The organism is Vibrio paucivorans (genome assembly GCF_054053395.1).
In genome coordinates this window covers 921,237-1,036,579 of record NZ_CM133231.1, presented here as the reverse complement: position 1 = coordinate 1,036,579, position 115,343 = coordinate 921,237, and the positions used below count along the sequence as shown (strand labels likewise).

The window sequence follows — 115,343 nt, the reverse complement described above, 5'->3', positions numbered from 1 at the left end:
GACATCCGAAAAAAACTTGCTGACGGTTCCAATATTGGCCAGATGACGACACCGAAAGTCGCGGCACTATTGAAGGAATTGTCATTATACTAGAAAATGGCATACTGAATGGGTAAGCTGAGAGCGTTGTGAGAGCCGGTTAATGTTAAGAAGTCAGATCACTTGGTGCATGGTTTTGTGTATGCCACTTGCGGCAAACGCGTGTGATCTTTTTTCTAGCCCAAGCTCGAATCGCGCAGCGGATGCACCTGTTCTTGCCAACTCAGGCGTTTGCTTTTCCGTAGAGGAAACGTTGGACTTTGCCTCTAAGCAATGGGTAAACCTCTCTAGCTTGCTGGACGAAGATGACACGCCTCCTACTTCTTCGTATTGGGACGATTGGGTACTCAAATCCAAAAGTGATCCCATACTCACTCAATCTGTTTCGTCTAATTACTTTGGTATTGGTGTCTGGAGACCAACCGAGCTGAAGAAATACGAGCGCGATATGTCTACTGAAGAATGGTTGTTGAGCCATGGTTTGCAGTTGAGTGTTGGCTTTGGCGAGAAGAAAGTTGGTGAGCCGAGAATGCGTTTAGACTACCGTTGGCATGAGGACTACGATTTAGATGTCATGATGCAGGTAGAAGTACCGTTCTAATCTCCGCACAATTCGAATAAAGAAAAAGGAAGCCATTGGGCTTCCTTTTTTGTATCCCGTAATAGAGCTTAACGCTTAAACGTCACTGCTTCTGTACCATCTAAGTTGATGGTTGTGGTTGCTGGCTGAGTTTGCGCGATGACGTTACCGTGACGTACCGAGTAACGCACAGGCACTTGTCTGCGAACAGCATCAAATCCATTTTCTGCTGGCAAGATCAGTAGGCTACCTGGTTTACCTACCTCAATACCATGCTTATCTTGGATGTTGAGTGTTCGTGCTGAGTTAGTGCTGATCAGATCCAAAGAATTATTGATTTGATCGTAACCCATAACTTGGCAAACATGCAGGCCCATATGCAGGACTTGAAGCATATTCGCTGTACCAAGTGGATACCAAGGATCGAAAACGTCATCGTGACCGAAACAAACGTTAATATTGGCATTGAGCATTTCTTTTACTCGAGTCACACCACGACGTTTTGGGTAGTCATCGAAACGGCCTTGTAGGTGAATATTTACCAGCGGGTTGGCAACGAAATTAATGCCTGACATACGTAGCAAACGGAACAAACGTGAAGCGTAAGCGCCATTGTATGAACCCATTGCGGTAGTATGGCTAGCTGTCACCTTATGGCCCATCTCGTATTTGTGCGCAAGCGCCGCTAAGGTTTCTACGAAACGCGATTGCTCGTCATCGATTTCGTCACAGTGAACGTCGATCAAACGGTCGTATTTACGTGCCAATTCAAAAGCGTAGTGCAGTGACTCAATACCATACTCACGCGTGAATTCGAAGTGCGGAATCGCGCCAATGACGTCTGCGCCTAGCTTGACAGCTTCTTCTAGGAGTTCTTTGCCATTAGGGTAGGAAAGAATGCCTTCTTGTGGGAATGCGACGATTTGAATATCGACCCACTCTTTCATTTCTTCACGGACTTCGACCATCGCTTTAAGTGCAATCAGTGTTGGGTCAGAAACGTCGACGTGGGTACGTACGTGTTGAATACCGTTAGCAATCTGCCATTTTAGGGTTTGCTTAGCGCGAGCCTTAACATCTTCAATAGACAGCATTTCTTTACGCTCAGCCCAGCGTTCGATACCTTCAAACAAAGTACCAGAAATGTTCCAGCTAGGTTCACCGGCTGTTTGAGTCGTATCTAAGTGAATATGTGGCTCACAGAAAGGCGCAACTGCAAGGCCGCCTTCTGCATCAAGTGTGTCGCCATCAAATGCAATATCTGATGCGTTATCGATAATTTGTTTAAATTGACCGTTTTCGATCAGAATCTGTTTTAACTCGTCTTGATCCGCAAGCTTTACGTTTTTGATCAATAGCGTTGTCATGGTGCTTCCTTACGCTGCTTGTGTGTTAAGCGCGTTTTTATTTAGTAAACGGTTAAGAATAACGTAGCATAGTGCTCCACCTAGCACAGCGTTCAAAGGAACGATGCCTGGAACAAACTTACCAGCGGCTACGCCGACAGCGACAGCGATAATGCCAGCCCAGTTAACAGTTTGGAACTCCGCGTTAGCAAAATCTTTGTAACGTTTACGGTTTAGTAGGAAGTCAGCGATGATTACCCCACCAATTGGTGGAATTGCCGTCGATAGGAAGGTTAGCCAACCTACGAAGTTGTTGTATAACCATAGCGCGAAGATAGTACCAATAATGCCGTTCATAATAGACATTACTGTGCTTGAGCGGCCAGTAATGTTCGAGAAGCCTAAGCCCGAAGCGTAAAGTGCGTTCTCGTTGGTGGTCCAAATATTCAATCCTAAAACAATGATCGCTGGTAGTAGTAAACCTTGTGCAATCATCACATCGGAAATATCGGCTTGACCAGTCGCAGCTGCACCTGCTGCACCAAAGATAAACATCAATGAGTTACCGATAAAAAAGGCAATCATAGTAACAAGGACTGCACCCGCTGGTTTTTTACCGAAACGCACAAAATCAGCAGTTAAGGTACCAGCGCTGACAAAAGAACCGACTACCATTGCTAATGCCACCGAGAAGTCCATAGGGGTTTCTGGTTGAATCAGTTTCAACTGTTCTAGGCCACCAACGCTATCTACGGCCATCGAAACAGAATAGGTTCCTAGGATTGCAATGGCTGGAACAGCAATCGCTGAAAGTACCATAAGTGCTTTAATCCCGAAGTACACCGTCGCTGTCATTAATAAGCCCGACACAATGATAAGCGTATTCGTGTCTATCCCTGTTGCTTTTTGTACTGGGATTGCAAACATCGCAACGCCGATACCAAACCAACCTACCTGTGTACCGCCAAGTAATGCAGAAGGAAGCCAAGAGCCTTTAGTGCCAAAAGAGAAACGAGCGAGAAGGTGAGTAGAGAGGCCAGTAGAAGCGCCGATGTATCCAAGAAAAGAAGTGTAGATACCAAGAATAAGGTTACCGATGAGAACGGCGAGGAAGAAATCGTTGAATGAGAGCCCAGTACCGAGTGAACCACCTGTCCACATACTAGCGGAGAAGAAAGTGAGTCCCAGCATTACCATGGTGAGAGAAGCGACTCCTTTCCTAGCCGATGTGGGAACCGGCCCGAGACTGTAGTTATTATCTGCAGCCATTTTTACCTCCGCGTCTTAAATCAAGTTTTAACATTTAGTGCCATATTTTAGGCAAACGGCGCGTATTATGGTGATAAAAATCACAGAGTCAATGGGTTTTTATTGAGGTAAACGTTTGTATGAAAGAGTGGGTCGGAATAGTTCTTATATATTAAATAGTTAATGTTCTAGCTTTTTGATATTTATTTTTTGAAAATAAATTTAGAAATTATAAAATCATTAGTTTTGGTGATGATTTTATTAAGGATGTATTTTCTCTGCAGGAGCGATCGGTTTGTTATGATAAAGCAGGCTTTTCAAAAGTGGACTGAAGCATTTCTCTTTGGTCAAAACTTATCGTGGAAAAGCCTGCTAGAGTATTAGTCGGCCAACGCGGTGCAGAAACTCACATCTGCCTCTCCTGTCGCTTGGTCGTAGCTATGGTAAAGCTCAAAACAAGGTCTGTCGTCGCTGTCTAAGCCTTGCTCTACCACCTGAGACATCAGTGAGTCCCATGCAGAAGCATATTGAGACTTATCGGTAATCGTTTGACGAATAACGCCATATTTTCCGCCTGGGCAAGGCTTTGCTTCTATTCCAGTATTTGGAACGGTATCGCCATCAATAAACAAACAGATATCGGTACGGCATTTGTCGGCTGGCGTAATTTCCGGATTGTCGTAGTAGATAAAAATATTGGTGTTACCCGCTAAGCCTTGTGGTCCCGCCCAGCCATACAATTTGTTGACGGCTGGCTCGTAGTTTTCTCCGTATGGGCCTGTCACGCGAACATAAGCCAGTTGGCAAGGGTCGAAAGTTTGAATTTCCATTGTTTCACTCCATTGTTTAGGTTCAAGTGGAGTATAGAAATTGCTGGCGTCGGATTCGTGTCCATTCTTGCGCAGCACGTGTCCGATCTTGCTGTTTTTCAGTAGCTGAGCAAAAACGTCTAGGCTCTCACACTGGCGAATTTGGCTTGGTGTTAAATCAAAGTGTTGTTTGAACGCTTTTGCTAGGCTCTGGGAGCTTGAAAAACCGTACTCAAGGGCCACCTCAGTAATCGGCGGCTTTTTATAGAACAGATCATTTGCAGCCGCTTCTAGGCGTAGCCTTCTCAAATACTCATTCAGCGTTTCACCGACCACTGCCTTAAAAATGCGGTGGAAGTGGTATGGTGATAAACAAGCGAGCGATGCAACGGCTTCAAGGTTTAAAGGTTGGTTAAACTGTTCTTCTAAGTGACGAATGACGGGGAGTAAGCGTTGATGGTAATCGGTTTTCATAGCAAGCCAAATAAATGGAATTGAACCTCTTAATAGTAACGTCATGACTCATATTAGAAAGATATACGGGAGCTAAACTTAGCGAGTTTCACAAAAACGCTTATCGGAGTAGAGCCAATAGAGGAAAGTAAGATTGGTATCGAGCAGATAAAAAAAGAGCCAACCGCAATGGCCGCGATTGGCTTATGTATAGTGTGAACAAAACTATTCACTAACAACGTCAGTTGGCTAGGTGACCCTCGGCTTAAGAAGGGTCAATATAGCTATTGCAGTATGTGTGCCAAGTTTTATATCACCTGAGTGACTAATAAAAACGTTGTTTTTGGGTCAAATGATATGAAATCGTTGCAATATGCAACTGCATATTGCAACAAACGTCGATATTGCTAATGATAAGCCACTCAGTGTGAGGGCTTAGGCGACTATAGTAAAACGAGGCTTGCGGTACCTAGGAAAGCAAAGAAGCCCACCACGTCTGTCACAGTGGTTAAGATCACCGAACCCGCCAATGCAGGGTCAAGTTTCAGTTTATCGAGAGCAATCGGGATCAAAACACCAAATAGTGCCGCGGTGATAATGTTAACTACAATCGCCAGTGCAATGGTAGCTCCGAGTAGCGTTGACTGGAACCAAAGCCCGGCTAACCCGCCTATAATCAATGCCCAAAGCAAACCGTTGATAGAACCAATTCCCAGTTCATTCTTCAGCAGTGCAAAACGGTTACCTGGTGCGATTTGGTTTAGTGCCATGGCGCGAACCATTAAGGTTAATGTTTGGCTACCGGCGATCCCGCCCATGGATGCCACTATTGGCATTAGCACTGCGAGAGCTACTACCTGAGCGATAACGTCTTCAAATAGGCCGATGGTGACCGAGGCTAGAATCGCAGTCAGCAAGTTAATACCCAGCCATACGCCACGTTTTTGCGAACTTTTCATAATTGGAGCGAAAAGGTCATCACCTTCATCCATACCGGTACCGGCCATCAAACGCGCTTCGTAAATCTCACGTTGAGTGCTGAGGGCAAATTGCCAGTCGACTTCACCGATCAAGGTTTGGTCGTCATCGACAACAGGCAGTGCTGATAAGGCGCTATGCTCTAAGGCTTCGACACTTTCAGGTAACGTAAGCTTGCCATTTAACGTCGTCACGTTATCTAACGCGAGTGTTTTCAGGCGAACGGGGTTTTCACTGCGTAAGATTTCATAGTAATTCACCGCACCGCGAAATTTCTTACGACGGTCGATAAGGTACACCTGCTGCGGCGTGTCGTAGCTATAGCGCTCCATCAGGACGGTCGCTTTCTCTACCGTAATGTTAAATGGCAGGGTAATGACTTTACGCTCAGCCCAGCGGCCTAATTCATCCTCTTCAAACTCATTGGCTTGGTCGTATAGCTCAAGCTCGTCCTTTTCGATGAGTTGAATCGCTTCACTGATGATCTCTTCTGGCAGCGAGTCGGCCCATTCGATCAAGGACAAGTTATCCAGCTTAGCCAGTGTGAGTTTAAGCTCGGTATCCGATAAAGAATCGATAATTGAATAGCGCACTTCTGCACGCATCTCGGTAAGGACTTCGATGTGCAGCTCTAATGGTAGCGCACGCCATAAGCGCACACGGTCTTCGATAGGAAAAGCTTCAAGGATCAGAGCCACAGAGCTGGACTCTAAACCTTCTTCAATCATGCTGTTGAGCAAGCGGCTTTGCTCTTGATCCTCTTCAAGGGAGATCAGTTCAATTTGGTGTGATAAATCTTGAAATTCGCTCACTGAAATACTCCGTTGGAAAAACGGTTAGACATACGTTATTGAATAGCGAGCATGAATGGTAACAGAAGCCGTGGGAGGAGACGACAAGTAAAAAGCCCCCAGTAAGGTACTGAGGGCTAACAAGATTAGAGTGAGTAGAAGTAGTAGATTTGCGATTTCATGCGGATGATGATGCCACGAATCACATCTAGGAATGCGAGGAATCCAATCGGCTTTTCTGCACTGATCCAAGCCAAGCCAACTGAACCGACTGGGATATCGTAACCTTCAGGTTCAAGTATCTTTAAGCGCACAAAGTGGTGCTTGTTTTGCAAGTTTTTGCCCGTGGTTGCGCGAACGGATTGGTCGACACCGACTAGGTTGCTTTGTGCTTCACCAGTCGCTTCGACAATGCCTTCCACTTCCGCCGCGAAAATCTTAGCGGGGAACACTGCAGACGCAAACTCTGCCACCTGACCTGGTTTTACATTGCGAATCGCTTGGTGATTAACTCGCATTAATACATATTTCTCGTCGGTGTACATTTGCAGTCTCGGCACACGAGAAATAAGCTGACCTTCACGCAGAATAAAGTTCGTCACGAAACCATCGGCTGGTGCATAAACTTTGGTGCTTTGCAGATCCCACTCTGCTTTCGCGATGGTTTGCTCTGCATCGTCGAGGTCCGCTTGACGGCTTTCTACAGCGAGTTTCGCTTTAACGATCTGAAGCTTTGCTTTATCGGCATCGACTTTTTTCATCGCAAGCTCAGATTTGACTGTGCTGACATTTTGCTTCGCGATTTCAACTAGGCTGACTTGCTTGTCGATATCGCTGTCGGTGATGGTGTTGCTCACCACGCGGTTCTGCTCTTGGAATCGAGCCAACATTTTTTTCTGTAACTCGTAGTCCGCTTTGACAGACGCTAATTCGCTTTTCGACGTTTCAAGATCATGCAGCATGGATTGGTAAGTCGCATGAGAAATCTCTACATCCTCTTGTGCGGCAACCAACGCCACTTGCGCTGCTTCTTCCGCGACTTCCGCCTGTTCTAAGGCAATTTGATACGGTTCATCTTCGATTTCATAAATCAGCTGGCCTTCTTTCACCTTCTGATTTGGTTTGATGTGAATATGCTCCACTTTGCCGTTGATGTTAACGGAATCTGGGCGAAGCTGAATATGTGGTGATTGCACCACTGAGCCACCAGATAGATCCATTGGCGTGTAGTTGATAAGACCGACCCAAACGAACATGAGCCAACCAGTACCACCAAGATAAGCAAAACCTTTAGTGAATTTATTCCAAGGCATACCAATGAGGCGTAGGAGATAAATAAATAGTGCCCAGACTGCTAAACCTTCTAACATTAGGCTTCCTCTTGTTTCGTTTGGTTATCTTGTGGGGTACTTTTCCAAATATCACGAAGACTAATGATCGCTTTTTCCATATCGACGAACGCAACAATGACCGCTAGCACCCACACCCAGTGCCAGATAAAACCTATCCAGGTGAGCGCGGTTATCAGTCCTATCTGATGATGATCTTTACTATGGGCTTTTTCGATTGGTAATTCGTGAAACTTCCAAAATCCATACGCCGCAGCGCCAACGGTGGCGACAAGGATAACAGTCGCAAAGACATGGATAACGGTATCAACTCCCGTGCCTACGAACGGGACACTCACAAGACTCATTGAACACTCCTAAAGAAATTAGTTGAGTCTATTGTGCGTACGGTTTGAAAAGATTTGTAACACTTGATAGATTACTTCGAGCTTTGGCTGATTTTGACTTGATGTGTCGTTGGGGTGATGGGTGAGAAATAAACATTTTATTCGAGCTATTGGTTTCGTGAACATGTATCAACAAGTTTGCAAAAAATACCGAATCAATCCTGACCAACTGAGCCTCGCTCCTTCGGTATTCCGTAGCCCAATGACCTTGATTCCTGTATCTGAATTGAACTTGTTGTTTCGCGAATTGGAAACGCTAAGTGGTGATCCTGATTACATCATTAATATGATCACAGAGCTCAAAATGTTTGAGTTAGGGGCGATTGGTCGCTGGATGTTTTCTGGCCACGATTTAGCGTCAACGATTCGGCGTATTAACTATGGATCAAGCTGTCTACAGTCAGGTGCTTATATGGCAGGCTCACAGGTGGGCTCGATCGTAAAGTGGACTTACAGTAACCCTTTTGTCGAGAGCGATGTGAAGATTCACGACAGCGCTCGTGTGGCTGCTTTCATGCTAAATGTAATGAGAATCCATTTAGGTGAAGCATTCACTCCTATGCGGGTGATGTTGTCTGGCACTCGCAAAAATAAGCAAGCTTACAATGAGTATTTTGGATGTGAGATTGGCTGGAACCATAATCGTACCGAATTGTGGTTTCATTCCGACTTACGCTTGGCAACAAAACAGCACGAACTGGTGCCGAAACAAAAACTGGCGATGAGCTTTCAAGACCTAGATGAATTTCTGAATTTGCCTCAATCGGAAGACGAAATGAAAGTCATCTATGAAGTCATTAACTACAGCTGCCACTATGGTCTGCCGACACTTAACCGAGTTGCGAGTTTATTAGGGTTGTCAGAGCAACAATTTCAGCGCCGTTTGCACAAGCAAGGGCTTAACTTCACCACGATTTGTGGCTATGTGATGAGTAATGCGGCAGTAAATTTGTTGGCTGAATCAGTACCTATCAATGAAGTGGCCCAGCGGTTAGGTTATAGCAACGTAGAAAGCTTTAATCGAATGTTTAAAAAGCACCGAGGGGTGACTCCTTCTCAGTACATTCAGCGTTTTCAAGGTTACTTCTAATCACATGAAACAAGAGCCCCTGTTGGTTGGCTAGAGTTGGGCTTCATGGTCACGATAAGCTGAATCAATCATTGGGACATCTTAGCAACGATGGTTTGAGCACTATCAAAACACGCAAAGTAAGTTTGGCCGATTTGCATCTCCAGCTCGGCTAGATTCTCTCCCGCCATAACAGAATAAATCTTATCTTGTGAGCTCAACTGAAGTTCCAGTTCTATATCGCTGCCTTGCTTGGTCATGGCAACTAATTCTGCGTTGAGGCAGTTGTGCGAACAGGTTTCAAGTTTGACTGGGCTAATTGAAACCGCTGGGGCTTTGAATAGCAGTAATACACTTGAACCAGCCTCTAGTGCTAGTTTCTTCACACTAGTATGAGTGACGGCTACTTTAACGATTTGGTTGTCGGCCAGTCGGACCGATACATGATCATTGATGCCACCCAACGCAATAGACTCAATTTGCCCAGTGAGCTGGTTTCTGGCACTAGTATGGAGCGAAAAATGCGCCATGAGATCTAGCAGACTGTTCATCTCTATTGAATCATCAAGAAGTGCGGTTAATGCCATTTCCTGAACTTGTGATGTGATGGAGTAAACCTTGAGCAAGCGCTGGCCGAACTGAGTGACTTGAGCACCGCCTCCACCTTTACCGCCTTTTTCTCGCAACACGACAGGCTGGGCAAACGCCGCGTTCATGTCGTTGACTGCATCCCAAGCTGCTTTGTAGCTCATACCAGACAGCTTCGCTCCCTGACTGATTGAGCCGGTTTGAACGATTTGTTCCAGTAGCGCGATTCGCCTTGGGTTGGCAAACAACTTGTTATCGAGATTGAGAGTCAGTAATGCTTGAAGGTCCATTCACTTATCCAATTTGTTCGGGTTAGCTATGGTTTCACCGTTAACCCGGGTGCTAAGTGCCATAAATTCTAGTGGTTAGGGGCTAACGCAAGCCAGCATTATCACTAGGTAAGCGCTAGAAATTGTGATTAATCAACTCTGCTTCACTGTATCTGCATTTGACCTTGCTTATTCGTTATATACTTTGGTATATAACGTAAGTTAACTTATCGAAATTTTTGTGAAAGAGAGACGGCGTATTTTGCTAAACCGAATGATGACAATGGCACTCTTGATTGCGGGGCTGTGCAGTTTTACGGCATCTGCAGCAGAAAGGGTGATGGTGTATGCCGCTTCTTCCATGACTAATGCACTGCAAGATGCGGCGAAACGCTATCAACTGCAACATGATGTGAAGGTCGTGCTGTCTTTCGCGTCATCGTCCACGCTAGCGAGACAGATCTCACAGGGAGCTCCTGCCGATATTTATTTGTCTGCTAACCAAAAGTGGATGGACTATTTAGTTGATAATCGCGTGGTTGAATTGAGTAATACCACTGCTCTACTGGGTAACCAATTGGTGCTTATTGCGCCGAAAGACTCATCAATCGATGAGGTTTTGCTCGATGCGAACTGGGGTGTATCTGATGCGCTTGCAGGTAGTCGGCTCGCGATCGGAGACCCAGCTCATGTACCGGTCGGTATTTATACAAAACAATCGCTCGAGTCTTTACAGCTTTGGTCAAAAGCAAAACCTCATTTAGCACAAACCAATAATGTCCGCGGAGCGTTAGCCTTGGTGGAGAGAGGAGAAGCGCCACTCGGTGTGGTTTATGCGACTGATGCGCAATTCGCTACGGGGGTAAAGGTGGTTGCTACGTTTCCGACAGAGAGCCACTCGCCGATCGCGTATCCACTTGCGTTAGTAAACCCACGTTCGGATGCAGCGCAGAGCTTCTACGATTATTTACAAAGTGAGCAAGCGGCGGCGATTTTCAGAAGCTACGGATTTGAGGTGAATTAGTGCTCAGTGAATACGAAATTTCAGCGCTAGTGCTAAGCCTAAAAGTATCAACAGTGGCGGTGATATTCAGTCTGCCGCTGGGAATATTGTGTGCGTGGTTACTGGCACGAGTGGAGTTTGTCGGTAAATCGCTATTCGACAGTTTGATACACCTCCCTCTGGTGCTTCCGCCGGTCGTCATCGGTTACTTACTGCTGGTGTCGATGGGAAGGCAGGGCTTTATCGGGCAGTGGCTATACGAATGGTTCGGAATTAGCTTTGGTTTTAGTTGGCGTGGTGCTGCACTCGCTTCCGCGGTGGTGTCATTCCCGTTGTTAGTCCGTGCAATTCGCCAATCGATAGAAGCTGTCGACATTCGATTGGAGCAGGCGGCACGTACTTTGGGTAGCTCTCGCTGGCGAGTGTTTTACACGATCACGCTTCCTCTTGCGGCTCCTGGAATCATTTCAGGCATCATTATCGCCTTTGCACGTAGTTTAGGTGAGTTTGGCGCTACGATTACCTTTGTTTCCAATATTCCCGATGAAACCCGTACTATTCCGTTAGCAATGTACTCCTTTATTGAAACGCCGGGAGCGGAGTTTGAAGCCATGCGTTTATGTATCATCTCGGTGGTGATTGCGTTGCTGTCTTTGGTTGCCTCACAGTGGTTAACCAAGAGGGCGCAAACTAGGGTGGTCAGTTCATGTTAACAATCAATATCTCGAAACAGCTTGGGGATCTTAAGCTAGAAGTGAATACCCAGTTGCCTCTGAGCGGCGTTACTGCCGTATTTGGCCGCTCTGGAGCAGGAAAAACGTCGTTGGTGAATATTTTGGGAGGCTTGTCTGCTCCCGACAATGGTGAGATCCGATTGGGGAACACAGTGTTGTACCGAAGTGGTGCTGTGAACTTACCGCCTGAAATTCGCCGAATAGGTTACGTGTTCCAAGAATCTCGGTTGTTCCCACATTACAAAGTGCGTGGCAATCTGAATTATGGTGTTAAGCACAAAGATGCCGAGCATTTTGAGCGCATAGTTGCGCTGCTTGGTTTGGAACATTTACTAGAGCGTTATCCCGCGACTTTGTCTGGTGGGGAAAAGCAGCGTGTGGCAATTGGTCGTGCACTACTTACCAAACCGGATATGCTGCTAATGGATGAGCCACTGGCCTCGCTCGATTTACCTCGAAAAAAGGAACTCATCCCTTATTTGCAAACATTATCGAAGGCGCTCAACTTGCCAGTGATTTATGTCAGCCATAGCTTGGATGAGATTCTGCAACTTGCCGATCATATGCTGGTGCTGAACCAAGGTAAGTTGATTGCACAAGGCCCGCTTACTCAAGTATGGAACAGTGAAGAAATGCGCCCTTGGCTTGCCACACAAGAACTGAGCTCGCTGATTTACGCCTCGGTGGTGGGTAAACACCCAAAATACGCCATGACTAAGTTGGAGCTGGATGATGGCAACCATTTGTGGGTGAGTGGCGACATCGAAGCTATTGATGCCAACGATAAACTGAAGGTCAGAATCGAAGCGAACCACGTTTCCATTTGTACTCAAATTCCCCAAGGCTCGAGTATTCGAAATTTACTTAAAGGTGAGATTCGAGAGTTACACATTAGCGAGAGCGGAGAACAAGTGCAGCTTAAGCTAGCGTTAGGAACGGACGAACTATGGGCGAACGTGACGCCGTGGGCATGTGATGAGCTTGAACTACATCCCGGGAAAATGGTGTATGCCCAAATAAAAGGGGTTTCAATGGGGCAGACTGATATTGCACATTCGCATTAGAATAGCATTGGAATCTCTCTTTTAATTCGCCGCTTTTCGGCGTCACTGTGCTGTAAAATGGCGTGGTCAGTTAATGTTAGTTATGCACGATAGAGTTTGTGAAGCCAATGATTGGTTACGGATAATCGATGCGTGCCGCGACATCTCCCCATTCAAACTTGCCGTGCTCTTTGAATCCAAGGCTTTGATAAACCACTTTTGCAATCATGTTGTTACTAGCGTAACCAATGTGAATCGCTTTGGGGTTGAGAGATTCGATCTCCCTTATCAGTGCTGCCATCATCGCTCGACCGTAGCCTTTTCCTTGTTGTGATTTGTCTACCATCACTCTAAAAATGTAGTACTCCTTGGGTTTTGCTTGCGCAGCCCAAGTAGCATTTTTCCATTCACTGTACATGACAAAACCTACAGGAACGCCATTGACCGTGGCCAACCTAGGCTGATAACTCGGGTTCACTGCAGCTTGTGCCATCGACAAAACGTTGTCAGACACCATTCCTTTCTGGCTCTTATCCAGTTCTAGGCTTATGACAGCGTTTAGGTTCTCTGGTGTTACCTTCTCTATTTTCATTTTTTCTCCAAACGCACGGTATGAGAACAGTATAAGGTGTGTTTACTCACCTATGAGGCCATGACTCGAATGCCAAATAAGGTGAATAAACCACCAGTGACGTAATTCATAATCCCAGATATTCGGCCGTAGAAATTTTTTGCAGACCGATGCGAAAACGCAAACGCGAGAACAATATGCCAAGCGAGGGTAATGGCGTGCATTATCAGCATAATGGCAACAATCATCGGTACGCTCATTTCTTCAGGCATAGAAACACTGAACAGACTGACGACGAAGAAGCCTGTTTTAGGGTTCAAAATACTGGTAATAAACGCCGACCAGAATATTCGTTTACTCGATGGAGACTGAACAGACTGGGAATCAGCCAATTGGGCAAGTTGCTTTTCTTTGAACGCTACGTAGATCTGGCGAAGACCTAAGTACAACAAGTAACTACCTCCGATGATTTTCATCGCAGTAAATAATTGGGGGAAGTGAGAGAATAGAATGACTAAGCCTGAGCCGCCAACAAATGCCCATATTAGAATGGCTGAACTGACGCCCAAGGCAGAAAATACGGCGAGCTTCCGATCGTAATGCAACGCAGTATTAATGGTTAACAGGACATTCGCACCAGGTGTAGCAACTGCTAGCATCCAAATGACAGCCACATGAGCCAGTATTAAGGAGTATTCCATTACCGTTTCTTCCATCGGTTCTTACAGGTAGAGAGTTGAATATACCGCTGCTTTTATGCGCGTACCATCTCTAATTAGCTTTGTAGTACACACCTACCGCAGGAATGTCACCTAGCTTCCCCATTTCCCATTGTGGATCAAATCGCTAAGGTTTTCGCGTGGCAGCCAGCCGGCTTGTTCAAGCTCTGGTTTTTCTTTGAATTGAGAGACATAGCCTAAACAAAGGTACGCAACGATTTCAACGTCTTCAGGAATGTGTAACGCTTTTCTCAGTACATCGTCGTGAATAATGCTCACCCAACCGAGGCCGATATTCTCTGCTCTGGCGGCCAGCCACATGTTCTGAATCGCACAAACCGTGCTGTACAAATCCATTTCAGGTTTGATGGTGCGTCCGATGACGATTGGACCATTGCGCTTTCTATCACACGTGACACAGATACCAACGGGTGACTCAAGAATGCCCTCTAGTTTGAAGCTCTCGTACTGTGCTCGTTTTCTCTCATCGAATTGAGCGGCAGATTCTAATCGGGCTTGGTCGTAACCGCGCTTGATCCGTTGTTTTGTTTCGTTCTCTGTGACTAGTACGAAATCCCAAGGCTGCATAAATCCTACGCTGGGTGCATGATGAGCTGCACCTAGGATACGAGCTAATACGTCATCTGGGATTGGGGTTGAGAGAAAGTCTTTACGAACGTCCCTGCGAGAGTGGATGACTTTGTAAAGCGCATCTCTTTCTTGTTCACTAATATGCATTGTCGGCCTCCCAATTAAAGGAGGCTAGTATGCGGACAAATTAACGTGAGAGCCAGTTTAAATAAGCGAATGCTTTGGAAGCATTCGCTCAAACTCTAAAGGTCAGTTTTATATCGGCCTTGAACGGCAAAGTCAGTGTCGCGAATAAACTGCTCATCCGCATCAGTATTGCCAGCAATTTCTTGACCAAACGAGATTTTCATCGGCGCTAAGTAGGTCGATTGATCCCAAGTTTTGCTGCGCAGAAACGGTTTGCCACAGTGAAAATACGCATTTTGAACCGAGATTTCCCAAACTAGCAACGCGTTGTGCGTTGTGCCTGATACTTGATGGCAAATGTCACCTTCGACCAAGGTGCAACTACCATGAACACGCAAGGTTTCCATTGTGCCTGGCCTTAGAAATATCAGTCCCACTTTGTTATTTGAGCTCACAATGTTTTGCAGCGAAAACGCGAGTTTATTGCCACGTAACTCAGGCAGTAAGAGCGTTTGAGTATCGGGCACTTGCACAAAGCCTGGTTTGTCTCCTTTAGGGGAGATGGTAGGAAATCCAAACTGATCGACAGTAGAGAGCATGACAAGTGGGGATGTTTTAATAAACTCCTGCATTCTGCTATTTAATGAAGCATATATTTTCTTAGCGGCGAGTGGGTTTGGTTCGCCGATGATTTCTCTAATCTCTTCAACCGAAGATAACTCTTTCATTCTTACGTCCTGATTGACACGACAAGCGTCTTAGTTTGATTGCAGGGTTAGATGGTTGCTAATGAAAAAGGTGGGCTTTGCGGCGGGATGCAAGGTTTATGGCTGGTGTGGAAGGGAAGTGAAAAGGGAGCACAGTGTGCTCCCTGTTATTAAGAATCAAAGTTGGTCTTCAATGGGTAAAATTCCGCTAAACCAAGCGCCCATTCGGCGCCAGATGCTGGCATCTGGCTCGCTGGTTAGTGTCTCTCCTGTCTTGTGGTCAACCCAAACGATGTCATTATCTTCAACCTTAACTTGGTAGGCCTTCAATTTGAGTTGCTTAGGGAGTTGCTCCAGTGAGCGTTTAACGTACTCAGGTTGGTCAATCACTACTGCCATTTCTGTGTTGAGGTCTGCTGAACGTGGATCTAAGTTCATTGAACCCACAAACAGTTTACGCTCATCTAGCATCATCGCTTTAGCATGTAAGCTTGAACGGCTGCTGCCTGTCATGCTCCACTTATTGTCGACGTCTGCTGTCGCTTTGACTTCCCACAAATCAACACCGCCCTCGACTAAGTCTTGTCGATACTTGGCATACCAACCGTGTACCGCAAATACATCGTTGGACGCAAGGCTGTTGGTGATAATAGTCACGTCTTTTCCAGATTTGGCGGCTTCTACTAATACCTGAGTACCTGATTCGGTTGGGACAAAGTAAGGCGATATGAGTACTAGTGAGTGCTGAGTCTGCTCTAAAAGCTCGGATAGATCATCGATAAGTTGGCTACCTTTGCCTGCAATTTTCTCTGGACGATCGTAATAGAGTACCGCTGGCCCCCAGAAAAGATGAAGATCCGATTCTTGCAGTTGAGTGTAAAGTGGCAGGGTTTTAAAGTTGTACTGTCCTTGGGAGAACTTGGCCTCAATTTGTGATTCTTCTAGCCATTGTTCGACATCTTGCGATGAAACGGCTTCTGAATCGGGGATGATCCATTCCATTGGCACCGAATAGTCACTGTTCCAGTATTTATCAAACTGCTCACTGACTTGAGTAACGGTATTACCATGAAGAAGGACATCGAAATCACCAAACTCTACACTTGATTCAAACGAAAAGTACTCATTACCGATGTTGCGTCCACCAACGATTGTCGCCACATTATCAGCCGTGAGCGACTTATTATGCATGCGGCGATTGAGCCTATCGAAATCACTTAAAAAGGCGAGGCCTCGCATGGTGCGATATTGGTGTGGGTTGAATAAACGAACCTCAATGTTTGGATGTGCATTGATGTAGGCCATGCCTTTGTCACTTCGTTTTTGCATGTCGTCGAGCAACAAGCGTACGCGAACTCCTCTCTCGGCTGCTTCATACAATCTCCAGCTGATTAATTGGCTCGTTTCATCGTTACGGTAGATGTAATACTGCACATCCAAAGTGGTTTGTGCCGATTCGATCAATGCCAGACGAGTAAGCAGAGCGTCATGGCCTTTTTCTAATGGGTAGAAACCAGAATAATCGTCGGGGTAGGTGTCTGGTTGTTCTAAAAAATTGTCGAGTATGGAACCGTGCTGGTAATCAACGTGGTGGCTGACACTTTTATCGGGGAATTTGCTCGGGTCTATTGAAGCACAGCCTGTAATGGCCAAAATCACTCCAGTTATAGAGAGCTTTAAAAGTTGAGAAAGAGTAGTCAAAGCATCGCTCGAATTGTTTCAGATACCAATAGTGTATGTGAGTCTCGCGTTTTAAGGGGATAACTGAGAGAACCAAGGTGCAATAAATATGAGAAATATCACACCCTGTTGAAGTTTATCGCCAGAAAAAGGGGTATGGTTTAGTTAGGGTCTATTGATCTTTTGTGGTTAAATTTTGTTCGGATGGGGACGCCTAGTCAAAATCGTTTTAGGCGAGGCGAAGACTGTGCAGCCTAGTCATTCTAAGTAAATAGTCTTCAACGAAGCATAAAACGATTTTAACCCGGGGCGCGTAGCCGAACCCTTCGGGCAGCCTTTGTGGTTCATTTTTACTGCGTTATGGGCTTCTCATGTAGGCTAGCTACACATCAAAGCCTTTGCCTGCTCTTGTTTGTAAAGAAATAGAAATTTCCCACAAAGTGCTGCAAAAATCATCTCGAAAGATCAACAGACCCTAATTATGCGACCGGTTGTTGTCGCCTTTTGAGCCATCTCTCCCAAGGTAGACTCAACAAGCCGAAAATACTCACTGCGTAGAGCATCGACCAACCTAGGCAAACAAATACTAGGGTACATAGAACCAGAGATAATACCGCTAACGCTTTGTTGAGCCCTGAAAGTAGCTTGTATGCCGCCAACATAGCCAGCAAATAAACCAGTACAAAGATACCATTGGCAAGCTTTAGGAAGAACTCTAAATCGAGGCCCGAAAGTTCACCCACTACGCAAGAAAATACCAACACAGCACCCACCGCTAGCGTCGCATTTGCTGGCACGCCACGCTGTGATACCTGAGCGATAGCACCGTTTGGTCGGTATTCTCTTGCTTGAGCCCACACCATACGAGACAGGCTTTGGGTGTAGAGATTAACGCTGGCAAAACAAGCGGAAAACCCGAGTACACTAATCACTGTCGCGAACTGTGGCCCAAATAGTAAGTCACTGAGCCAAGGGATCGAAGCACTATCAAACTCTGGGCTACCATAGGTGGAGAATTTCAAAATGACCACGGAACATGCCCAGTAGGTTGCACCAGCAACAAAACAACCAATGATTATCGCAATCGGGAAGTCTCGCTTAGGATTCTTAAACTCTTCTCCCATATGAGCAAACGCTTCTATTCCAACAAAGCACCAGAACATAACCCCAAGAGCGGCCGAAATTGGCCATATAGACTCGGTGTTCAATACAGGCATCTGAATATCTTGAGCCGATACTCCACCTTTCCAGAGTAGGGCTGCAACTAACGTGAAGATACTGAGCGCGATGGCAGTTTGCAGTCTTCCTGAGGACTTAGTGCCCATTAGGTTAACCACGATTAGTAGTGCAACCGTGATCAATTGTGCTGCCAACGATGAGTTAATAGGACTTGGGAGAATTTGTTGTAAGAAGCCAGCAGCGAGTGCGACAGCTGCTGGCACACCAACAGGAATCACGCTAACGAACAACCAAGCGACACTTCGCTCCAATTTACTATTGAACGCTTTACGAACAAAATAGGCTGTGCCACCAGCATTAGGAAAGTGTTTCCCGAGCTGGGCGAATGTAAGAGCAATTGGACAAATAGCAATAAACAGAACCAGCCAGGCCCAAAGTGATAGCTGGCCAGCAATTCCCGCCGCGATGGCTGGGATCATGAATAAACCCGTCCCCAGTAGGGTGGTGGAGAGTTGTCCAATGCCAGATAACAACGTGATGTCTTTTTTGAGTTGCGCCATATATTCACTCCCTGAATTTCTATTTCTAGACTACCGATAAATTCAACGTTATACATCTGGCAATTTGTCTAAGTTCGCCGTCAAAGTGGCGGTTCATTTGCCGAAATCAGCTAAATTGTGGGTTTGTGGCCTCTGTGTCGGCAAACCGAACCTTATCCCACACCTTTTAGTTGCGATTTGACTCGGATGAATACCAGCGCTCACCGTAAGCTTGCGAATAATCCGGCTCCTTAATGCTGGTGTGCAAATCGTCGGTTGCTTGCAAAGGCCCAACGACTGTGCGATACGGGAGAATACCAGCCCAAGCTGGAACATCGAGGTCGGCGTCGTCGTCATTGACGCCAAATGCACTGACTTTCACCGACGCCTCTGTGAGTGGCAATGCGAGCAGCTCAGTTGCAGCAAGTTCTTTTGCGTTACTCAAGCGTACATCTTCGCAGCGCCCTGGAGCGATTTGTTCGATAAATAGGTTGAGTAAACGATCTTTCTCTTGGTCATCCTCAATCGACGTAAACTGACCAAATACAACGGCAGAGCGGTAATGTGCACTGTGGTGAAACGCTGAACGAGCCAATACCCAGCCATCAAACAAAGTAAAGGTTAAGCAAGTTTGGGCGCCACTTTTTAAGTTCCTGAGCAGTCGGCTGTTTTTGGCACCATGGATATAGACCATGTTATCGACTCGCCATGCCAGCATCGGAATGACCACCGGGCCAGCTTCTTGCTCGATAGCGATGTGGGCAATCAAACTCTCGTCAATGATGTCATACAATTTCTGATGCTCTACGACGGCTTTTCTAGCGCCTTTTTTTATTTGGGTTCTCTGGCTATTCGATAACATATTGCTTCCTCTAAGTTGTGCCTTTGAGTTGCAATATAAAAACTAACTGGTAGGTTGATTAGAGCCACTTTTGTTTAATTAATGGATCCACTTATGCAGCCGATTGATATTGGTGATTTGTCTTTAGCCGCAGAGAATACATCGCTTCAGCAGCAACTTTTCAATGCTATTCGCAGCAAGATCGTTGCGAGCTTATGGCCTAAAGGTGGCAAACTTCCTTCAACGAGAAAGCTTGCGGCAGAGCTAAACATCAGTAGAAATACAGCGATCAGTGTTTACGAACAGCTTGCGGCCGAAGGCTATCTTCAAGCGAAAGCGGGTTCTGGCTACTATGTTGCTGTTGAGCTTCCTGAGCAATACTTAAGCCAAGGTGTAGAGCCAAGCGGCACTAAGGTAACTAGGCCGGCATTGGATGTTAATACGAGCTTCGCACCGGGCGTACCCGATCTGCAAGCCTTTCCTGCTAAAAAGTGGGGAAGGTTACTGCAGCGGCATGTCTCTAGGACGACCCTACTCGGTAATCAAGACCTTCAGGGTGACAGTGCACTCAGGCAAGCGCTTGCAGATTACCTATCGAGCAGTCGCTCGGTAAAGTGTGATTCTGAGCAAGTGATCATCACATCAGGTGCCCAACAAGCGTTAACCATCAGCTTAATGGCGACTTTGTCGGCTAATGACTCGGTGTTAATGGAGAGCCCTGGTTATATTCAGATGCGTAAGGTTATCCAGTTGCTGGGGCACCGTAGTCAATCGGTCAATATCGCGCCTCATGTAGGTATCGACTTAGAGGCGGTGTTTTCAAGTGAAGCAAGTGCACTCTATATAACGCCAAGCAACCAGTATCCGATGGGGACAACCATCAACGTGGAGCAGCGCATATCACTGCTAGAGTGGGCTAAGAAAAATCAGCGCTGGATCATCGAAGATGACTACGACAGTGAATTTCAATTTGCGCATCGCCCTTACCCTAGTTTACAAGGTTTGTCGGCCGACGTCGGCGCTGAGCAGCAAGTGCTCTATATCGGTTCGTTGAGTAAAGTGATGTTCAATGGTTTGCGGCTCGGGTATCTCGTTGCACCCAAAGGATTAGTGGAGCGATGCTTGGCGGTTAAAGATGCGTTATCGGGTGATTCGCCTACCCATGTTCAGGCGGCGTTGGCTGATTTTATTGTTGAAGGTGATTTTCTTCGCCACATCAGAAAGATGCGCAGGCTCTACAAGCAAAAACATGAGCGCATGCTTGAGGCGATTTCGACACATTTTGGTGACCGAGTTGAAGTGATCAGTCAGCCAGCTGGTTTACATGTCACGTTACGTTGGAGAGGTGATATTAGCGAGGAGCAATGGTGCGAGGCCGCGAAAGAAAGAGGCATTATTTTGCGTCCTCTTTCAATGTATGAAACGCAAGACTCTTCAGCCAGAAGCTGGCAAGGCGCAGTGCTAGGCTTTGGTAATGTGGCATTAGATAGAATCGATGAAAAAATCGCTGAGCTTGCGGATATTCTATAAAAGTGGTGTAGTGAAAATCCGCATGTAAGGAGTAGGGAGTGGGGCAATGTGTCGATGGTTAGCGTATCAGGGAGAACCGATTTATTTGGATGAGCTGGTTTATGAACCGGAACATTCTTTGGTTCACCAAAGCTTGGAAGCGAGAAAAGCGGTGACTCGAGTCAATGCCGATGGTTTTGGGTTAGGCTGGTATACCGATCGAGCAACGCCCGGACAGTTTCACGAAGTGCTCCCTGCGTGGGGAGATACAAATCTACGCTCGTTGACTCATCACATTCGCTCTCATCGGTTTATGGCTCACGTGCGCTCATCAACGGGGACTCAAGTGTCTCGCTCCAACTGCCACCCATTTATCATGGATAACTGGATGTTTCTGCACAATGGCCAAATAGGTGGCTTTGAGCATGTTAAGTTTGAATTGGAACGATTGCTTCCAGAAGAGTTGTACCTGAAAAGGTTGGGCACGACGGACAGCGAATTGATTTTTTTGTTGGCGCTGCATTTTGGCTTACATCTTGACCCTGTATCTGCTCTTAAGCTTACAATTGAAGCGATCGAAAAAGCGATGCAATCCAAACGAGTCGAAGAGCCATTTAAGGCATCAATATGTGTATCAGACGGACATCAGTTTTGGGTCGTTCGTTACAGTAGCGACAATCAGCCACCTACCGTCTTTATCAAATCAACTCAGGTTAATCAGGGACTGCCGAATGTGTATCTAGCGTCTGAGCCGTTAGAAAGCAACAAACAGTGGAAACCTATCGCTCCGCAAAGTATTTTGCACATTAAGGCCGATTCCTCAGAAAGTTACTCGTTATAAGCAAGCAGGGGTATTCTCGAGGAAAGCGCGAGGGTATCTTGCTACTGAGAGCTCACTGGCTTACACAATAATAAGATCGTTATAGGGAAGTAATGGATAAGTTTGATCAATATATACTGGATATCTTGCGACATAATGCGCGTAGCTCAGTAAGCGACATTGCGCGGCAGGTGAATTTGTCACGTTCTGCCGTTACCGCTCGAATTCAAAAGCTTGAGCAAGATAAAACCATTCTAGGCTACCATGCGCAGCTTGCCGAACCAGAACAACAGCAAACCATCCAAGCTTATTTGGCATTGAAGTTTGATATGTCCAGTACAACTCACCACTGTGAGAGTTACGCTGAACAGATATACAAAATCAATGGGGTGAAATGGTGTCATGCCATCAGCGGTGAGACAGACATGATGCTGTATGTCGAGGTGCCGACAATGGCGCGCTTAAATGCGATTCGTGATGAGCTGCAGTCTTATCCCGAACTACGAAACATCATGACTCATACGGTGCTTACCGAATTTTTAATACAACTAAATGAAGACAATACCAATGATTAAACTCGCTGTTATCGGAACCAACTGGATCACAGACCAATTTATCGAAGGGGCATTGAAAACGGGGCTGTATGAGCTTACTGCCGTCTATTCTCGTCGATTAGAAAGCGCGAAATCATTCGCTGAAAAGTACGGCAACGTTCAATTGTTCGATGACCTTGCAACATTGGGTGGCTCTGTTGATGTAGACGCTGTGTACATCGCTAGCCCAAACTCGTTTCATGCGCCTCAAGCGATCGAGCTAATGAAGGCGGGTAAACATGTCATTTGTGAAAAGCCTGTGGCGTCAAATTACACTCAGGCACAGGCAATGTATCGTGCGGCGAAAGAGAATAACGTTGTGTTGTTTGAAGCTTTCATCACCCCCCACCTGCCGAATTTCTCTGTCTTGAAAAACGCGTTAAAAGAGATTGGTGCGCTAAGAAAAGCGACGATCAGCTACTGCCAATATTCGTCTCGTTATCAAAAATACCTACATGGTGAGAATCCGAATACCTTTAACCCAGAGTTCTCCAACGGTTCCGTTATGGACATTGGCTTCTACTGCGTGGGCGCGGCTATTGAACTGTTCGGCGAGCCAGAATCGATTCAAGCTCAAGCGCATATGTTGAATTCCGGTGTGGATGGCTGCGGCAGCGTGATATTTGGCTACCCAGGCTTCGATGTGGTGATTGGCCATTCAAAAATTAGTGATTCGTATGTACCGAGTGAATTTCAGGGTGAGGATGCGGCGCTAATGGTGGACATGATATCTATTTGTAATTCGGTGACTAAGAAAGTTCGTGGTGGTGAGAGCGCCGACATCAGCGTACCTCAAGACGATAATCGAATGAGATATGAAGCAGCAGAAGCTGCCCGTCAAATCTCTGAGAATAAGATGGTCAGCCAGCAAAGTGAACGCTCACTTATCGTGGCTAAAGTGCTGACCGAAATCCGCCGTCAAACTGGCGTGGTTTTTCCCGCAGATGACGCTGTAAGTGCGGCGGGATAACTGTTATCGTGTGCCACACAGATGTTCCTATTACAATGAGAAAAAGTCATGCAAGCTGAAGTTAAATGGGTTGAAGAATTTAAGTTTTTAGGTCAATCACAGTCTGGTCATTCTATTGTGATGGATGGTAACGGTGGTGCTACAGCACCAAGCCCAATGGAGATGGTTCTGATGGCTGCAGGTGGCTGTAGCTCAGTTGATGTTGTAGACGGCCTAAAAGAAGCCGGCCAGAACGTTACAGGCTGTGTTGCCAAGCTCACGACAGAGCGCCGTGAGACTGCGCCACGCATTTTCACTGGTATTAACATTCATTTTGAAGTTTCTGGTGAGGCGCTAGACTCAGACGTTGTTGCTAAAGTAGCAGCAGATTCGCTAGAAAAGTACTGCTCTGTATGCTTAATGCTAGGCAAAGGCATGGAAATGACGCACAGCTGGGAAATCGTTTAGCCCAATTACTTCATTGTTTAAAAGGCTCTACCGAAAGGTAGGGCCTTTTTTGATCAAGTGAGTCTTTCAGGCAAGCCCAGCAATTTACTTCGAGCCTCGCATGTTGAGCTTATTTAGGTATATATTTGTCATATCCAAAGGGAAAGTAGAGAAGAAGCATGTCAAAGCGCAATAAAAACATACCGTTAGTAAGGAGAGAAAACGTTGAGTGTTTTGCCTCATTGTTTGAGGAGCTAGACAAGAAAACCTACGCATTGCTACGCGAATCTACGATTCCGCTCGATATTCATGACAGCCCTGATTATGCCTATTTGCCAGAGTCCTGTTTAAAGAACTTTATGGAAGTGCTGGGGGAAAGCTTATCAAACGATAAGTTAGGGGTTTTATTCTGGCGTAGTTGCCGAGAAACTTATGTCCCTAAATTTGTCTCATTGCTCACTAGTGGAACAACAGTACGTGAAGCGTTACAAGAGTTCTCGGATTTGCTTAAACGTGAGTCGAGCGGTGCGAATGTTTACCTTCAGAAATCTGGGGGAAGCTGGTGGTTAGTGAGAGAAAAAGCCGGGGCTGATGAAGTTTGGTTTAAATACGCAGAACTGTTTTCAGTGATGTGTATGGCAGAGGTACTACGTGCGTTGACTGACAATGCTTGGCGCCCAACTCGTATCGGTGTGTGCAGTTCAGATATCGAGGATTTTTCTAACTTACCGACCCTAGAACAGGCGCAGTTTTTTGCTGAGCGCCCTGTGACGGCTTTGGAAATACCGGAAGCGTTACTTGATGAAAAGGCTGTGATTACGCACACGGCTAGCCAAGTTTTTGCAGCCAATCATTACGCAGAGCAATCCGACGACAGCTTCGCCGCTACCTTTAAACAAGCGATTACGCCGTATGTGTCTGTCGGGAAACTGCCGATTAAACTGGCAGCAGAAATCTTGCGAATGAACGTTCGTACCCTCCAGCGTAAACTTGAAAGTGAGGGAATTATCTACAAAACACTGATTGAAGAGATGGTGTTTGATCAAATAAAACATAGACTTACTTCTAGCAGTGATTCCATTACATCCATCGCCAATAAGTTTGGTTACTCAGATGCCGCGCACTTTAGCCGTTCATTCAAGCGAATCACGGGCTTGACCCCTTCCCAGTTTCGTAAGCATCACCGTAAATAGTTCCCCTTGTTAACCAAGTAACGAAATCATTGTCATCAAATGGCAATGATTCGTGTCGTTTTGCCTCTAAAGTACACCTAAGTTACTGAATGAATGTGAGTGCCACTCATTGGTTGTTTTGATGAGTTTATGCGTCTTACCGTGTCTATTCAGTAGAAACTTAGTAGGGATACTTCCCTTTATCGACGGGATAAAAGGACAGAAGAAAGGACTTACCACTTATCTTTTGAAGGGTAAATTCGATGAAAAAAGTGATGAAATTTTCGGCACTCGCAATGTCATGTTCGGTCGCATTTTCTGCCACTGCTGGCTCAACCTTGTTTACAAATGTCGATATTTTTAACGGTACAGAAGACAAGCTGTATGAAGACCACAATGTACTGGTTGTCGACGGTAAGATTGCCAAGATTTCGTCCAGTGAAATCGATGCTGGCGATGCGAGTGTGATTGATGGTCAAGGCAAAACTTTAATGCCTGGCCTGATTGATGGCCATGCGCATATCATGATCAACTACAACTTCGATGATATTGAGAAGAACAAAGATCTTACAGACATTTCAATCAATGCTGTGACAGTCGTACAGCGTTACATCGATGATGGTTTTACCTCTGTTCGTGATGCGGGTGGCCCAGCATTTGGTTTAGCGCGTGAAATCAACGCTGGCAACATTACTGGTCCACGTATCTACCCATCGGGTGGTTTTATTTCACAAACTTCAGGTCACGGTGACTTTAGGGACCGTGCTGACGCTGGCTTCAGTGCGCAAGTTGAAGGCGATGTGTCTAACTTCGAACGCATGGGTATTGGTAATGTTGCCGATGGTGTTCCAGAAGTTTTACGTGCTACCCGTTTGAACCTTCGCCAAGGTGCAACACAAATTAAAATCATGGCTGGTGGCGGTGGTTCATCGCGCTTTGATCCAATCGATACCACTCAATACTCGAAAGAAGAAACCTGTGCGATTGTAGAGGCAGCAGCGGATTGGGGCACGTACGTCATGGCGCATACGTTCAACGACCGCTCGGTTAACCGCTTACTTGATTGTGGCGTAAAGACGTTTGAGCACGGCTTCTTCATTAACGACGACACGATGAAACGTATTGCGAAAGAGGGCGGGTACATCGTTCCTCAAATGTGGGGACTATCACCAGACCTAGCAAAGAACCCATTAATGCCAGCAGAAAAGCTGCCAATGGTTGCGAAGCTGCAAGAGCAATATGGCGACTTTGGTCAAAGGCTACTTAAACACGGTGTAAAAGTAGTATTTGCGTCGGATTACGTGGGTGTTAACTCAGATGCAGAGCGTGCTCGCCGCTACGGTAACATATTGGCATGAACTCACGCCAAGTATGCAGACGGTAGAAGACCCTTTTGCAGCGCTAGATCAGAACCAAATGTTTGATGTAGCGACGCTGGCGAGGTATCAGGAAGCGAAGCAGCAAGAAGGTTTTGTAGAAAGTAAACAAGCCACTAAGGATATTGCGCTAATTAAAGCGAGGCTTGCAGATGATGGCATCGACGTTGAGCACCTATTTAAAAAGCGCGAAGAAATCATGCAGCAACGTGAAAAATTGGCCACTTTGCCTAACCAAGATGTATTAGATGCAAACCGAAAAATTCCGGGCTTTATTACCCCGATTGAAATGGATGGAACAAAAGTCACAAAGTTTTTCCTAGTGCCAACTGCAGGCGCATGCATCCATACACCGCCACCTCCGCCAAACCAATTGGTTATGATCGATTACCCACAAGGAATCGAGCTAATAACCCTTGCGACACCTGTGTGGGTTGAGGGAACGTTGGTCGCAGAAGGTTCGGTAGAGAACGTTAATTACTCAGACGGAGCTGCCGATGTGGAATCTGTTTATTCCATGAATGCTGAAGATGTAGAGTTTTATCAGCCATAAGCGATTTCTCACCTATGATTTTGTCATCAAATGGCAATTCGAAGTTCTTGAAAAATTAGTCTTTTACGTCTAAGTTACTGAATGTATCCAGTTGTTGTATAAGTCACTGATATATCCAGTAACTTTTTTGTATCAGTCGAACAAGTCACTAGAAGGAGTTGCCCCTAAAACACATAACAACACAACTATTCCCCCGGATGGAGAGTAGTTCCCAAGAGTCCTTCTCTTTTTACAAGGAAAAATAATGAATAAAGCAATAAAACTGTCTGCTGTTGCGCTCTCTTGCTCGATTGCCTTTTCTGCTTCAGCGGCTTCAACCATTATTAGCAACGTTAACATCTTCAACGGCGTCGACAACAAATTGTACGAGAATCACCACGTACTGATTGTCGATAACAAGATCGAAAAAATCTCTACTCAACCTATTCAAGCTGATGACGCAACTGTTGTGGATGCTGATGGGAAAACCATGATCCCAGGCCTTATCGACATGCACTCTCACCTGTGTATTCAAGAAGGGATGTTGGTAGGTCGAGATGACTACGACCAAATGGCAATGGGAGCACGTACTTACGTTTCCATGCAGCAATATCTAGAGCAAGGCTTCACTACTGCCCGCGATGCAGGCTGTAACATCCTTGGTGTTGCAAAAGCCGTGAACAATGGCTTGATCGACGGTCCGCGTATTTATCCGTCCGGTGGCTTCCTAAGCCAAACAGGTGGCCATGCCGATACGGGCAGCTTCAACGATCAACCGGGCCGTGTAGATGACCTTGAGCGCCATGGCTTTGGCTACATTGTCGATGGCAAAACTGAAGTGCGTCGAGCAGCACGTCAGAACCTTCGTGCTGGTGCAACTCAAATTAAAGTCATGGCTGGCGGCGGTGTGGCCAGTGAGTTTGACCCAATCCATATGACGCAAATGTCGGTGGAAGAGCTGGAAGCGGCTGTGGAAGTGGCAAAAGATTACGGCACATACGTGACAGTGCATGCTTACCATGACCGCTCAGTAAACCGTGCGATTGATGCTGGTGTACGTACCATTGAGCATAACTTCCTGGTGTCTGAAGACACAATGAAGCGTATGAAGAAAGAAGGCGTAGCACTTTCTGCTCAAGCTGTAATGTCATTGAAAGCATTCGCAGATCCAGAGTCGATTACTTTCTTTAGCCCAGACCAAAAAGCAAAAGCGTCAAAGGTGTATGAAGGTGCACTGCAGATGTTTAAATGGGCTAAGAAACATGATGTCCTAGTGGTCACCGGTGGTGATATGTTTGGACCTGCGTATAACATGGCTCAAGCCGAGAACATGATTTACATGCAGAAAGCGGGCTATACCCCATACGATATCTTGAAAATGGGTACTTCAAATGCAGCAGAAGTATTGAGCTGGAGTGGTGGTATGAACCCATACAAATACGGTTCATTGGGTAAAATCGAGGCTGGCGCGTATGCAGATTTAATTCTAATCGATGGTAACCCACTGGAGGACATCGAAATATTGAGCCAATATCAAGAGAAGTTCCAGTACATCATGAAAGACGGCAAGGTGTACAAGAACACGCTGTAACTTGTTGATGTGCTAGGTGTGAGCGCAGGGCCAATCGTGCTTCTGCGCTCTTTATTTCTCTATCAAGTTAATGTGAGGATGTATGGCTCGATACAACAAAGTTCTCGTTTTCATTGCTGCGTTCTTCCTTTCATTGAGCGCGCTTGCTCAAGAGTCCAAAACGTTATTTTGGGAAGATCTATTACCCCAAATAGATACGATTGAGGATCCATTTGAAGCGCTGACCTTAGATCAAATGTATGACCTCAGCACGATTGCTGAATTCAAACATGCGCAAACGCAGCCAGATTTTGAGCCAAGCGAGGCTCAGTTAGCTGAAGTTAAGCAAGCGCGAGAACAGCTAAAACAAGGCAATGTGGATGTGGATTATCTCTTCTCGATGCGTGAAAAAATTGCTCAGCAGCGTAAGGCCTTGGCGACTCAGCCTAATACGCAAGCTCTGAATGGCAAGCGCCGTATTCCTGGCTATATTACGCCGCTTGAAACCGATGGTAGCAAAGTCACTCAATTCTTCTTGGTACCAACGGCTGGTGCTTGCATTCATACACCACCTCCTCCCCCAAACCAACTAGTGCTCGTTACCTTTCCTGAAGGTGTAGAGTTGCCTTCGTTGGAGACACCATTTTGGGTTGAGGGTGAATTAATCAGTGAGCTGACTGAACAAACCGTTAATTACTACGACGGAGCCAGCGATGTTAAGTCTGTCTACCAGATGGATGCGTCGACGGTTGAATTGTATTTATAAACGTATCGCCGACAGGTGAGTTAATGAATACGCTGTCACCAAATGGCAATTATTCTTTCACTCAATATATAAAATAAAAACAGTATTCAATATTAAGCAGTGGGTATAACGATGAAATTAACAAAATTAAGTCTAACGATAGGGCTGGCGCTTTGTTCTGCAGGAGCGATGGCTGATGGCGCCAATTTTGGTAGTCCAGATACCGTAGAAAATACCATTGCTTCGCAAACGGCTGCGAAGAAAACGTGGCGAGAAAACTTAGCAGACAACGGAATCACAATGGGAGCAGACTACTTTGCTCTAGGCCTGCATTCATCTGATGGAGTTAATGGTGGTGACGTCTCTAATGCTTCTGGGATCGCGCGATTTTATGGTTCTTGGAATTTGGTAGGCCAAGAGTCTGGAAATACAGGCGGTATCGTATGGAAAGTAGAACATCGCCATGCATATACCGACTACGCTCCGAAAGACTTTTCAGGAACCACGTTTAAAAGCCCTGACAACATCGGTTATGTTGGCATGATTTCTCCAGCCTACAGCGACCAAGGCTTTCGTGTAACCAACCTCCATTGGAAGCAAAAGTTCAATGGCGGCAAGACATCACTGATTGTTGGTTGGCAGGATGTCACGGATTATGTTGATACGTATGCACTGGCTAGTCCGTGGACCGGATTTTCTAATCTAGCGTTTAGTACCGGTGCTGGAGCAATGGGCCTACCCGATGACGGCATTTTAGCCATATCTGCTGGCCACATGCTAAACGATAATTTTTATGTCGTTGGTGGAATTGCTGATGCAAAAGGTAAATCGGACGACATTTTTGAAGGTTTTGACACCGCGTTTGGTGACAGTACCTACTTCACGACGTTAGAACTTGGTTGGACGGCATCGCAAGAGCAAATCTATACCGATAATTTCCACGTAACGTTATGGCATTTTAATGAAGGCTCAAGACACAGCTTATCGTCTACCGTGCTTCCCGATGGAACAGTTGTTGGTGGCGAAAGTGGTAAAGGTATTAATTTCTCATGGAGCCAGTTCCTGTCTCCTCAGTTAATGCCGTTTGTACGTGGTGGCTTTTCTGAAGGCGATGTTGCACTTTATGATAAATCTCTGAGCGTCGGCTTTGGTTACTTTGGATTAGGTGCACCTAAAAACAATTTAGGTTTTGCCGTCAACTGGTCTGAAACAAATAGTGATACCTTGCAAACATTTGTTGGAGCAAGTGACGATCAGTTTACCGCTGAGCTTTACTACAACATCGCAATTGGAGAGCATTTCCAAATCACCCCTGATATTCAGTTTATCAAGGACCCAGCACTTTCCGACGAAAGCAGCGCAGTCGTGTTTGGCCTGCGTGGTCGAGTATTTTTCTAAACGCATTTCAGTACGAGACACGTGTAATAAAAAGCCGCCAGAAGAGGCGGCTTTTTTGTACGTAAAGCATTCTAACACGATCAAGTAAGGTGCTTCGCGTGGAACGCTAAGTGCTCGTCGATGAAGCTAGAGATGAAATAGTAGCTGTGGTCGTAACCTGGCTGCATTCTTACTTCTATCGTAGACGCGTGAACCTTAGCGGCTTCGATAAGTGCTTCTGGCTTTAGTTGCTCGGTTAGGAAACCATCGGCATCGCCTTGGTCGACCAACATTGGTAATTCACTTTTGGCTTGCTTCAAGAGCTCGCTGGAATCGTATTGCTTCCAACTTTCAACATCCGAGCCCAGATAAGCACTAAACGCCTTCTGACCCCAAGGGCAACCCATTGGATTACTGATTGGTGAAAAAGCAGAAATAGAGCGGTAATTACTGCTATTTTTCAGGCCAATGGTGATAGCACCGTGCCCACCCATGCTGTGGCCAGAGATAGATTTTACGCTGGTTACAGGGAAATGTTCCTCAATGATCTTTGGCAGTTCAGCAGTAATGTAATCGTACATCTGGTAATGCTGAGCCCAAGGCTCTTGTGTGGCATTTAAATAAAAACCAGCACCTTGGCCTAGGTCGTAGTTATCGTCATCCGCGACGCCTTCACCGCGAGGGCTTGTGTCTGGCGCGACAATAGCGATCCCAAGCTCTGCAGCTTTACGAAAAGCTCCCGCTTTTTGCATGAAGTTTTCGTCGGTACACGTTAAGCCAGATAGCCAGTAAAGCACAGGAACAGGGGTTGCTTTGCTTGCATTTGGCGGTAGAAAAATCGCGAAGCGTGCAACGCCGTTTAAGCTCTGAGATTGATGCGTATATTGTTTATGCCATCCACCACATACCTTGGCTTGGCTAATATTATCTATGGTCATTGAATACCCCGAGTATGAACATTTTGGATAAAGAGAAATCATAAAGAAGCCTCCCTTTAGGTTACGGTATGTAACGTGGAGGAGGCTTCAGCTGGGATTACTTATCCATATGTAAAACAGTACGGATAGACTCACCTTTGTGCATCAGTTCGAATGCTTCGTTAACGTCAGCTAGGCCCATAGTATGAGTAATGAACTCTTGTAGACCGAATTCGCCAGCCATGTAACGGTTTACGATCTCTGGAAGCTCAGAGCGGCCTTTAACGCCACCGAAAGCAGAACCACGCCATACGCGACCTGTTACGAGTTGGAATGGACTAGTTGAGATCTCTTGACCTGCGCCCGCAACACCAATGATTACCGATTCACCCCAGCCTTTGTGACAACACTCAAGAGCTTGACGCATCACGTTTACGTTACCGATACATTCGAATGAGTAGTCAACGCCACCGTCAGTCATTTCAACAATCACTTCTTGGATTGGCTTGTCGAATTTCTGAGGGTTGATTACGTCTGTCGCGCCAAGTTGTTTTGCTAGATCGAACTTGCTTTCGTTGATGTCGACACCGATGATGCGGCTAGCACCAGCCATACGTGCACCAATGATTGCAGACAAACCAATACCGCCTAGACCGAAGATCGCAACCGTGTCGCCTTTTTCTACTTTAGCGGTGTTGAGTACCGCACCCATACCAGTGGTTACGCCACAGCCTAGAAGACACACTTCTTCAAGTGGTGCTTCTTTGTTTACTTTCGCTAGTGAAATTTCAGGAAGAACCGTGTACTCAGAGAAAGTAGAACAACCCATGTAGTGGAAAATAGTCTCACCGTTGATAGAGAAACGGCTTGTGCCATCTGGCATTAGACCTTTACCTTGAGTTTCACGGACTGCCTGACACAGGTTAGTTTTACCATATTTACAGAACTTACACTCACCACATTCAGCTGTGTAAAGTGGGATAACGTGGTCACCAACTTTCACACTTGTTACGCCTTCGCCAACCATTTCAACGATACCGCCACCTTCGTGACCAAGAATTGAAGGGAAGATACCTTCTGGATCGTCACCTGATAGTGTGAATGCGTCAGTGTGACAAACACCAGTAGCGACGATGCGTACTAGCACTTCGCCTGCTTTAGGAAGTTGTACATCAACTTCTTCCATTTTAAGTGGTTCGCCAGCCGCCCATGCCACCATTGCTTTTGATTTGATAGAGGTTTGACCTGGTTTGATTTCAAGTGCCATTGGATGTTCCTTATTAATTTCTAGGTTGGGCAATCGAGTAAAGCGTAGTTGAGCTTTGCTCATTTCGCCCTGTTGTTTTGTTGGGTGCTAGTATAGGTTTTTTTCTATTTGTGATAATCCTATTAAAATGAAAATGATTTTTACGTATATGTAATAGTTCAAATTGAAGGACTGATTAACAGACTGAATTTCAAAACAATAGGCAACAAAAGTGAAATTTCTATTGACCTCAATTTAGCTTGAGGTTTTATAGTGAGGCCGATTGATGTGATGACACATAGGAGCACAGATGAACAAACAACAATTCTCAGCTTATTTAGTAAAGGTAGGATTAACACATAAGCCGAGTGTGACAATGACAGGGTTACTCGATCTGCATCGTGCTCAGCTACTGACTATCCCGTTTGAAAATTTCGATATTGCTTTGGGCAGAGGAGTCTCGTTACGAAAGGAAGATCTATATCGAAAGTTACTTGGTCAAAACCGAGGAGGCTACTGTTTTGAGTTGAATGAATTGATGTTTGAAGTGCTGAGGTTTATAGGATTCGAAGCTCAACGAGTGTTGGCTCGCGTGCATTTATCTGGCGAGCCCACAGGTCGCAGTCATCAAGTAACCATGGTGGAACTAGATGGAGAGCAATGGTTGGTTGATAATGGCTTTGGGTCAGCGACTCCTCGTACACCGTTAAAGCTTTCTATTGATGAGGTGATTCATACAGATTTGCAAACCCTCCGTTTTACCCTAGATGATGACTTTGGCTATATGTTGCAGCAACAGAGTACCGACGATTCAGGTTCATTGATTTGGAAGAATTTATACAGTTTCGATTTAGAACATGTTTGTGAGGCTGACATTCGTTATGGAAACTATTATGTGTCGACGTACCCCGAATCCCATTTCGTTACCTCGCGTATTGCTGCATTACCGACTCCAAATGGTTTAATTACCTTGCTTAATCATCGAATTAAAGTCGTTAGTGATGGAGAAACTCAGGAAATAGAATTGGCCTCAGGGCAAAGCTATCTTGATGCGCTGCAACGTTATTTCTCCATTGAGCTTGACTCATGCTATTCAGACTTAACACCTATCAGCTAGCTGTTAGTCATAGGTGCTGATTTGGCGTGACTCGTTGACTTGCTGCTGTATCAGCTGTCGAACGAGGGTCGATAGCCAAACAACTTTAGGGTGTTTGCTATCGCGTTTCAGAGTCACCATTTCAATGTCGAAATCTGGAATATCAATAGGAGGGGGGCATAGAGTCAATTGATCGTGGATTAACTCTGAGCGACCAACCATTTCAGCCATAACGGCCAGGTGTTTTCTGCCTGACAGCATGCGTCGAATGGTTAAGAAACGGGTGGTCCCCAACACCACATTTCGAGCTACCCCGAGGGAAGCTAATGTATTGTCTACTTGGCTGGTCAGTTGATCATTGGCGGTGATGATCATTTGTGGGGTAGCGAGATAGGTCGTTAAAGGTATGGGAAGCTCTGTTTTCAGCACACTATTATCAAACGTGCACAGGTGCTTTTCTCTGTATAAGAAGGTTGATTCAACGTTGCTAGGCATTTCATTGAATACACCGATACAAATATCAGTGTTGTGATTCTCGAGGAGATCGACACAGTTTTCATTATCGGCGGGTTTGAACAACACTTTTGCATTTGGTGCGTGGGCCTGTAGCGCATCGAAAATATTGGGGCCAAAGATTTGTTCTGCGTAATCGCTGACGCCAATCGAAAATTTCCCTTCATATTCACTCGGGTCAAATTGCTCCGAAGGCAAAATGTCTTGGGTGAATATAGCCAAAATTTCTTGAACCTTTGGTGCAATCTCAACCGCTCGGCTTGTAGGCAGCATTCGGTTGCCATGGCGTTCAAATAGAGGATCGTCAAGAAGATCTCTTAAGCGTTTTAAATTATAGCTGGTGGCCGGTTGTCCTAGGTGGAGATACTTGGACGCCGCCGACACACTGCCAAATTGAAATAACGCATCAAAAGTAAGTAGCAGGTTAAGATCAATTCCCTTCCAGTTTAGCTCTTTCATTTCTACTTCTTACTCCATCTTAGGTTATCAATATTACTAATATATTAGATTGATTTGTTCGATTTCATCGATGTTCTATTGGGAAATATACTCAAGTTCATAAGAGTTTCCTAGAAAGAAAGGATGTGAAGCGGGTGTCGAACAAAAAACTTGAGCAGTGTCTGGATCTGCTATTAGAGCTGCCGATCCAGACCTTTAGCACTAATAGTGAGTGGGTGGCGCAAAATCATGTATTTGTCTGTCGTGAAGGGGCGGTACATGACAGTCATGGTTACGTAACGCACGCGATCGAAAACGGAGCGATTGCTATCATTGCGACAAAGCCAGTACAAGCGACCGTCCCAGTTATTGTTACGGATAGCTACTATCAAAGCGTATCTCTTATAAAGGCGTATTACCGTTTCCCGCACCATCAACTCAAGCATATCGGTATTACGGGTACTAACGGTAAAACCACAATCGCCTACGGTCTTCAGCAAATTCTGATGTGCCAATGTAAGTCGAGTTATATCGGTACATTGGGGGTGAAATATGCCGAAAAGTTTGAGCCCTTGGACAATACCACGCCCGATGCAGTGACGTTACTTAGTCTGTTTGACGACATGGTTAACGCTGGAGTACAGCTCAATGTCATGGAACTCAGTAGTCACGCACTGGCGCAAGACAGAGCCGGTTTTGTTCCTTTACAGGTGGGTGTCATTAGTAACATTGGTCGTGACCATTTGGACTACCACCGAACTATCGATGGGTACGTTCAAGCGAAATTGCAACTGATTGACCGCATTAAACCTGGTGGCACCTTAGTCGTTAACCTAGACGATCCTCACGCGGGAGTCGCGATTGAACGAGCGAAATTGAGAAACAGCGTTATGACGTTTTCAATTGGGAACCATGAAGCTGATGTCGTTGCCGACGAGGTACAGGCAACTCAGTTTGGCAATCAGTTTACGATGTATTACCAAGGTGAACATACGGTTGTCGATTCTCAAATGCCATTTCGTTTTAATGTTGAAAACCAGCTTGCGATGGCAAGCGTATTACTCAGTCAAGGTTGGCGACTCAACGCTGTTGCAGCAGCTTTAAGCAGGCTCACCCCAATCAATGGACGAAGCCAGTTCATCTCTCTTGATAATCGAGCGACTGCACTTGTTGATTACGCCCACAACTACGATGGGCTGCAGGCTTTGTTTCAAGGGATCGATGTCCGCCAATGGGGAAAGGTTATTACTGTTATTGGTGTAACGGGAGACAGAATCCGTGAGGCCGCGCAAATTGGACAGTTATGTGCGGAGCATTCTGATGTCGTTATTTTTACGTCAGATAATCCGCTGGGGGAGATGCAGGAAGACATCTTTCGCGCTTTGACATCCCGAGTTGGGGATACCCCCTACTACGAAGTGAGCGACAGGCTTGAAGCTATCCAGCTAGCTAAGCAATTAAGCCGTTCTCATGATTTATTGCTGTTGTGTGGCAAGGGGCATGAGCTTCATCAGCATGTCACCGCCAACAAAATCGGTCGTCAAAGCTATATTGGAGATAGGGCGGCAGTAAGTAGTGAGGGCAAACAATGAAACGAGGGTTATCGGCGTCAGTATGTTTGCTACTGCTGATGATTAGCTTGCCAAGTAAGGCTGTTATCACACCTAATCCACCAGAATTGAACGCTAAAGGATACGTTCTAATGGATTTCAATTCTGGGGCTGTGATTGCACAACAAAATGCCAGAACAGAATTAGCCCCGGCTAGCTTGACGAAATTAATGACGGCGTTTGTCGTTGGGCAAGAGATTCGTTCAGGTCGCTTAGCTTGGGACGACGTTGTGAGCGTCAGCAAAAATGCTTGGTCGGCTAATTTTCAAGGGGCATCACTGATGTTCATCAAGCCTAAAGATGAAATTACAGTGCGTAACCTGATGACAGGGTTAATTGTCCAATCTGGTAATGACGCAGCGGTTGCATTAGCTGAGCACATTGCAGGTAGTGAAAGAGCTTTTGTTAGCCTGATGAATGGTTGGGCCCAGTCGCTTTCACTGGAAGACACTAGATTTATCAATGCACATGGACTGGATGGTGATGGGATAAAAACCTCTCCGTTAGATATGGCAAGGTTGTTAACGGCCTTGATAAAAGAACTCCCAGAAGTCTATCAACTCTATGGTTTAAAGACATTTCAATGGAATGACATAACCCAATATAACCGCAATAAATTATTGTGGGATCGCTCAATTGACGTGGATGGCGGTAAGACAGGATATACCGAAGCGGCAGGGTACAGCTTGGTCAGTTCTGCAACAGAAGGCAGTATGAGGTTGATATCGGTAGTTATGGGAGCGAGTAGTGAACAATCAAGAGCAAGTGCCTCTAAAGCGTTGCTCAACTATGTTTTCGATTCTTTGATACCCAGCAAGTGATGGACGAAGGCCAAATTGAGGCTCGAGTACGAGTTTGGAAAGGGCAACCCGAAAATGTTGGTGCGATTGTTGACCAAGACGCCTATCTAACGTTACCTCGTACCGTGAGTTCCGGCTTAAGTAAAAAGGTGATCGTGGACAAATGGATTACCGCTCCGCTTGCTAAAGGTGATGAACTGGGGAGGGTTGAATGGCGAAATGGTGGAAACATCGTGGCAACTTATCCCATAGTCAGTGCTGAAGATGTGACCTTATCCGGTTGGGCAGGGCAAGTATGGGACGGAATCAAATTAGGGTTTAGCAAGATGCTTTCCTGGCTATCGTCTCAAATGGGAGGAGGAAATGACTGAGGTCGCTCATCCCCAATCAATGTGGAAAAACTCAAACTACTTGCGATTGCTGTCGGCTCAGGTCATCTCATTGGTTGGGACGGGCATGAGCTCTGTTTGCCTTGCTTTGCTTGCCTATGAACTCGCGGGAGACGAGGCTGGGTATGTGCTCAGTATCGCCTTTGCACTTAAGATGCTGGCGTATATTGGCTTAGCGCCGCTGTTTGGAACAGTAGCGCATAAGTTACCGAAACGAAAAACACTGTTTGCTCTCGACTTGATTCGGGCATTGATGTTTGTTTGCCGTTCGTCACTGAAGTGTGGGAAGTGTATGTACTGATGTTCGTCATCAATGCATGTTCCGCGGGGTTTACCCCTCTATTTCAGTCGACACTTCCTTTAGTTCTGCCCGATAAAACTCAATATGCCAAAGCTCTTTCATTGAGCAGAATGGCTTATGATCTAGAGCAGATCTTTAGCCCTATGTTGACAGCAATGTTGTTGAGCTTAATCGGTTTTCGCCAGTTGTTTATGCTCGATGCGGGGACCTTTGTTTTGTCCGGTATTCTGATCTTATTTTGTGCTTTGCCGAACTGGAAAGCGACGGATGTCCAAGCGCAGCGAATGAACACACCTCGTTTAGGGGAAAATATTAAGCTGTATTTGTCGAAGCCCAAACTCAAAGCACTATGGTTTGCCTATCTAGCTGTTGCGAGTGCTTCTGCGATGGTATTGGTTAATACCGTGATATATGTCCATGAGGTATTGCATGGAGACGAAACTCAAACCGCACTGGCCATGATGATGGTAGGTTTTGGCTCCATGGTCATGGCGTTTCGATTACCTAGATGGCTGGAATATTATCCACCACAGCACTTTCACTGGATAGGGTTGGTCACCATTTGTGGGGCGTTTGCTCTTGGTAGTCTAACACCTGGTTGGATTGGCTTTGGGGTAATATGTGTTGCGATGGGAGTAGGTATGTCTTGTATCCAAACTTCTGCTGGGCTTTTGATTACCAAAGAATGTGGCGAAGGTGATAGCACGCCATACTTTGCTGCGCATTTTTCTTTGACTCACTTCTGGTGGTTGTTTACATACTTAGCTGCTGGGATAAGCGTGAAAGTGTTAGGGCTAGGGATTGGTTACATGCTCATGGGGTTACTGTGTCTAACTAGCTGTGTGCTCTATTATCGAGTTGGCAATATGTCCATCAAGAACAACGAAAAATGATATGCTTGATTAAGTTTGTATATCGTTGATAGGTAGATCCAATGGCAAGTTGGGAAGGGGTCAGTGAGTTCGTTGCTGTAGTGGAAACGAACAGTTTTACTGATGCAGCTAAGAAACTGAATACCTCTGTGGCGCAAGTGAGCCGAAGAGTTTCGGCACTTGAAGAACGGTTAGCGGTGAAGTTGCTTCTTCGTACTACCCGTAAAGTCTCGGTAACGGAAGCTGGGCTAGTCTACTTCCAGCAATGCAAGCATTTGGTGGATGGTTTAGAAATGGCAGAGCTAGCTGTCACCCAGATGCAAACTTCACCGAAAGGCTTGCTGAAGGTCACTGCCGCAGTTACTTATGGTGAAACGCATTTGGCACCAATGCTCCACCAGTTTCTTGAGCAATACCCGCAGGTAGATTTAGAACTCATCCTTACTAATCAACGACTAGATCTAATCGAACAAGGGATTGATGTTGCAATTCGTTTAGGGCGATTGGAAGATTCTAGTTTGATCGCTAAACGATTGTCTCAGCGCCAACTCTATGTGTGCGCAACTCCAGAATACTTAAGCCGTTTTGGTGAGCCTCATACTCTGTCGGAACTAACACATCACCAATGTTTAGTTGGCTCATTAGAACATTGGCGATTCAAGGAAAATGGCAGAGAAAAATCGGTGCGAGTATCGGGGCGAATCAAATGCAACAGTGGCTTCGCGCTTCTGGATGCAGCTAAGCGACATTTGGGCCTAGTTCAGCTTCCTGACTACTATGTACAAACCGCATTAGACAATGGAGAATTGGTTGAAGTACTGAGCGATTATCGTGATGACAGAGAAGGGATTTGGGCGATGTATCCACAAAACCGGAACTTGTCGCCCAAGGTTCGCCTGTTGATTGATTTCTTAGCACAACAGTTTAGTGAACAAGCTGCTACAACATAGGAACTGTAGAGGCGAGCAGTAATGCTGCCATTGAAATGTTAAAGCCCTTAATACGCATTGGTGTCGTTAGCCAGCGTTGTAGCTCTCGACCTGCCGCAGCCCAGAAGCTGACGGAAGGCAAATTCACCAACATGAACACAAGAGAAATTAACAGCAGTTGAGCGAGACTGTTTCCAGAGCTGTAGACTGTGATAGCTGTTAATGCCATAGACCAACCTTTTGGGTTTACCCACTGAAAGCTTGCAGCACCAAGAAACGTCAGTGGTTTGAAATCGTCCACTTTGCCCGCTTTACCACTAGTCGCAATTTTGAGCGCCAAATACACCAAATAGATTAAGCTCAGGTACTTAAGAATTTGGTGTACAACCGGGTATGCATTGAAAACGCCTATTAAGCCGAATCCAACCAATAGCAGCATTACCGAAAAGCCGACAGCAATCCCCAACATATGAGGAATCGTGCGTGCAAATCCAACATTAGCACCAGAGGTCATCAACATAATATTGTTTGGGCCCGGCGTAAACGTGGAGACAAATGCAAACAGGGTTAAAGCGACGAGTTGTTCAAAGTCCATCCAAAAAATTCTCCAAAGTATGTTCATAATCATTGCCGGCTAAAACAATGTTAAGTGGATTTGGACGCAATTGTGTGCTTTTATTGGATTGATTTGGACTATTTTAGCAAGGAAATTTGGTGGTGGATAAGTTTGACGAAAGAATATTGCAACAGCTGAAGGGGGATGGAAGAATCTCCAATGTGGAGCTCTCAGAACGAGTGGGATTATCGCCATCAGCAACATTAAGGCGTGTTCAGGAGTTGGAGCGAACGGAAGTCATCACTGGTTATCGTGCTGTGCTTTCAAATGAACGGTTAGGCGTTGGATTTGTTGCCTATGTGTCTATCGGTTTGTCGAGCCACAGAAAACAGTCCCAGTTAGAGTTTGAAGAGCATGTTCGATTTGAAGATGAAGTCGTCGAGTGTCACAACATAACCGGTGCAAACGAGTATTTATTGAGAGTAGAAACAAAAGATTTACAGAGTTATAAACGGTTTCACGCGGACGTATTAGGTGAATGTGTACATGTGAAATCGATTACAACAATGGTGGTAATGGATACACCAAAAGATCAAAGATAATGAATATCACCTTAGTAACAGGTGCTTTTAATAATATTATTATTTTTTAGATTACTAAATAGTCAGTTTTTTTAATTTATCTTGTCTTGGATAGTTTTATTAATTAGAAAATAATAAATTAGTTATTTAGATTGAATTAATATTTAATCGGCAACAATTAATATTCTGTAACAAGATAGCGTTTGTTTAACTTTATTTTCGGGCAATATTTAGTCACCCATTGCAAATCTTACCTGTTGCGAGCAATATTTTGCTCACTCGTGATGTTTCCCTGCGCCGACACGGTGAAATTTCAGGAATGCAATTTGCTTCTTAGAGCTCTTTCAAGATTCACGGAGTTCGACCAAATGGGTAATGGTATAATTGTTGGTGATATAGGAACGGATCATGATGGATTCCCTGCTACTCCAGTGACAGCGGGATCTGGAACCGTCAAATTTGATGGTGTGGCAGCGGCAAGAGCTGGAGATCCACTAGAGCCTCACGATAAGCCAAAGAACCCTTGTCACGACCGCGCGATCGCCGCAGGATCTGGAAGCGTAAAAATTGACGGGATGCCTGCCGCAAGAGCTGGAGACCCAGTTACATGTGGTGGTGTGCTGACTGGAGGCTCTAGTGTCAATATTGGCTAGGTTTTCATTTATAGCACTGTTTGCGTGCAGTGCCTCAGCTCAAACCGAACTGTACGATGAGCAGCAATTGTCACCGCAGCAAGCACAGGAAGTCGGTAACTTACTAAGGGCACAGTACAAAATTACTGAAGCGTTTCGGTACTTGAAGTATGCGGCTGATTTAGGTGATGCGAAAGCCGCTTATCTGTATGCCATTGAGCTTCAACACACCCCGAGCACGTTGCGTAGAAATGATGATTTCGAAGTGTATATGCTCCGCTCTGCGAAAGCAGGCTATATAGATGCAGCTCTATATCTCTATACCCAAGCGGATTGGCTTGAATCCACCGAGAAAAGTAACTGGCGTTCTCGCTATTATGAAATGGTGATTGAACTAGGGGCGTCAGACCCAAACCAAGCTTTCTACCGACTCTACAATTATTTCAAAACTAGTGAACCGGAACTGGCGAATTACTACTTAAAGCAATCAGCAAGCAATCTTTACCCTTTGGCTGTGATGGCCACCGCAGCCAATATAGCGAATGGGCAAGGCACGTTTCTTATGCCTGGCTCAAGAGAAACGGAATCAAGGCGGATGTATAAAACGGCTGCTGAAAGCAATTTTTTGCCAGCGATTAGGCACTATATATTGTTGTTAGAACAAAAGAATAAACGTGAAGAAGCCTTTGAATGGCGGCTAAAGGCTATTGAACTCGGTGATCTCAATTCGTTGGCTGTGGCGGGGCGTGCTTATGCGGGGATGTCTGAGTATTACTCTTTTGTCACTAGCGATAGTATTAAAGCGAAAAGCTATTTAGACCTGTATTTATCTTATGCGGGTTCGGATAAGTTGGCCAAGGTATATGCTAATGCGCAAACTCTATCTACGTCTTTATCTAAAGTGATGACGGCTGATCAGATCGAGCAGGCCAATATTAGAGTTGAAGAATATAAGCAGAGCACTACCTATTATAATTTTGACTATTACTGGGGTGTATAATTTCCTCGTGAATACTTTCTTGTTAAGTATTTTCTCAAGTTTGTAATAGTGCTTTTTTATTGGATCAAGATCAAGTTTCTTGGTGTGGCCTGTGTGTTTTATATATTTAAATATATAGACTCCGGCTCTGTCATTAAATTGACCATAAATAAATTATAAAATATAAATTTATCAATAATTGGCTCGGCTTAAATATTAATAATAACAATTAAGTCAATTATTAAAGAAAACTAATTTACTATTTCTAACTGAGACAACTATCAATTTCTCGGTTATTTACAGCAACGTTAAGTATAGGTATTGGAGACGTTAAATGTCTAAAGAAGGAAGTGTCGCTCCTAAAGAGCGAATTAACATTAAATATATTCCTGCTACTGGGGATTCCCAAGCTGAAATAGAGCTGCCTCTCAAAACGCTTATTGTCGGTGACTTTAAAGGTCATACCGAAGAAACGCCAGTTGAGGAAAGGGAAACCGTTTCAGTAGACAAGAACAATTTCGAGTCTGTAATGCGCGAAAGCGAATTAAAGATCTCGGCAACGGTCGGAAACAAGCTATCAGATAACCCTGAAGATGAACTACCGATCGAATTGAACTTTAAATCTTTAGCAGATTTCGCTCCTGATTCTGTTGCGGAACAAGTTCCAGAACTAAAAAAATTGATTGAATTGCGTGAAGCCTTAGTGGCGCTTAAAGGCCCGTTAGGCAACATTCCTGCGTTCAGAGATCGTCTACAAGACATTTTGAACTCAGAAGAATCACGTGAGAAGTTGCTATCAGAGCTAAACCTCGTTAGCAACCCAGAAGAAGAGCCTCAAGCTTAACCTTGCTTGACTTGTAACACTCGTTATTTTTAGAACTAGGAATCACACATGTCCACAACGGAATCTGTACTCGAAAGAGCCCCTCTCGAGCAAGGCGGCTTACTTGAAGAAATCATGGCGCAAACTCGTATTACTCCAAATGAAGAGGGATACGATATTGCTAAAAAAGGCGTCGCGGCGTTTATTGAAAATCTGATTGGTAGTAATAAATCAGCGGAGCCAGTAAATAAATCTCTGGTTGACCAAATGTTGGTTGAGTTGGATAAGAAGATCAGTTCACAGATGGACGAAATCTTACACAACGAATCATTCCAGCAAATGGAGTCTTCGTGGCGTGGTCTAAAATTGCTCGTTGACCGTACTGATTTTCGTGAAAACAACAAGCTAGAACTTCTTCATGTGACCAAAGAAGAGTTGTTAGACGACTTTGAATTTGCACCTGAAACTGCACAGTCGGGTTTATACAAACACGTTTATTCTTCAGGTTATGGTCAGTTTGGTGGTGAGCCTGTTGGTGCAATGATAGGTAACTATGCCTTCACTCCTTCAACTCCAGACATGAAACTGCTTCAGTACATGGGCGCATTAGGTGCAATGGCACATGCACCATTTATTTCTAGCGTTGCTCCCGAATTCTTTGGTATCGATTCTTTCGAAGAATTACCAAACCTAAAAGATCTAAAGTCTACTTTCGAAAGTCCTAAGTACACTAAGTGGCGCTCTCTACGTGAGTCTGAAGATGCACGTTACCTTGGTCTAACAGCGCCTCGCTTCTTGCTGCGTGTTCCTTACGACCCAACAGAAAATCCAATCAAATCATTTAACTACACCGAAAACGTAAGCGCTTCTCACGAGCACTACCTGTGGGGTAACACCGCATTCGCATTCGCAACACGTCTAACAGACAGTTTTGCTAAGTATCGTTGGTGTCCAAACATTATTGGCCCACAAAGTGGTGGTGCAGTTGAAGATCTTCCGGTTCATGTATTCGAATCTATGGGCGCTCTTCAAAGCAAGATCCCAACCGAAGTTCTAGTGACAGACCGTAAAGAGTTCGAACTTGCAGAAGAGGGCTTCATTGCTCTAACAATGCGTAAAGGAAGTGACAACGCCTCGTTCTTTTCAGCAAACTCGGTTCAAAAGCCGAAAGTATTCCCAAATACTAAAGAAGGCAAAGAAGCGGAAACTAACTATAAGTTAGGTACTCAACTACCGTACATGATGATCATCAACCGCCTTGCGCACTATGTGAAAGTACTACAGCGCGAGCAGATTGGTTCTTGGAAAGAACGCCAAGACCTTGAGCGCGAGCTCAATGGTTGGATCAAACAATACGTTGCGGATCAAGAAAACCCGCCGGCGGATGTACGTAGCCGTCGTCCACTTCGTGCTGCGAAAATCGAAGTATTGGATGTTGAGGGTGATCCAGGTTGGTACCAAGTGTCTCTAGCAGTGCGTCCGCACTTCAAGTACATGGGTGCAAACTTTGAGTTGTCATTAGTTGGTCGTCTAGATCAGGCATAACTTTATGACATACCTAGCACCTGAAGAGAGTGCTTTTGGTGTCGGCTTCCTAGAACGCTTGGAAGCCGATGCTAAACCTATTTCGTTGACCCGTGGGCCGGAACTAGGTGATGTACTTGATTCAATAAAACGAAACGTATCCAACATTCTTAATACCCGAATAGGTGGAGCTCAAAGTGCCCCGTTGTTAGGCCTGATTGACTTCAACGATGCAACGCTCGACACCATGGATCTATCGCTACGCATTAGAATTGCTATCCAATCTTGCTTGGAAGTATACGAGCCAAGGCTGGCTAAAATCGAAGTGCGTTCTAGCTCCGAATTGGGTATGAATTTGAAATTTCAGATATTCGCTGAACTCAATTGTGATGCCCTGCACCAGCGTGTGCAGCTGCAACTGATGTTGGACCAGAACCGTAAGTACAGAGTGTATTAGTCATGACTCATGACAAGTATTTCAGAGAAGAACTTTCGTTCCTAAAAGAACAAGGGAAAGAGTTTACTGAGCTGCACCCCCAGTTAACTCGTTTTTTACACTGTAAAACGACCGACCCGGATGTCGAGCGCTTACTAGAAGGCTTTGCGTTCCTTACTGGTCGATTACGTGAAAAAGTAGAAGATGAGTTTCCCGAGTTAACTCACTCCATCATCAATATGCTGTGGCCGAACTACTTGAGGCCAGTGCCGAGCATGAGTATTGTTCAGTTCACACCAGAAAGAAGTGTGAGTGCGAGGCATTGCATTGAAAAAGGCACTCAGTTAGACAGCAAACCTGTTTTTGGAACCAAATGTCACTTCACTACTTGTCGTGATGTTCAGCTTTACCCAGTGATATGCGAAGACGTTACCGCTCACCACTCTCGTGAAAGTACTGTGGTAGAAATTGCGCTGAACGTATCGGGTGACTTGACCGCCGGTGAGGTTGGCTTGGAGTCACTTCGCTTTTACCTTGGCGGAGATAAGTACAGCTCGCAAATGCTATACCTCTGGCTGAATCACTATCTTGATAGCATTGTCGTTGAAGCGAATGGTACCGAATTCAAAGTGCCACAAGACGCTTTCTCTACTGTTGGATTCGAGTCAAATGATGGCTTACTGCCTTACCCTTCGAATGTCTACGAAGGTTATCGTATTCTTCAGGAGTATTTATCATTTCCGGAAGCGTTCCAGTTTGTCGATGTCTTAAGGCTTAAGTCTGCGTTACCCGCTTCTTTGTCGGGTAAGTTTTCACTGAAAATTCGTTTCTCTAAAACCCTACCTACAGATGTGCGGGTTAGGAAAGAGAGCTTCCAACTGTATTGTGTTCCTGTGGTAAACCTGTTTGAGCATGACGCTGATCCAATAGATTTAACAGGCAAGCGCACAGAGTATCGTATCGCACCGTCGAGCCGTTACCCTGCTCACTATGAGATTTTTAGCGTAGATAACGTATTTGGTTGGCAAGATAGCAGCCAGAGCAGTGGCCAACGAATCCGTGGCCTTAAACGCCAGTATTCTTCTTTCGAAAGTTTCCAGCATGAGATAGAAAGAGTCAGGAATCGAGAAGCCTTGTATTACCGTGTTCGAGTCAAAGAGAGCATAAGGGGCGACGGATTTGACCATTTCATTTCATTTGTGCGTGGTGACGAAACCCAATGCATAGATGTCGATGAAGCTGTGTCATTGAAGATGATGTGCTCTAACAGACAACTACCAGTTGAACTAAGTGTCGGCGATATCTGTGAGCCTACAGATACATCTCCGCCTTATGCATCGTTTGCGAACATCACGCCTCCAACACAGTCTTTACGTCCGGTACTTGATGGCAGTTTACTGTGGACTTTGATCTCGAATCTGTCGCTTAACTATTTGTCGTTACTATCTAAAGATGCTTTGAGCAGTATTTTACGTGCTTATGACTTTAAAGCATTGGTCGACCGTCAAGCTGAGCGTGTTGGACGAAAACGTCTAGAGGGCCTAGTAAAAATAGAATCTAAGCCTGTCGACAAACTGTTGCGCGGAATGCCAGTAAGAGGTCTCGCATCGACGATACATATCGACCAAAGCTGCTTCGCTTCAGAAGGCGACCTATATCTATTTGGCACTGTTTTGAGCCGATTCTTTGCCCTTTACGCCAGTATCAACTCATTCCATGAGTTGGTGGTAGTCAATACAACGAATAAAGAGACCTATACATGGGGAACTCAGATTGGAATGCAGCCGCTGATCTAAGTGCCCGTGATGAGGCAGAAGGTCGGATTGAGCAAACGGACATTCGTGAATACAGCTTTTACCCGCTAGTGGAGCTGTTGCTTAAGCAAAAAGGAATAGAACCAGAAGCTGAGCTTTGGGAGCGCGACTGCGATTTAGTGTTCAGTGCTAACCCCAGTTTAGGCTTCTCGCCGGCTGACATTCACTCTTTATCGAGCAGCGAACAACGCATGCTGCTCGAAACTAATTTCTTTGGTTTGACGGGGTCACAATCTCCGTTGCCAGGGTTCATATTGGAGCAATTGGTCAATGAAGAAGAAGGAGGAATGAAGCGTCCATTCCTTGATTTCTTCAATAATCGATTGATCAACCTTGTGTACCGAATTTGGCGTAAGTATCGATACTACATCCGCTTTTCTGAAGGCGCAGAAGACCAGTTTTCAGCTCAGCTGTTTGCGCTAGTGGGGTTAGCAGATCCTCACCTAAGAGGCGAAACGCCAATCAATTGGTGCAAAATGTTGGCTTACTCAGGTGTCTTAGCCGGAAGGAGTCGCTCACCATCAGTGGTCGCGGGGATTATCTCCCACTGCTTCGAGTTGCCTGACGTGACAATAAAGCAATGGGTGCAAAGAAAGGTATTGATTGATGAACAACAAAAAATGGCGCTGGGGCTTCAAAACGGCAGTTTAGGTTGTGACACGGTGATTGGAGATAGTGTTACTGATGTGAACGGTAAGTTCACGGTGTGTATTGGCGGCCTGACCAAAGAGCGTTTTTCGGACTTCCTACCTTCCGGCAAGGAATACCAGCCGCTGTGTAAATTAGTCGAATTTATTCTACGAGAGCAAATGGCCTACGACATAGAACTAAAAATGCTGGAAGAACAAACACCGACAATGAGCTTTAACAAAAACAGTGCAGTTGCGCTCGGGTGGACCAGCTTTTTAGGCCAAGGACCGGATGAACAGTCAGTCACCATTCAAGTGAGGCAGTAACAAATGAACTCAGCTCAACAATCTATATCGATGGTTGTATCTAACGTCCACCTTTTGGATTCAGGTTTGTCGCCGCAATGCGTGTTTGACAAGACGGGTGGTGTGATTGGTTCCTCCGCAACCAATCAGTGGCACTTAAAAGATGCACGGGGTGATGTAAAAGCGAACCATTGTGAAATTGTGTTGTTTGATGGTGCTTTTTGTGTCCGCGATACCAGTGGGCATACGTACATCAATAGTGCCAGCATGCCGATAGGCAAAGATCGCCTAGCTAAATTGCAAAATAAAGATGTGCTGACCATTGGAACGTATCAAATAAAAGTACACCTGGGTGATGGAGCACAAGATTTAGCTCTCACCGAAGGTGCGTTAGAGCAGCTGTTTGAAAACGAGCGAATTGACTTATTGGAAGATGGTGAAGCCCCGAAGGTTACCGTTGATAACCCTATGGCTAAGAGTAGCGACCCTCTGAGCGCATTAGATGCAATAACGGCTCAAGCGGTAAAAAAAGACGACTTATTGTCTGACGACTACGAACTACACAATACCGAGCAACCAGAAGACCCCACTTATACCGAGCCGACTCAGTACGAAAGCAAGCTCGACTTTACCCCGCAAGCGGACAGTGAGTACGAAATGACATCGTCGATACGACTCAAGAACATATTAGGGTTTGGTAAGCGCAAGGCTAAAAAGCCAGCTACTGAGCCTCAAACACCCATCAATCAAAATAATCAAAGTAACGTTTCAGAGGGCTTAGGAATGGACGACAAGGTTTTAGATCTTTTAGAAGAGGAAGTAGCAAAATCCTATCAAGGTGAGCCACTTGCACCTGCAGCGAGTTCGCTATCAACAGGCACATCAAACCATTTGCTAACAGGCCCGATGCTAACAGGGCTTGGTGTGGAAGTAAGTGACTCTGATGATATGACCAAACTGCACTTCTTATCAGAAGAGATTGGCGAATCGCTACAGTCATGCATTAAAGGTTTGTTGGACTTGCACGCACAGGTAGGTAATGGCCGATTTGGGGTAGTTAACCGTAACCTACAACCGATAGAAGATAACCCGCTTCGCCTTGGCTTGTCGTATGAAGAGACGGTAAGAACTATGTACGACTCGGAAAAAAGTCTTGTTCACTTGTCTGCACCTGCGGCGATATCTGAAAGTTTGGAAAATGTTCGCAACCATAATGATGCAATGCAGCATGCAACTTCTGAAGCGTTAAACCAGATCTTGCAGGCCTTTTCACCAGAAGTGCTTTTGAAGCGATTCAATAATTACAAGCGCAAAACCAACCAAGTCGAGCAATCTGGCGAGTCTTGGGCGTGGAATATGTACTGCAACTACTACCAAGAACTGACTTCGAATCGTCAGCAAGGGTTTGAAAAACTGTTCTGGGAGATTTTTGAGCAGTCTTACGACAAGAAGATACGAGAACTTCAAGCGGAGTTGTAATTGTGAAGTGGTATGGACTTTTTCTGGCGACGTTATTGGTCCTCGTGGGCTGCAGCAGTTCTTCAGAGCAATACAACCCTAGCGAACAGCCGACGAAAGTTACTTTTAGCATTTTGAGTGACGAAGGCACCAACCCTAATTTATGGGGGGAGGCAGCCCCTATTGAGGTCCAAGTCTTTGAGTTGAAAGATGACTCTATGTTTATGTCGGCGGACTATGACCAAATCAAAGCCGATTACAGGAAAGCGCTCAAGAGTAACTTTGTTGAAATCTATGACTATGTGATTACGCCTGGTCAGTTCAAATTCGTTAATGCTTTCGAGATTGACGAAGACACCAGATACATCGGTGTTATGGCGCATTTCTCTGAACCAGAACTGAGTGAGTGGAAAAAGGCAGTCAAAGTACTGAACAAAGGACGTGAGTATCACCTGCTTATGTATTTTAAAGACTACGACGTGAAACTCGAACGAGTGGAGTAATTTAATGTTTGCCCGAAATCGTGTTATTTGGAATGAAGGCTTGTTTATCAAACCGCAACATTTCCAGCAGCAACAGAGATATTTTGAATATCACGTGGATGAGCGCATTCGTTCAGCCAACAAATACCTATATGGCGTTTCAGAGCTATCACTTAACCCTGAATATTTGTCATTTGGTCGTATTGCCATAGAGCGAGCTGTCGGCATTATGCCAGACGGCACTGTTTTTCGAATTCCTCAGGAAGATACTCTGCCTGAGGCAATTGAAATTGATGATGCTTCACTGGCTAACCAGTTGGTCTACCTAGCGATTCCTTTGCGCAGCGAGTCCCTACTAGAGGTTGATTGGCCTGAGGAACGCGGTACAGGGCGCTATCAGTCTCGTCGACAGGAAGTGCGTGATGTTCATACGATGCAAGGGGATATGACGACAATTGATGTCTCTCCGGTCCGCATGCAATTAATGCTTGAGAGAGAAGACCGCAGTTCATATGCCTCCATTGCTATCGCGCGTATTTTGGAAAAACGCCCAGATGGTAGCGTGGTGTTAGACCCGGACTTTATCCCTTGCAATCTAGATGTCACGTGTCATGCGCCGCTTCATCGCTTTGTGAATGAAATATCTGGACTAATGCGTGAAAGAGCGAAGAACATTGCTCAACGTCTTGGTTCACCGAATCAAGGGGGAGTCGCTGATGTATCAGATTTCATGCTACTTCAAGCACTGAATAAACTTCAGCCGCAAATGCATCATTTAGCTGAGTTACGTTCTCTTCACCCTGAGCGCTTATTTGAGTCTTTAGCAGGCGTAAGCGGTGAGCTTGCCACCTTTACGGATGAAAGTCGTTTGCCTCCGAGCATTCCTAGCTACAACCACGATATGCCAACTGAAACATTCTGGCCGTTAATTCGTTATTTGCGTCAGAGTTTAAGCATTGTGCTCGAGCCTCGAGCAGTGGCTATTCAGCTTGATAAACGTAAATACGGCTTGATGGTTGCTCCGTTACAAGACCCGCAGTTACTAGGTAGCGCCGAGTTCATTGTGGCGGTTAAGGCGAAGATGCCTCTCGAAGAAATCAAGCGCCTGTTTAGCCAGCAAACTAAGGTGTCATCGGTCGAGAAAATCCGTGACCTTATCTCGCTTCAGCTCCCAGGTATTCCACTAACGCCATTACCAGTAGCTCCGAGGCAGCTGCCTTACCATGCGGGTTACACCTATTACCAGTTAGACAAAACCAGCGCTGCGTGGAATGCACTCGAGAGCTCAAGTGGTTTTGCGTTCCACATCGCGGGTGTGTTTGAAGATCTTGAACTGCAGTTTTGGGCTGTAAGGAGTTAATCATGGATGTGACACAACCTAACAATAAATTCAACGAGTTACTGTTCGATAATGTTGAACAGATCAATCACGATCAAGACTACTGGTTCCAGCTTAGAGGTTTTAACGATAACCCGTTAATCGATGCTTCCACGCCGTTATTTGGTTTGGCTTTACGCGTCCGCTCTTTAGTCGAGTGTGACAATATCGACTCGATTTACAAGCAGACGGTCGAAGAGATAAAAGCCATTGAAATCGAACTCACCGAGCAAGGCCATGAACACGCAGTGTTAATGGCTTACCGATATGTACTTTGTGCATTTCTCGATGAGTCGGTGATGGGAACGCCTTGGGGGGCGTCTAGCGTTTGGGCCGAGCACTCAATGTTGTCTCGCTTCCACGATGAAACGTGGGGAGGAGAGAAAGTGTTCACCATCCTAGGACGGTTAGAAAATGAACCGACCCGTTACCGGGTACTGCTGGAATTCATCTATCGCTGCTTAACGCTTGGCTTTGAAGGCAAATATCGAGTGATGGAAAACGGTAGCAGTGAGCGAGAAAAAGTTGTTAAAAAATTATACGAACTGCTGAATGGCCTTGAGGAACGTCAGCCTCAAGAGCTTACCAAAGCGACGGAACATGTTGTGAAGTCAAAGTACAAACTCAGTACACAAATTCCAGTTTGGTCAATATTGGTTGGCTTTGTCGTTGTTTGGGTAGGTGTGTTTTTAGGCTACTCCTATCTACTTCACAACAAATCGTCAGACGTCATTAACCAACTCAATCAAATACTCTAATAATAACAAGGCTAGGTGATCAAAATGATCCGTATTGAATTACCAACACTTATTTCTAAGCTCAACGAACAAAGCAAATTGGCCCTTGAGCAAGCTGCGTCTCTATGCATCGAGAGACAGCACTGTGAAGTTACCATTGAACATTTCTTATCGATTTTGATTGAGAATCCACTGTCTGACGTGCGCGCGATTTTAAAAGCGGCCAATGTTGAGGTGGAATTGGTTAACCAAGCGATTGTTGAAAGCTTCTCGCGTGAACAAGCATTGGAGTCTTACCCCGCGTTTTCTCCTCTATTGGTAGAGTTGCTTCAGGAAGCGTGGCTGCTTTCTACCACTGAACTGTCTCAAACAGAGCTTCGCTCTGGCGCTATATTCCTTGCCGCACTGGCTCGTAAAGATCGCTATCTGTCTTTCGCCCTGATTGGTCAGCTTGACTCGATCAACACCGAAACTCTGCGCAAAGAATTTGATCTTATTGTTAAAGATTCTGCGGAAACGGCAGTTGTTCACGAAGCTTCAGCTCACAAAGGGTTAGCGGTTGAAGATAGCAGTGTACTTGGAAAGTACTGCACCAATGTAACTGAACAAGCTCGAAATAACGCGTTAGACCCTGTTTTATGTCGTGAAAATGAAATCAACCTGATGATCGACATTCTGTGCCGTCGTCGTAAGAACAACCCAATTGTAGTTGGCGATGCTGGCGTGGGCAAAAGCGCTATGATTGAAGGGCTTGCCCTGCGCGTGATTGCGGGTAACGTACCAACGATGCTCAAAGATGTTGAGCTACTATCACTTGACCTTGGCTTGCTTCAAGCGGGAGCGTCGGTGAAAGGAGAGTTCGAAAAGCGCCTCAAAGGGATCATCGACGCCATCAAGCAATCGGCGAAGCCAATCATTTTATTCATTGACGAAGCACACACCTTGATCGGCTCTGGAAACCAAGAAGGTGGCAGTGACGCTGCTAACTTGCTCAAACCTGCGCTTGCCCGTGGTGAGTTGAGCACAGTCGCTGCAACGACATGGAAGGAATACAAAAAATACTTTGAAAAAGACCCTGCACTGACTCGTCGTTTTCAACTGGTTAAGCTCGATGAGCCGAGTATTGACCAAGCGGTGGATATTTTACGTGGCCTGAACGGTGTTTATGAGCAGTCTCATAATGTTTTGATCAGCGACGATGCGTTAAGAGCAGCGGCTGAACTTTCAGCTCGTTATATCTCAGGGCGACAGCTACCAGACAAAGCCATTGATGTGCTAGATACAGCATGCGCGCGCATTGCGATCAACATGACAACGCCACCGAAGCGTTTAGCATTTTTGGAGTCAGCCTGCCATCAGCGTCAGCTTGAGATTGATATGCTTCAACGCGCTAAATACATCGGCCAAGAAATCGATGTCGAGCGCCTAGCTTCACTGCAGGAGAAAGAAGCGCAAGACGAGCTTGAGCGTGACGCTTTAATGGCGAGTTGGGGGATGCAAAAAGAGGCAGTTGAACAGATTCTTGAGCTTCGCCGTCAGCTATCAGAACTAAGCGACCTTGAAGATCTGGAGCCAGAACAGCGCGACCAAATAGCTGCGTTGACGCAAGAAATCAAACAGCAGTATCAACTGCTTGATGAAATCCCGCACAACGAATTACTTATTCATCCACAAGTTGATTCGATGCAAGTCGCGGAAGTCATCGCTGATTGGACTGGTGTGCCCGTTGACCAAATGAATAGTGATGAGCTGGAAAAGATCACTAATCTCACCAGCATTCTAGGTGAAGCGATTAAGGGGCAGGACACCGCAATTGCAACCATTCACCGCCACCTACTGACTGCGCGAGCTGATCTTCGTCGCCCTGGACGACCAAAAGGTGCGTTTTTACTCGTTGGACCGAGTGGTGTCGGTAAAACAGAAACCGTTGTTCAACTCGCTCAGCAGTTATATGGCGGTAAGCAATTCCTCACGACTATCAATATGTCCGAGTACCAAGAAAAGCATACCGTTTCTCGCTTAATTGGTTCTCCTCCTGGTTATGTTGGTTACGGTGAAGGCGGCGTGTTAACAGAAGCGATTCGTAAAATGCCGTATTCAGTGGTGTTGCTCGACGAAGTAGAAAAAGCACACCCAGAAGTGTTGAATATTTTCTACCAAGCATTTGATAAAGGGGAGCTTGCTGACGGTGAAGGACGCTTGATTGACTGCCAAAATGTGGTGTTCTTCCTGACTTCTAACCTTGGTTTCCAGACGATTGTTGACCACGCTGATACCCCAGAACACCTTGAAGATGCTTTGTACCCTGAGCTTGCGGCTTTCTTTAAACCTGCACTGCTAGCACGTATGGAAACTGTGCCTTATCTACCTCTGAATAAAGAGGTGTTGGAGCAAATCGTGAAAGGCAAGCTAAGTCGCTTAGAAAGCCTGTTCAAACAGCGATATGGCGCTGAGGTAGATATCGAGCCGAGCTTGATTGAAGAAATCTTAACTCGCGCGACACGTTCCGAAAATGGTGCTCGTATGCTGGAAGCGATTATTGAAGGCCAATTGCTTCCGCCAGTTTCGCTTGCTCTGCTTAACAAGTTAGCGTCGAAAGAGGACGTGCAACGTATCTCTCTCAAAGCGAGCGAAGGTGAATTCATTGGAGAGGTAGTGTAACGATGAGTGATTGGCTAATGTCAGCCACGGAGCTTGTCAGCCAACGTCGACCAGATGTTTTAGCAGCAAGCTTCGTCGAGACAATAAAACGTAATTTACGACTCGATGAATGCATGCTGCTGGTGCCTAATCAGGATGGTCGCATGCTGGAGCCATGTGGTAGTGAAAAATCCTATTCTTGGTCAGTATCTGATTTTGATGCGCCGTTTGCTCATGTGCTGCAATCGGCTCAATCAATGCTATTAACCTCTGATGAACTGGTATTTTGGCGCTCGAACCGCGCGTTCGGACAACTGACTTCTAGTGTGGGTATGTTTGGGCATGTACTGATCCAGCCACTGCCATTGGGAGTCAGTCGAGTACAGTCGATATTGCTAGCGATTGGCGATACCTCTGAACTAGAAAACTTGTTTGCTGATCCAACTTTCATCAAGTATGTAGACGTTTTCTCCAACCAGTGGTCACTTCTTAACGAGATGGTCAAAGAAGAACGTGCCAAAATCGATTTATCTGAATCTTTGACTAATTACACGCGCGATACTGAGCGACAAAATAAGTGTAACCAGTTGAGCCGCACCCTTCTGGGCGAAAGCAATGCAATGGTTGCTCTGCGAGAGCAAGTAGTCAGCGCTGCGTCATCACAACTTTCTGTCATGATCCAAGGGGAAACCGGTACGGGGAAAGAGCTAGTCGCTCAAGCTGTACATGACTTCTCTACCCGCGCAAATGCACCATTTATTGCTATTAACTGTGCGGCCATCCCTGACAACCTACTCGAAAGTGAGCTGTTTGGTTATAGCAAAGGTGCATTTTCGGGAGCAGATAGCGATAAGCAAGGTCTTATTGCCCAAGCTGATGGCGGAACTTTATTCTTAGACGAAATTGGGGATATGCCACTTTCATTGCAGGCAAAGTTGTTGCGTGCGCTGGAATCGAAATCATTTAGGCCTGTAGGTAGCAAGCAAGAGCAAAGCTCAGATTTTCGCCTCGTTTCTGCAACTCACGTGAACCTGATTGAGCAAGTGCGTACTAAAGCCTTTAGACAAGATCTTTACTACCGGTTATATCAGTACCCGCTCACGCTGCCTACTTTGAAGCAGCGGGTAGAAGATATCGAACTGCTGAGTCAGCACTTCGTGAAACATTACAATGTCCACCACAATACCCAAATTCGTGGTGTTCACTACAAAGCGATTGATTGCCTCAACAAGCACTCTTTCCCTGGCAATGTGAGAGAGCTTAAACACTTAATTGAGTTTGGCTGTGCCCAGACTCAAGACAATACTCAGGTTGAAGCCAATTGCTTTACTCACCGGTTGCATTGTGCTGCCAGTATTCCATCAAGTGTTTCACCCATCAGCCATGTCAGCGATGTTGTTCAAGGTGGAGAAGTCATGGCTACGCCTGTGCGTGACTTCAGCGAAATTAATGATTTGAAGCAAGCCGTTAAGGATTATGAGTACCAAATTATTCATGCGCGTTTAAGTCATTACTCAGGAGATAGGGCTAAAGCTGCAAAAAGTCTGGGTATGCCAAAGCGCACTCTGGCTTACAAATGTTTGAAGCTGGAGATCGAAGCGTCATGAAGACAAGCCTTGGAAATACGCTAGGTATAGGCTTGCTGGTTTTCTCTAGCAGCTTGGCTTATGCCACTGATATTGAACTTTTGGCCGAGGCGAAACAGTGCACCGCGATCGATGAGCGTTTAGAGCGATTAGCTTGCTTTGATGAGTTGTTTGATACGCCGGTTCCAATGGCTGAGTCATCGAGTTTTAGTGGTGTGCCGGTTTCTTGGACTCGAGCGATGAACAGTGAAGCTTTGCGTACTAAGAATACGCATACAGCTCAGGTTAATACTAAGGGAGAAGGTAAAGGCAGTAATGCATGGCTGACTTTACCTGCGATCAATCAACCTAAGAGCGGTAGCGAACTTGAGTACCCAACTCTTCAAATGAGCTGTATTGACAATATTAGTCGGGTGGAAGTCATCTTACCCAACGAGCTAGAAGACGGCCGAGTGACTATCTCCGTTGTTGGAAGTGCCGTTCAGCACTGGCGCAGTGATGAAACAGGGCTAGTATTTTCCTCGGGAAGAGGGCTGCCAGCGATAGAAATGATGAGGGCAATGGCACGGCTAGATAAACTGGTGCTTCGTTCGAACTCTGCGGAGCTCGATGGATTGGAATTCGAGTCTCAACAACTTAACCAGTCTTTGTCTGCTTTAAAACAACGCTGTGGGTGGTGAGTTTAAAATGGAAATAACTCAATACCGTGATTGCATTGTTGTGCCTATCGAGGGGGAAAGCGCGATTGGACATCGACTGATAGATGACTCTTTATTCGACTTCATTGAAGATCAAATGATGAAAGTGGGTTCGCTATCCCATGCATCGGTTCAATGGGATGAAGTCGAGCACAGCGCGTTAAAACTGCTAAAAGAAAAAAGCAAAGACCTGAAGCTTGTTGTGTACTTGCTGCAATGTCTGCATAACCGATTATCAACTGAGCGCTTCATCACCTCAGTGTGGGTGCTGGCGGATTTTATGTCGCACTACTGGGAAGAATGTTACCCCGCGCCAGGCAAGCGTGGTGCGCTTCCACGTCGCAAGTTCTTTAGCCAAATCATTCAACGATTTTCGGCAGCGAGCGAAAAGGTGGACTTTAACCTGTTTGATGCTCAAGCGGTTGATGAGTTGATGGGGGCATTAGATAAGCTCGATCAATCGGTATCTTCCTTAGGCTTAGGCTCGGATGCAGTGGAGATCACTATAGTAAAAATCAAAGGTGAGCTTAAACGGGCGCAAGAACGCAAACAACAAGAACAAAAGGCGGTGATACCGAACTCATCGTCATCAGTTGCGAGCAATACTATCGAGCCAGCCCCTGTTGCCATTGATAACTCCAGTGAAAAGTCCAGCAAACAAACGCTACTCAAAGTGGCCGATTTTTTGTTTGAACAAGATGCAGGTCAAGAGCTTTCACTGCGGGTACGTCGTTACGCAGTCTGGTCATCTGTTACGTCGGCTCCGGATCACTCACCGTCTGGAGAGACGCTTCTTCGTTCTATGTCTCAAGAGCGGATTAAGGAATATCAAGACCAGATGCGCTCACCTGATTTAGCGTTATGGCGGAAAGTAGAAAACAGTTTGGCGATATCGCCTTTTTGGTTTGAAGGCCAACTTATGAGCTACCGCATCGCTGAATACCTCGGAAAACCAGCATGGTGTGAAGCGATATGGAGTGAAACACATAAATTCATTGATCGATTACCGTCGCTCATTGACTTGAAATTCAAAGATGGTGAGCCGTTTGTTAGCGAAGACGTAAAACAGTGGTTACAAGCGGGGCCTGCTAGCAATTCCTCGAGTAGTCAAACCGTGTCGGGTGATTGGAATGAAAAACGTGAAGAAGCGTTCACTCTTGCTAAAGAAGGCGGAATCGCGGTGGCACTTTCGATGCTTAACGACGGATTAGTCTCAGCAACGGAGCCAAGAGACCGATTCTATTGGCGCTTACTATCGGCAGATTTGCTCAAAGCCAACAGCTTAGATGCGATGGCACAAGAGCATTATCAAACACTGCATAAACAAATCAAAGCAATGGCGGTTACCGATTGGGAACCTTCATTAGTAGAACAATTAGAAAACTTCACAACGTCAGTGAAATCAAAGGACTAAGTTCATGTGGAAATATATTGTTGGGCTATTTAAGCAGCTAAAACCCGGCTTCATTAGTGCATTGCCACTACTGCTTTTTAGCCTTGTTATTCTCATCAATGTCGCGATTTGGTGGGCAGGGCCGTGGCTGGTTGTTAAGGAGCAGCAACCCTTGGCTTCCGTTCTCCATAGAGCGATAGCGAGCGGACTATTTTCTTTGGCTGCATTGGCTTTGTGGGGCCTATGGCAATGGCGTACGTTAGTGGGTTATCGCGAAGAGCAGCAGCATCAAGAGCGTCTAAAGCAAGACCCGATAAAATTACTTGAAGAACGACAAGAATCAGAGCTGAACCAAGTAATGGTCAGTATGAAAGAAAGTATCAACAAGCGTAACTATCTGTATGCATTGCCATGGTACTTAGTTCTCGGCTTAGAGAATGCAGGAAAGACCAGTTTGATCAATCGTTCGGGTCAAAACTTTGCGTTTTCATCGGTGATGCGTGCGACTGGTAAAAAGAGTGAGAACCCATATTCATTCGATTGGTGGGTTGGGGATGATTCGGTACTGATTGATCCTGATGGTGAACTGCTGACTCAAGGTAATAAAAGTGAAGACAACGATGGTGAAATGGAGCGACGCTTGTGGCTACATTTTGTTGATTGGCTAGATAGAACGCGCAGCCGCCGTCCACTGAATGGTATTGTATTGGCTGTTGACGTATCACATTTGGCAACGTGTACGGAATCAGAACGTAAGGCTTATGCAAGCTTGTTGCGTGCGCGCTTGCGCGAGTTGATGGAAACACTTTCTACACGCTTACCGGTTTATATTGCTCTCACCAAACTGGATTTGATGTATGGTTTTGAGCCTTTCTTTAAACACTACTCTAAAGCGCAGCGCGATGAAGTGCTGGGCTTTACGTTCTCGCTTGATTCGGTTGATGACCTCGATAACTGGTTGAAGGAATTTACCACCGACTATGGCCAGTTCGTCGAGCGCATTAATAATGTCCTACCGCATGCATTAGCCGATACAGTATCACTAGAAGAACGTAATGCTTTGTATAGCTTTACACGCCAGATGGCAGGGCTAAAAGATATTCTTCATCGTTTCTTTGAAGATGCGTTATCGAGCGATCAATTCTCTACTTCAGCGCTGGTACGTGGTACTTACTTCACCTCTGTTTATCAGCAGGGTGTACCCACTAACGCGTTTGATGATGCGGCTTCTCGTCGATACGGCTTGTCGCATGCGATTAATACTGCACAAAACGCCAAGAACTCTACCGTCTACTTCACGTCAAAATTATTTGGTCAAATCATCTATCCGGAAGCGGGGCTAGCGTCAGACAATTTTCGCGTGACTAGGCAAAAGCGCAGAATTATGGCCTTAACCGCGTTGGTAGGCTCGATTGCGACAGTGCTGCTGTTTGGGACTTGGCATCGTTACTACCTGTCAAACAGTCAGCAAGCAGATGCCGTGTTAGCGAAGGTAAACGAATACCAGCAGGAGTTCGCATCCAGTTCGAACGCGATGTCTCAGAAGGAAGTGTTAGAGCCGTTAAACAAAATCCGTGAAGCGACACTGGAGTTTGGCTTCTTCCGTGATAAACCAAAGTACATATCGGATTTTGGGCTGTATCAAGGGCACACTATTGGCCCTATGGTGGAAGAGACATACTTGAACTTGCTTCAGACTCGTTTCTTGCCCCTGCTGATGGCCGACGTTGTCGTTGATCTGAACAATGCCAAAACCGATGAAGAGAAATTGTCGATACTTCGTGTTTATCGAATGATGGTAGATAAGAGCGGCCGCTATGAAGATTATGTGCTCGACTACTTTGGCAAATATTGGCAACGTAATTTTTCTGGTCAGCGATACGTTCAAGAGCAGTTACTTGGCCATTTAGACTATGCGATGAAGCATACTGACTTGGCAAAAGACCGAGCGCAAGGCGATCCGCTGGCTGAAGACGTAATGAAGCCATACGACACCATTATTGCCAATGTTCAACAACAGCTTGGTTTCATGCCAAATGACCAGCGTGTTTATCGTAACCTGAAGCTCAACGCGCAAACAATCTTGGGGCCATCAATCAACATTCGTAACCTCGTTGGCCCAGTGTTCGATGTTGTCTTTCAGGAGCGCGTAACAGATAGCCAAGCACTATTTATTCCTCAGATGCTGACTAAGCAAGGTTTTGAGAACTACTTCATGCCAAAGTCGGAATCCGTATCTGAGCTTGCACTCATTGATAGTTGGGTATTGGGGCAATCTCAATCGGCGAAATTCAGTGAAGCGGACAAGCAAGCGTTGCGCAGGAAGATTCGCGATCTATACGTGGCGGATTACACTAAAACATGGCGGGCAGCGTTGAATGAGATTGATGTGAAATACTTTGCGGATATCAACGAAGCGGTAGCGGTATTAGAAAACCTAACCGGTAACGTTGAGCCGATGCAGAGGTTACTAAGAACACTTCGCTCCAACACAGAACTGTTCGATAACTTGCCTAAAGAAGAGCTGGCGAAGTCAGAGATTGCAAAGTCACCGAAATACAAAGTGGCCTCGATGATTGATACGCCATTCTCTGAACTCAACTCAATGCTCACGCCCGTTGGAGACAAGCCAGCGTATTTCAATGAAGTGTTGGGAGCAGTCGAAGAGTTACAAAATTACCTAAGCGCTATCCAAAATGCTCCCGATGTTGGTACAGCTGCTCTGGATGCGACCAAAGCAAGAGTGAAATTACAAAATGCCGATCCAATTTACACTTTGAAGCGCATTGCCTCTGGTTTGCCTAAGCCACTCGACAGCATGATCAATAAGCTGGCTGACGAAAGTTGGTATGTCGTTAAGCAAGAGGCGATTAAACACCTAGAGGTTCGCTGGTATTCGGATGTGTATAGCGTATATGAAGAAAAACTCTCTAACCGTTATCCGTTTAAGTCAGGTTCACGAAAGGACGCAGCACTGCGTGACTTTGAAGCCTTCTTCGCGCCTAACGGTACATTAGACAGCTTTTATACCAATCAACTACAAATGTTCATTGAGGAGAATATTTCAGTAGGCGATACGGACAGCAATCAATCGATTATCCGACAAGAAGTGTTAGACCAACTCAGCCAAGCGAAAAAGATCCAACAAGCATTCTTCAACCGCAAGGGTATTTTGGATGTGAACTTCTCTATGGAACCTCTGCGCTTGAGTACGAATAAGCGCCGTAGTGTGCTCAATATTGACGGTCAGTATCTGGCTTATAGCCATGGCCCGAGAGAGAGCGTCGAGCTAGTGTGGCCAAACACGTTGCGAGAGTCTGCGGTATCCAAAGTGACACTGGTGCCGACTAAGAGCAATATGTCGCCGCGTAGTATCAATATCCAAGGGCCGTGGGCATTCTTTAGGTTGCTCGACTCTAGTGATGTTATCGCAGCCAGCCCGACTTCTGTGGACTTCAAGTTCTCGGTCGACAATGGTGACATGATTTATCGCCTCAACTCTGAAGCAGACATTAACCCGTTTACTCAGCGGCTATTCAAGTCTTTCAAACTGTCTAAAACACTTTATTAACCTATAACGTAGCAGGGATCTTCCCTGCTACATTTTTTGGAATGCAGTATATGTCCAATGTTATTTACCTCGACGGTAGGCCTTTTCATCTGGTTGTCAGTTCAGAACTGGTACGCGCGCAAGACAGCTACCAAAAAGTCCGTTCACAAATTAATCGCCTAAACTCTCCACTCACAGGCTCAACAGATTGGAAACTCGTCAAAGATGAGTGTGAAAAGTTAGCGCATAGCCATGGTCTCGACCTAATGATGTGTGGTTATTACGCCATTGCATCAATGAAAGTGCAGGGGCTTGCGGGCTTTGCTAATGGTATGGAATTAATGGCGACGGTGGTTTCGGTTCAAAGCCAATTTGATAACAAAGTTGCTAAGGCTCAGAAAGAGCTGATTGATTGGGTAGTTTCAAAAGCATTAGTCGAGCTCAAAACGTTGAAACCCAACTATGAGGTATTGAGGGAACTGTACCGATGCGAGCAAAGTTGCTCTAGATTGCACGATACTTTACAAGTTGTGCAGCCAAGTCATCTTCCCAATCTAGAAGCTCTTGGCTTTGTCATCTTTGAGCATATTGATCGGCTTGAAACGCTGTCTCACTCAAATGTTCAGCACCACACTGAACAAAGTACAGAAGAAACGAAAAGTAAGAAAAAGGCGTTCTATATTGGTACTGCAGTTGGTGTGGTTCTAGCTGTCATCACAATGATTATCCCTAAGTTTTTGCCTGCTCCAGAGGTCAATTACTATGTTGACCAAACGGTAGCAACTCTCAAAGAGCAGGGCCAAGTTGAAGTGTTTAAGAGCGCATTTGATGACAATCAGCGTCAGGACATTCGACCGCAAGTCGTTCCTTTGTATGCTTCTTCTGTCACTGAAAACTTGCAGCAACCTTTCTATGAATACAAGGCTGAAGCACAGGCATTCGCAAGCGCATTGAAGTCTCTTTATCCGGAAGACCAAGAAGTTAAGGAACTATACGACCAGGTTCAACATGCCAAGTTGTCGGCGCTTGAAAGTAATCAGCGCTATATGGAGCGTTTTAGTCAAATTCGAACTCAAATGGCTAATTTGTCGCTTCTAGCGCAGAAAGGGAAATTGAGAGAACTGCAATCAAAAACTAAATCAATGGAAGACTTCGCAGTCAGCCTATCTCCGATATATGGCAGGGCGGTATATGTTGATGATTTGATAGAGCAAGGGCAGATCAGTGAAGCTCAGCGTGAACTTGATATCTTAAAGCAGCGCTTAGAAAATTTGACTTGGAAAGTGCTTGATACCGAGTTGTTGCTAAAAGATAAATGAGATTTATTGTTTGATGTGGTTTGATATTCACCTGCTAACTCTTTAACGAATTATTCTCATAATAGGCACGTTATATCTGGACTAAAGTGTGAACTAAGTCTAATATTCGTGCCTTAAATTATCTGGGACTATTCCCAACGCATGGACGCTGATAACAAAAATATAATAGAGGCTTCAATGCAAATCTCTCTCAAAAATGTGTCTATTCGAACGCAAATATTACTTCCCGTGTTATTCACTTGTTTCGCTTTGTTCATTGCACTTTGGATCACTAAGAACGATCTACAGCGTGAGCAAGAAGCGGTGGAATCTAACACTGAATCTTTGATGTACTACAAAGATATGCTGGCTCAGATCGATGACCAGGTATACCCATTACGAATCAGTGCAGTCTATGCAATTTATGATGCGAGCCGTCGCGATCAGTTTATGGCTGAGTTAAATAGCACGCTATCCGTGATCAATCGTGAATTGGATGAAATGGCTGCTCGCAACACGTTCCGTAATGAAGTGGGTGACGTTCAAGCGGCTATTGAACAGTACGTGGCCTTTTCGACTCGTGCTGTTGGCTACTTTACTCAACGTGATAAAGGCTTACTAAGCGACCGCGAATACGAGCAGTTTATTTCTGAATATCGCGATGCTGGTAACCATATGGTGGAGAGCATCAACACCTTGTCGCAAAGTGTCAATGTCGTGGCGTCGAAACTAATGGAAGAAAGCGCAGCACAGAACGCTAGCGTTCAGATGTCTGCAATGATCAAAGTGTTGGCTGTTCTGGTTGTTTCCCTTATTGGTGCTTGGTTATTGTCAGGCATGATTGTCAGCCCGGTTCAGAAGCTTCAATCTGTAATGCGTCAGCTTGCTTCAGGTGATTTGTCTGTTCGCGCCGATGCGGACGGTACCAATGAAATCGCTGCGTTGAGTGAAGATGTTAATACCACAGCAACCCAGCTACACAAGACTGTAGATGAGCTTATTCGCATTTCCGAAGATGTTGCTTCTGCTGCGACTGAGCTAGCGGCGGTAATGACTCAATCAGAACAAAATGCTCAGCAAGAACTGTCGGAAATCGAACAAGTTGCTTCAGCAGTTAATGAGTTGGCAAGCACCGCAAATAACGTAAGTGATAATGCCACAACGGCAGACTCAACAGCGCGTGAAGCCGATGAGTTAGCCAAATCTGGCTTGTCGATTTTCAAAGAAAGTGCCGAAGCAAGCGAGCAAATGTCTGTGGCACTAAATGAAGCTGCGCATGTTGTACTCACACTAAAACAGCAATCTGAGCAGATTAATGATGTTATCGAAGTGATTCGCAGCGTTTCTGAGCAAACAAACTTACTAGCATTGAACGCGGCTATTGAAGCGGCGCGTGCTGGTGAGTCTGGACGTGGTTTTGCAGTCGTTGCGGACGAAGTACGCATGTTGGCTGCGCGCACGCAAGAATCAACGGGCGAGATCCAAACGATTATCGAAGAGCTTCAGAAGCAGTCTGGTACAGCAAATGACAGCATGCAGCAAAGCTTAGAAATGCTGGAGCGTAATAACGAGCTAACCCGACGTGCAAATGATGCGCTGGTTGGTATTACAGAGTCAGTGACTTGTATTAACGACTCAAATGCTCAAGTAGCCACTGCTGCTGAGGAACAATCTCAGGTTACTCAAGACATCAACCGTAGTGTTGTTAACATGTCAGAGCTAGTTAACCAAAATGTCGCGGGCATCAGCCAGAGCGCGAGTGCAAGTGGTGAGCTTTCTCAATTAGCTGAAAAGCAGAAGCTTCAGTTAGCTTTCTTTAAGCTGTAATCAGAGAAGAATTAAAAAAGCCGTATGTTTCCATACGGCTTTTTTTTATGGCGCTGATGTTACGCTATATGTCCTGTCGAAACTTCTAGATGCCGCTTCAACAGCGATTTTTACTTCTTCACAGCTAGGCGGGGGCTGGTGGGTAAGTAACTGAGGCCAAAAAACAATGGCTTTAATACTGCCGATAAACTGTTCTACCGCAAGTCCAATATCATCAACTTGCAAGTGTCCGTGCTCGATGCCTTGCTGCACCCATTGCTGCAGTCCGTAAGAGTCTTCTATGGCGGTGAATTTCTTAATCAGCACCTGAGCTGTTTCTTGGTTGCGGATACATTCCGCCATCACGAGTCGAGCTGTAATCTGAAAGTCTTCTGAATTGATGTAACACATTTGCTTCAAGGTAATCTCAGTGAGCTGAGAAGACACTGACACAGAAGGTTCAAATTGGATAGCACATTGGTCATCAAAGCGACACATTAGCCTATCTACAATAACTTCAAACAAGGCATCTTTATTAGGGTAGTACTTATAAAGTGTCCGTTTAGATACGCCGGCTTGCTTGGAAATCCCTTCCATGCTGGCCTGTTCAAAGCCTTTTTGAGAAAAAACTTCGATGGCAGATCTAATGATATCTTCTTGTTTTATATCACTTCTCTTAATCATTCTTGTCCCTTTGGGTAATTAAAAGTAAACGATGGTGTTTACTTTTAATTGGGTAGTGTCTAAAGTATACACCATCGTTTACTTTCTTGAATAGCGAATAGGTCATGAAAATGAGTAAAGCAATGAAAGCGTCAGTGTTATCAGCATTAGGTGTTGTAGGTTTCAGTCATTGGCTAAAAGCGGATGAAAACCTTGATACACAGTTAAGCGAACAGCATAGACTTGAAAGGATCGCGAACTCACCTCAATTCGACGGCGACAAAGTGATTACTCGTATGCCTAATGTTCCTAGTTCAGAAAGCATGTCTAGCGTTATGTGGACGTTCTTCTTTGAACGCAGCAAACTTAAGCCCCAGGCAAAGCTCCCTCACCAAACGGTGGATATTGAGAAGCTCGCTACTGCGAGTGACGACTTAAGAGTGACGTGGTTAGGGCACTCCAGTTTGTTGGTTGAAGTCGATAAAACGCGAGTACTCATCGACCCTGTGTTCGAATATGCTTCACCCCGGATCGCTAAGAAGTTATTTGATAGAAATGTAAATGCCCCTGTGACTCGTGATGCTTTGCCTACTCCTGATGTGATTGTGATCTCGCATGACCACTATGATCATCTTGAAGAATCGACAATCCGGTTTTATGCCGATAAGCCAGTACAGTTCTTTGTTCCGTTAGCCGTGGGGCGACACTTAGAAAAGTGGGGGGTATCTCCAAGTCGCATTCAGGAATTTGACTGGTGGGAGTCGCAAACCATCAATGGCGTTGAATTTACGGCGACACCAGCAAACCACAATTCTGGTCGAACTGGTTTCGATTCGAATCAGACGTTATGGGCATCGTGGGCCATTCGCGGTAACCACGGACGAGTTTTTTACAGTGGCGATACCGCTTATGACACTCATTTCAAACAAATTGGTGACGAACTTGGGCCGTTTGATATGGCTTTCATTGAAGTAGCGGCTAACGTGAAAGATGGCAAGGGGTTCCCGGTTGAAAACTGGGGGCACATGCAAGCAAGGCATACCATGCAAGCGCATTTGGATTTGCAAGCGGAACAACTGTTCCCCGTTCATTGGTCGACATTTGAGTTGTTTGCTCATAAATGGGACCAACCAATGACTGATTTGATTGAAGAAGCCAATAAGGTTGGTGCCGTTCTGACTACCCCGATGGTTGGGCAAACTATCGAGCCAAATAGTGGCATCTACAATACGTATTGGTGGCAAGGAATTGAGCTCGAGCAAGAGCCTGCTTTGGCGAGAAATGCGCTTTAACTTAAACAGCTAGAAGTGAAAAGCCCTCTAAACGAGGGCTTTTTCTATTGTGCCTGTTCACCTAACGGCTCGACTTGAGGCTCAAGTTTAATGGTTTGCGTTGGGTACGCGATATCAGCATCGTGTTGATGGATGATATCCATTATCTTTAGCAGCACATCTTGCTTCACTTCGTGATAGCGAATCCAATTGACGGTTTTGGTGAAGGTGTACACCATCAATTGAAGGGATGACGGACCAAAAGCGTTGAAGTTTACGATCAGGGTCTGCTGAGTATCGATGTCTGGGTGGTTTTCAAGCATTGTTTTTATCTCAGAGACAATCGTTTCAACCATTCTTCCGTCATCGTATCGAATACCTATCGTTTCGTTGATACGGCGATTCAACATCCTTGATGGGTTTTCTACCACGATACTGCTAAATACGGAGTTTGGAACGTAAAGCGGCCTTTTATCGAAGGTACGGATGATGGTCATTCGCCATCCAATACGCTCGACAGTGCCTTCAATTTGTCTATCTGGAGAGCGAATCCAGTCACCGACTTTAAACGGACGATCGAAGTAAATCATCATGCCGCCGAAGAAGTTAGACAGTAAGTCCTTCGCAGCGAAACCGACGACTAAGCCACCCACGCCACCAAAGGTTAATAGACCAGATAAGCTAAGGCCGAACGCCTGCATAACGGTAAGCGTACCGATAGTGATGAAGAATAATCGCGCCACTTTAGCAACCGCCTGAACGGTCGTTTCATCTCTATTTTGCTGCTCCAGAACATACTGCTCAATATTGGAAATCAAGCGCATGATGATCCAAACGAATATCGCAATCACTAAGAGCAGCTTGAGTGTACTTAGCCAGTTGAGCTTAGAAGCAAATTGGTCTTGCAGTAAGAAGCCTAAAGAAACCGTACCGGGCCAACACCATATGAGTGTGCTTACTGGTGTTTTTAATGCATGTAGGGTTAAGTTATCCCACTCAAATGACGTGCGCTCTGTCAGCACTTCTAAACGGCCATAAACCAATCGCCAGACTATCCAAGCAAAGAAACTGGCGGCGGTGATAAATAGAACGCTGTTATTCCAATATTGCGTGAACTCACTGCTGTAGGCGTGAAGTTGAGTAAGTAACTCATTCATAGTCAGGTCTTTTTTCATAAGGGATTAGCTAGAGTATAAATCCTAATCTATTCTTTTAAAAATCAATTAATTAATAGGTCCAAAATTAGTGTTTTTGCTTTAAGTCAGAATCGTGTCAGGATTGGGATTCTGAGTTTGATAAGCCTGTTTTTTAGGCGCACACTTCGTTGGTTTTGTGAATGTATTAAGGTATAGCTATGAAAATGGGTGATAAGCAATTCGCAGTGATTGGCCTTGGCCGATTTGGTTTATCCGTGTGTAAAGAGCTTCAAGACTCGGGCGCTGAAGTCCTAGCCATCGATATTAATGAAGATCGCGTACGTGAAGCGGCTGGCTTTGTTACTCAAGCTATCGTGGCAAACTGCACCATTGAAGAAACGGTGTCCGAGTTAAAGTTGGAAGACTACGATATGGTGATGGTTTCGATTGGTTCGGACGTCAATGCCAGTATTCTTACTACACTCGTCGTCAAAGAAGCTGGAGCGAAGTCGGTTTGGGTAAAAGCAAACGACAAGTTCCACGCAAAGATCCTACAGAAAATAGGCGCAGACCATATTATCTTGCCAGAACGAGATATGGGAATACGTGTCGCGCGCAAGATGCTAGACAAACGCGTATTGGAATTTCATGAATTGGGTAGCGATATTGCGATGACCGAGATTGTGGTTGGAGCGAGGTTGCTCGGTAAAAAGCTTTCAGATCTGTCGTTATGTAAAGAGCAAGGCGTTCAGGTTTTAGGGTTCAAACGTGGGCCTGAAGTCGCTAAAGCGCCAGAGATGAGCAAGGTGCTAGAAATTGGTGATGTGATAATTCTTGTCGGCCCGAAAGCCACTCTTGCGAAAAAACTGAGCTCGTTATGAACCCGTTTAACCGTTTAGGTGTTTTCTATTCGTTAGAAAAAGAGCAGACCAAGAAGAAAGGCTCTGAACCTAGGATTATCCTCATCAGCTTTCTGGCTGTTCTGATCCCCTCTGCAATCTTGTTAACGCTGCCAGTGTTTTCTGTCACCGGTTTGAGCATGGCTGATGCATTATTTACAGCGACATCGGCGATCAGTGTGACTGGACTAGGTGTTGTCGATACTGGAGAGCACTTTACGCTGTCTGGAAAGATCTTGCTGATGTTCTTGATGCAAGTGGGCGGGCTAGGGCAAATGACATTGTCTGCCGTGCTTTTGTATATGTTTGGTGTGCGATTGAGCCTGAAACAGCAAGCACTAGCAAAAGATGCACTAGGGCAAGATAGAAAAGTGAACCTACGCAACCTAGTGAAAAAAATCGTCATTTTCGCATTGGTTGCAGAGCTCATTGGTTTTGTGTTTTTGTCGATTCGATGGGTACCAGAAATGGGCTGGTCGACTGGCATGTTTTACGCTTTGTTTCATGCCATCTCAGCATTCAATAATGCTGGATTCGCCCTGTTTTCAGACAGTATGATGAGTTTTGCCGAAGACCCATTGGTTCTAGTTGTTCTGGCCTGTTTATTTATTTTCGGTGGCCTTGGTTTTACTGTTGTCGGGGATGTATCGGCTAACTGGAAAAGAGGGTTCAACCATCTTCACCTACACACCAAAATCATGCTGACAGCAACACCAATGTTACTTCTATTTGGTACCGTGATGTTGTGGGCACTCGAGCGAGCAAACCCAAACACGATGTCTGACTTGTCGGTGGGAGGGCAGTGGCTGACTGCGTTCTTCCAGTCTGCTACGGCACGCACGGCAGGCTTTAATAGTGTCGATATAGGCCAGTTTACTCAGCCAGCTTTGCTGGTCATGATAGTGCTAATGCTCATTGGTGCTGGTTCAACATCGACTGGGGGCGGGATCAAAGTGTCTACCTTTGCAGTCGCATTGGTGGCGACTTGGACCTTTCTACGTCAGAAGAAACACGTGGTGATGTTTAAACGAACGGTCAACTGGCAGGCGGTGACTAAGTCTTTAGCGATTATTGTGGTCAGTGGGGCAATGTTGACGACTGCGATGTTCTTACTAATGATTACCGAGCAATCTAGCTTTGACAAAGTGGTCTTTGAAGTAATATCTGCCTTCGCAACAGTTGGGCTGACGGCCGGGCTCACGGCGGAATTATCTGAGCCTGGGAAGTACATTATGATTGTGGTGATGATTATTGGTCGAATCGGCCCACTGACGCTGGCGTACATGTTAGCTCGGCCAGAGCCGACGTTATTGAAGTATCCAGAAGATAGTGTGCTGACAGGGTAAGCCAAAACAAAAATAAGCAGCGTATCGCTGCTTATTTTTTTCCACTGAAATGATCGGCCAAAGCGGCTCGACGGTTTTTCGCCACACCTCCACCGCCTTCCATGTCGACGGTGCTTTCATAGCCTTTTTTGATGAAAATCTGTGTGGGACTGTTTGGAACTAAGCGCTTTAACTGGGGAGACTCGAATGTCCCAGCAATTTGATAGACAGCTTTTCCGTCGCCTGTCTTTATATGCACACGCTTGCCATCAAACTCGAAGTGAGTAGTGATGAGTCGATGGTTGCGAAAAAATCCCACCTCATTCAACGTCAACACTTCTGTATTGTAGTTTGGCGCACCAATTTCAATCCAATCGCCGTAAACATGTTTCGGATTGACGTATTCTTGGTAGCTGACATAAATCAGAGACGCAAAACCAAACCCCATAATACAAAGTATTACGGTGAGGGCAGTTTTAATTGCTCGCTGACGAGTCATGAGCGGATTATTACTGGTTGTAGGAGCTTTGCTAGCATTGCTGACTCCTTTGCTTACTGCCATGACTAATACCGCTGTTTTTCGAGTGCCTATTGAGGAGGAGAACATTAAGCCTGACTGATTTTGAGAATTCTCGCAAACGGTACATATGTAAATTTGATCTTTTACTCAAAGCTACTCTGAGAAAATGTAATTGATGCATAAACTAAGTTTGGCTCATTCTTGCAAATATGCTTGTGATTAATTGAAATATTCGATACAACCAGATGTCGAATTTTGTCGATGTTTATCCCAAGGAAGAAAAATGATCAAAGAAAACACGTATTTTGAAGGAAATGTTAAGTCTCTAGGTTTCCAGCAGCAAGATGGCGACAGTAGCGTAGGTGTGATGGCACCGGGCGAATATACATTTGGTACCGCTGCACCTGAGCGCATGACAGTGGTAAAAGGGGCATTAACGATTAAGCGTGTCGGCGATTCAGACTGGACGACATTCAATTCTGGTGAATCATTCGAAGTGGTAGGCGATTCGTCTTTCGACTTAAAAGTAGCAGTATCAACCGCTTACTTATGTGAATACTTGTAAGAAATACCTAAAAAAGCCACGTCACTTAAGGTGACGTGGCAAATAGCGTTACCATATTCAGGTAGTACGGAAAGCGCAGTGGATTGCCATCACATGGGTACCTGTATTAGCTATGTGTAAAATGATTCTCAAATTGAGAATCAAAAAGAGAAATTCTCCCCTTTTAGTACGTTTCAAAGACACCGTTGTTGTAGTCTTGAATCGCTTGTTCAATTTCTTGAGTCGTGTTCATAACAAATGGACCGTAGTGAACAACGGGCTCATCGATAGGCTCACCAACAAAGATCAGCACTCCACTGTCTTGAGTTGCTATTGCCTCAATTGCTTCACCTTTGCCCATCAGCAACATGTTTCCAGCAGCAATGTTCTGCCCATCAATGTCTATTTCGCCTTTATAGACATACATCATTGCATTGTAATGTGATGGCGTATTGGCGAATAACTGCTGGTTTTCATTGCCTCGCCAGTCTGCGACAGATAATGGAACACCGGTTTTGTCTAGAGGACCTGATTGTTGAGCCCCTTGCAATCCAAGGCTTCCAGCGATCATTCGTACTAGGCCTTGTTCTTCATTGTGTACTTCGTTGATGGTGTCTGGCTGGAAGTCGTGATATTGAGCTGGAGCCATTTTGTCTTTCGCTGGTTGGTTAATCCAAATCTGAAAGCCATGCAACTGACCATCTTCCATAATTGGCATTTCACTGTGGATTACGCCACGGCCTGCAGCCATCCATTGTGCTCCACCGGATCTCAATTCACCGACATTGTTCATATGATCACGATGCTGAAAGTGGCCATCCAGCATGTAGGTCAGAGTTTCAATTCCTCGGTGCGGATGGGGAGGAAAACCTCCCACATAATCGACTTTACTGTCCGATTTAAGTTCGTCAACCATCAAAAATGGAGAGAAACTTGCATTGTTGAATCCAGCGACTCTACGAATTTTAACGCCGTCACCATCCGATGTTGGATTAGAAGGAATAATTTGGGCAATGTGTCTAATGGTTGTCATGATGATGCCTCCTAAATGCTATGAAGTCAGTGTAAGAGGAATCAGAGAGTAATATCAGAGGGGCAGCTCGAGCTAGTCATTCAAAATATTCGAACAAGATTTTGGTGGTATTGTGAGCGGTGATGAAGGGAGTAGAGGGTTATTTACTATACTTAAAGTGAGAAATTGCTTCAGGAGGTTGATATGGCTGTCGTACCTAAACATACAGATCAACATGGTCGTTACGATCCAAACCTGGACTTAACAACAGAGCAGAGACACCGTTTTACGCAGGTAGCGAACAAGGCGCAAGCGCGTAAAGACGAAATGCGAGAACGACCATCAATTGTTGCTGCGGCTAAGTCTGCGGCGATGAAACCCGTGGTGACTCCAAAAAAAGACAAACCTAATAACGCCCGTTATACGATTTGGTTGATTGTCCTAGGCTTAGTGAGCTTATGGGCAATGTACATGACCAGCTAATCCGTAATTCATTCAATTACGAATAAAGGGTGTGACTTTACTATCTGAGTTTTCATTGACTTCATGGAGAGGGTTAAGTGCTTCTCCATGATAATACTGATACTGATTCTTTCCCGCGTGTTTCGCTGCATACATGGCTTTGTCTGCACAGCGGGTAAGCTCAGGTAGATTGGTGGCATCATTGGGAAACAGTGCAGCGCCGACACTGACGGTCAGACGGTTTATCCGTTGAGAGCTTTGGTAGCTTTGCTCAAACAGTCCACAAATCCGCTCTAATATCGCATCCAGATCCTTTCTTGTTCGTACATCGTAAAGTAACAACACAAATTCATCGCCAGCGAACCGGGCAATCGAATAGTCGTGCTTATCAGTTTTGCGGTCTTTATTACGAATATTGTTTTTCAAGCGGCTGGCGAAGTGCTGTAAGACACGATCGCCAACATCGTGTCCGTAGGTATCATTAATGGATTTGAAATCATCAATATCAAGGAATACCAGCGCCGTGATTTGGCTACTGTTGCTTTTCTCTATGAGCTTTTCCGCCGCCCAGTTCTCAAAACTCCATCGGTTGGCCAACCCTGTTAGTTGATCCATATAGGCAAGATCTTCTATGCCTTCTTGGTACAAGCTCTGGATATAATTCACGACTTTTGAGTAGTAGTAAGCAGAGGTATTGCAAATCAAGCACAGCGCGAACAAGCTAATTAGAAAGCGATCAACGGAGAAGCTAGGAGGGAGAGCAATAGTATGCGGTAGCAACATGGCCAAACCGACAATTAGGCAGAATGAAGTGCTGAAGATGACGCCAATTTTAAAGTCATTAAGAAACACAACCGCCGCTAAGATGGGGTAGATCCATAGCAACCTGCTGGCGACAGTTTCGCCGTACAGCAGCAATACCACACCTTGAAAAAGCAGAACGCCGGACAGAATTAAATCGCAGTGATTATTCGTTGGATACTTAATTAAGTACAGCCCATTTATGGTAATCGCTACGACACAAGCAATATTGAGCAAACCAAATTGATAGCTTTGATTGTTGAAGTGGACAACGGCATAGAAGAAAAAAAGGCAGGAAGCGACAACTGATGTCAACAACACAACTCTACGCTTGCGAGTAGAACGCATATCCGCCATTTCTTCTAAGTGTCTTCCCACTAGGTTGGTCATCACTTACCTACTTGTATATCGTTAGAAACTATTTCGAGGCGACTGTGCGGCCCAGAAATACTCGATTTAAGTCTAGTTTAAAAAATGAAACCTGAATGGAGTATACAAATTATCAATGTGATATAAGTCAACAATTTAACAGCAGATTTCACTACTTATGATATGTGTAGAGTTGTTTATCTGAGTTTTGACGCTTTTTTAACTCTTTGTATTCTTCCAGCATAAGGTGTCGAAGTATGAAAAGAGCCAAAAATAGGTCGCTTATAAAGAATGGTGTTCTGGAATAAAAACGACTTACGCTAGTCGTAAATATTATATAGCGTAGAGACTGATTTAACGTTCTAAGCCTTCTAAACCCGTTCCTATGAGGTTTTGGTTGCACCATCTTTGATGTTATTGAACTCTGATTTCAGCCAAGTACGCAGTTGCAGAACATGTTCATTTTGTAGCTCAGACTTCTGGCACACGAAATAGAATTCTTGATGAGGATTGATGACTGGTGGTGAAAGCTCAGTTAACAAACCAAGGCTAATGTCATCTTTAACAAACAAGCGGTGAGTGACGATGACACCGAGCTTACGAATCGCGGCATGGACAGCTTGAATCGAAATGTTAAAAGACAAGTTTTTTTGCTGTTTAGGTAATGGGAGTCCAGAAGCATCACACCAGGTTTGCCAATCGTTCTTTCGCCTTTCGTTGGCCACAGTGATCGTTGGGTAGCCAGAAATTATGTCTGCAAGTGCTAGCGAACTTACGTCCTCTATTAGCTCGGGGCTGCACACGAGTACCAATTCATCATCACCCAGCTTCTCACAGTGGTAATCCTGCCAGTCTTCTGGTTTCCCGTGTATCAGTGCGACGTCTACTCCCTGTTCGACGAGGTCGAAGCGACCGACAATGTTGGAAACTCGGATATCGACGCTTGGAGCATATTGCTGGAAATCACTCACCCTTGGGATCCACCAATGCATAGCCAGTGAGTTGATCATGTTTAGTGTTAAATGACTGGATTGGGCTGGCTGTATGATGGATTCAGTGGCACTGACAATGCTTTCCAATGCAGGAGCGACGCTTCGGTAATATTTTCTGCCTAATGCGTTGGGTACGACTTGACGGCCCACCCTTTGAAACAAGGGCTTACCCAGTTGGTTCTCCAACGATTTGATGGCTTGGCTTACGGCTGAGTGGCTTACATTCAGTACATTTGCAGCGTCGCTCATACTGCCCGTTTCTACAACAGCAACAAAAGAGTACAAGGATTTAAGTGGTGCAAGCTTTCTCATATGTAAGTTTTTCTTAAGTGTTTGGTTAATATTACTCGTTATTTAATCACTTCTCACTCAATTATAATTGTTGATAACAGAGGAGTGAGGTATGCCGCAGTTTTTTACCCCAGTATTATTCATGTTGTCGTCTACATTGAGCTTGTCACTGACAGGGCTACTAACCAAATTTTTGTCTCAAGACTTTAGTCCAGAACAGCTAAGCTTTCTAAGGTTTGTAATACCTGCCATCATTTTACTGTTCATTATGTGCGTCACGACTTTTCGCAAACCCCCACGTGATATGGTGAAACCGTTATGGATAAGGGCCGTGTGTATTGCGGCTTGCCAAGTGTGTTTTATCTACGCGCTTCAAGTGCTCACACTCGTTGAAAGTGTCGTGTTGTTTAGTACTGGTCCACTGTTTATCCCAGTGTTAGAAAAATTAATCTTTTTGGTGCGAGTCCAGTGGCTAACGATTGCATCATTGGTAATGACATTTTGTGGCGTGTTATTTCTTGCGGGCGACCCGAGTGGAATACAATTTCGACCAGAGTTACTGATTGGGTTATTGGCGGGGCTATTTAATGCGGGATCTCAGTTGAGCTTATATCGAGTGAGTAAGGGTAATATGAGGGCAATGGACATTAATGCTTGGACGTTTGCCTATGCCGCGGTGTTGTTGATGCCGGTATTATTCTTGGGAGCCGATAGAATGGCGATTGTCGGTGGACTATCGAGCTTTAATGGCGTGGCGATTGCGTCTTTGCTTGCTGTGTCGTTATTGATCATTAATACGCAAATCTTCCGCTCAAAGGCTTACAAACTGGCATCTTCTGGTTCGCAGCTAGCGCCACTGATATTTACTAATCTCCTCTTTACTGCGATTTGGCAGGCCACATTCTTTAACGAGAGCTTTAACGTGTATCAGCTTATTGGGCTCGGCTTGATCGTTTTTGCCAGTATGCTGAATATTCTGATTCCTCGCTTGATTAGGTTATTAAAACGGCGCTCAAATATTCAGTGGGTTTAATGGCGATTATTAAGAAAAAGAGCAACCAATTCGGTTGCTCTTTTTCTTATTGAGGAACTAATCCGTAAGGTAAGCCAGAAAAGACTTTTGGGTGTTTTTGGAATGTGGGTGCTTCGTTGACTTGCTGCCAGTCGAGCAACATAACGGCTAGTACGTTGCGATGTTCGCCATAGGGCAGGTCAAAATCGCCAGTGACTGAAGGGATCATGCCCTGTTCTTTTACGATTGAACCTTGAATTGCCTTGCGAGTTTTCTCTACCACAGGGTCATTTTCCAAACCCGCAAGCAAAAACGTAATACCGACTTCAGCAATTACGTCTTCCTTTGCTCGAATTAAAATCGTCTCGATATGAGTGCGGAAATAGTCATAAATCCATTGATGCTGTTTTTCGCTTACTTGGTGTTGGTAGTACTCGGAGTCAGCGAAGATAATGTGGGTCATACCATAGATTTTGTTACCAAATTGCTGCTTCGATAACTCCTCGTCTTGAGAGTCTGGGTAGGCCAGTTGAAATGCTGTGGTGAATTCATCGACCACGTCTTGCTCGCCAATTTGTCTTAGCCAATATACTTGGTTCGCCAACTGGGCTGCCCAAGCTTTTATCATCTCTTGGTCTGTTGCGTATTGTTCAAAATTGTAGCGTCGAATCACTTTACGCAACTTGTCATCGTTGATGTGCTCAAGACCATATTCATTTGCTCTTGCCATTGAACCCAGCAAATCGACACCGAGATAAATGTATTCAGGCATTTTTTGTGTCACAGAGTAGCGTCTTACGCTCCTTTCATCCGCTGCTTTAGCATACCCTTTTAAGCGTTTTTGCGAATATTCCGCGATCTGCTCTGGGGTGTTTACTTCCGCTGCGAACTGATTCAGCCGACTGGCCACACGCGCCAGATCGCTCCACACGGCAGCTGAATACTTTTTGTCTAAGGTTTGGCGGTACATCCTCAATCCATAATGACCTTCTTTAAAGGCGGGCAAGGTATACAGTTGGCTCTCGTAGGTTTGCTTGATCAGCTCCGCAGACTGTTTATAAGTATCTGCCTGCGCAGCAAGTAATGACGTAGGAAGGGTAAGAGAAGTACTAAAAGCAAGAGCGAGACAAGCGTATTTGATGGACATGATAAATAAGCCTTAGAAAGTTGATATCCCTGAAAACGAAAACATACCTGTAGTTATTCAGCGCGCGTAGCTGGCAACATGCTTTTACTGAACCATTAAACTTGAGGTTATTTGGCTACAAAAGATAGCAATCACACCTATTACATATGTGAGATTGATGTCAGGTTTTTGTGACAGCCTATTTCGTAAGTGAATAAAAGTAAATCCATAATCAGTCAGTCATTATTTTCTTGGCGTTTCTATTAGCCTTACCTTAAATAACTGAGTTGAATGATAAATTGATGCTAATAATTATATTGTCAGTTACTATTCACAAAATACATTATAGTTATAAAAATAAGAACATTGCCTCTAAGCTGATGTAATTGGGTTCTAACAATTACCTGGTTGGTCGAGGTTTTACGCACGATTTAGTGATTCAAGGGGATTTGCATGGCGTATCGTTCAGGCAAGCAGTGGGCTGTCAGCGTAGTATTTCTGACTGTCATAGTGCTGTCTATCGGTATTATTGAACTGACCAACCGCAACCAAACGACTTTTATTCGCGAAAGCTTGTTGATCCGAGCAAAAGAAGAGTTATCCATTATACGATCTGAGCTTGAAGCCGCCGTAGTGTCAGACATTTATGTTGCTAATAGCCTAGCGGCGTTTGTTACGGTGAACCCGTCAGGTGATTTTGATAACTGGGACAGAATGGCCTCCAATATTATTCGCGAAGGTAAGCACATAAAAGTGATTGGTTTGGCTCCAGGGGACATCATTCGCCATATCTATCCGCTAAAAGGGAATGAGAAAGCACTCAATCTCGACTACCGAACCGTTCCCGCCCAATGGCGTTCGGTTGAAAAAGCCAGAGAAATCCAAGAAATATTCATAGCTGGCCCTGTTAACCTTGTTCAGGGAAGTCGAGCTCTTATAGCCCGTGTACCTATCTTTACCGATCCTCCGCAAAATACCCAATATTGGGGCGTGTGTAGCGTTGTTATTGACTTAGAATCGTTGTTTCAGTCCGTTGGTATAAAAGCCTTTGAACACAAATACCATTTAGCGATGAAGGGGGTTGATAGTGAAGGTGACTCAGGTGCTATATTTTTCGGCGATCAGACTATTTTCGATAATGCGTTTTCACGTGAAGTGGTCCATTTTCCTCATGGCAGTTGGATTATCGCCGCATCTGAAAAGAACGACTTGTTGAAGCAGTTGCCTTGGTACCGAACCAATATCGTTCGCCTATTTGGTTATCCCATCATGGCGCTTTTGATTTTCTCGTTTGTTGCTATTTACCGTTTGTATGCGGTTGCGAATAAACGCTCACTGCACGATGAGCTTACTAAATTGCCGAACAGGCGCTATTTTATGTACACCTTAGAGCATCACTTTGATCAGGTGCAGCATAATGGGCAAAAAGAGACCTTTGCGCTGCTCAATATCGATCTTGATAAATTCAAAGCGATTAACGATTTATATGGCCATGCCGCGGGAGATAAAGTCTTAATAGCCTGTGCAGAGCGGATCAAAAGTGTACTGCGAACTTCTGATGTCGTTGCCCGCGTTGGTGGTGATGAGTTCTTAGTATTGTTACCCCGTATCTCAAACAAAAATGATGTGGATGTCATCAATATTGAGCTGCAAAAAGCGATTTGCCTGACCCCAGTGATTTATGAACAACACTTAATTAGTGTTCATGTCAGTGTTGGTTATGCCTTCTATAACAAGGATATTGTGGATATTGAGGGGATGCTGAAAAAAGCGGACGAAAACATGTATGAAGAGAAGCGACGTCACCGTACCTAGGGCAGTAAGCCCTAGCTATTGCTATCACGCCAGTATTCTATGCAGTCAATCAAAGAGCCTGCCAAACGAGTGTAGCTTGGCCGTATTCTCTTTTTCTTGAAACCATTACCGATTAAGACTTTCTGCGAAGCAATATTATCGACTGAGGCGATCGCAATATAGCGCCTAAGTTGATATAAACGCTCTCCTTGCTCAAGGGTATGCGTGGCAGCCAATTTGGCTATGCCTTGCCCTGTCCACTGTTTATCTATTCGGTAGCCAATGTGAGCGCTGCCTTCTTCTATATCAACGCTGTGTAAGTTTGCACGGCCAATGATCTGACCCGATCCCTTTTTAATTACTAACGGCAGCATGGCATCTTTGTCGTGGAGGGTCAGGCACTCTTCTATATGCTGAATAACACCAGAAGAGGTGTAGAACTCGCAACCTCGGCTAGGAATAAAGGTTTCGAACCATTGGCGGTTTTGTTGTTCGAACCGTAAGAGTTCTCCCGCATCGTGATAGCTAAGTTGAGTGATATGAATGTCGTCCATGAGTGATTCAATGTCCTGTCTGTGGGAGCGCTCATAATTTTTACGGCTCGGCTCATCATTTTTAAGCAAATCAGAGACTTTGCTGCTATAGAAAATGCAAGGCTAATACCTTGAATGACTTCAAAGTGCTTAGTTCAAAAAAATAGGGTAAATCCATAAAAATTAATAATAACAGCAAGGAAAAATTATGCGCTCTCTTTCTGAATGGCTCTCTGCCTATGGTGAAAGCCATCAAAATTCAATTAATCAGAAGATTCATAAGGTTGCGGTGCCAGGGATCTTTCTATCGATAGTTGGCTTGATTTGGTCTATTCCCTCACTAACGCTACTTGGTGTGACAATTAACTGGATATGGGTTGTTTCGATTCCTGTGTTGGCGTTTTATTTTCGACTGAGCTTAAGCGTATTTCTAATGATGCTAGGCTTCACACTTGCGTGTATAGGTCTTATCTGGTCGATGACGCTAATGAAGCTCCCAGTATTATCGATCTCCGTTGCGATGTTTGTTGTTTTGTGGGTATTTCAATTTATTGGTCATAAGATTGAAGGGAAAAAGCCATCATTCTTTGAAGACGTTCAGTTTCTTCTTATTGGCCCAATCTGGGTATTTAGAAAGCAATAGTCTGAGAGGCAGGCTTAACGTTTTGTGTATATTGACTTTGCGAAATGCAACTGATGTAAATGCGCAAAATGCAGTAATTTTGCATTTTGCAAAAGTCTTATGCACTGAGTTTTGCTGAAACTGTGTATTAAAGCAGCAAATACGTTGTTTTCTCTATCATAAAAAGTTGGCATGTACTGTGCATTATGTAGATTGACCCTTATTAAGCCGAGGGTCACCTAGCCAACTGACGTTGTTAGTGAACTTACAATTTGTTCACAAATATATATAGCCAATCACGAATATTGTGATTGGCTTTTTTTCTATTCAACGATTGCCAAAAACGGCTCGAACGGTCAACAAGCCCTAATTTATTCTCCACATTTGTTATAGCAGCTTGGTTTACGCGGACAAACGGCGCCCCTAGAGCAAATCACGCGCGCATCCGACTCAATACCTCGTTCAATCCAGTTAATGTTGAGGATTTTGGCAATGGTACGAAATTCCTTTTTAATGTAGTTAGGAATAGTGGCCGTTCCCCCCTGAGAAACACACAGCGATTTAAGGTCTTCAGCAATGGATAGTGAGTCTCCACCTTGCGCATCGATCGCTGGGTTCAAATCAATTCCGGCACACAGCACGCGATTATTACCAGCAGGATCGGTCATATTGACTGACTCGCAACAGTAGATTCGCGGTTCGTCACCAACATTTAGAATAGAAATTTGTGCAGAGCTATTTGCTTGTGGCTCCGATAACCGACGAAATACCGCCCAGTGCTGACAAGGGTCATTAACCTTACGCATGTTTCCCCAAGGTAGTGGGATGCCATTTCCTCGGTAAACGGCTTTCAGTTTGTTTTGGCCATAGGCATCGAAGTAATGCCAGTGGGGGTAAGGGGAAACGACAGTCATACGGCGCATAGCAACCGAAGGGGATACGCCAGCTTTCTCATGTACGCTGATTTCATATCCGCTTCTGTCTAGCAGTTGTCTGAACGGGACTTTTGGACATAACAGTGCGCCCGCAAAGAAACTTGATTCAAAGTCTCGCCATGCTTGCAGAATATCTTGTGAATTTAGCTCAGATGTTGGCTGGATATCGACGCTATCTTCCCAGCTATTGGCGTGTCCAACAGAGAGAACGCTTTTTAAGCCTTCCTTGCTATGCAGCACGCAATGGCCAATATACACGGCCAAGTCGTATTTGAGCCGGGTTGGGTAATCACGCAGCATCTCATTGAGGTAGATAGTTCCAGGCGGCTCGAAGAATGAAGTAACGAGCTGTTTGGCGCTTACGCCCAACTCATCAACGACATCTTGTGGAGTGCGATTAACCCAGCGAATCGATATGCCTAAGCTTTTGGCGATATCAATCAAGTCTTCGACTGCTAGGTTAAGTCTCTTTAATCCTACTTCTTCAGCCGCTCGCTCAAGATCTGGAAAGTGGTTTTGATTACTTTCCTGGTGTGCCCGTATAAGAAGGTGAGCAAATTGGCGACCAGTGATACCCGTTTGCGATAGCATTTCAGGAATCGCTATCTGCAAGATGTCATTAGAGAATAAGAAGCTAGGCTCGAGCGCCATCCCGCTAATTCCCCCACGGTTTCCCTTGTCCGGAGTAATAGCGGTTTGTTCCGGTTCATCGTCTAGGAACCAAGCAGGATCTTTTTGGAACACTTCGGCGATGACTTCCAGCATATCGACACTGGGAACGCGTTTTCCACGTTCAATCATAGAGAGGTAAGAAACGGAAGGGGCGTACTCAGGGTTGACCCTGATGCATCTCGCAGAGAGATCTTCCATGGTTAAGTGATTGCGTTTCCTCAAGTTTCTTATCTTTGTCCCAAGGAAATGTGATTGGCGAACTAAGCTTTTTGACAGAGACATTTTGTAAAATTCACATTGTAAAATTTTTGTTGTGAAATTGTAGTCAAAAATTCGCTAGTCTACAAAGTAAGCAAAGTCACAAATTTACCAGCGAAAGAAAGTAAGTTTGGAATATTTGCTCTAGGACAAGTTTTTAAGTGAGTGGTACCAAAGCGAACGAGAAAAAATTTAACTCAGCTCTTCATCGCACGGACACATTAAAAGAGGGAAAGACTATGAATATGCTTACATTCGATAAAACAGACATCCAAAAACAAAACAAGCCATTTATCGCTGAAGCTGTCTTTGCCGTAGAGACAATCAGTGCTAACCAGCAAAACGAGAAACAAGTTAAGTCTAAGCAACTGCTCGACCGCCTGTTCCCTCTAGAAAACGGTTCTCACAAAGATGTAACGGCTTACATGATTGATTACCGCCATGTTGTCGCTTACTTCAAAGATGGTTCGCACAGTGGCCTGAAAAACAACAAACACTTTGTCGCTTATACAGGGGAGAAAGAAGATCCGGCTTCGATTCTTTTCCGAGATGCAAGTGGCAGTCACTTAGAGGTGACTTTTGGTAATCACAAAGGAACAGGGTGTGTTGAACTGATTGAGATTGCCGACATTCAATTAGAAACATGCACTATGTTTAGCCAACTGGAGCAAACCGAAATGGCAGCTATGCGTCACTGGATCAGCTTGGTGAAAGGGGATGAAAAAGGGAAACCTAAAGCGTGTAGTGAAGATAAAGAGTACACAGCGAAAAGCGGTGAAGATTACAACCTAGATTACTGCTACAACGTGTAGATACAGTTCAACGAATAACAATAAGGCTTGTCTGAAGCTTGCCCACTCTTAATCGAGTGGGCTTTTTTTTTGTAATTTGTATTGGTGGGATACAGATTATGCGGCCGGTAACACCATAGGAAAACCAAGGCTAGGGTGCTCAGAAACTATTGATTGGTAGCCATAGACTTGCTCGATTATCTCTGGAGCTAGCGCCTGCTTCGGCGGAGCGTCACAAACAAGTTTGCCTTGGTGAAGGATCACCATTCTATCTGAGTATTGTGCAGCAAGGTTTAGGTCATGCAGTACGACTACGACAGCAGTATTGTGTTTGTCAGCCATTTCCCGAGCGATTTGTAATGTATTGTGCTGGTGGGCTAAGTCTAGGGCTGAAGTGGGTTCATCCAGCATCAGAATTTTTTGGTCACCGGACTGATCTAACTGGGTAAGTACTCTCGCCATGTGCAAGCGCTGTTTTTCACCACCGGAAAGTGACGGGTAAAGCCTATTCGATAAATGCGCGACGTCGGTAATCTGCATGTATTTTTGTGCTAACTTTGCGGTATCAGCATTGGATAGGTTGAGTGGAATAGCTCCGAGTTCCACAACTTCGCTGGCTAAGAAAGGAAAGCTCAAGGTGCTGTGCTGGGAGAGCATTCCCATATGTTTGGCGATTTGAGCGGCAGGCCATTCATGTTTTGCTTTACCGAAGTAGCGGATATCACAATGGGATTCTATCTCTCCGCACAGTAGTTTGAGCAGGGTACTTTTTCCTGCTCCGTTTGGGCCGAGTAATGTTGTGACTTCACCGGGATAAAGTTCAATAGAGATATCGTCCAGAATCGTGCGCTTACCGTATTGAATTGAAAGATTTTTCCCCAATACCGCCGGCTGCCTATTATCAGTGGAACTGTTGCTATAAGCCGCGTGGTTATGAGCAGCATTGTGGTGGAGATTGTCATCACGACTCATTATAGGATTTTCCCTTTTTGTTGGAACAATAAGTAGAGGAAAAACGGTGCGCCAATGATTGCAGTCACGATCCCGACTGGTAGCTCTGCTGGTGCTACGGCAACGCGTGCAAACATGTCGGCACTAGTCAGCAAAATTGCGCCCATTAGTGCTGAAATTGGCAGCAACTTACGGTGATCTGGCCCGGCTAACATGCGACCCAAATGCGGGATAACAAGGCCAATGAAGCCGATCATACCTGCGACGCTAACTGTTACTCCTACCCCAATAGCCGTGAGGAGAATGAGTTGACGCTTAAGTTTTTGAACAGGAATACCTAGGTGGTTGGCTTCTGACTCGCCAAGCAAGAGTGCATTGAGCGCCATCGCTTTGCGGGAAAAGATCCAATACAGCAGTACCATGCTGATCCCAGTTAACGCGATGCTCGACCAATTAGCGCCTGCAAATGAGCCCATCGACCATAGGGTAAGGTCTCTTAGCATTTGGTCGTCAGCTTTGAAATTCAAATAGCCGATTCCAGCCCCTGATAACGCGCTGATCGCAACCCCAGCTAACAACATAATGGTAACGGAAGTACCGAACTTACTGGTTCCTAGTTTGTAGACCAAGACAGTTGTGATTGCGCCGCCCAAAAAAGCGAATACAGGCACCGCAGCTAAATTCATAAATACCGGAAACTGCTCACTGATCCCAGAGAAAAGTACGATAGCAATAGCTGCTCCGAGCGCAGCACCTGCCGATACACCAATGATGCCCGGTTCTGCTAAAGGGTTTCTAAACAACCCCTGCATTACTGTGCCACACATGGCCAAAATTGCCCCGACGATGGCGCAGAGCAGCGTGCGAGGCAGGCGGATCTCATGGATAACCAAGTTAATATGTGGCGCGAGCTGATTCGAACGGTTGACCAAACTCGACAAACTATCGAAAAAGCCAATATTCATAGGGCCAACCGTAATAGAGGCCACTGTCATCACTGACAGTAGGCCTGCAAATAGCGTTAGCGTAATGGAAAGTGGGAGACGTCTGAACAACATAGTAAGCGGTACTTTCTTTATGTTTAGGCTTTAGGCCTTATTTAGGTTTACGAGCAGAGACATTTAAGGGTAAAGAAGCGCGTTAATGCGCTTGGCTTCGGCTAGGCTTTTCAAACCAAGACCACCGACTAAAGCGTGCCCGTCGACGGTGACAAACTGTTTATTCTGGCCGGCAGGGGTTGCCGCAAGCATTGGCATAGACTTCAAGATCGCGTCCGCGCCACCGAGCTTCTTGTAGCTACGGCCACTTACTAAAATCACGTCTGGTTGCATCTCTACCATTGATTCCATTGAAAGAGGTTTGTATGAATCGAGTTGAGCAGCGGCTGGGTTGGTTGCGCCAGCAAGCTCGATAATGGCATTCGGTGTAGTGTTGCTGCCAGCAACGTTTGCTGCGCGGCCTTCATGAATTAGCAGAAACAGTACTTTTTTAGCTGTGTTTGGTGCTGGTTGGTTGTCCTCCAGTGCAGCCACTTGTTCATTGACCGTCTGTTTGATTGCGCCGGCAGAGCTTTGGCTGTCAGTCAGTTCTGCAATTTGGTCGATGCGCTCAAGTAATCCAGGCACATTGGTTTTTGTGTTAACGATTTCTACATCGACTCCAGCTGACTTAAGTTGGCTGAGTGCGCTTGCTGGCCCCATTTCATCAGAACCGATGATCTTAGTTGGTGCCAACGCTAATAAGCCTTCTGCGGAGAGTCGACGGTGATAGCCGATTTTAGGCAAATCCGGGTTGCTTGGTACGATGCTAGTGACATCGGTCGCCACCAGTTTGCTTTCTTGGCCTAGTGCAATGACGAGTTCGGTCACAGCACTGCCAGCACTTATGATACGTTGGCTTTCTTGCTCTGAAGCATTAACCGCGCCAACCGCCAACAAAGACAATAGGCTTGAGGTAAGGATGTTTTTTACTATCGATGTTTTTGCTTTTACTTGAACGTTAACTTGAGTTTTCATTGTTGAGTTATCCCTATCTAGGTCGCAATCGCTGACGAGCTTTGCTTTTTTAACCTTTTTCTGTAACTAGATTTTATTAATTGGTATAAAGCATCGAGTTTATTGCGTCGGTTCTTCCGTGAGCAGTTGCGTTGCTTGAATGCCGTTATCCTGTAGGAAGGCGAGAAGTTTGACCAAGTGTTGTACATCGGTCGTTTTTTCTGCCCCAATCACTATGGGCCTTGGTTGAGACTTGTGTTGTTCCAAAAGCGCAATCGTGAAGTTTTCCCAATCGATATATTCTTTAGCGTCGATTGCCCAATATGGCTCTTCAGCCAATATATTGATGGTAAGAGACTTGTTGTCGACCTCAGCAACTGACTGCGAGTCAGTTGTAGGTAGATTCACTTCTAAAGCATCAAGTTTTACTGCGGCTGTGAGTAATAGGAACACCATGACGATAAAGATGATGTCGAGCAGTGGAGTAAGATCGGGCATCACACTGAATGATTGCGGATCTTGTTTGGTTTTGATCATAAGGCCACCGACTGTGGCTGTTGTGGTGTGGCTTCGCTGGTAGCTGTTTCTTCTACGCTCACTTGGTTATCGTGGTTAAGCGTTATGCCTTCTAGCCATAAGTTAACGTAGTTCAACGTGTGCTCAAGCTTGGCCATGACTCTGTCTGCCCATAAGCCAAGTAATTGAGCACCAGCGATCGCTGGTAATGCGATAAGTAAGCCTGCCGCGGTTGTGCGCATTGCTAACCCTAAACCATCGGCAAGATCGTTGGGCGTAATGCTGCCCGTTGATGCCGCTACCCCTTTAAACATTTCGATCAAACCAAGTACGGTACCTAATAGTCCAATAAGCGGGCTAATCACACCAATAAGGGTTAATAGCCTTAAACCCGAATGCAATTGATGACGCTTTTCCTGTAGCCAGATGCCCGCTGCATCTTCTCGTAGAGTTTTGGCAAAAAAATGGTGGGCAAGCAGCATAGCCACACCTTTGTACAATAGGGGACGCTTATTGGACAACTCGCTGGCCAGTTGCTCAATATCGTTACTGTTAGTTGGCGATATTTTTGTTAGCTCTTTGCGAATCGCGCTTTTACCTACACCGAGGCTAATGATGACCTGCAGCAAGCGTTCGGCGATGATCATGACCGTGAGTCCCGAACAGATGAGAAGAGGCCAAGTCATTAGGCCAAGTTGCTGCTGTAATTCTTGTATGTGTTCCATTATCAATCCAACTTAAAACGAACAGGGATTTGAACTCGGTGCGCCAACTTCTGGCCTCCCGAAATATGTGGAGAGAACTTCCACTGTTTAATTGCATCAAGTGCTGACTTATCCAGCATGGTGGTACCGGATGATGAGATCAGTACTTGTTTGATTTGATTTCCATCGGCGTCTAGCCAAATTTCATACATCGCAACACCTTCGATACCACGTTTGCGAGCGAGTCTTGGGTAACGAGGTTGAACTGGTCGAGATACAAAAGAAGGTTTATCGAGCAAAACTGGCTGGCTACTCGCGCCTTTGCTAGCAGCCGTTTTGGGTTGTTGAGTCTCTGGTTCTTTTTCAACAGGTTTCTTTTCTGTCTTAGGTTCCGGCTTTTGCTTTACGGTTTTTTGCTCAGTTTTTTTCGGTTTTGGTGGTGTCACGTTTTGCTTTACTGGCTCACTCTTGACTACTTTTTTAGCTTTTGGCTTTTCTACGGGCTTAGCCTTAACTATTTTCTTTTCGACAGGTTTAGAGGCCTTTTTAGGAGGTGTTGGTTTTGGCTGCTCGACTTGCTTAGTCACATCTTTCGGTTCAGGTACTGGCTCTGCAACAGGTGGAGGAACGGCGGCTGGCATCGACACAAAGTTAATCGACACCGAGCTAGGTTCATTACCTGCGGGCATCGCAAAGACTTTTTGTTCTTCTACTACGAAGAGAAACGCGGCATGAAGCAACACTGACGCGCTTCCTGCGATGGTATACCTGAGGATGTTCACACCCAACTCCAACAACTCAATGACAAAATGAGCAATCTCATGATTGCGAAACAGATTATCAGTCAAAATGAAAATAAGATCAATTATCAATTGCATTATCATTAGCGTGGATTTAAGATCTTGCTCAGTTTTTCAGAATAGTATTCCAACCTTGCTGTATTCAGGTGTTGAAGGAATTTATATGTATCTTGATATTAATCAATTTGATGAATCTATTTTGGCAGTAGATACACCAGATCCTCTTCGTTTCGCGTTTGCAAAAAAACACTCGGCTCACGCTGGTGGTATGTCTACGCCAGTCATGAAGGAGCAACAGGGCGAAGTGCTTAGTCGGTTGCTTACCACAGAAAAGAGCAAGTCAGGTAAACGTTGTTTGTATGTACATGTTCCGTTTTGCCGAGTGCGCTGTACTTTTTGTAACTTCTTTCAAAACGCTGCCAGCCGCAAGTTGGTGGAAGACTATTTCGAAGCTCTGATGACAGAGCTTAAAGAGAAAGCTAAACAGCCATGGACTCAGTCTGGTCTGTTTCATGCGGTGTATATCGGAGGTGGTACGCCTACTGACCTTAGCCCGGAACAGGTAGAGAGGTTAGGTAAAGCGATTCGTCAGTATTTCCCACTTTCAACTGATTGTGAGATTACGCTTGAAGGTCGAATCAACCGCTTCAGTGATGAAATGTATTATCGAGCACTTGAAGGTGGCTTCAATCGCTTTTCTTTTGGTATTCAAAGTTTTAATACCCAAGTTCGTCGCAGCGCTAAGCGCTTGGACGACAGAGAAGTTGTGCTTGATCGAGTCACAGATTTAAGCCGTATGGACCAAGCACCGATTATTTTGGATCTGCTATACGGATTGCCTTATCAAACGCTTGATGTGTTCGAACAAGATCTCAACGACTTCATGGCAACGGGTGCTCATGGGATAGATTTGTATCAGCTGGTAGTAGGTGGCTCTGCACCTATGCTTAACCTAGTTGAGAAAGGCAAGATCCCACCACCGGCGAATACGCCCGACAAAGCTGCAATGTATGAACTTGGTTCGAATTTTATGACCAAACATCATATTAAGCAGTTGAGTGTTAACCACTGGGCTAGAGATAACCGTGAGCGCAGCCAATACAATAGCTTAGCGAAAACGTATGCAGAAGTGCTGCCAATTGGGTGTGGCGCTGGCGGTAACATCGGTGGCTACGGAATGATGCAACACCGATCGTTAGATGCCTATATGCAAGCGATTAAGAGCGGTGATTCTGTCATCGCTATGATGACAAAACAGCACGCATTTGAACCGCTATTTGCTGCATTAAAATCTGGTTTTGATAGTGGTGTTGTGCGTAAAGCATTACTGCCAGCGTTAGCTGGCGAAGACGCATTTGAGTTTTTCATGCCATTATTTAAACAGTGGCAGCAAAAAGGTCTCGCTGAGCTAGATAGCCAGTATTTGGTTCTTACGCTAGCGGGACGATTCTGGGCTGTGAGTTTGGCTCAGGCATGTATTCAAGTGCTGCAGCAAACAGATGTTGCAGCAAAGCATATTGACTCGATGGCGGTTTAGCCTGGTTGAGTTTATAGAAACTAAAGCCTTGTAAGTATAAGTACTAAAAGGGTTGTATAGGGTACTGGAACAAAAATTATGGATACATTGAAACAGCAAGTTGCTCAATTGATGGAGCAAGAACCAAAACTTTTACCTGCGGCTATTGCAGAGCGTTTGAACGTTTCTGAGTTTGAAGCTGTGGCAGCGCTACCTGATGAAATGGTTGCGCTTGCACCAGGTGAGCAAGCACAAGCGACGTTAGAGGGCTTGGTTGGTTTCGGTACGGTGACCACCATCGTCCACTCTTTTGGCTCTATCTTTGAAGTGAAAGCGCCGTTTCCCAAAGGAAAAGTGGCGCGCGGCTACTACAACCTGATGGGAAAAGAAGGTGAGTTGCACGGTCACCTGCTATTAGACAATGTGAAAAACATCGCTTTGGTCAGCAAACCATTCATGGGTCGAGAGAGTCATTACTTTGGTTTCTTTGATGAGCAAGGCAACAACATCTTTAAAATTTATTTGGGTCGAAACGAAAAACGCGAACTGATTCCACAGCAGGTTGAACGTTTCAAATCGATGCAAGCAGAACTAAAAAAATAACGATATTTGGAGAAAGTAAATGGACCAGCAAGTTAAACAAGAGCGACTTCAAGGACGACTAGGGCCGGAAATTAAAGAGTTTCGTCAAGAGCGTAAAACGATTCAATTGGCGACTGTTGATGCTGAAGGCCGTCCAAATGTTAGCTATGCCCCTTTTGTACAGAATCAAGAAGGCTACTTCGTGTTGATTTCTCAGATTGCGCGTCATGCTCGCAACCTAGAAGTTAACCCACAAGTTTCGCTAATGATGATTGAAGATGAAGACTCATCGAAACAGCTATTTGCACGTAAGCGTTTAACTTTTGATGCTGTCGCGACTGTGGTCGAGCGCAATACTGAACTTTGGCAACAAGTTGTTGCTCAAATGGAAGGTCGCTTTGGCGAGATCATTCAAGGGCTAAGTCAGCTCGAAGACTTTGTGCTGTTCAACCTCAAAGCAGACAGCGGTTTGTTTGTGAAAGGCTTCGGTCAAGCCTATCAGGTGTCTGGTGATGATCTGGTTGACTTTGTTCATCTACAAGAAGGCCATAAGAAAATATCTAACGGCTAATTAGCAATGAACACATAGTGTTATCGCAATCTAAGGGAGCTATACTGCTCCCTTTGTTTTTCTTAGGGACAAGTGTGTGAAACCAGTAAGCAAAGATCACGGCGAAATCTGCTATCCATTTATCTATAAAGACAGTCCAATCTGTGATTTTGAAATTGCCTCGGATGAGCTGTGTAGCCGAATTGGCTTAGTGTTGACTATGGAAATAGACCCACTGAGTCGTGATGTTCTTACTCGCTTACAGCCAAATATTTACCATTTGAACGGTTCTGTTCGCGGTAAGTTGGCAATCACCGAGGCTGAGCTCAGCGAACTTTACTCTGATTACAATCGTCTCAGAGATAAGTTGTCCGGTGGTTTTAAGGGGTTTGTTTTACCCGGTGGTCATCGCATTGCTGGTGAGCTGCATTTGTGTCGTACGCAAGCCAAGAAAGTTGTGCGTGCTCTGGTTGCTATTGAACATGCAGGCAAGAAAAAACCTGATCTGATTCTCTTTAGGTACGCGAACTTGGTCGCCAATGTCATGTATACGTTAGCCTCTTACACCAACTTCATCACTGACACCCAAGAAGTTGAATTTGTGAGTAAAAGCTACGCTATGCCAAAAACAAAATAAGGGTGCGTAAGCGCCCCTATCTCTTTATCCTCAATAAGCAAAGCCATTTCCTTACTAACTTTTAATAATTATTCTGGTTCTCACGCATGGTCTAAACTCTAGATATACGTAGTGATTGGATAGTCTGATGATCCCAATGGCGCTGAGAGCAATACTGTATTGCTGCTTGATGATGTCGTGGCCGTCTGTTGCTATCGCTACTGAAGAGCAAAGTAAGGCAATAAAGACGGTGCCGATAATTACCATCGGTGGGGCGATTGCTCCTGCTGTAGGCGATTATGTGACGAAAGAAATCACTCGTGCCAACCAACTAAGCCATGTCCCTGCGGTTGTCATTACGATTGATACACCCGGTGGGTTAGTCAGCAGCCTTCGGGATATCAACCAATCAATCTTGTCCTCAAGCGTTCCTATTCTGTGTTTGGTGCACCCACGAGGCGCGCGAGCGGCCAGTGCGGGCACATTCATTCTTTACGCTTGTCATATTGCTGCTATGTCCCCAGCGACTACGCTTGGGGCTGCAACGCCGGTTAGTATTGGCGGGTCTCCCCCAAACCAAACGGAAGAGCAAACAAACGAACCTAGCGCAATGGAGAAGAAAGTATTGAACGATTCTATCGCCTACATTCGCTCATTGGCTCAGCTAAGAGGGCGCAATGAAGAATGGGCAGAGGCCGCAGTGCGTGATGCCGCAACGTTATCTGCTCCAGAAGCGTTAGAAAACAACGTGATTAATATGATTGCCGATTCGCCTCAGCAATTACTGGAAAAACTCAATGGTTTGACTATTCGGCTCGAAGATGAGGACGTTGTTTTGGATTTGTCGTCGGCTTTGCTGGAACAACGTAAACCTGATTGGCGTAATCAATTTCTCGCCACAATAACTGACCCGAATATCGCGTATTTGTTGATGATTATTGGGGTATATGGCCTGTTGTTGGAATTTTATAGCCCAGGCTTTGGTGTTGCAGGGGTAGTCGGGGCAATCAGTTTGTTGATCGCGACCTACGCGTTTCAAATGCTGCCAGTCAATTACGTCGGTGTCGGTTTGATTCTGCTTGGCCTTGGGCTTTTGGTTGCTGAGTCCTTGGTGCCGAGTTTTGGCATTTTAGGTTTCGGAGGTGTGATCGCATTTGTGCTTGGTTCAATCTTCTTAATAGACAGTGACATTCCAGAGTTGCGTGTTTCACTTCCTCTTATCTACTCCCTAGCGGCGACTTCAGCTGCGTTCATGATATTCGTGCTTCGGCGGTTGTGGCAGTTGAGGCGCTCGCGGGTGGTAAGTGGTGTTGAGAATTTGATTGGCTGTCATGCTGTGGTTGAGTTTACCTTCGATACTCAAGGTTATGTGTATATTGAAGGCGAGCGTTGGTCGGCGCACGGCGAAGGTTCCTATCACAAAGGTGAAGAAGTGATCGTTGAAGCGGTGGAAGGATTGACGCTTCAAATAAGGAAAAAAGAAGGAGGTTGATATGGTTGAGCAGTTGATTGCTAGCGGTATGCTTACCCCTGTTATTATCGTAGGGCTGATACTCTTGATAGCGTTCAGCTTGTTTCGCGTGTTAAGAGAGTACGAACGTGGGGTGATTTTCTTTTTGGGGCGCTTTCAATTAGTCAAAGGTCCAGGGCTAATTGTGGTTATTCCCATCATTCAACAGATCGTTAAAGTGGATATGCGAACGGTGGTGATGGATGTCCCGAGTCAAGATGTGATCAGTCGTGACAACGTCTCTGTCCGAGTGAATGCTGTGATTTATTTTCGGGTTGTGGATGCACAGAAAGCCATCATTAATGTAGAAGACTATCTGGCGGCGACATCCCAGCTAGCGCAGACCACGCTCCGATGGTTGGGGAATTAAAGTCTCCGATGTGGAAATTAAGCACGTGGATTTGAACGAAAGCATGATTCGAGCGATTGCTAAACAGGCTGAGGCTGAACGTGCAAGACGCGCGAAAGTGATTCATGCCTCTGGTGAAATGGAAGCATCTGAGAAGCTTGTGGAAGCGGCGAACAAAATGGCGGCTGAGCCAAATGCAATGTTGCTCCGCTATTTGCAGACATTAACCGAAATCGCCGGAGAGAAAAGTTCGACGATAGCATTCCCACTACCAATGGAATTGATGGAAGGGCTATTTAAAGGCCGATCATCGAAAGGAAAATCAGATTAATACGTGAAGCAAAAAGCCCCTTGAAAGGGGCTTTTAATTTTAATGTTTAGCTATGCATTTTCGCGATTACACGCCAGCTTCTTGGTAAAGACGGCGGCATGCGCGACCATCGCTGTGGAACAAGTGGCAACGATGCGCTGGGACACCAATCGCCAGTTTGTCACCGACTTCAACAGGCAATGTGTCTGGCTGACGGTAGATAACGTCTGCGTCTGCGCCTTCTAAGTTCAGGTAGACTTGAGTTTCGTTACCTAGCTTCTCAACAATCATTACTTCGCCTTCGATGGTTGCATCACCATCTTCCGCTGTCAGCAAGTGCTCAGGGCGTACACCCATCGACATGCGATCGCCACGGTTTACGGTGGTGCCATCAACTGGGATCCAGAAAGACGTACCGTTTGAAACTTGAACCTTAACGCGCTCAGATTCTACTTCGTCAATGAAAACACTCATGAAGTTCATCTTTGGTGAGCCAATGAAACCGGCTACGAAGCGGTTTTCTGGGTAATGGTAAAGCTCTAGAGGCTTACCAACTTGAGAGACGAAACCTGCATCAAGAACGACGATCTTGTCAGCCATGGTCATCGCTTCGACTTGGTCGTGAGTAACGTAAATCATGGTACAACCGAGTTTACGTTGTAGCTTAGTGATTTCTGAACGCATCTGAACACGAAGTGCAGCATCTAGGTTAGATAGTGGCTCATCCAGAAGGAAAACATTAGGTTGGGAAACCAAAGTACGACCAATTGCTACACGTTGACGTTGACCGCCTGACAGCGCTTTAGGTTGGCGCTCTAGTAGGTGGCTTAACTGAAGAATTTCAGCCGCATGCTCAACACGTTTATCGATTTCGCCTTTGTCGGCTTTGGCAAGTTTAAGGCCGAAAGACATGTTGTCGTATAGGTTAAGGTGAGGGTAAAGAGCGTAAGACTGGAATACCATACCCACGCCACGCTTAGATGGTTCGACGTCGTTCATACGTTCGTCGCCAATGTATAGATCGCCAGAAGTAATGTCTTCTAGGCCAGCAATACAACGAAGTAGTGTGGATTTACCACAGCCTGATGGACCGACGAAAACGACAAATTCGCCTTCTTTGATATCTAGGTCGACATTTTTCGAAATTAAAACATCGCCATACGCTTTGCATACATTTTTTAACGTGACACTCGCCATCTAGCTCGTCCTCGATCAAGATTTTTATAACTTACTGCTCATCATTATATGAATTAGGGTTTGAGCAATAACAGTAGGAATTCGGTAATTGTGCCGTCTAATATGCGGCTTGTTATCATTAGAGTAAGAAAAAAGGGTGATGAACTCAACGAAGTATATTGATGTTACATCACCCATCGAAGCCAACAACTGGGTTACCTCCCCCGTACAAAGTCAGTGCCTCCCCCGTGCAAAAATAATTACTACGAACACATCATTTGTAACAGCAACCCATAGGCGGCTTGTAAGCCAGTGAGTTCTCAGAGAGTCATTTCTAAAGAGAACAACTGGAAAGGGTTCTTACTATCCACTCTTGGATGACTGTAGTTTCGCGATTTCGTCTAGTAGCTGCATCCTCCTAATCTCACTTTTTGTAGGGGGAGTAGGAGGGGAGGAGGGCGTATAGGGATGAAAAGGCATAGAGAGATCGACTTCAAATAAATTTGCTCATATAGATTGAATTCGATCACATTAATCTCGGTTTTTGTGATTCTTGTCGCCAACGTGAAACGTGTCGGATCACGAAAATAAGCCATAATAGCAAGGGCGTAGGGAGTAGGAGGATGAGTCTTATTGATTTTTCTCTGAATATAGATGGCGAAATACGGCGAAACCTCTATATGGTTTACCCTACAACACAAATATAAAAAGGATATGAACATGAAAAATGCCCTAAGCACAGTAGCGCTAAGTACTCTAGTTGCTCTTGGCTCTTTTGGTGCGAATGCTGCTATCGAAGAAGGTCAATTAACCATTTGGATTAACGGTGACAAAGGCTACAACGGACTTGCTGAAGTAGGTAAACAGTTCGAAGAAGAAACAGGTATCAAGGTAACTGTGGCTCACCCAGACGGCCTAGAATCGCGCTTCCCGCAAGTTGCGGCGACGGGTGATGGTCCTGATATTGTGTTTTGGGCACACGACCGTTTTGGTGGCTACGCAGAAGCAGGTTTGCTAGCTGAGCTAAAACCGTCTAAAGAGATCCAAGAAGGCATCGTTGATTTCGCATGGGATGCAGTGAAATATGATGGAAAAATCATCGGCTACCCAATCGCTGTAGAATCTCTATCTCTTATCTACAACAAAGACCTAGTTCCTACACCGCCTAAGAGCTGGGAAGAAGTTGCAGCTATCGATGCAAAACTTAAGAAAGACGGTAAATCTGCAATTATGTGGAACCTAAAAGAACCGTACTTCACATGGCCACTAATGGCTGCAGACGGTGGTTACGCATTTAAATACGGTGCTGAAGGTTACGACGTGAAAGATGCGGGTATCGCAAACAACGGCGTAAAAGATGCAATGAACTTCGTTAAGGGTCTAGTAGACCAAGGCGTAATCTCTGCGGATATGGATTACTCAGTGTCTGAGTCAGCCTTCAACCAAGGTAAGACTGCGATGACTATCAACGGCCCATGGGCTTGGGGTAACATCGAAACATCGGGCATCAACTACGGTGTAACAACGCTTCCTAAGTTCAATGGTCAATCTTCTAAGCCATTCGTTGGTGTACTAACAGCGGGTATCAGCACAGCTTCTCCAAACAAAGACCTAGCGGTTGAGTTTATCGAGAACTACCTACTGACAAACGATGGTCTACGTAAAGTAAACGACGACAAGCCACTAGGCGCTGTTGCTCTAAACTCGTTCCAACGTGAGCTAGATTCAGACAAGCGTATCGCAGCGACAATGGACAACGCGATGAACGGCGAAATCATGCCAAATATCCCACAAATGAACGCTTTCTGGGGTAGCGCGAAGAGCGCAATCATCAACATCGTTGATGGCCGCCAATCAGTAGACGCTGCACTAGCGGATGCTGAGAAGCAAATGACTAAATAATCTTAAGTAGTACCCTTTTAAGGAGGGGGTAACCCCTCCTTCATTTCATTTTTTATTCTATATTTATCGCTAGCAGGTTCCTCTATGCAGTCAATTCAAGGTACCGATGCAATGACATCACCAACAACGAATTTACCGGCAAGCAAGAGTGTATTCATTAAATGGGCTCTTTTAGGTTCAGTGGGAATCATTAATGGTTATGCGACCATTCTGATGTATTCTCGCGGTGAGATGGCGTTTGCGCTGCTTACCGTTATTCTTACGGCACTGGCCCTCTATATTTTCGGCAGTAAAAAGACCTACGCACATCGCTATATCTACCCAGGTATTGCGGGCATGATTTTGTTCATCCTTTTCCCACTTGCGTACACCATCGGTCTTGCATTCACTAATTACAGCGCTAAAAACCAACTTTCTTTTGAGCGCGCTCAGTCGGTACTGATGGATCGCACTTATCAAAGTGGTGATAGCTACCCGTTTACACTCTATAAAACAGAAGATGGTCACCGAATTGCCGTTAAGTCTGGCGAGACACTGTTAGCAACAGACACGTTTAATTTGGCATCGATTGCGTCGGCGGAAATGGTACTCAGTCCAGTAGACTCTGTTGCAGGCGATAAAGAAAAAATCAAAACCATCATCCAAAATCGCTCTAACCTGAATACGCTTGATCTCAACATGCCATCAGGCGAAGAAATTCGTATGAGTGGTTTGCGTAAGTTTGCTGCGGTCGTTCCTCTGTACACTCTTCAGGAAGACGGTGAATCGCTACTGAACAATAAAACAGGCGAGACGCTACGTCCAAACCTAGACAAAGGTTTCTACCAGCCTGTAGATGAGAATGGACAGTTCGTCGGCTCTACTGTTTCTCCAGGCTTCGTCGTGGGTATCGGTACTCACAACTTTGAACGAGTTTGGAAAGACGATGGTATTAAAGAACCATTCATCAGTATCTTCTTCTGGACACTACTGTTCTCGGCAATCAGCGTGGCATTAACCGTGATTATCGGTCTAGTCCTTGCGAGTGTGGTTCAGTGGGAGGAGCTGAAAGGCCGTGCAGTCTATCGCGTACTGCTGATCCTGCCTTACGCCGTTCCAGCGTTCATCTCGATTCTTATTTTCAAAGGTTTGTTCAACCAAAGCTTTGGTGAAGTCAACATGGTACTTGAAGGCCTGTTTGGTATTAGCCCTGCGTGGTTCTCAGACCCATTCCTTGCCAAGTTAATGATCATCATCGTTAATACGTGGCTAGGTTTCCCGTACATGATGATTTTATGTATGGGTCTATTGAAAGCTATCCCAGAAGATTTGTACGAAGCGTCGGCTATCGATGGTGCAAACTTCATTGATAACTTCCGCAAGATCACTATGCCATTGATGATAAAACCGCTAACACCGCTATTGATTGCTAGTTTCGCGTTTAACTTCAATAACTTCGTGCTTATTCAGCTATTGACTCAAGGTGGTCCAAACATGATTGGTACGTCTGAACCTGCTGGTTACACAGACTTACTGGTTAACTACACCTACCGTATTGCATTCGAAGGTGCTGGTGGTCAAGACTTCGGTCTAGCAAGTGCAGTTGCAACGCTTATCTTCCTATTGGTTGGCGCTCTCGCACTACTCAACTTACGCGTGACTAAAGTAGCTCAGGATTAAGGAGACATAACATGGCAATGGTACAAGGTAAGTCATTAAAATACCGTGTTTGGGCTACTCACATCGCAATGTGGGCGTTCCTAGCGCTGATTATCTTCCCACTATTGATGATCATTGCGATCTCGTTTCGTGAAGGTAACTTCGCTACGGGTAGCATCATCCCAGAGAACCCATCATTGGATCACTGGAAACTGGCATTGGGCATTTCGGTCACTAACGCTGATGGTTCGGTAACACCACCACCGTTCCCAGTTCTGACTTGGTTGTGGAACTCTGTGAAAGTCGCGGGTATCTCATCAATTCTGATTGTGGCACTTTCTACGACATCGGCTTACGCGTTTGCACGTATGCGTTTCAAGGGTAAGAACACCATCTTAAAAGCGATGATGATCTTCCAGATGTTCCCTGCAGTGTTGGCGTTGGTGGCGATTTATGCGTTGTTTGACAATTTAGGCCAATACATTCCGTTTCTAGGTTTGAACACTCACGGCGGCCTAATCTTCTCGTACTTGGGCGGTATCGCTCTACACGTATGGACGATTAAAGGTTACTTTGAAACGATTGATAATTCGCTAGAAGAAGCCGCTGCACTGGATGGTGCAACACCATGGCAGGCCTTTAGATTAGTACTGCTACCGCTTTCAGTGCCTATTTTAGCAGTAGTGTTTATCTTGTCATTTATCATGGTAGTGGGCGAGGTTCCGGTAGCATCTTTACTACTTTCTGATGTAGACTCATATACATTAGCGGTTGGTATGCAGCAGTATCTCTACCCTCAGAACTATCTATGGGGTGATTTCGCAGCTGCAGCAGTATTGTCTGCACTACCTATCACTATCGTATTTTTACTTGCGCAGCGTTGGCTTGTCGGAGGACTTACCGCCGGCGGTGTGAAAGGATAATAACGATAAGGGGCGACCGTAAAGGTCGCCCCATTTTGTTCTCAGCTTAACACTTTTGGTTTGGCCGCCGACTCGTTAAGCGTGAGTGCAGATCTGGCGTTACGCATAGCTGGCTGTTAGCTAGATTCCTTACTAATTTCCACTACTAACAGTTTTTGTAACCAAAACCCGAGCTTAGCTTGGGTTTTTTTATGTCTGTTAGGTAACGCTGTTCAGTATAAGCCGTGCGGTAAAACAGCATAGTAGGTGAAAACGGCTGTGCGACGAGGTGTTGAAAGGAATATGCAACCGACATCTTTGTTACATAAAACTGCGAGGTTTATATAAAATTGGCAGGGGAAATAAAGGGTTAGAACTCTCGGCTAGAGGGTGCAACGCCAAGATACTGAAGTAATACATAGATACTTTCTTGCTGCAGGGCAACCTTACGGAATAGATCCGCGAACGTATCGTCTCCACCAAAACAGGTACGGATATAGTGATTGATCTCACTATCGTTATAGCCTTCAACATACATAGTGCGCACCCACTGATACTCCACTGCTTTTAAATTGTTAATCGTGGCTTCACTTAAGGTGGTTTTTTCCAGACCCAAACTGATCTCCTTTCTCTTTCTTTGAAGGCTCTTATCCGCTAAACGTGGCAAGTCCACGTTGGTGTGCCGAATTAAAGCAAATGAAGATGAAAGAAAAATGACAATCGCTGCCGTGTAGTGTCAGGATGAATTATTTACCCGTGTTGGAAGAGATAAACGGTAACAAGAGCTCAGATGAAACATACTGAGAGCCCTTAAGGGACAAATGACCGTAATCCCAAACGATAGGTGTATTCTCAGTATCGATTTTGGCTAAGCAGCCGGTCTGTTTGTCGCACAGAGAGTCGATCAGAGACAAATAGTGCAACTCCTTATCTGTTTGGTAACGCACACTGAGAGCCAGATTTGTTGCTTCGATATCACTCGCCAAAGTTTCGTAAGGGATATGTACCGTTGAACGGTCAAAATACTCGCCTTTTGCAAGTATTCTAGGCAGGCTAGGGCGCCATTGGGGCGTAGGGCCAACCAGCACGACCTCTTGTACCCCTAGAGCTTTAATCGCTTTTGCCAGTTGAGTGAAATCACTTTGTTCGTGAAAGTTAGCCTGTGCTAATACCACTACTTCTGGTTGATATCGCTTTATGAAATTAAGAGCAAATTGATTCGAGGCTTTACACGCTGCGAATTTAGTTCCTTTTAATGCAGAGTTTGCAGCTGCATTTAGGCTCGGTCGGCAAGAAGAAGTGGCGATTTGCAATAGGTTTAGGTCACTCGGTATGTGTCTCAAACCGTATGATATCGCCTGAGCATGAGAATCTCCCCAAAGTAGAACGTTGACTTTTCGGTCGCTAAAATCCGTACAGTAGCTGGCCAATGATGTTCTGACTTTGTTTGGAGTGCTTTTGTAGTCGAAGAAATTGCATTCGTGACTGTAGGAAAGATAGATCTTCTCTCGATAATCATGCGAGGCATAGCGATTAAGGAACTGGCTTTGAGCACTAGTAGAAACGACGCGGATATCGGTTGTTATGCCTCTTTGATCCCATACAACAAAGCAGAGAACAAGGGCTATGCTAAATATGAAGGTCGGTTTGGAAAATAATTGTCGCGTCCATTTGAGATCTTGGTGTTTTCTAAACCTACTTTCTACCAAGGTATAGCTCATGAACCCTAGTAGCACAGATAAAACAATACCGACGGGTATATACCAAGTTGTAGAGACATGTTCTTTGAGTAGTACTGCGATTGGCCAATGCCATAGGTAAATAGAGTAAGAGTAAAGCCCAAGGTTTTGGAACAATCGATTGTTTGAAAACCAGTTGTTTTGGATATTCGCCGCGATAACCAGTGCCGTCCCGATTACAGGAAGTAGAGTGAAGTAGGAAGGCCATAGAGTCTCTTTACCTGCTAGCAGATAGCTGGCAGCTATCATACTCAGACCTACATAAAACAAGCTGTGCTGCTTGTACTTTGAGAGTGCAATTGGGAAGAGGAAAACAATACCCCCCGCTAGCATTTCCCATGCGCGAGTGGGCAATAAAAAATAGCTAGGTGTTGGCCACTTTGCAGAAGCGACAACACTCAAGGCGAAGCTTGAAATCGCAGCAAAAACTAGAAACCATTTAAAGGTTTTGATAGATAGGAAACGCAGAGCCAAGACAACAATGATTGGGTATATAACGTAGAATTGCCATTCGACAGATAAAGACCAAGTATGAAGTAATGCGTTGTATTGTGAGCCAGGGTCGAAATACCCCGAGTTACGCCAGTAAGTAAAATTAGAGGTAAACAGAAGGCTATTAAAAGCGTTTTTTCCTAGGTCGCGGTATTCAACGGGAATCAACATGAACCAGCCATAAATCATCAGGAATATGCAAAGTACGGCTAGGGCTGGAATAATTCTTAGGGCTCGAGAGTGATAAAATCCCAGCAATGAAAATCGTTCTGATTGGTATGCGGTAACGATAATGCTGGTCATCAAGTAGCCAGAGATAACAAAAAAGACATCAACACCAGCAAACCCACCTGAAAGAACGGGGGCATTGAAGTGAAACAGTACAACAGCGATAACGGCTATCGCGCGGAGGCTGTTTAGATCGTTTCTAAATGTCATCTGTGAGTCCTTTCGAAAAGAAATTCAAATCTAATCAGCGGGCTCTTGCGGTCTGAATAAAATGGCCCACCAAGTTGGTGGGCCAAATATTAGTATGTTCTCCCAAAATGAGACATCGGGCAAAAAGGTGTTTTACTAGCTACAAAGTATGGTTTTGGTATTAGGTAAAGCAGCGGCTTACTTCAAATACTTAACGTGTGCTTCCATCTCTTCGCCGATTTCCTTACGCATGTTCATTAGGCGTACAGCGGAATCGCGAAGTTGAATATCCTCGTCTGTTTCTGGAATCCATTCTGGCACTTTGGTCGGTTTTCCATTGCCATCGACAGCAACCATGATCACGATACAGTGCGTAGTTAAGCGGTTGTTGAGTTCTTTGGGATCACTAGCTTGAACATCAATCGCAATGTGCATAGAAGAGCTACCAGTGTAGATAACCTTACCGGTGACTTCGACCAAGTTGCCGACAAAAATAGGTTCTACAAATCGAATCCCACCAGCATAGGCGGTGATACAGTATTTACCACTCCAACCCGCCGCACAGGCGTAGGCCGCTAAATCAATCCATTTCATCACGGCGCCGCCGTGTACTTTGCCCCCGAAGTTAACGTCTCCCGGTTCAGCTAAAAATCGCAATGTAATATCGCGTTGTCCACTGCTCATAGTGTGTACATCCTTATTTGTTATCATTCTTGTTTGATAACAAAGTTGTCAAATAACTGCAACATATATAGAAAGGTAGCCTATATCCGATTAAATATCGGTCAAGCGTGGTTTTTCAGTGGTATCGAGAGACGAAAAAACGGCTGAACTTGTCAGCCGTTTAGTGGTTTGGGGAACCTTAAGGAGCAGTCTAAAGTGTTACTTACGCACTTCTTCACATTCGCCTTCAATGACGTTGGCTTGTTGAGGTTGCTCGAACGGAGAAGCGTAACCTTGTTGCTTCATTTGTTTTTGAATACGTTTGCCAGTGATTAGCGCAGCAATTGCGAGTGGAATAGCCATCAACAAGCTGAAGATAAGTGCAAACATACCAGTGACAAGTGCAATGATACCTACAAAAAATCGATTCATAATCTTTACCTCATTTCGTTATGTATAGGCTAACAAAGTCAATATGAATGAAACATGAACAACTTATTGTGAGTCATAAAGACATAATGATGTACTTTATTCCCTGTTTTTTTTAGGTCTATTTGACCTTTATAAAATTGTGGAAAATGGTCTTTTCATTAAAAATCAGAGAGTTATGTTTTGGCACGCAATATGCCATAGAGGGTTCAGAAATAATCATTGTAAGCCAAGTACTTACTATAATAATTGGAGCCCAAATATGTTCTGTATTCAGTGTGAACAAACTATTCAAACCCCGACTGTTAAGGGGTGTTCTTTTTCGCAAGGTATGTGTGGTAAAACGTCAGAAGTATCTGATCTACAAGATGTTCTCGTCCACTCCTTACAAGGTGTGTCTTTCTGGGCCAATTTAGGCCGTTCATTTGGTGTGGTTGTTCGCGAAATAGATGAATGGGCACCACAAGCTTTCTTTGCCACTTTGACGAACGTTAACTTCGACCCTGAGCGCATTATCAAGTTTGCTCAGAAGTCGCATCAATACAAGGTTGAGTTAGAAGAAAAAGTACGCGCAGCTGCTTTAGTTACTGGGTTCGAAATTCCAGAGTTATCACCTGCTGCACAGTTTAACCTGCCGACCGAACCAGAAGCTTTGCTTGCGCTTGCCCCTCAAGCGGCGGTAAACCGTGGTAAAGAGTCGCAGCATGAGGATGTCATTGGATTACGTTTACTTTGCCTGTATGGGTTAAAAGGTGCTGCAGCTTATATGGAACACGCTCGTGTTCTTGGTCAAACTGACGAACAGATTCAAGGTGAATATCACCAAATTATGGCACTGCTTGGGACAGACCCGACAGACCTACAGCAACTTCTCGATACCTCAATGCAGATCGGCTTGATGAACTACAAAGTGATGGAGATGCTGGATAAAGGTGAAACAGACACGTTCGGCCACCCAGAGCCGACGGCTGTTAATGTAAAGACGGTAAAAGGGCATTGTATTCTTGTTTCAGGGCATGACCTACACGATCTAGAGAAGATTCTGCAACAAACTGAAGGTAAGGGCATTAACGTTTACACCAACGGTGAGATGCTGCCTGCACATGGTTATCCAGAACTGAAGAAGTATCCACATCTAGTGGGTAACTACGGCAGTGCGTGGCAAAACCAGCAGAAGGAATTTGCTAACTTCCCTGGTGCGATTGTGATGACATCAAACTGCTTGCTTAACCCGAATGTCGGCCAATACGCTGATCGCCTGTTCACTCGCAGTATCGTTGGTTGGCCTGGTGTCGCTCACGTTGAAGGGGATGATTTCAGCCAAGTGATTGAGTGTGCGCTAGCGCAGCCGGGATTCCAGCACGATGAAATCGAGCAGATGATCACGGTAGGGTTTGGTCGTAATGCTCTGATGGAAGCGGCTCCGGCTGTTATTGACCAAGTGAAGGAAGGCAAGATCAAGCACTTCTTCTTAGTGGGAGGCTGTGATGGTGATAAGTCAGAACGCAGCTACTACACCGACTTTACTGCTCAAGCACCAGAGGACACGCTTATTCTCACCCTTGCGTGTGGTAAGTTCCGCTTCAACAAGAACCAATTTGGCGACATTAATGGCATTCCACGCTTGTTGGATGTTGGTCAATGTAACGATGCATATTCTGCGATTCAGTTGGCGTTGGCACTCTCTAAGGAATTTGATTGCGGGATCAACGAACTGCCATTGACCCTCGTGCTTTCGTGGTTTGAGCAAAAAGCGATCGTAATCTTGCTGACGCTATTCGCACTAGGCGTGAAAGGTATTTACACCGGTCCGACTGCGCCAGCATTCTTGACTGATAACTTACTGAAAATTATCCAAGAGCAGTTCGATATGCGAGCGATTTCATCGCCAGAGCAAGACTTAGCAACCATTTTGGAAGCCGTAGCTTAACTCCCCAAAGTAAAGAGCCTCCCATGAGGCTCTCTTCTCCATGAATCATTGAGAGGTTTGCACTATGCAAGCGTGGCTAGACAACGAAGCGCTAGAACTTGTCTGTGTCCGAAAGTGGCATGAAACACCCGATACGGTCAGCCTAGAGCTGAGCAGTAGAAATTCCGATGTCAGGTTTGATTTCAAGCCGGGACAATTCATCACCTTAGGCGTCAATATGCCCGAGAAACTAGACTATCGAGCCTATTCGATAAGCTCTCGTCCGGGGGAAAAACAACTGAAGCTGACCATCAAACGTGTAGAAGGAGGACTCGTCTCCAACTACATGGTTGACCATTTCGATGAAGGTGATGAAGTGGACGTGCTAAAGCCGGCTGGGGCTTTTAATAGCGTAGATTGCCTGCCTTCTAAATCGAATAGAGTCACATTGGTGAGTGCTGGTTGCGGAATCACGCCTGTTATGGCGATGACTCAGCAATGGCTTGCGACCAATGAAAATATTGATATCGATTTTATTCATATGGCGCGCAGTAGAGAAGAAACCATCTACTATCATGAGTTACTTGCGCTGGAAGCAGAGCATGAGAATTTTCATCTTAAGTTGCTGCTTAAAGACGCGAGCAACACACAATGCCCACAAGGTCGATTAGATAAAAACTGGTTGTTGAAACTGAGCCCAGATATTCAAGAGCGTACAGTGTACCTATGTGGCCCAGTTGGGTTCATGCAGGATGTTGAGCGTTACCTCACTGAAATCGATTTTGACATGGCTAATTTCTACCAGGAAAGCTTTACCCCTAAAGCGTCAGAAATTATGGATTCGACAGCCGATACTGGTTCATCGAGTGTGAAAGTGGTGGTGCCTGATTTTGGCGTTGAATTCGCGGCTGACAAAGGCAGTGCTTTGATTGATTCGTTAGAGCAAGCCGGAGTACCGGTTATTGCGGCTTGCCGAAGTGGTATCTGTGGGTCGTGTAAGTGTAAGGTGAACAAAGGTGAGGTGGTAAGTAGCAGTACTGAAACTCTCACCGAAGAAGAGATCGCTCAAGGGTATGTACTCGCCTGTTCGAGCCAAGTACAGTCGGATGTCGAGGTGGGCCTCGGGTAGTTTTGCTTATTGATGCACTTTGAAGCTCATAGTCGAAGTAAAAAAGAGCCATTGCTTGTTCTAGAATCAGCAATGGCTCTTTTGATTTTAGCTAATTATTTTAATGGGTTAGTCGCCCAAAGGCTGCCTGTCACCACCGCCTCGGTGCGAGTCTAACGCCACCTTAAGCCTTCTGAGTTTGTCTCTTGAACGGTTCTTATGATTCACCGCAAGGCCCATTGAAATCACGTCGACAAGTGCCAACATGGCGTAACGAGACGCAGACGGCTTATAAATAAAATCCGTTTCCATGTGCTTAATGGGTAGGACAATATCCGCGGTTTTGGCAAGCGGCGTGTCTTGAGGGGTAATTGCGATGACTTTCAAGCCGTACTGTTTGGCAAGCTCTGCTGTTTCGGTAATCACAGGCGTGAAACCCGTCGCCGATATCATAACCATCACGTCACTGGCATCTGCTGTCGCTGCTACCATGCGAGACATTAAGCCATCGTTATAGGCAACAACAGGATAACCTAAGCGGAACAAACGGTGTTGAAGTTCTTGTGAAGCGATAGTTGAGCCTCCACCCATGCCAATAGCGATGATCTGTCTAGCATTATGTAACCAGTGGACTGCTGTCTCGACATCCTGTTCGTTAAACAGAGTTCGATTAATATCTAAGCTTTGCTTAATCGACTCATAAATGCCTTGATAGCCCGTTTGATCGACTGGCTCTAAGATGAATCGTTGCCCAACGGTGAGGGTTTGAGCCAACTTAATTTTCATGTCGCGAACATTGCTACATCCGACTGCTTTGGCGAAGCGGGTGATGGTCGCTTCGCTGACCTCTGCACTCTCGGCGAGCTCAGTAATGCTGGCATTGGCTGCGAAATTAATGTCGTCCATGATCAATTTGGCGACTTTCTTTTCTGCATCACGAAGAACCGGAAATCGTTCCGTTATCTGTGAAATGATGTCTACTTCTAAACTCAAGAATCCAGATCCTTTTTAGGGGGCTATCAAACTAGCCCCAGTATATCGTATTAATGGTGGGTTAAAAGCACGTCTCTACCCAGTGGGTTACTCGGTGCTGGTCATCACTGACTGCGATGTAACGCCATTTATCGAAAGTTAGGCACGGATGCGAAGTAGAAAAGGCAATTACATCGCCAACTTGAATGTCGCTGCTTTCATCGACTTCTACAAATGTGTGCTGATCCATTACCGCGGTTGAAGTGAGCCCATTTACAGAAATCGCTTCACCATTGCGATAGCCGCGTTCCGCGATAGGTAGCCCAGCATCGAACGCAACATCTCGCTTGCCTAGCCCAACCACTAACTTGGTTGGCTCCGGCCTAGAAATAACGTACGCCCAAACCTCAAGCGCGGATTCGAGATCGCCGCCTAATTCGCAGGCGTAACCTTGGTTATTCTGAGCACGCTGCATGACTTTACTTTGTGCATCTAGGTAAATACCTGTGTCGTGAATCGCATAGCACCCAGGGCGGATGATCGCGACACAATGAGTTAGGTTAGCCAAACATTCAGCAACAACGTCATACCATGCTGAGCCTGCGCCAGTAATGATTGGCTTTTCATGCACTAGGCCATCAAGAGACAGACTTTGTACCAGGTTCAACGTCTGATTCAGGAATGCACGGATGTCTTGTTCAGCATTATCACCGTGAATGACGCCTTCATACACTTCGATACCGGCCAAACTAATGGAAGGCATACCTTGAATGGCATCGGCTAACTCCATCACTTCTTCTGCGGTACGGCATCCACAGCGACCGCCTTCAACCCCAAACTCGATCAGGACGTTGAGCGTTTGGTTTCGTTTGGAAAAGAACGAGTCCAGTTGGTCGAGGTTTGCCAACGAATCAACACAGCAATAGAAGTCGACATCAAAGTCATTCAACAATTGCTCAATGATGGCCATGTTGGTCTTACCGACTAACTGGTTGGCCATAATGATGTGTTTAGCACCAGACATAGCAGCAACTTCCGCTTGAGCGGGCGTAGCCACGGTGACTCCCCACGCTCCACCTTGGAGCTGTTGGTGAAAGAAACTTGGTGTCATGGTGGTTTTGCCATGTGGACAAAGCTTCACTTGATGATGGTTGGCGAATGTTTGCATCCAACTGATGTTGTTGGTGAGTGCTGATTGTTTGATTACTGCGGCAGGTAGCGAAATTTCTTCATCAACAAGGCTGTAACTGTCGTGATTAGACTGTGATACAGCTCGCCCTTTTTGGCCTTTTTCGACTAATACAAAACTATCATTCTGATAGTTTCTAACATTTTCTCGGGTAGGGTTATGTTTCATTGTTGATTCCTAACATGGTTTAAGTTGTTGTATTTTAATGGTTAAAACTATCTATAACTTTTCTTGTGGTAGAAACTATCACACAATTTAAAATATTTTGTGTGTATTGTCACTGAAAACCGTAGGGGATCTTTTTAAGATGGCCACATCAAAACAGCGGGTTGAGAGAGTGATAAATGTTGTTCGATACCATAATTAAAAACGTAGAGGTGTTTGATGGCACCGGCGAACAAGCGTTTTGTGCAGATGTAGCAATCCGAGACGGAAAAATTGTCGAGATCGGCGAGGTCGATCACGAAGACTGCGGTCAACTTATTGAAGGTGCAGGCTTAGCTTTAGCACCGGGTTTCATCGATGTTCATACCCACGATGACACAAACGTGATTCGTTTCCCTGACTGCCTTCCAAAAATTAGTCAGGGTGTCACAACAGTGATTGTTGGTAACTGCGGTATCAGTGCGTCACCAACGGTATTGGCAGGTGATCCACCAGATCCAATGAACTTATTGGGTAAGAAAGACGATTTCAAATACCCAACCTTTGCAGCTTACGCAAAGGCGGTCGAACAAGCACAGCCAGCAGTTAACGTGGCGGCGTTAGTTGGTCATACCACACTGCGCAACCAAGTGATGGATGACTTACAGCGTACTGCGACTGAAGACGAAATTGCTCTAATGCAAACCAACCTAGATTTGGCGATGCAGCAAGGGGCGCTCGGTTTGAGCTCTGGTTTAGCCTATGCCAGCGCAAAGCAAGCAAACGCAAACGAAGTGATGCAATTGGCAACAGTACTGTCTGAGCATGGCGGTATCTACACCACTCACATGCGCACAGAATTCGAAGAAATTTTAAGTGCAATGGATGAAGCATTTGAGACTGGCCAATACGCAAAAGTGCCTGTGGTGATTTCTCACCTTAAGTGTGCGGGAGCCGGTAACTGGGGACGCACTGTCGAAGTATTGGATCTAATGGATAAAGTCTCTGAGCATCAAGATGTGTCTTGTGATTGCTATCCGTATTCAGCCAGTTCTTCAACGCTGGACCTAAAACAGGTGACCGATGACTTCGACATCTTTATTACGTGGTCTGAAACCAAACCTGAGCATGCGGGCAAGACGTTAAAAGTCATTGCGGACGAAATGAACCTACCGCTGATGGACGCAGCTAAAGCCATCCAACCAGCAGGTGCGGTATATCACTGCATGGATGAAGACGATGTGAAGCGCGTACTTAAGTACAAACTGACTATGGTGGGTTCTGACGGTTTACCCAATGACCCTCATCCACACCCACGTTTATGGGGGACGTTCCCGAAAGTGCTTGGTCATTATTGTCGTGAAGAGCAGTTGTTCTCAATGGCTGAAGCCATTCACAAAATGACGGGCATGTCAGCTAAACGCTACAACCTAGCAGGGCGCGGTGAAATCCGCCAAGGTGCGTTTGCGGACTTAGTCTTGTTCGATCCAAACAATATTAAAGACACAGCAACGTTTGAAAATCCTATTTCAGTTGCCGATGGAATTGAAAGTGTCTTTGTAAATGGTGAGTTAACTTACCAAAAAGGAAAAGTTAAAAATAATCGCTCTGGTGTTTTTATTTATCGTAAATAATTGAATTAAATAAAAACAACAAATTAGTTTAAATAAATATATTGGAAATAAGACCAATATAATCTGTAAAGAAGTGGAGTTAAAAATGACTATTAAACGTTACGGTGTTGAAGGCGGTACTGGTACAGGTGGACAACATTTACCATTTGCACGTGCAACGGAAGCTGGTGGTTTCCTATACGTTTCTGGCCAAACGCCAATGACGGACGGTGAAGTGGTTGAAGGTGGCATCATCGATCAGTCTCGCCTAGCAATTCAGAACTGTGTCGACATCATGACTGAAGCGGGATACACACTAGAAGACGTTGTACACGTTAAAGTGGTTCTAACGGATTCACGCTACTTCCAGTCATTCAACAAAGTGTTCAAAGAGTTCTTTGGCGCGAACCCACCGGCTCGCATTTGTATGGTGTGTGACCTTGTTGTTGATGTGAAAGTAGAAGTGGATGTAACCTGCTACCGCGAAGACCGTCGCTAATAATCATTTAAATCACAAATACCGATAAAGAGAGTGTTGGGGGATATATATCCCTGTTATTATCCACCAATACTCTCACCCTACATATTATAAATATTGCAGCAAATTCAATTAATACCGAAATAAGTCGCTGTATATATATGGAATATAAAATAAATATAATTAAATTCAGGAATGAATTTCATATTTCACTGAGAGGTGTTCAATGAATAGCACGCTATTTCTTACAGGCTTTGGTCTGTATGTCTGTTTCTTAATTTGGTTAGGGTGGTTTGTTTCCCGTAACCAAAAATCTGGCGAAGATTTTTTATTGGGAGGTCGTGGCCTTCCATTATTCCTAGTACTTGGTACGACTGTTGCGACTATGGTGGGCACAGGTTCAAGTATGGGCGCAGTAGGCTTTGGCTATGCTAATGGCTGGGCTGGTGCTCTGTATGGAATCGGTGGTGCTATCGGTATCTTACTTCTGGCTCTTTGGTTTGCTCCAGTTCGTAAAATGAACTTTATGACCATGAGTGAAGAGTTGGCTTACTACGTGGGTGCGAATCGCATCGTGAAAAACATCGTTGGCTTATTGATCTTCATCGCTTCTATCGGCTGGTTAGGCGCCCACATTCTAGGTGGTGGTATGTACCTAGCTTGGATTGCAGATATCGACCTTAACCTTGCGAAAATCATTATCGCCGCAGCCTTTACTATCTACGTTGTTATCGGTGGTTACACTGCTGTAGTTTGGACGGATACGATTCAAGCCATCATCCTATTTGTTGGTTTCATTCTAATGGCTGTTCTGTCAGTTCAACACATCGGCGGCATGGATAACCTGTACGCAGCGATGGACCCAGCAGCGACTAGCTTCTTAGCGATTGAAAAACTTGGCATCATCCCAGCGGTTTCTCTGGCTGTGGTAATTGGTGTTGGCGTTCTGGCGACTCCTTCATTCCGTCAACGCATTTACTCAGGTAAAGATGTATCAACCATCCGTCGCTCATTTGTTGGCTCAGGTATCCTATACCTATTCTTCTCAATCATTCCTGCAATCATTGGTATGGCAGCGCATGCGATTGACCCAACGTTGGACAACCCTAACTTCTCGTTCCCATACATCGCGGCAACGGTACTGCCTGTAGGCATCGGTATGATTGTTCTGATTGCTGGCTTGTCTGCGACAATGTCTAGTGCGAGCTCAGACGCGATTGCGGGTGTATCTATCCTACTGCGCGACGTGTACGTCATGTTCACTGGCCGCGTGCCAAACAAAGAGTCAATGCTGAACTATTCTCGTCTAGCTCTTGTTGTGGTGATTGGTTTTGCACTTCTGTTCGCGCTGACGTCGAACGACATTATCGGCTACATCACTAAGATGATTTCAACGGTTATGTCTGGCATGTTCGTGTGCGGTATGTTGGGTCGCTTCTGGAGCCGCTACAACTGGCAAGGTGCAATTGCAACACTTGTGGGTGCATCGGTAGCGTCTTTCACAGTGATGCTAAATGCAGACTACACAGTATTCTGGGGTAACCCTGTGATTCCTTCATGTCTGTTTGCACTTGCCGCTGGTGTAGTCGTGAGTCTATGCACTCCTGCAAACGACGTGACGCCTGAAATGGCCAAAGCCATCCTTGACGATGAGCGCGCATTAATGGAAATGGAAATGTCTGAAACAGGCGTACTAGACGAAGACACGTCTTCTCAAAAGCCTGCAACTCAATCTCACTAACGATTAACTGTCTCCACAACTTTGGCTCTGCCAAGCAGAGCCGCTTTTTTTGAATTCTCTACATTAAGTTAAGGCTAGCTATGTCTGATTCTAACCTCAATATTGCATTTTTTGGCGAGTGCATGGTCGAGATCAGTGGCACTCCGCTGAGCAAAAAATTCGGTGGCGACACCCTCAATACCGCACTGTACCTAGCCCGTCTGACGCAACATCAGAATGTGTCGGTACATTATGCGATGGGCCTTGGCCACGACGAACTTTCGCAACGTATGATCGCCAATTGGCAGCAGGAAGGAATTGCTACAGAACTGGTCGAGTACATCGACAACAAACTACCAGGTTTATACATGGTGGAAACGGATGAGACCGGTGAACGTCACTTCCTATACTGGAGAAATGACGCGGCAGCGAAGTTTTACTTTCAACGCGATGAATTAACCAAATTGGAAGTCGCTTTGGCAGAGAAACAGGTGTCAGCGGTTTACATCAGTGGTATCAGCCTAGCGATTCTTAATGAGAAATCGCGTGAGCGTTTAATGGTAGCGATTACTGAGTTTTCGCATCAAGGTGGCAAAGTTATTTTCGATAACAACTACCGCCCTCAATTATGGACCACAGCGGAGGCTCAGCTTTGGTATGGGCGCTTACTGTCGTTAGTCGACATCGCATTAATTACCGAAGATGACGACCAACTGGTGTGGGGCTCAGACGAAAGCGTTCAGGAACGCTGTATACGCTTAGGTTGTAAGGAAATTGTCATTAAGCGCGGTTGTGAGCCATGCAAAGTGATTGAACGCTCCGCTGATGGTGAAAAAGAGCACTATGTGTCTGCAACCAAAGTCACCAATGTGGTGGATACTTGCGCGGCAGGAGACTCATTCGCAGCGGGTTATCTAGCGGCCCGACTTACTGGTCAAAGTGCACCAGCGTCGGCTGAACTAGGCCACAAATTAGCGTCAATCGTTATTCAATATTCGGGGGCTATCATCCCTGCTAGCGCGATGAGTCACCTAGTGAACGAATCTAAATAGACGATCTCCGTGATTGTCAGTGATTAAAGAATAAGAAATACCGGAAAAATTATGTCTCAAGAAATTATCAATAAACTTAAGCAGTTCAAAGTCGTCCCTGTGATTCAAATTAACAAGGTTGAACACGCAGTTCCACTGGCAAGAGTGCTAGTGGAAAACGGCCTACCTGTTGCTGAAGTGACTTTCCGTACCGACGCTGCAGCGGCTGCAATTCGTGCGATGCGCGACGCGTATCCTGAAATGTGTATCGGTGCAGGTACGGTATTGACGGCCAAGCAAATTGACCTAGCGAAAGAAGCGGGCAGCGAGTTTGTTGTAGCGCCAGGTCTAAACCCAAATACGGTTCGCCGCTGCCAAGAAATTGGTATGCCGGTTGTTCCAGGTGTGAACAACCCAAGCCAAGTGGAACAAGCCTTAGAGCTCGGCCTTACTTTCTTGAAGTTCTTCCCTGCAGAAGCGTCGGGTGGTATCAGCATGGTGAAATCTCTGCTTGCACCTTATGTTGATGTCTCATTCATGCCAACTGGTGGTATCGGTAAGCACAACGTGAACGATTATCTAGCGATTGAACGTGTTATCTGCTGTGGCGGTACTTGGATGGTGTCTCCATCTTTGATCGAGAACGAGCAGTGGGATGAAATCGGCCAGTTAGTGAAAGAAGCTGTAGCATTAGTTAATTAATACCCAATATATTCCCAAAACAGTGGGTGTTAGCTCTAATAAAATAGCCACTAATATTCATTAGTGGCTATATAAAAATAACAATAATAAGTCAGAACAAAAGGTAGTCTCCGTTTTTTAATTATCTAAGTGGTAACAATCTGCGCAATAAATATTGTGCGGAGGGTTTTTTATAATATTAATATCGGTGAACTATGAAAAAAATAATCCCCCTAGGCCTTTTGGCTTTATTACCTATGACCTCAATTGCTGGTGGTTATGTTGATTTAAGAGCTGAGTATCGCGATACAACCGATCAATACCGAAGTCGCTTCATTGTTGGTCATCACTTTGACAACGGTTATGGTCTGGAAACACTGACAAACGTTCGACATGCCGCTGGTGCTTACGACGAAACGAAAGTGATCAATACCGAGTTTACGCATTACTACACGCACGCGATCAACGACAACTTTACGCTAAACCCAGGCATCGTAATGAACTTCCAAGGTACAAATACGTTCTTGATGCCTTACTTAAAGCTGAACTATAACTTCGACAATGGCTTGTTTATTCATGGTCGTTACCGTTACGACTTCTCAACCGAAGCGTTGGTGAACGACTATGGTAATGAAGAAACGGCGAAGCGTAATCGATACGATATCTGGACAGGCTACAACACTGATAAGTATATGATTTCTTATGCATTCACATACTTTGATCAGATCACGCACCATACAACAGAGTTAGCGACTGGCGATCTAAATGCCAGAGAACACACGGTAAAAGCAGTATATAAATGGAAGCCTACAGTAAGACCGTATGCGGAAGTGGTGGACGCCGATAAAGTGGCAAGTCACGACTACAAAACAGACTGGCGTTTCCGTGTAGGCATTAACTTCTCATTCTAATTCAACTGGGCGTATTCCAGAGTGTGAGTACGCTCGGATAAATAAAATTCAATCGAATTTATATAGGAATATTAATAATGAAAAAAACTATATTATCACTATTGATTTCAGGCTCCGTAGTGACACCAATGGCTTTTGCAATGGCTCCAAATACTGATCTAAATTTAATGCCTTATCCACAATCGGTGGAATTAAAACAAGGCCAAGTGAATGTAGATGGTAATTTCAAAGTTTATATTAAAGGCTTTAATTCCGATCGTGTTGAATTCACCGCCAAACGATTTATTGAACGTCTTGAGCGTCAGACGGGTGTACCAATCTTAAACTGGCAAGTGGACAACGCTAAAGACGCTAACTTAATCATTGATATCAAGCGTGCTGCCAAATCTGAAGTGCAGAACATTGATTCTGAAGAGTCGTACAAGATCACCACTCGCGGGGATCAAATAACTCTTAGCTCACCAAGCCCTTACGGTGCAATCCATGGTATTGAAACCATTCTGCAATTGGTAGAAACCACGGCGCAAGGCTACCATATTCCAGCAGTGACTATTGTTGATGAGCCACGTTTCCGTTGGCGTGGTGTTTCTTATGATACATCTCGTCACTTCATCGAGTTTGATGTGTTGTTACGCCAACTTGATGCGATGGCATCAGC

Annotated in this window: 107 protein-coding genes and 2 pseudogenes (2 of these 109 cut by a window edge); 69 read left to right on the top strand and 40 right to left on the bottom strand. The window is 45.3% G+C overall.

The window, feature by feature from the left end; translation table 11 throughout:
- Positions 1–93, top strand: partial view of a nicotinate-nicotinamide nucleotide adenylyltransferase gene (locus ACXABW_RS20060; RefSeq protein ID WP_457525212.1) — the final stretch only. It extends 420 nt beyond the left edge of the window; only the last 93 of its 513 coding nucleotides appear in the window; its start codon lies off the left edge, out of view; the stop codon is at positions 91–93.
- A gap of 49 nt (positions 94–142) precedes the next feature.
- The gene (locus ACXABW_RS20055; RefSeq protein WP_252032089.1) at positions 143–640 is read left to right on the top strand and encodes a hypothetical protein; all 498 of its coding nucleotides are present in this window, start codon (positions 143–145) and stop codon (positions 638–640) included.
- Between the two features lie 68 nt (positions 641–708).
- Here ACXABW_RS20055 and ACXABW_RS20050 read toward each other — a convergent pair whose 3' ends face one another.
- The 6 genes from ACXABW_RS20050 to ACXABW_RS20025 all read right to left on the bottom strand — a co-directional run bounded on the left by ACXABW_RS20050 (position 709) and on the right by ACXABW_RS20025 (position 7,940).
- Positions 709–1,986, bottom strand: coding sequence for a cytosine deaminase (locus tag ACXABW_RS20050; RefSeq protein WP_457525210.1), 1,278 nt, complete (start codon positions 1,984–1,986; stop codon positions 709–711).
- Between the two features lie 9 nt (positions 1,987–1,995).
- Entirely contained in the window at positions 1,996–3,234 is a 1,239-nt protein-coding gene (codB, locus tag ACXABW_RS20045) for a cytosine permease (protein ID WP_457525209.1), read from the bottom strand.
- A 359-nt stretch (positions 3,235–3,593) separates the two neighbouring features.
- A complete protein-coding gene (locus tag ACXABW_RS20040) occupies positions 3,594–4,496 on the bottom strand; it encodes an AraC family transcriptional regulator (protein WP_457525208.1) in 903 nt (300 codons plus the stop codon).
- 422 nt (positions 4,497–4,918) lie between these two features.
- Positions 4,919–6,265, bottom strand: coding sequence for a magnesium transporter (locus ACXABW_RS20035; RefSeq protein WP_457525206.1), 1,347 nt, complete (start codon positions 6,263–6,265; stop codon positions 4,919–4,921).
- Between the two features lie 125 nt (positions 6,266–6,390).
- Positions 6,391–7,614, bottom strand: a complete 1,224-nt coding sequence (locus ACXABW_RS20030) for an HlyD family secretion protein (RefSeq protein ID WP_252032075.1) — start codon at positions 7,612–7,614, stop codon at positions 6,391–6,393.
- Positions 7,614–7,940 (bottom strand): MFS transporter, encoded by a 327-nt coding sequence (locus ACXABW_RS20025; RefSeq protein ID WP_265688626.1) that lies wholly within the window; start codon positions 7,938–7,940, stop codon positions 7,614–7,616. Before ACXABW_RS20025 ends, ACXABW_RS20030 begins: the two co-directional genes overlap by 1 nt.
- A 121-nt stretch (positions 7,941–8,061) precedes the next feature.
- Here ACXABW_RS20025 and ACXABW_RS20020 point away from each other — a divergent pair, with 121 nt between their 5' ends.
- Positions 8,062–9,069 (top strand): AraC family transcriptional regulator, encoded by a 1,008-nt coding sequence (locus ACXABW_RS20020; RefSeq protein ID WP_252032069.1) that lies wholly within the window; start codon positions 8,062–8,064, stop codon positions 9,067–9,069.
- Between the two features lie 68 nt (positions 9,070–9,137).
- Here the strand turns inward: ACXABW_RS20020 and ACXABW_RS20015 are convergent, their stop codons facing one another.
- Positions 9,138–9,926: a TOBE domain-containing protein gene (locus tag ACXABW_RS20015; protein ID WP_457525203.1), complete on the bottom strand. Its 789-nt coding sequence runs from the start codon at positions 9,924–9,926 to the stop codon at positions 9,138–9,140.
- A 220-nt stretch (positions 9,927–10,146) separates the two neighbouring features.
- Here ACXABW_RS20015 and modA point away from each other — a divergent pair, with 220 nt between their 5' ends.
- Genes modA through modC form a run of 3 tightly spaced genes read left to right on the top strand, consistent with a single transcriptional unit; the run spans position 10,147 to position 12,706 of the window.
- Positions 10,147–10,929, top strand: a complete 783-nt coding sequence (gene modA / locus ACXABW_RS20010) for a molybdate ABC transporter substrate-binding protein (RefSeq protein WP_457525201.1) — start codon at positions 10,147–10,149, stop codon at positions 10,927–10,929.
- Positions 10,929–11,621, top strand: a complete 693-nt coding sequence (gene modB / locus ACXABW_RS20005) for a molybdate ABC transporter permease subunit (protein WP_457525199.1) — start codon at positions 10,929–10,931, stop codon at positions 11,619–11,621. Before modA ends, modB begins: the two co-directional genes overlap by 1 nt.
- Entirely contained in the window at positions 11,615–12,706 is a 1,092-nt protein-coding gene (gene modC, locus ACXABW_RS20000; protein WP_457525198.1) for a molybdenum ABC transporter ATP-binding protein ModC, read from the top strand. Before modB ends, modC begins: the two co-directional genes overlap by 7 nt.
- Before the next feature lie 115 nt (positions 12,707–12,821).
- Here modC and ACXABW_RS19995 read toward each other — a convergent pair whose 3' ends face one another.
- From ACXABW_RS19995 to ACXABW_RS19965, 7 genes are all read right to left on the bottom strand, one after another.
- Entirely contained in the window at positions 12,822–13,277 is a 456-nt protein-coding gene (locus tag ACXABW_RS19995) for an N-acetyltransferase family protein (protein ID WP_457525196.1), read from the bottom strand.
- Between the two features lie 50 nt (positions 13,278–13,327).
- Positions 13,328–13,957: a LysE family translocator gene (locus ACXABW_RS19990; RefSeq protein WP_457525194.1), complete on the bottom strand. Its 630-nt coding sequence runs from the start codon at positions 13,955–13,957 to the stop codon at positions 13,328–13,330.
- A 111-nt stretch (positions 13,958–14,068) separates the two neighbouring features.
- A complete protein-coding gene (gene bluB / locus ACXABW_RS19985) occupies positions 14,069–14,713 on the bottom strand; it encodes a 5,6-dimethylbenzimidazole synthase (RefSeq protein WP_457525192.1) in 645 nt (214 codons plus the stop codon).
- Between the two features lie 95 nt (positions 14,714–14,808).
- On the bottom strand, positions 14,809–15,420 hold the full coding sequence (locus ACXABW_RS19980) for a pyridoxamine 5'-phosphate oxidase family protein (RefSeq protein ID WP_457525190.1): 612 nt from the start codon (positions 15,418–15,420) through the stop codon (positions 14,809–14,811).
- 156 nt (positions 15,421–15,576) lie between these two features.
- On the bottom strand, positions 15,577–17,058 hold the full coding sequence (locus ACXABW_RS19975) for a phospholipase D family protein (protein ID WP_457527152.1): 1,482 nt from the start codon (positions 17,056–17,058) through the stop codon (positions 15,577–15,579).
- A gap of 500 nt (positions 17,059–17,558) precedes the next feature.
- Complete coding sequence (gene yjeH / locus ACXABW_RS19970) at positions 17,559–18,818, bottom strand: L-methionine/branched-chain amino acid transporter (RefSeq protein ID WP_457525188.1); 1,260 nt, start codon at positions 18,816–18,818, stop codon at positions 17,559–17,561.
- 166 nt (positions 18,819–18,984) lie between these two features.
- Positions 18,985–19,659: a pyridoxamine 5'-phosphate oxidase family protein gene (locus tag ACXABW_RS19965; protein ID WP_265688914.1), complete on the bottom strand. Its 675-nt coding sequence runs from the start codon at positions 19,657–19,659 to the stop codon at positions 18,985–18,987.
- Positions 19,660–19,752: 93 nt separating this feature from the next.
- On the opposite strand from ACXABW_RS19965, the gene pdxR reads away from it, so the two are divergent.
- The 11 genes from pdxR to ACXABW_RS19910 all read left to right on the top strand — a co-directional run bounded on the left by pdxR (position 19,753) and on the right by ACXABW_RS19910 (position 30,749).
- On the top strand, positions 19,753–21,168 hold the full coding sequence (gene pdxR, locus ACXABW_RS19960; protein ID WP_457525187.1) for a MocR-like pyridoxine biosynthesis transcription factor PdxR: 1,416 nt from the start codon (positions 19,753–19,755) through the stop codon (positions 21,166–21,168).
- A 46-nt stretch (positions 21,169–21,214) separates the two neighbouring features.
- Entirely contained in the window at positions 21,215–21,988 is a 774-nt protein-coding gene (locus ACXABW_RS19955) for a class II glutamine amidotransferase (protein ID WP_457525185.1), read from the top strand.
- Between the two features lie 92 nt (positions 21,989–22,080).
- Entirely contained in the window at positions 22,081–22,542 is a 462-nt protein-coding gene (locus ACXABW_RS19950) for an Lrp/AsnC family transcriptional regulator (RefSeq protein ID WP_457525183.1), read from the top strand.
- Positions 22,535–23,530 carry a Gfo/Idh/MocA family protein gene (locus ACXABW_RS19945; protein WP_457525181.1) on the top strand — a complete coding sequence of 332 codons (996 nt, stop codon included), beginning with the start codon at positions 22,535–22,537 and terminating at the stop codon, positions 23,528–23,530. The genes ACXABW_RS19950 and ACXABW_RS19945 overlap by 8 nt, the downstream gene beginning before the upstream one ends.
- A 48-nt stretch (positions 23,531–23,578) precedes the next feature.
- Positions 23,579–23,977 carry an OsmC family protein gene (locus tag ACXABW_RS19940; RefSeq protein WP_252032037.1) on the top strand — a complete coding sequence of 133 codons (399 nt, stop codon included), beginning with the start codon at positions 23,579–23,581 and terminating at the stop codon, positions 23,975–23,977.
- Positions 23,978–24,135: 158 nt separating this feature from the next.
- Positions 24,136–25,149 carry a helix-turn-helix domain-containing protein gene (locus ACXABW_RS19935; RefSeq protein ID WP_457525179.1) on the top strand — a complete coding sequence of 338 codons (1,014 nt, stop codon included), beginning with the start codon at positions 24,136–24,138 and terminating at the stop codon, positions 25,147–25,149.
- Between the two features lie 242 nt (positions 25,150–25,391).
- Positions 25,392–26,486 carry an amidohydrolase family protein gene (locus ACXABW_RS19930; protein WP_457525177.1) on the top strand — a complete coding sequence of 365 codons (1,095 nt, stop codon included), beginning with the start codon at positions 25,392–25,394 and terminating at the stop codon, positions 26,484–26,486.
- Positions 26,446–27,057 carry a DUF3299 domain-containing protein gene (locus ACXABW_RS19925; protein WP_457525175.1) on the top strand — a complete coding sequence of 204 codons (612 nt, stop codon included), beginning with the start codon at positions 26,446–26,448 and terminating at the stop codon, positions 27,055–27,057. Before ACXABW_RS19930 ends, ACXABW_RS19925 begins: the two co-directional genes overlap by 41 nt.
- Before the next feature lie 244 nt (positions 27,058–27,301).
- The gene (locus ACXABW_RS19920; protein ID WP_457525174.1) at positions 27,302–28,627 is read left to right on the top strand and encodes an amidohydrolase family protein; all 1,326 of its coding nucleotides are present in this window, start codon (positions 27,302–27,304) and stop codon (positions 28,625–28,627) included.
- A gap of 82 nt (positions 28,628–28,709) precedes the next feature.
- Positions 28,710–29,372 (top strand): DUF3299 domain-containing protein, encoded by a 663-nt coding sequence (locus ACXABW_RS19915; protein WP_457525172.1) that lies wholly within the window; start codon positions 28,710–28,712, stop codon positions 29,370–29,372.
- A gap of 111 nt (positions 29,373–29,483) precedes the next feature.
- A complete protein-coding gene (locus tag ACXABW_RS19910; RefSeq protein ID WP_457525170.1) occupies positions 29,484–30,749 on the top strand; it encodes a carbohydrate porin in 1,266 nt (421 codons plus the stop codon).
- 80 nt (positions 30,750–30,829) lie between these two features.
- Here the strand turns inward: ACXABW_RS19910 and fghA are convergent, their stop codons facing one another.
- A complete protein-coding gene (fghA, locus tag ACXABW_RS19905; protein WP_457525168.1) occupies positions 30,830–31,666 on the bottom strand; it encodes an S-formylglutathione hydrolase in 837 nt (278 codons plus the stop codon).
- A gap of 97 nt (positions 31,667–31,763) precedes the next feature.
- Complete coding sequence (locus ACXABW_RS19900; protein ID WP_457525167.1) at positions 31,764–32,912, bottom strand: S-(hydroxymethyl)glutathione dehydrogenase/class III alcohol dehydrogenase; 1,149 nt, start codon at positions 32,910–32,912, stop codon at positions 31,764–31,766.
- Between the two features lie 289 nt (positions 32,913–33,201).
- Between ACXABW_RS19900 and ACXABW_RS19895 the strand changes: the two genes are divergently transcribed.
- Positions 33,202–34,008, top strand: a complete 807-nt coding sequence (locus ACXABW_RS19895; protein ID WP_457525165.1) for an arylamine N-acetyltransferase family protein — start codon at positions 33,202–33,204, stop codon at positions 34,006–34,008.
- A gap of 3 nt (positions 34,009–34,011) precedes the next feature.
- Here ACXABW_RS19895 and ACXABW_RS19890 read toward each other — a convergent pair whose 3' ends face one another.
- Positions 34,012–34,959: a LysR substrate-binding domain-containing protein gene (locus ACXABW_RS19890; RefSeq protein WP_457525163.1), complete on the bottom strand. Its 948-nt coding sequence runs from the start codon at positions 34,957–34,959 to the stop codon at positions 34,012–34,014.
- A gap of 134 nt (positions 34,960–35,093) precedes the next feature.
- On the opposite strand from ACXABW_RS19890, the gene ACXABW_RS19885 reads away from it, so the two are divergent.
- The 5 genes and pseudogenes from ACXABW_RS19885 (at position 35,094) to ACXABW_RS19865 (ending at position 39,860) form a co-directional block, all read left to right on the top strand.
- Positions 35,094–36,530: a Mur ligase family protein gene (locus ACXABW_RS19885; RefSeq protein WP_457525161.1), complete on the top strand. Its 1,437-nt coding sequence runs from the start codon at positions 35,094–35,096 to the stop codon at positions 36,528–36,530.
- Positions 36,527–37,719: pseudogene (locus ACXABW_RS19880) on the top strand (D-alanyl-D-alanine carboxypeptidase family protein). Before ACXABW_RS19885 ends, ACXABW_RS19880 begins: the two are co-directional and overlap by 4 nt.
- Positions 37,712–38,038 carry a hypothetical protein gene (locus tag ACXABW_RS19875; protein WP_457525159.1) on the top strand — a complete coding sequence of 109 codons (327 nt, stop codon included), beginning with the start codon at positions 37,712–37,714 and terminating at the stop codon, positions 38,036–38,038. The pseudogene ACXABW_RS19880 and the gene ACXABW_RS19875 overlap by 8 nt, the downstream one beginning before the upstream one ends.
- Positions 37,999–38,931, top strand: a complete 933-nt coding sequence (locus tag ACXABW_RS19870; RefSeq protein ID WP_457525157.1) for an MFS transporter — start codon at positions 37,999–38,001, stop codon at positions 38,929–38,931. Before ACXABW_RS19875 ends, ACXABW_RS19870 begins: the two co-directional genes overlap by 40 nt.
- A gap of 41 nt (positions 38,932–38,972) precedes the next feature.
- Positions 38,973–39,860 carry a LysR family transcriptional regulator gene (locus tag ACXABW_RS19865; RefSeq protein ID WP_457525155.1) on the top strand — a complete coding sequence of 296 codons (888 nt, stop codon included), beginning with the start codon at positions 38,973–38,975 and terminating at the stop codon, positions 39,858–39,860.
- Here the strand turns inward: ACXABW_RS19865 and ACXABW_RS19860 are convergent.
- A complete protein-coding gene (locus ACXABW_RS19860) occupies positions 39,850–40,434 on the bottom strand; it encodes a LysE family translocator (RefSeq protein WP_265689146.1) in 585 nt (194 codons plus the stop codon). The genes ACXABW_RS19865 and ACXABW_RS19860 overlap by 11 nt on opposite strands.
- Positions 40,435–40,556: 122 nt before the next feature.
- Between ACXABW_RS19860 and ACXABW_RS19855 the strand changes: the two genes are divergently transcribed.
- From ACXABW_RS19855 to ACXABW_RS19765, 19 genes are all read left to right on the top strand, one after another.
- A complete protein-coding gene (locus tag ACXABW_RS19855; protein ID WP_457525153.1) occupies positions 40,557–40,997 on the top strand; it encodes an Lrp/AsnC family transcriptional regulator in 441 nt (146 codons plus the stop codon).
- 347 nt (positions 40,998–41,344) lie between these two features.
- Positions 41,345–41,629 carry a type VI secretion system PAAR protein gene (locus ACXABW_RS19850; protein ID WP_252032003.1) on the top strand — a complete coding sequence of 95 codons (285 nt, stop codon included), beginning with the start codon at positions 41,345–41,347 and terminating at the stop codon, positions 41,627–41,629.
- Entirely contained in the window at positions 41,613–42,608 is a 996-nt protein-coding gene (locus ACXABW_RS19845) for a sel1 repeat family protein (RefSeq protein ID WP_457525151.1), read from the top strand. Before ACXABW_RS19850 ends, ACXABW_RS19845 begins: the two co-directional genes overlap by 17 nt.
- 313 nt (positions 42,609–42,921) lie before the next feature.
- The gene (gene tssB / locus ACXABW_RS19840) at positions 42,922–43,431 is read left to right on the top strand and encodes a type VI secretion system contractile sheath small subunit (protein ID WP_252032000.1); all 510 of its coding nucleotides are present in this window, start codon (positions 42,922–42,924) and stop codon (positions 43,429–43,431) included.
- A gap of 48 nt (positions 43,432–43,479) precedes the next feature.
- Positions 43,480–44,955, top strand: a complete 1,476-nt coding sequence (gene tssC, locus ACXABW_RS19835; protein ID WP_457525149.1) for a type VI secretion system contractile sheath large subunit — start codon at positions 43,480–43,482, stop codon at positions 44,953–44,955.
- A gap of 4 nt (positions 44,956–44,959) precedes the next feature.
- Positions 44,960–45,391, top strand: a complete 432-nt coding sequence (gene tssE, locus ACXABW_RS19830; protein ID WP_252031998.1) for a type VI secretion system baseplate subunit TssE — start codon at positions 44,960–44,962, stop codon at positions 45,389–45,391.
- A 2-nt stretch (positions 45,392–45,393) separates the two neighbouring features.
- A complete protein-coding gene (gene tssF, locus ACXABW_RS19825; protein ID WP_457525148.1) occupies positions 45,394–47,166 on the top strand; it encodes a type VI secretion system baseplate subunit TssF in 1,773 nt (590 codons plus the stop codon).
- Positions 47,130–48,140: a type VI secretion system baseplate subunit TssG gene (gene tssG, locus ACXABW_RS19820; protein WP_457525146.1), complete on the top strand. Its 1,011-nt coding sequence runs from the start codon at positions 47,130–47,132 to the stop codon at positions 48,138–48,140. The genes tssF and tssG overlap by 37 nt, the downstream gene beginning before the upstream one ends.
- A 3-nt stretch (positions 48,141–48,143) precedes the next feature.
- Complete coding sequence (gene tagH / locus ACXABW_RS19815; protein ID WP_457525144.1) at positions 48,144–49,598, top strand: type VI secretion system-associated FHA domain protein TagH; 1,455 nt, start codon at positions 48,144–48,146, stop codon at positions 49,596–49,598.
- A 2-nt stretch (positions 49,599–49,600) separates the two neighbouring features.
- Positions 49,601–50,080 carry a type VI secretion system lipoprotein TssJ gene (tssJ, locus tag ACXABW_RS19810; protein WP_390903531.1) on the top strand — a complete coding sequence of 160 codons (480 nt, stop codon included), beginning with the start codon at positions 49,601–49,603 and terminating at the stop codon, positions 50,078–50,080.
- A gap of 4 nt (positions 50,081–50,084) precedes the next feature.
- Positions 50,085–51,419: a type VI secretion system baseplate subunit TssK gene (tssK, locus tag ACXABW_RS19805; protein WP_457525141.1), complete on the top strand. Its 1,335-nt coding sequence runs from the start codon at positions 50,085–50,087 to the stop codon at positions 51,417–51,419.
- Between the two features lie 2 nt (positions 51,420–51,421).
- The gene (gene icmH / locus ACXABW_RS19800) at positions 51,422–52,195 is read left to right on the top strand and encodes a type IVB secretion system protein IcmH/DotU (protein WP_457525140.1); all 774 of its coding nucleotides are present in this window, start codon (positions 51,422–51,424) and stop codon (positions 52,193–52,195) included.
- A gap of 24 nt (positions 52,196–52,219) precedes the next feature.
- Positions 52,220–54,835 carry a type VI secretion system ATPase TssH gene (gene tssH / locus ACXABW_RS19795; protein ID WP_457525138.1) on the top strand — a complete coding sequence of 872 codons (2,616 nt, stop codon included), beginning with the start codon at positions 52,220–52,222 and terminating at the stop codon, positions 54,833–54,835.
- Positions 54,836–54,837: 2 nt separating this feature from the next.
- Complete coding sequence (locus tag ACXABW_RS19790) at positions 54,838–56,421, top strand: sigma-54 interaction domain-containing protein (protein ID WP_457525137.1); 1,584 nt, start codon at positions 54,838–54,840, stop codon at positions 56,419–56,421.
- Positions 56,418–57,080, top strand: a complete 663-nt coding sequence (gene vasI / locus ACXABW_RS19785) for a type VI secretion system-associated protein VasI (RefSeq protein WP_265687329.1) — start codon at positions 56,418–56,420, stop codon at positions 57,078–57,080. The genes ACXABW_RS19790 and vasI overlap by 4 nt, the downstream gene beginning before the upstream one ends.
- A 7-nt stretch (positions 57,081–57,087) precedes the next feature.
- The gene (tssA, locus tag ACXABW_RS19780) at positions 57,088–58,512 is read left to right on the top strand and encodes a type VI secretion system protein TssA (protein ID WP_457525135.1); all 1,425 of its coding nucleotides are present in this window, start codon (positions 57,088–57,090) and stop codon (positions 58,510–58,512) included.
- Positions 58,513–58,516: 4 nt separating this feature from the next.
- Positions 58,517–62,062 carry a type VI secretion system membrane subunit TssM gene (tssM, locus tag ACXABW_RS19775; protein ID WP_457525133.1) on the top strand — a complete coding sequence of 1,182 codons (3,546 nt, stop codon included), beginning with the start codon at positions 58,517–58,519 and terminating at the stop codon, positions 62,060–62,062.
- Between the two features lie 50 nt (positions 62,063–62,112).
- Positions 62,113–63,360 (top strand): type VI secretion system ImpA family N-terminal domain-containing protein, encoded by a 1,248-nt coding sequence (locus tag ACXABW_RS19770; RefSeq protein ID WP_457525131.1) that lies wholly within the window; start codon positions 62,113–62,115, stop codon positions 63,358–63,360.
- Positions 63,361–63,537: 177 nt separating this feature from the next.
- Positions 63,538–65,166 (top strand): methyl-accepting chemotaxis protein, encoded by a 1,629-nt coding sequence (locus ACXABW_RS19765; RefSeq protein WP_265687325.1) that lies wholly within the window; start codon positions 63,538–63,540, stop codon positions 65,164–65,166.
- A 45-nt stretch (positions 65,167–65,211) separates the two neighbouring features.
- On the opposite strand, the gene ACXABW_RS19760 is transcribed toward ACXABW_RS19765, so the two are convergent.
- Entirely contained in the window at positions 65,212–65,829 is a 618-nt protein-coding gene (locus tag ACXABW_RS19760; protein WP_457525129.1) for a TetR/AcrR family transcriptional regulator, read from the bottom strand.
- A 104-nt stretch (positions 65,830–65,933) separates the two neighbouring features.
- On the opposite strand from ACXABW_RS19760, the gene ACXABW_RS19755 reads away from it, so the two are divergent.
- A complete protein-coding gene (locus ACXABW_RS19755) occupies positions 65,934–67,100 on the top strand; it encodes an MBL fold metallo-hydrolase (RefSeq protein ID WP_457525128.1) in 1,167 nt (388 codons plus the stop codon).
- A gap of 44 nt (positions 67,101–67,144) precedes the next feature.
- Here the strand turns inward: ACXABW_RS19755 and ACXABW_RS19750 are convergent, their stop codons facing one another.
- The gene (locus tag ACXABW_RS19750) at positions 67,145–68,236 is read right to left on the bottom strand and encodes a mechanosensitive ion channel family protein (RefSeq protein WP_457525126.1); all 1,092 of its coding nucleotides are present in this window, start codon (positions 68,234–68,236) and stop codon (positions 67,145–67,147) included.
- Between the two features lie 197 nt (positions 68,237–68,433).
- Between ACXABW_RS19750 and ACXABW_RS19745 the strand changes: the two genes are divergently transcribed.
- Together ACXABW_RS19745 and ACXABW_RS19740 are read left to right on the top strand one after the other, a co-directional pair.
- On the top strand, positions 68,434–69,096 hold the full coding sequence (locus tag ACXABW_RS19745) for a potassium channel family protein (protein ID WP_457525125.1): 663 nt from the start codon (positions 68,434–68,436) through the stop codon (positions 69,094–69,096).
- Complete coding sequence (locus tag ACXABW_RS19740) at positions 69,093–70,460, top strand: TrkH family potassium uptake protein (RefSeq protein ID WP_252031965.1); 1,368 nt, start codon at positions 69,093–69,095, stop codon at positions 70,458–70,460. The genes ACXABW_RS19745 and ACXABW_RS19740 overlap by 4 nt, the downstream gene beginning before the upstream one ends.
- A gap of 31 nt (positions 70,461–70,491) precedes the next feature.
- Here ACXABW_RS19740 and ACXABW_RS19735 read toward each other — a convergent pair whose 3' ends face one another.
- Entirely contained in the window at positions 70,492–70,938 is a 447-nt protein-coding gene (locus tag ACXABW_RS19735) for a DUF2850 domain-containing protein (protein WP_252034122.1), read from the bottom strand.
- A gap of 304 nt (positions 70,939–71,242) precedes the next feature.
- Here ACXABW_RS19735 and ppnP point away from each other — a divergent pair, with 304 nt between their 5' ends.
- The gene (ppnP, locus tag ACXABW_RS19730) at positions 71,243–71,524 is read left to right on the top strand and encodes a pyrimidine/purine nucleoside phosphorylase (protein ID WP_265687319.1); all 282 of its coding nucleotides are present in this window, start codon (positions 71,243–71,245) and stop codon (positions 71,522–71,524) included.
- Between the two features lie 163 nt (positions 71,525–71,687).
- Here the strand turns inward: ppnP and ACXABW_RS19725 are convergent, their stop codons facing one another.
- The gene (locus tag ACXABW_RS19725; protein WP_457525124.1) at positions 71,688–72,536 is read right to left on the bottom strand and encodes a pirin family protein; all 849 of its coding nucleotides are present in this window, start codon (positions 72,534–72,536) and stop codon (positions 71,688–71,690) included.
- Between the two features lie 183 nt (positions 72,537–72,719).
- Between ACXABW_RS19725 and ACXABW_RS19720 the strand changes: the two genes are divergently transcribed.
- The gene (locus tag ACXABW_RS19720) at positions 72,720–72,998 is read left to right on the top strand and encodes a hypothetical protein (protein ID WP_252031956.1); all 279 of its coding nucleotides are present in this window, start codon (positions 72,720–72,722) and stop codon (positions 72,996–72,998) included.
- 12 nt (positions 72,999–73,010) lie between these two features.
- On the opposite strand, the gene ACXABW_RS19715 is transcribed toward ACXABW_RS19720, so the two are convergent.
- Both ACXABW_RS19715 and ACXABW_RS19710 read right to left on the bottom strand, forming a co-directional pair.
- Entirely contained in the window at positions 73,011–74,168 is a 1,158-nt protein-coding gene (locus tag ACXABW_RS19715; protein WP_252031953.1) for a GGDEF domain-containing protein, read from the bottom strand.
- A 362-nt stretch (positions 74,169–74,530) separates the two neighbouring features.
- Positions 74,531–75,451, bottom strand: coding sequence for a LysR substrate-binding domain-containing protein (locus ACXABW_RS19710; protein ID WP_457525123.1), 921 nt, complete (start codon positions 75,449–75,451; stop codon positions 74,531–74,533).
- A gap of 91 nt (positions 75,452–75,542) precedes the next feature.
- Between ACXABW_RS19710 and ACXABW_RS19705 the strand changes: the two genes are divergently transcribed.
- On the top strand, positions 75,543–76,463 hold the full coding sequence (locus tag ACXABW_RS19705) for a DMT family transporter (protein ID WP_457525122.1): 921 nt from the start codon (positions 75,543–75,545) through the stop codon (positions 76,461–76,463).
- A gap of 46 nt (positions 76,464–76,509) precedes the next feature.
- Here the strand turns inward: ACXABW_RS19705 and ACXABW_RS19700 are convergent, their stop codons facing one another.
- Positions 76,510–77,589 (bottom strand): DUF3541 domain-containing protein, encoded by a 1,080-nt coding sequence (locus tag ACXABW_RS19700; RefSeq protein WP_457525120.1) that lies wholly within the window; start codon positions 77,587–77,589, stop codon positions 76,510–76,512.
- Positions 77,590–78,021: 432 nt separating this feature from the next.
- On the opposite strand from ACXABW_RS19700, the gene ACXABW_RS19695 reads away from it, so the two are divergent.
- Entirely contained in the window at positions 78,022–79,383 is a 1,362-nt protein-coding gene (locus ACXABW_RS19695; RefSeq protein ID WP_457525118.1) for a diguanylate cyclase, read from the top strand.
- An 11-nt stretch (positions 79,384–79,394) separates the two neighbouring features.
- Here the strand turns inward: ACXABW_RS19695 and ACXABW_RS19690 are convergent, their stop codons facing one another.
- On the bottom strand, positions 79,395–79,916 hold the full coding sequence (locus ACXABW_RS19690) for a GNAT family N-acetyltransferase (RefSeq protein ID WP_457525117.1): 522 nt from the start codon (positions 79,914–79,916) through the stop codon (positions 79,395–79,397).
- Between the two features lie 187 nt (positions 79,917–80,103).
- Between ACXABW_RS19690 and ACXABW_RS19685 the strand changes: the two genes are divergently transcribed.
- Positions 80,104–80,538, top strand: a complete 435-nt coding sequence (locus ACXABW_RS19685; RefSeq protein WP_457525115.1) for an Mpo1 family 2-hydroxy fatty acid dioxygenase — start codon at positions 80,104–80,106, stop codon at positions 80,536–80,538.
- Between the two features lie 350 nt (positions 80,539–80,888).
- Here the strand turns inward: ACXABW_RS19685 and ACXABW_RS19680 are convergent, their stop codons facing one another.
- The gene (locus ACXABW_RS19680) at positions 80,889–82,406 is read right to left on the bottom strand and encodes a DUF3612 domain-containing protein (RefSeq protein ID WP_457525114.1); all 1,518 of its coding nucleotides are present in this window, start codon (positions 82,404–82,406) and stop codon (positions 80,889–80,891) included.
- Positions 82,407–82,621: 215 nt separating this feature from the next.
- Between ACXABW_RS19680 and ACXABW_RS19675 the strand changes: the two genes are divergently transcribed.
- A complete protein-coding gene (locus ACXABW_RS19675) occupies positions 82,622–83,194 on the top strand; it encodes an aldolase/citrate lyase/malate synthase family protein (RefSeq protein WP_252031936.1) in 573 nt (190 codons plus the stop codon).
- A gap of 96 nt (positions 83,195–83,290) precedes the next feature.
- Here the strand turns inward: ACXABW_RS19675 and ACXABW_RS19670 are convergent, their stop codons facing one another.
- From ACXABW_RS19670 to ACXABW_RS19645, 6 genes are all read right to left on the bottom strand, one after another.
- Positions 83,291–84,145, bottom strand: a complete 855-nt coding sequence (locus ACXABW_RS19670; RefSeq protein ID WP_457525113.1) for a heme ABC transporter ATP-binding protein — start codon at positions 84,143–84,145, stop codon at positions 83,291–83,293.
- Positions 84,145–85,182 (bottom strand): FecCD family ABC transporter permease, encoded by a 1,038-nt coding sequence (locus ACXABW_RS19665; RefSeq protein ID WP_457525112.1) that lies wholly within the window; start codon positions 85,180–85,182, stop codon positions 84,145–84,147. The genes ACXABW_RS19670 and ACXABW_RS19665 overlap by 1 nt, the downstream gene beginning before the upstream one ends.
- Before the next feature lie 63 nt (positions 85,183–85,245).
- Positions 85,246–86,139 (bottom strand): heme/hemin ABC transporter substrate-binding protein, encoded by an 894-nt coding sequence (locus ACXABW_RS19660; RefSeq protein WP_457525110.1) that lies wholly within the window; start codon positions 86,137–86,139, stop codon positions 85,246–85,248.
- Positions 86,140–86,238: 99 nt separating this feature from the next.
- Positions 86,239–86,655 carry an ExbD/TolR family protein gene (locus tag ACXABW_RS19655; RefSeq protein ID WP_457525108.1) on the bottom strand — a complete coding sequence of 139 codons (417 nt, stop codon included), beginning with the start codon at positions 86,653–86,655 and terminating at the stop codon, positions 86,239–86,241.
- On the bottom strand, positions 86,652–87,359 hold the full coding sequence (locus tag ACXABW_RS19650) for a MotA/TolQ/ExbB proton channel family protein (protein ID WP_252031924.1): 708 nt from the start codon (positions 87,357–87,359) through the stop codon (positions 86,652–86,654). The genes ACXABW_RS19655 and ACXABW_RS19650 overlap by 4 nt, the downstream gene beginning before the upstream one ends.
- Positions 87,360–87,361: 2 nt before the next feature.
- Positions 87,362–88,120 (bottom strand): TonB family protein, encoded by a 759-nt coding sequence (locus ACXABW_RS19645; protein ID WP_457525105.1) that lies wholly within the window; start codon positions 88,118–88,120, stop codon positions 87,362–87,364.
- Between the two features lie 181 nt (positions 88,121–88,301).
- Here ACXABW_RS19645 and hutW point away from each other — a divergent pair, with 181 nt between their 5' ends.
- The 6 genes and pseudogenes from hutW to ACXABW_RS19615 all read left to right on the top strand — a co-directional run bounded on the left by hutW (position 88,302) and on the right by ACXABW_RS19615 (position 93,592).
- On the top strand, positions 88,302–89,675 hold the full coding sequence (gene hutW, locus ACXABW_RS19640; protein ID WP_457525104.1) for a heme anaerobic degradation radical SAM methyltransferase ChuW/HutW: 1,374 nt from the start codon (positions 88,302–88,304) through the stop codon (positions 89,673–89,675).
- A gap of 78 nt (positions 89,676–89,753) precedes the next feature.
- A complete protein-coding gene (gene hutX / locus ACXABW_RS19635) occupies positions 89,754–90,257 on the top strand; it encodes a heme utilization cystosolic carrier protein HutX (protein WP_252031917.1) in 504 nt (167 codons plus the stop codon).
- Between the two features lie 19 nt (positions 90,258–90,276).
- Positions 90,277–90,807: a heme utilization protein HutZ gene (gene hutZ / locus ACXABW_RS19630; protein WP_252031914.1), complete on the top strand. Its 531-nt coding sequence runs from the start codon at positions 90,277–90,279 to the stop codon at positions 90,805–90,807.
- A gap of 76 nt (positions 90,808–90,883) precedes the next feature.
- Positions 90,884–91,423 (top strand): ATP:cob(I)alamin adenosyltransferase, encoded by a 540-nt coding sequence (locus ACXABW_RS19625; RefSeq protein ID WP_457525102.1) that lies wholly within the window; start codon positions 90,884–90,886, stop codon positions 91,421–91,423.
- Positions 91,424–91,550: 127 nt separating this feature from the next.
- Entirely contained in the window at positions 91,551–92,894 is a 1,344-nt protein-coding gene (locus tag ACXABW_RS19620; RefSeq protein ID WP_457525101.1) for an NfeD family protein, read from the top strand.
- A gap of 1 nt (position 92,895) precedes the next feature.
- Positions 92,896–93,592 (top strand): annotated as a pseudogene (locus ACXABW_RS19615) (SPFH domain-containing protein).
- A gap of 66 nt (positions 93,593–93,658) precedes the next feature.
- Here the strand turns inward: ACXABW_RS19615 and malK are convergent.
- Positions 93,659–94,768 carry a maltose/maltodextrin ABC transporter ATP-binding protein MalK gene (gene malK / locus ACXABW_RS19610; RefSeq protein ID WP_457525099.1) on the bottom strand — a complete coding sequence of 370 codons (1,110 nt, stop codon included), beginning with the start codon at positions 94,766–94,768 and terminating at the stop codon, positions 93,659–93,661.
- A gap of 699 nt (positions 94,769–95,467) precedes the next feature.
- Here malK and malE point away from each other — a divergent pair.
- The 3 genes from malE (at position 95,468) to malG (ending at position 99,210) form a co-directional block, all read left to right on the top strand.
- Positions 95,468–96,649 (top strand): maltose/maltodextrin ABC transporter substrate-binding protein MalE, encoded by a 1,182-nt coding sequence (gene malE / locus ACXABW_RS19605; RefSeq protein WP_457525097.1) that lies wholly within the window; start codon positions 95,468–95,470, stop codon positions 96,647–96,649.
- 84 nt (positions 96,650–96,733) lie between these two features.
- On the top strand, positions 96,734–98,308 hold the full coding sequence (gene malF / locus ACXABW_RS19600; protein ID WP_457525096.1) for a maltose ABC transporter permease MalF: 1,575 nt from the start codon (positions 96,734–96,736) through the stop codon (positions 98,306–98,308).
- 11 nt (positions 98,309–98,319) lie between these two features.
- Positions 98,320–99,210: a maltose ABC transporter permease MalG gene (gene malG, locus ACXABW_RS19595; protein WP_457525094.1), complete on the top strand. Its 891-nt coding sequence runs from the start codon at positions 98,320–98,322 to the stop codon at positions 99,208–99,210.
- 349 nt (positions 99,211–99,559) lie between these two features.
- Here the strand turns inward: malG and ACXABW_RS19590 are convergent, their stop codons facing one another.
- From ACXABW_RS19590 to ACXABW_RS19575, 4 genes are all read right to left on the bottom strand, one after another.
- The gene (locus tag ACXABW_RS19590) at positions 99,560–99,805 is read right to left on the bottom strand and encodes a hypothetical protein (protein ID WP_252031893.1); all 246 of its coding nucleotides are present in this window, start codon (positions 99,803–99,805) and stop codon (positions 99,560–99,562) included.
- 130 nt (positions 99,806–99,935) lie between these two features.
- On the bottom strand, positions 99,936–101,858 hold the full coding sequence (locus tag ACXABW_RS19585) for an acyltransferase family protein (RefSeq protein WP_457525092.1): 1,923 nt from the start codon (positions 101,856–101,858) through the stop codon (positions 99,936–99,938).
- A gap of 177 nt (positions 101,859–102,035) precedes the next feature.
- Positions 102,036–102,521 (bottom strand): acyl-CoA thioesterase, encoded by a 486-nt coding sequence (locus ACXABW_RS19580; protein ID WP_252031887.1) that lies wholly within the window; start codon positions 102,519–102,521, stop codon positions 102,036–102,038.
- Positions 102,522–102,719: 198 nt separating this feature from the next.
- The gene (locus ACXABW_RS19575; RefSeq protein ID WP_457525091.1) at positions 102,720–102,932 is read right to left on the bottom strand and encodes a hemolysin E; all 213 of its coding nucleotides are present in this window, start codon (positions 102,930–102,932) and stop codon (positions 102,720–102,722) included.
- 259 nt (positions 102,933–103,191) lie between these two features.
- Between ACXABW_RS19575 and hcp the strand changes: the two genes are divergently transcribed.
- Together hcp and ACXABW_RS19565 are read left to right on the top strand one after the other, a co-directional pair.
- Positions 103,192–104,859 carry a hydroxylamine reductase gene (gene hcp / locus ACXABW_RS19570; RefSeq protein ID WP_457525089.1) on the top strand — a complete coding sequence of 556 codons (1,668 nt, stop codon included), beginning with the start codon at positions 103,192–103,194 and terminating at the stop codon, positions 104,857–104,859.
- Between the two features lie 64 nt (positions 104,860–104,923).
- A complete protein-coding gene (locus tag ACXABW_RS19565; RefSeq protein ID WP_457525087.1) occupies positions 104,924–105,967 on the top strand; it encodes a hybrid-cluster NAD(P)-dependent oxidoreductase in 1,044 nt (347 codons plus the stop codon).
- A 108-nt stretch (positions 105,968–106,075) separates the two neighbouring features.
- Here the strand turns inward: ACXABW_RS19565 and ACXABW_RS19560 are convergent, their stop codons facing one another.
- A complete protein-coding gene (locus ACXABW_RS19560; RefSeq protein ID WP_457525086.1) occupies positions 106,076–106,939 on the bottom strand; it encodes a MurR/RpiR family transcriptional regulator in 864 nt (287 codons plus the stop codon).
- A gap of 61 nt (positions 106,940–107,000) precedes the next feature.
- Positions 107,001–108,275: an amino acid deaminase gene (locus tag ACXABW_RS19555; protein WP_457525084.1), complete on the bottom strand. Its 1,275-nt coding sequence runs from the start codon at positions 108,273–108,275 to the stop codon at positions 107,001–107,003.
- 176 nt (positions 108,276–108,451) lie between these two features.
- Here ACXABW_RS19555 and ACXABW_RS19550 point away from each other — a divergent pair, with 176 nt between their 5' ends.
- The 7 genes from ACXABW_RS19550 to ACXABW_RS19520 form a co-directional block, all read left to right on the top strand.
- Complete coding sequence (locus tag ACXABW_RS19550; RefSeq protein WP_457525083.1) at positions 108,452–109,885, top strand: N-acyl-D-amino-acid deacylase family protein; 1,434 nt, start codon at positions 108,452–108,454, stop codon at positions 109,883–109,885.
- Between the two features lie 85 nt (positions 109,886–109,970).
- Positions 109,971–110,363 (top strand): RidA family protein, encoded by a 393-nt coding sequence (locus ACXABW_RS19545; RefSeq protein ID WP_252031868.1) that lies wholly within the window; start codon positions 109,971–109,973, stop codon positions 110,361–110,363.
- 205 nt (positions 110,364–110,568) lie between these two features.
- Positions 110,569–112,083 (top strand): sodium:solute symporter family protein, encoded by a 1,515-nt coding sequence (locus tag ACXABW_RS19540; protein WP_457525081.1) that lies wholly within the window; start codon positions 110,569–110,571, stop codon positions 112,081–112,083.
- An 80-nt stretch (positions 112,084–112,163) separates the two neighbouring features.
- The gene (locus ACXABW_RS19535) at positions 112,164–113,114 is read left to right on the top strand and encodes a sugar kinase (protein ID WP_457525079.1); all 951 of its coding nucleotides are present in this window, start codon (positions 112,164–112,166) and stop codon (positions 113,112–113,114) included.
- A gap of 51 nt (positions 113,115–113,165) precedes the next feature.
- A complete protein-coding gene (locus ACXABW_RS19530; protein WP_457525077.1) occupies positions 113,166–113,795 on the top strand; it encodes a bifunctional 4-hydroxy-2-oxoglutarate aldolase/2-dehydro-3-deoxy-phosphogluconate aldolase in 630 nt (209 codons plus the stop codon).
- A gap of 194 nt (positions 113,796–113,989) precedes the next feature.
- Positions 113,990–114,685, top strand: coding sequence for an oligogalacturonate-specific porin KdgM family protein (locus tag ACXABW_RS19525; protein WP_457525075.1), 696 nt, complete (start codon positions 113,990–113,992; stop codon positions 114,683–114,685).
- Positions 114,686–114,762: 77 nt separating this feature from the next.
- On the top strand, positions 114,763–115,343 hold the beginning of the coding sequence (locus ACXABW_RS19520) for a family 20 glycosylhydrolase (RefSeq protein WP_457525073.1). The gene runs 1,870 nt beyond the window's last position; only the first 581 of its 2,451 coding nucleotides appear in the window; it begins with the start codon at positions 114,763–114,765; its stop codon lies beyond the right edge, outside the window.

Coding starts and splice junctions, on each gene's coding strand:
- ACXABW_RS20055 (WP_252032089.1), top strand. CDS start 143: ATGTTAAGAAGTCAGATCACTTGGTGCATGGTTTTGTGTATGCCACTT.
- ACXABW_RS20050 (WP_457525210.1), bottom strand. CDS start 1,986: ATGACAACGCTATTGATCAAAAACGTAAAGCTTGCGGATCAAGACGAG.
- codB (WP_457525209.1), bottom strand. CDS start 3,234: ATGGCTGCAGATAATAACTACAGTCTCGGGCCGGTTCCCACATCGGCT.
- ACXABW_RS20040 (WP_457525208.1), bottom strand. CDS start 4,496: ATGAAAACCGATTACCATCAACGCTTACTCCCCGTCATTCGTCACTTA.
- ACXABW_RS20030 (WP_252032075.1), bottom strand. CDS start 7,614: ATGTTAGAAGGTTTAGCAGTCTGGGCACTATTTATTTATCTCCTACGC.
- ACXABW_RS20025 (WP_265688626.1), bottom strand. CDS start 7,940: ATGAGTCTTGTGAGTGTCCCGTTCGTAGGCACGGGAGTTGATACCGTT.
- ACXABW_RS20015 (WP_457525203.1), bottom strand. CDS start 9,926: ATGGACCTTCAAGCATTACTGACTCTCAATCTCGATAACAAGTTGTTT.
- modC (WP_457525198.1), top strand. CDS start 11,615: ATGTTAACAATCAATATCTCGAAACAGCTTGGGGATCTTAAGCTAGAA.
- ACXABW_RS19995 (WP_457525196.1), bottom strand. CDS start 13,277: ATGAAAATAGAGAAGGTAACACCAGAGAACCTAAACGCTGTCATAAGC.
- ACXABW_RS19990 (WP_457525194.1), bottom strand. CDS start 13,957: ATGGAATACTCCTTAATACTGGCTCATGTGGCTGTCATTTGGATGCTA.
- bluB (WP_457525192.1), bottom strand. CDS start 14,713: ATGCATATTAGTGAACAAGAAAGAGATGCGCTTTACAAAGTCATCCAC.
- ACXABW_RS19980 (WP_457525190.1), bottom strand. CDS start 15,420: ATGAAAGAGTTATCTTCGGTTGAAGAGATTAGAGAAATCATCGGCGAA.
- yjeH (WP_457525188.1), bottom strand. CDS start 18,818: ATGGCGCAACTCAAAAAAGACATCACGTTGTTATCTGGCATTGGACAA.
- ACXABW_RS19965 (WP_265688914.1), bottom strand. CDS start 19,659: ATGTTATCGAATAGCCAGAGAACCCAAATAAAAAAAGGCGCTAGAAAA.
- pdxR (WP_457525187.1), top strand. CDS start 19,753: ATGCAGCCGATTGATATTGGTGATTTGTCTTTAGCCGCAGAGAATACA.
- ACXABW_RS19955 (WP_457525185.1), top strand. CDS start 21,215: ATGTGTCGATGGTTAGCGTATCAGGGAGAACCGATTTATTTGGATGAG.
- ACXABW_RS19950 (WP_457525183.1), top strand. CDS start 22,081: ATGGATAAGTTTGATCAATATATACTGGATATCTTGCGACATAATGCG.
- ACXABW_RS19945 (WP_457525181.1), top strand. CDS start 22,535: ATGATTAAACTCGCTGTTATCGGAACCAACTGGATCACAGACCAATTT.
- ACXABW_RS19940 (WP_252032037.1), top strand. CDS start 23,579: ATGCAAGCTGAAGTTAAATGGGTTGAAGAATTTAAGTTTTTAGGTCAA.
- ACXABW_RS19935 (WP_457525179.1), top strand. CDS start 24,136: ATGTCAAAGCGCAATAAAAACATACCGTTAGTAAGGAGAGAAAACGTT.
- ACXABW_RS19930 (WP_457525177.1), top strand. CDS start 25,392: ATGAAAAAAGTGATGAAATTTTCGGCACTCGCAATGTCATGTTCGGTC.
- ACXABW_RS19925 (WP_457525175.1), top strand. CDS start 26,446: ATGCAGAGCGTGCTCGCCGCTACGGTAACATATTGGCATGAACTCACG.
- ACXABW_RS19920 (WP_457525174.1), top strand. CDS start 27,302: ATGAATAAAGCAATAAAACTGTCTGCTGTTGCGCTCTCTTGCTCGATT.
- ACXABW_RS19915 (WP_457525172.1), top strand. CDS start 28,710: ATGGCTCGATACAACAAAGTTCTCGTTTTCATTGCTGCGTTCTTCCTT.
- ACXABW_RS19910 (WP_457525170.1), top strand. CDS start 29,484: ATGAAATTAACAAAATTAAGTCTAACGATAGGGCTGGCGCTTTGTTCT.
- fghA (WP_457525168.1), bottom strand. CDS start 31,666: ATGACCATAGATAATATTAGCCAAGCCAAGGTATGTGGTGGATGGCAT.
- ACXABW_RS19900 (WP_457525167.1), bottom strand. CDS start 32,912: ATGGCACTTGAAATCAAACCAGGTCAAACCTCTATCAAATCAAAAGCA.
- ACXABW_RS19895 (WP_457525165.1), top strand. CDS start 33,202: ATGAACAAACAACAATTCTCAGCTTATTTAGTAAAGGTAGGATTAACA.
- ACXABW_RS19890 (WP_457525163.1), bottom strand. CDS start 34,959: ATGAAAGAGCTAAACTGGAAGGGAATTGATCTTAACCTGCTACTTACT.
- ACXABW_RS19875 (WP_457525159.1), top strand. CDS start 37,712: ATGACTGAGGTCGCTCATCCCCAATCAATGTGGAAAAACTCAAACTAC.
- ACXABW_RS19865 (WP_457525155.1), top strand. CDS start 38,973: ATGGCAAGTTGGGAAGGGGTCAGTGAGTTCGTTGCTGTAGTGGAAACG.
- ACXABW_RS19860 (WP_265689146.1), bottom strand. CDS start 40,434: ATGGACTTTGAACAACTCGTCGCTTTAACCCTGTTTGCATTTGTCTCC.
- ACXABW_RS19850 (WP_252032003.1), top strand. CDS start 41,345: ATGGGTAATGGTATAATTGTTGGTGATATAGGAACGGATCATGATGGA.
- tssB (WP_252032000.1), top strand. CDS start 42,922: ATGTCTAAAGAAGGAAGTGTCGCTCCTAAAGAGCGAATTAACATTAAA.
- tssC (WP_457525149.1), top strand. CDS start 43,480: ATGTCCACAACGGAATCTGTACTCGAAAGAGCCCCTCTCGAGCAAGGC.
- tssE (WP_252031998.1), top strand. CDS start 44,960: ATGACATACCTAGCACCTGAAGAGAGTGCTTTTGGTGTCGGCTTCCTA.
- tssF (WP_457525148.1), top strand. CDS start 45,394: ATGACTCATGACAAGTATTTCAGAGAAGAACTTTCGTTCCTAAAAGAA.
- tssG (WP_457525146.1), top strand. CDS start 47,130: ATGGGGAACTCAGATTGGAATGCAGCCGCTGATCTAAGTGCCCGTGAT.
- tagH (WP_457525144.1), top strand. CDS start 48,144: ATGAACTCAGCTCAACAATCTATATCGATGGTTGTATCTAACGTCCAC.
- tssK (WP_457525141.1), top strand. CDS start 50,085: ATGTTTGCCCGAAATCGTGTTATTTGGAATGAAGGCTTGTTTATCAAA.
- icmH (WP_457525140.1), top strand. CDS start 51,422: ATGGATGTGACACAACCTAACAATAAATTCAACGAGTTACTGTTCGAT.
- tssH (WP_457525138.1), top strand. CDS start 52,220: ATGATCCGTATTGAATTACCAACACTTATTTCTAAGCTCAACGAACAA.
- ACXABW_RS19790 (WP_457525137.1), top strand. CDS start 54,838: ATGAGTGATTGGCTAATGTCAGCCACGGAGCTTGTCAGCCAACGTCGA.
- vasI (WP_265687329.1), top strand. CDS start 56,418: ATGAAGACAAGCCTTGGAAATACGCTAGGTATAGGCTTGCTGGTTTTC.
- tssA (WP_457525135.1), top strand. CDS start 57,088: ATGGAAATAACTCAATACCGTGATTGCATTGTTGTGCCTATCGAGGGG.
- tssM (WP_457525133.1), top strand. CDS start 58,517: ATGTGGAAATATATTGTTGGGCTATTTAAGCAGCTAAAACCCGGCTTC.
- ACXABW_RS19770 (WP_457525131.1), top strand. CDS start 62,113: ATGTCCAATGTTATTTACCTCGACGGTAGGCCTTTTCATCTGGTTGTC.
- ACXABW_RS19765 (WP_265687325.1), top strand. CDS start 63,538: ATGCAAATCTCTCTCAAAAATGTGTCTATTCGAACGCAAATATTACTT.
- ACXABW_RS19760 (WP_457525129.1), bottom strand. CDS start 65,829: ATGATTAAGAGAAGTGATATAAAACAAGAAGATATCATTAGATCTGCC.
- ACXABW_RS19755 (WP_457525128.1), top strand. CDS start 65,934: ATGAAAATGAGTAAAGCAATGAAAGCGTCAGTGTTATCAGCATTAGGT.
- ACXABW_RS19750 (WP_457525126.1), bottom strand. CDS start 68,236: ATGAATGAGTTACTTACTCAACTTCACGCCTACAGCAGTGAGTTCACG.
- ACXABW_RS19745 (WP_457525125.1), top strand. CDS start 68,434: ATGAAAATGGGTGATAAGCAATTCGCAGTGATTGGCCTTGGCCGATTT.
- ACXABW_RS19740 (WP_252031965.1), top strand. CDS start 69,093: ATGAACCCGTTTAACCGTTTAGGTGTTTTCTATTCGTTAGAAAAAGAG.
- ACXABW_RS19735 (WP_252034122.1), bottom strand. CDS start 70,938: ATGACTCGTCAGCGAGCAATTAAAACTGCCCTCACCGTAATACTTTGT.
- ppnP (WP_265687319.1), top strand. CDS start 71,243: ATGATCAAAGAAAACACGTATTTTGAAGGAAATGTTAAGTCTCTAGGT.
- ACXABW_RS19725 (WP_457525124.1), bottom strand. CDS start 72,536: ATGACAACCATTAGACACATTGCCCAAATTATTCCTTCTAATCCAACA.
- ACXABW_RS19720 (WP_252031956.1), top strand. CDS start 72,720: ATGGCTGTCGTACCTAAACATACAGATCAACATGGTCGTTACGATCCA.
- ACXABW_RS19715 (WP_252031953.1), bottom strand. CDS start 74,168: ATGACCAACCTAGTGGGAAGACACTTAGAAGAAATGGCGGATATGCGT.
- ACXABW_RS19710 (WP_457525123.1), bottom strand. CDS start 75,451: ATGAGAAAGCTTGCACCACTTAAATCCTTGTACTCTTTTGTTGCTGTT.
- ACXABW_RS19705 (WP_457525122.1), top strand. CDS start 75,543: ATGCCGCAGTTTTTTACCCCAGTATTATTCATGTTGTCGTCTACATTG.
- ACXABW_RS19700 (WP_457525120.1), bottom strand. CDS start 77,589: ATGTCCATCAAATACGCTTGTCTCGCTCTTGCTTTTAGTACTTCTCTT.
- ACXABW_RS19695 (WP_457525118.1), top strand. CDS start 78,022: ATGGCGTATCGTTCAGGCAAGCAGTGGGCTGTCAGCGTAGTATTTCTG.
- ACXABW_RS19690 (WP_457525117.1), bottom strand. CDS start 79,916: ATGGACGACATTCATATCACTCAACTTAGCTATCACGATGCGGGAGAA.
- ACXABW_RS19685 (WP_457525115.1), top strand. CDS start 80,104: ATGCGCTCTCTTTCTGAATGGCTCTCTGCCTATGGTGAAAGCCATCAA.
- ACXABW_RS19680 (WP_457525114.1), bottom strand. CDS start 82,406: ATGTCTCTGTCAAAAAGCTTAGTTCGCCAATCACATTTCCTTGGGACA.
- ACXABW_RS19675 (WP_252031936.1), top strand. CDS start 82,622: ATGAATATGCTTACATTCGATAAAACAGACATCCAAAAACAAAACAAG.
- ACXABW_RS19670 (WP_457525113.1), bottom strand. CDS start 84,145: ATGAGTCGTGATGACAATCTCCACCACAATGCTGCTCATAACCACGCG.
- ACXABW_RS19665 (WP_457525112.1), bottom strand. CDS start 85,182: ATGTTGTTCAGACGTCTCCCACTTTCCATTACGCTAACGCTATTTGCA.
- ACXABW_RS19660 (WP_457525110.1), bottom strand. CDS start 86,139: ATGAAAACTCAAGTTAACGTTCAAGTAAAAGCAAAAACATCGATAGTA.
- ACXABW_RS19655 (WP_457525108.1), bottom strand. CDS start 86,655: ATGATCAAAACCAAACAAGATCCGCAATCATTCAGTGTGATGCCCGAT.
- ACXABW_RS19650 (WP_252031924.1), bottom strand. CDS start 87,359: ATGGAACACATACAAGAATTACAGCAGCAACTTGGCCTAATGACTTGG.
- hutW (WP_457525104.1), top strand. CDS start 88,302: ATGTATCTTGATATTAATCAATTTGATGAATCTATTTTGGCAGTAGAT.
- hutX (WP_252031917.1), top strand. CDS start 89,754: ATGGATACATTGAAACAGCAAGTTGCTCAATTGATGGAGCAAGAACCA.
- hutZ (WP_252031914.1), top strand. CDS start 90,277: ATGGACCAGCAAGTTAAACAAGAGCGACTTCAAGGACGACTAGGGCCG.
- ACXABW_RS19620 (WP_457525101.1), top strand. CDS start 91,551: ATGATCCCAATGGCGCTGAGAGCAATACTGTATTGCTGCTTGATGATG.
- malK (WP_457525099.1), bottom strand. CDS start 94,768: ATGGCGAGTGTCACGTTAAAAAATGTATGCAAAGCGTATGGCGATGTT.
- malE (WP_457525097.1), top strand. CDS start 95,468: ATGAAAAATGCCCTAAGCACAGTAGCGCTAAGTACTCTAGTTGCTCTT.
- malF (WP_457525096.1), top strand. CDS start 96,734: ATGCAGTCAATTCAAGGTACCGATGCAATGACATCACCAACAACGAAT.
- malG (WP_457525094.1), top strand. CDS start 98,320: ATGGCAATGGTACAAGGTAAGTCATTAAAATACCGTGTTTGGGCTACT.
- ACXABW_RS19585 (WP_457525092.1), bottom strand. CDS start 101,858: ATGACATTTAGAAACGATCTAAACAGCCTCCGCGCGATAGCCGTTATC.
- ACXABW_RS19580 (WP_252031887.1), bottom strand. CDS start 102,521: ATGAGCAGTGGACAACGCGATATTACATTGCGATTTTTAGCTGAACCG.
- ACXABW_RS19575 (WP_457525091.1), bottom strand. CDS start 102,932: ATGAATCGATTTTTTGTAGGTATCATTGCACTTGTCACTGGTATGTTT.
- hcp (WP_457525089.1), top strand. CDS start 103,192: ATGTTCTGTATTCAGTGTGAACAAACTATTCAAACCCCGACTGTTAAG.
- ACXABW_RS19565 (WP_457525087.1), top strand. CDS start 104,924: ATGCAAGCGTGGCTAGACAACGAAGCGCTAGAACTTGTCTGTGTCCGA.
- ACXABW_RS19555 (WP_457525084.1), bottom strand. CDS start 108,275: ATGAAACATAACCCTACCCGAGAAAATGTTAGAAACTATCAGAATGAT.
- ACXABW_RS19550 (WP_457525083.1), top strand. CDS start 108,452: ATGTTGTTCGATACCATAATTAAAAACGTAGAGGTGTTTGATGGCACC.
- ACXABW_RS19545 (WP_252031868.1), top strand. CDS start 109,971: ATGACTATTAAACGTTACGGTGTTGAAGGCGGTACTGGTACAGGTGGA.
- ACXABW_RS19540 (WP_457525081.1), top strand. CDS start 110,569: ATGAATAGCACGCTATTTCTTACAGGCTTTGGTCTGTATGTCTGTTTC.
- ACXABW_RS19535 (WP_457525079.1), top strand. CDS start 112,164: ATGTCTGATTCTAACCTCAATATTGCATTTTTTGGCGAGTGCATGGTC.
- ACXABW_RS19530 (WP_457525077.1), top strand. CDS start 113,166: ATGTCTCAAGAAATTATCAATAAACTTAAGCAGTTCAAAGTCGTCCCT.
- ACXABW_RS19525 (WP_457525075.1), top strand. CDS start 113,990: ATGAAAAAAATAATCCCCCTAGGCCTTTTGGCTTTATTACCTATGACC.